Raw genomic sequence first — 108,477 nt, 5'->3', positions numbered from 1 at the left:
CCGGGCTGGGCCTCGAAGCCGTCGGGTGACTCGAACTCGATAACCTTGGCGTCGTCACCGACCGTCGTGACGGCGGCGACGGTGACGGGTACGTCTTCCATGTTCGGACTGTCCACGTCGTCTCGAAAGGTGCTTTCGGTCCGATAAGAAAACCTCACATTCGTTCATATTCGTTTCAGGCTATTTTTCTTGCAAGGGACCCGTTGCAGAAGGCTTTTGCTTTATGGGTGGGTAGTCGGTCGCTAGTATGCCCGAGGACCTGAACTGGGCCATCGGCGGTGAAGCGGGCGACGGGATCGACTCTACGGGCAAGATTTTCGCACAGGCTCTGTCCCGTGCCGGTCGCCACGTCTTCACGTCGAAGGACTTCGCGTCGCGTATCCGCGGCGGGTACACGGCTTACAAGGTACGAACCTCGGTCGATCGCGTCGAGAGCGTCGTCGACAGGCTGGACGTTCTCATCGCGCTGACCGAGCGGACTATCGACGAGAACATGGACGAACTGCACGACGGGAGCGTCATCATCTACGACGGCGAACGCACGACCATGCGTGACGTCGAGATCCCCGAGGAAATGATCGGGCTCGACGTGCCGCTGAAGTCGCTGGCCGAGGACGCCGGCGGGGCTATCATGCGGAACGTGGTCGCCCTCGGTGCCGCCTGCGAGGTGGCAGACTTCCCCATCGAGAACCTCGACGAAGCCCTGGAAAAACGCTTCAAGGACAAAGGCCAGGCGATCGTCGAGAACAACAAGAAGGCCGCACGCGTCGGTCAGGAGTACGTCCAGGAGGAGTACGACTACGAGTTCGACTACGACCTCGAATGCACTGACAACGACTACATCCTCCTGAACGGGAACGAGGCCCTCGGCATGGGGGCGCTCGCTGCTGGCTGTCGGTTCTACGCTGGCTATCCGATCACGCCCGCGACCTCCATTATGGAGTATCTGACCGGCCGCCTCGACAAGTACGGCGGGAAGGTCGTCCAGGCCGAGGACGAACTCGCGGCCATCAACATGGCACTCGGGGCTGCCCGCGCGGGCGCCCGTGCGATGACGGCGACGTCCGGTGCCGGGATCGACCTGATGACCGAGACGTTCGGCCTGGTCGCACAGAGCGAGACGCCGCTGGTCATCACCGACGTCCAGCGCTCCGGTCCGTCGACCGGGATGCCGACGAAACAGGAACAGGGCGACCTCAACATGGCCCTGTACGGCGGTCACGGCGAGATTCCGCGCTTCGTCGTCGCGCCGACCAGCATCTCGGAGTGTTTCTGGAAGACCATCGAGGCGTTCAACCTCGCCGAGAAGTACCAGACGCCGGTGTTCCTGGTCTCCGACCTCGCGATGTCGGTGACCGAACAGACGTTCCCGCCGGAGACCTTCGACATGGACGAGGTCGAAATCGACCGCGGGAAGGTCGTCGACGAGGACGAGATCAGCGAGTGGCAGAACGACAAGGGGCAGTTCCAGCCCCACCTCGCAAACGACGACGGGATCAGTCCGCGGACGTTCCCGGGCACCGAGGGCGGCGCGCACATGACGACCGGCCTCGAACACGACGCGCTCGGTCGCCGGACCGAGGACAAGCAGGTACGCATCGAGCAAGTCGACAAGCGCCAGCAGAAAGTCGACACTGCCCGCGAGCGAGAGGACTGGGACTACCGCGAGTACGGCAACCCCGACTCGGACAACCTGATCATCTCCTGGGGCTCGAACGAGGGTGCGATGCGCGAAGCGCTCGGCTTCCTCGACGAGAAGGGGATCGACGTCCGCTTCATCTCGGTGCCGTACATCTTCCCGCGCCCCGACCTCTCAGAGGAGATCGAGGCCGCAGACGACGTGATCGTCGTCGAGTGTAACGCCACCGGGCAGTTCGCCGACCTCCTCGAACACGATTCGCTGACCCGACTCAAGCGACTCAACAAGTACAACGGCGTGCGATTCAAGGCCGACGAACTCGCAGCAGAGATCGAGAACAAACTCGCCGAACCCACCGAAGTGGAGGCCGAATAATGAGCTCAGACGTCAGATTCACCGACTTCAAGTCCGACGAGCAACCGACCTGGTGTCCCGGATGCGGTGACTTCGGGACGATGAACGGTATGATGAAAGCCCTCGCGAACACCGGCAACGACCCGGACAACACGTTCGTCGTCGCCGGAATCGGGTGTTCCGGGAAGATCGGAACCTACATGCACAGCTACGCGCTCCACGGCGTCCACGGCCGCGCACTCCCCGTGGGCATCGGCGTGAAGCTGGCCAACCCGAACCTCGAAGTGATGGTCGCCGGCGGTGACGGTGACGGCTACTCCATCGGTGCCGGCCACTTCATCCACGCCGTCCGTCGGAACGTCGACATGACCTACGTCGTCATGAACAACCGCATCTACGGTCTCACCAAGGGCCAGGCCTCGCCGACCAGCCGCGAGGACTTCGAGACCTCGACGACGCCCGACGGTCCCAAGCAGCCTCCGGTCAACCCGCTCGCGCTCGCACTGGCCGGCGGCGGCTCCTTCATCGCGCAGTCGTTCAGTTCTGACTCCCAGCGCCACACCGAGATCGTCAAGGAAGCCATCGAGCACGACGGCTTCGGCTTCGTCAACGTCTACTCGCCGTGTGTCACGTTCAACGACGTCGACACGTACGACTACTTCCGCGACGCCATCGTCGACCTCGAAGACACCGACCACGACCCGACCGACTACGACGACGCCAAGTCGAAGATCCTCGACGCCGACAAGGAGTACCAGGGCGTGCTCTACAAGAGCGAAAACTCCGTCCCCTTCGACGAACGCGAAGGCCTGACCGACTCCATGGCCGACATCCCGGACGGCGCGCCGGACGACGCGATGGACCTCGTGAGAGAGTTCTACTAAAACCCACTTTTTTACTGCGGGGGTGTCCTCGCTCGCTTCGCTCGCTGTGGGCACCCCCGTTGCAAAAACCTGGACTAAAAACTGCTCCAGGCTCACTTCGTTCGCCTGGAGTGAACCGCCTCGCGGCCACGCCGCTCGGCGGATGCTACTGGTCGTCAACTAATCGAGATGGCTGTATTGCAGTCACGCATCCGCGCCGCTTCGCGGCGCGGTTCCCGGAACTCGCGCGGTGCGCGAGTTCCGCTTTTTTAGCGTAGATTTTTTGCAGGAGTGGTGCCCACAGCGTCGCCTTCGGCGGCGCGAGGACACCCGACCGCAAAAAAGGTACTAACGGTACAGTGCGAAGGGGATGGATTGAACATCCAGTTCGGCCGTGGAAAGACCGCGTGTTGCCGGTTACACTACCTTCGCGCGAACGAAAGGGGAAGGATTCGAACCTTCGAGGCCGTAGTGGCCACCCACCCAGAAGGTGGATGCTCTGCCAGGCTGAGCGACCCTTTCGAGCGAACGCGTCTACGTCCACGCCGGCAGCACACGTTGTTATTCGGTCTATACGCGCTCTGGGTCGCGGGTACGAGCCGTATACTGGGCTCCGGGCCACTGTCGTGGACGTGTGCTTTCCGTCGACGATGGAGACACTTACTGGACGGGGCGTCACAGCGATCCCGGCACCGGCGGTCGAACCCTGCGTGCTCCCGGTCTAGCCGCTCCCTACTTCTCTCGGCGAGGTCGTATCCACGGGGAGTGCTTGCGGCGAGATGCGGTCGGCACGGTTTCGGGATGCGACCTGTCGCGTGGCCGACGGTCGTGTCCACTTTCAGTGTGCGGTCCCTAGTGGGTCTCCCTTCGGGGGCAAGTCATGACTCCGACTCACAGCCGGGCACAGGACGACGAGGAACCGAACATCGACTACAGCTGGCAGGCGTTGACGGACGTCGAGAACTACTATCCGAACGCGCGGTTCGCGATCATCTCGCCAGTCGTCGACTGGAGCCCCGAACCAGCGGACGTGCGCGATAGCTGGTACGCCGACTACAACACGCGGATGATTCGCTGGCTCAACACCGGCGAAGTCACCCAGTTGTTCGTCGCGCACGACGCGGATCTCAGCGCGTACGTCCCTGAACTGGGATACGTGATCGATCCGGACAAGGAACGACGACAGCCGCAACTGTTCGAGATGGGACGACAGTTCTCGCCGTTCGGGGACAATCCGCAACTGTACGACGTTCACGTGAACACTGTTCGTCAAGATCTCGAGGATCGGCTCCTTCAACGCGAAGACTGGTGGCGCCAATCCCAGTGACTGATGGTCCGTTCGGCCCCTCGGCCGCGTGGAGGTGATGCCACTAAGACGAGCGAGTTCGTATGGTGTATGTGGTCACTCGCCAATGGTGAACACCAACGACTATCGCGTGCTCGTCCCCGTCGACGTGCTCGGAGGGCAGGACATCTCACGGACCTTGGTCGAAGCGTTCGCGTCGGTGCCGGTCGTCCTGCTCGGGTACCACGAGATCCCCGATCAGACCGCGCCGAGTCAGGCGCGCGCGGAGTTCGGGGAGACAGCCCGATCGGAACTCTCGGATCATCACGCAGTGTTCGAAGCCGCCGGCTGTGACGTGACGTCGAAGCTCGTGTTCACGCACAGGCCTCTCAAGACGTTCGAGCGCAGCGCAGTGCTGTTGGACTGTGACGCCGTGCTGTTGCTCAATCCCGCCCCAGTCCTCGATCGCATTCTCGTCGCGATTCGTGGCGACGTCAACGTGGAGCGCATCGCCCGACTCGTCGGGGCAATCGTGGCCGATACCGAGATCGCGGTCACGTTCTTTCACGTCATCGCCAACGAGGCCCACCGCGAAGACGGCGAGACACTCGTCGAGACGGGGGCGTCGGCACTCGTCGAAGCTGGCGTCGACCCGAATCGCGTCGAAAGCAACGTGGTCGGTAACGGGTCTCCGATCGAGGCGATCCTCGACGTCGCTGGCGAGTACGACCTCTTCGTGGTCGGGGAGAGCCGGCCGTCGATCCGTCGATTCGTCTTCCGCGATCGGGCGAAGAAAATCGCCAGACGAACAGTCGACCCGGTTCTCGTCGTCCGGGGTGACTACCTCGACGCGGCGGACGAGGCGATCGAGCTGCCCGGCGACGAGAAACTGTTATGAAATGGTATATCCGCGTCTAGTTCCAGACTGAGTGCCCATCATAATCTGACTCCACCAGAACGCTTTACTCGGTAACGGGGTCAGATACGCGTACATGAGTGCCGATCCCGTCGCCGAGATTCTCCACGTCTTCCACAAACGCTACGAGATTTTGAAATGTATCTGCGACGGACAGTTGGACAAACGGGAGATCGAGGACAAGATCGACTCGTCACGCCCGACGATCGACCGGGCGTACCGTGAACTCGAAGACCTGGGGATGCTCGCGTCGACGGGGACGTCGTACGAACTGACGAACTTCGGCAAACTCTGCTGTGAGGAGTTCGCGCGGACGGAAGACACCCTCCAGACGGTCACCGGGATGGAGGACATCCTCTCGTATCTGCCGCGAGACGCCGGCTTCGACGTGGGACTGCTCGAAGGCGCAGCGGTTCACTACGCGGAGGAACACGCGCCCCAGGAACCGTTCGTGGAAATCGTCGACGTGGCGGCGAATGCGAGCGAAGTCAAGGGGTATTCGAGTACGATCATGCCCCACTACGTCGACTCGTTTCACTCGCTCGTCGTCGAAGCGGGGGTTCCCACGACGCTCGTGTTTACCGAGGACGTCGTCGAGACGGGCCACTCGAACTACGCCGAGAAGTTCGGCGAGATCGTCGCGGCCGAAAACTCGACCATCTACGCGACCACGGAGGTGTACACCTACGGGACAGTCATCGGCGACGGGACCGTCGCCGTCCCAGTGGGAAACGAACGGGATCGGCTGCACGCGGTCATCGTCAACGACACCGACTCGGCGGTCGAGTGGGCCTCCGAGTTCCTCGAGCGGATCATTGCGTCTGACCAGAGCCGTCGACTGTCAGCGTGATCTCCGACTGTTCGTCGTTCTGAATCGGGACGTCACCCACCGGGATTCCGAGGACGTGCTCGGCGCCCGTGCCGACGTCTTCGGCGACGAGCGCGGCGCCCCGCGCTGACGCATAGGGTTCCAGAACGTGAACGGGTGCGGTGTCGGTACACTGCTCGTAAATCCGGCGGGCGACGTCGATCGGCTGTTCGCGACGAACGAGCCGCCCGCTGAGGAGAACGCCGTCGAGTGACTCACCGCAGATCCCCTCTGCGAACGGGACCAGCGAGTGGATGTTGAACAGCGTCGACCAGTACACCTGTTTGAGGATCTCTGGATCGGTGATCTCGTGTGCGTCAGAGAGCTCGTGGCCCTGGCGCGGCAGGATGCCACACTGCATGAGGATGTCGTCGAATCCCTCTTCTTTCCCGTGCCGGACTGCCTCCAGGTCGGGCCAGCCGTGGACCAGGCCCAGCCAGTGGAAAAACCCCCTCAGTCGGCCATCGGAGACGAGGCCGGACATACAGGAGGAACTGGCACACGCCCAGATGAACGCGTCTCCGTTCTCACTCGTCGCCCGAAACCGCTCCTGTGCGCTCCGGACGGCGGCCACCTTGTCACCGCCACTCCACGTCGAATGGTGTCTGAAGAGCGGATGGAGCGTCTCCAGGCCGTCGTGAACGCCCGGGAGGACGACCGCCGGGATCGACGAGTCCTGCAACTGATCGAAGACCACGGCGCCGGCTCCGGTTTCGTACCCGAGGCCGAGCAAGTCCTTGACTCCCCTATTGGAGACGGATTCGATGTCCGTGATCTCTGAAATGCCGTTGCCGTAGGAGTAGGTGACCGTCGCCAGCGTGACGTTCGAGACGCCGATCCGCTCGTCGATGATCTCGAGGACGCTTTCACACGCTTCGAGTTCACGGCGATCGATCTGAAACGCGGACCGCACTCGTCCCCCCTCTCGACTCGCCACTTTGATTCCGGTCGTCGAATGGTCGATGCCGACATACATATCTCTCAGTTAATTATTCACTGTTGGCACTACCCCGAAGTGTTAATCCGTGATCGGAAATCAGACTCTGATTCGCGACGCCAGTGCTCGGCAGAACGTTCCCGGAGTCCCGTGGCGGTGGGCGGCTAGGACAGTCGCTTTGTCATCTCGACGTGGGCGATTCCTGCTTCCTCGAACTCTTCACTCACTGTGCGGTACCCGAGACGGTGATAGAACGATTCGACGGCGGTCTGGGCGTGGAGAACGAGCGTCGAGAGCCCGCGGCGACGTGCTTCCGCTTCGACGGCCGTCACGAGATCGCGTCCCCAGCCGTTCCCACGGTGTGCCTCGCGAACGGCGACGCGCTCGACTTTTCCCGTTTCGTCGTCGAGTTCTCGAAGTCGGGCTGCACCGATCGCAGTCCCCTCCTCGCTGGCGAGGAAGTGGACGGCGTCGTCGTCTTTGCCGTCGTACTCCAGCGATTCGTCCACGCCCTGTTCCTCGACGAACACGGCGTGGCGCACGCGGAAGGCAGCCGCTCGGTCGGATTCGGTAGCGGCGACGCGGACGTCGCTGGCAGGCATACGACGCCCTACACGCTGTGACACAAAAAGACTCGCCGTGGATCAGGCTTTGTGGATCTGCTCTGCGACTTCGTCGATCCCGTCGTAGGCGTGATCGACGATCCCTTCCATGTTCAGGAAGGCGTGCACCATCGACTCGTGGTTCGAGTATTCGACGTCGACCCCGGCTTCGGCGAGGCGGGTGGCGTAGGCGTGTCCTTCGTCGCGGAGAGGGTCGTAGCCACACGTCATGACGAACGCCGGCGGCGTTTCGGCGAGTTTGTCCTGCCGGGCGTTCATCGGGAAGGCCCACTGGTGGTGGGCGTCGATCTCGTCTTCGATGTACTGGTTTGCGAACCAGAGGAGGTCGTGGGCGGTGATGAAATAGCCCGTGCCGTTCTGTGAGCGAGACAGCATCGGGTCCATGTACGTCGTCGCCGGGTACAGGAGGATCTGTCGCGAGATGTCCGGCATCCCGCGCTCTGCCGCCATCAGTGAGACGACTGCCGACAGGTTCCCGCCGGCGCTGTCGCCACAGACCGACAGTCGGTCGGTGTCCCCGCCCCACTCGTCGGCGTTTCGAGCCGTCCACAGCGCACCCTGGTAGGCGTCTTTCGCCGCGGCCGGCCACGGGTGCTCCGGCGCGAGGCGGTAGTCGATGGAGACGATGACTGCCTCGGCGCGGTCACAGAGCAGCCGACAGAGGTTGTCGTGCGTCTCGACGTCGCCGATGGCGAAGCCGCCGCCGTGGAAAAAGGCGACCGTCGGGAACGGACCGTCGCCCGCCGGCGCGTAGACGCGCGCCGGAATCGGATCCTGCCCCTCTTCGAGCCCCTCCTCGATCTCGACGTTTTCGACGGTGCCGACTTCGACCGGATCGTCCCCGGCCAGGTCGACCATGATCTCGAGCTGTTGGCGCGACTCCTCGGCGGTGTCCTGCGCGAGCGTGATGTCGTAATCGTTGAGCAGATCGAGCATGTTCTCGACGTGCTCGTCGAGTTCCCCCCGTTCCGGCTGGTCGTCGAACATAGCCCACATTGTGCCAGTTACACATATCAATCTTTCACCGTACATCAGAGGGCAATTTTATTGGAAGCCGACTAGCCCAGAGTGGTTTACAATTTGCATCGCGGATACGTTCTTTTTTATGAGATGACCGTATAGGCTCTCGCAATGACTAAGCAGTTCGACATCGTCGTCGTTGGGGGTGGCACAGCGGGATCGTTCGCCGCTGCAACGGCGGCAAAAGCAGGCCTCGACGTCGTCATCCTGGAACGGAAAAGCGAGGAGGACGCCGGCGACATCGCCTGCGGGGACGCGGTCAAGGGGAAGGCGACGTTCCCTGACGTGATCGACCGCGAGTACCTCCGCGAAGAGTCGTTCATCAACCAGAACATCCAGAAAGCCGTCTTCGAGAACCCCAAAACCGGCGAGACGCTGGACATCCCGTTCGAGGAGAACGGGGCTATTCTCGACCGCAAACGCTACGGTGAAGTCCTCCTGGAAGAGGCCGACCGCGTCGGTGCGGAGATCCACTACGACACCGTGGTTCAGGACGTCGTCCAGAACGGCACGGTCGAGGGCGTCACGGCCACCCGAAACGGTTCGACCGTGACCTACGAGGCCGACGTGACGATCGACGCGGCCGGCTCGCTCTCGATCCTGCAGGACAAGGCCGACCTCGAAGACGCGACGTTCGACACGAACGTCCAGTACTCGCAGTTCTGCTCCGCCTACCGCGAGGTCGTCGAAGTCGAAGAGCCGGTTCCCTACGACGACGCTCTCTACTTCAAGCCGACCGAGGAACTGGGCTATCTCTGGTACTTCCCGCGGACCCCGACGGAGATCAACGTCGGGCTCGGCTTCCAGATGAACAAGGAACCGATGCAGCTCGTCGAGTCGCTCAAAGAAGACCTGGAGACCCGACCCGAGTACCAGAACGCCGAAGTCAAGGACAAACTCGGCGCGGCGCTGCCGACCCGGCGGCCCTACGACTCGGCAGTCGCACCGGGGTTCATCGCCGTCGGCGACGCCGCCGCACACGTCAACCCGACGACGGGCGGTGGCATCCCCGGCGCTGCGAAGGCCGGTCACTGGGCGACGAACGTTGCCATCGAGGCGATCGAGGACGGAAACGTCGGCGAGGACGCCCTCTGGGAGTACAACCGCAAGGTGATGACCGACTTCGGGAAGCGCTTCGCCGCGATGGATCTGTACAACATCTGGGGCAGCGCCCAGGACGTGGACGAACTCGTCGACCTCATCAGCGCCATGCCCGGCCAGCAACTGCTCGACGTGATGGGCAAGGAAGGGACCGCCTCGATGAGTCTCGGCCTGAAGCTCAGAACCGCCGTCCGTACCTTCGGCCACTGGGGCACCATCTACGAACTGTACAAGGTTCACGAACTCGCGTCACAGCTCAAGGACGCCTACGATCAGTACCCCAGCAGCCCCGACGAGTTCGCGGCCTGGCGTGACCGCCGCGACGCCATCATGGACGACCTCTATGAGGTCACCGGCGCGGAAGCGAAGTACTGAGCGCCCTCTTTTTGTTCTGCCACTGATAGCTGGATTCGCCGCTTTCCCAACGTCTTTTGTCGTGGCAGCCGTGATTTTTGTTGATTATGTCTTCCCAGCGACTAGATCCCGACAGCGTCCCGCACGCCAGTGGCATGCCGATGCTCGGACTCGGAACCTGGCAGAACGAAGATCCCGAGCAGTGTGCCGATAGCGTCGCGACCGCGCTTGAGATGGGGTATCGTCACATCGACACCGCCCAAGCGTACGAGAACGAGGAGGCCGTCGGCCAGGGGATCGCACAGGCCGACGTGGACAGCGACGACGTGTTCCTCGCGACCAAGGTCTGGATCTCGAACCTCTCGCACGATGACGTGCTCGAAACGACCGAGGAGAGCCTCGAAAAACTGGGCGTGGACTACGTCGACCTCCTGTACGTCCACTGGCCGGCACGCGAGTACGACCCCGCCGACACGATTCCGGCGTTCAATCAGCTGTACGACGAGGGGAAGATCGAGCACTTCGGCGTCTCGAACTTCGAGCCCGAGCACGTCGAACAAGCCCGCGAGCACGCTGACATGCCGATCTTCGCGAACCAGGTCGAGTGCCATCCACTGCTCCCCCAGGAGGACCTGCGCGAGTTCGCCGCGGAGACCGACCTCGAACTGGTCGCGTACTCGCCGCTCGCTCGCGGTCACGTGTTCGAGAACGACACCATCGCGGACGTCGCCGACAAACACGACGTGAGCGCCGCCCAGGTCAGCCTGGCCTGGCTCCGCGAGAAGGGCGTCACGGCCATCCCGAAAGCGACGGGCGAGGACCACATCGCGGACAACTTCGAGAGCCTGGCCCTGGAGTTGGACGACGAAGACGTCGCAGCCATCGACGCCATCGACGAGGTCGACCGGCGAGTCCACCCGGACTTCGCGCCGGACGCCTGGTAACCGACCGGCATATTTTTAGCGAAGTCTCGGCACCCAGAATGGTTATACCACGCGCGTTTGAACCCGTGGCGTATGGCAGCCGGAAGCCGGACCGCGAGTAGCCAACCGGGCGTCATCGACGGTATCCGGTACGATCTGGTGCGGATGCACGAGACCTGGATGGAGCTGTTCTTCCCACGCCAGCGCAGCGAAGGGAGTTCCGTCCTCGGGAAGTGGCAACCGAAGACGGCCCGCGAGAAACTCACTTACAACTCCTGGCGGCTCATCGGCGCCCCCGTCATCGGGTTGCTCTATCCCCTCGTCCTGTTCGGCTATCTCCTGCGGTTCCAGAGTCGACGCATCGATTACACAGCAGCCAAACTCGGCAAAATCGGCGTGTTCGCCCTCTTTCTCCTGTTGTGGGGCGGACTCACGGCAGTGGCACGGGTCCGGTTCACGCCGGCCGGCTTCTTCGCGGTCGGCGCTGCCTCGGGCGTCGCCGTCTTCTCGGCGCTGCTCGCCCTGCTGTTCCGGTCGCTCGGCGGTCGACTGACGACCGTCGTGTTCGCCTATCCGTTCGCGATGACCGCCATCTTCCTCCCACCGGTCGTCGCGGCGCTGTACTCGCCGACCCTGGCGGCGGCGATCTTCCCGCGGAGCCAGACCATCGCCATCTGGATCCTCGACAATCCCCTGTCCTTCCTGGACCTGGGCGAGTATCTGCGCCGGACGTACGACCTCCGCGGGGTCGCCTACGCCGGCATGTGGTTCGGCCTCGCCGTCCCCGTCGGCTGGGTACTCGGCGTCCTCGTGACGCTCGCCGACCTCGTCCGGCCCAAACCCACGAGCACGGACGAGGACGACGACGAGTAATCGCCGCGAACGCAATCCTGATTGCTGTCGGTTCCTCTCGGACGAATATGGAGTTCGACCTGGCCACGACCGGTGCGGTGTTCCTCGGACTGATCGCTATCGGCGTTGGCGGACTGGCCGCGTCTGGCGTGATGGCCACGGAAACCGTCCTGATGATGGTCCTCCCCACGACGCTTGCGTTCGGCCTGATCTGTCTCTTCCTCGGCGTCAAACACGGCGAGTACCGCGTCGCCCGCTGAGCCGTCAGAGGTCGCGCTGTCGACCTTTCGGAATTTGCGAGCGGAGTTCGCCGTGGAGGTACAGGCCGACGCCGAGCGGCTCCGGTTCGCCGACGAAGTCGTGTGTCACGACGAGATACCCCCAGTCGCCGTCCCACTCGATCTCCTGGTCGTGGCCCGCGACGAACGCCTCGGCCTCGACAAGGGAGAGGTGGATGACGTTCTCGGTGGCGTGTGACCCGAAGCGCTGGACGGCGTCGGTCGTGGGTTTCCAGTGTTCCCCGCGAGTTCGGAGCATGCTCATGCCGAGCCCCTCGACGCGTACCGGTGACTCCACCTCGCTCTGGAACGCCCAGATTTTCCCCTTGCCCTTCTCCCAGAACGTGACGTCTTCGAAGACTTCAGGGTCGATGCCGAACCGCTCGTCCCACCAGTCGAGGACTTCTTCGCGGGTGGGTCGTCCCTCGCGCTCGCGCTCGTCAGCCGTGGGCGCGAGGCGGTCGAACTGCTGGCCATCGTGGTCGTCAGTCATCCCGTCACCTCCAGTTTCGCACAGAAGAACCCGCCCGTGTCGTTGTGGTGGGGGTAGATTCGTTTGGCCTCACGGACGCTATCGTCGTAGGTCCGACCCTGCCACTCCGTGATGCCGGGTGCGGACTCCAGATCGAGATCGAACGGGACCATCTCGCAGTCCTCCTCGGCCAGCGCGTGGTCGAGGACGGCCTCGTTCTCCTCGGGTGCGAACGTACAGGTCGAGTAGACAACCGTCCCGCCCTCGCGGGTGGCCTGGATCGCACGGCGGAGGATGCCCTTCTGGATGCCCGCGATCCCCTCGACGTGGTCGAACGACCACTCGTCGAGCGTGTCGGGGTTCTTCCGGATGGTCCCCTCGCAGGAACAGGGCACGTCCACGAGCGCCCGGTCGTACTCCTCGCCGTCCCACGGTTTCAGCGAGTGGTTGCGCGCGTCCTCGCGCGTGATGCCGACGTTGGTGACGCCGAGGCGCTCGGCGTTCGAGCGCAGCGCGGAGATGCGCCCGAGGTTGTTGTCGGTCGCGACCAGAAGTCCGGAATCCTCCATCATGGCCGCGAGTTGTGTGGTCTTGCTTCCCGGGGCGGCGCAGGCGTCCCAGACGCGCTCGCCGGGTTCCGGGTCGAGCACCGTCGCGGGAACGGCCGAGACCTCTTCCTGACCGTGGAGCCAGCCGTGGAAGTACGGCCAGTTGCTCCCCGGCTGCGTGTCGGGCAGTTTCAGCACGCGGGGATTCCACGCGGTGGGTTCGTACGGAATCCCCTCGTCGTCCAGTGCGCGCCGGGCGCGCTCGACGGTCGTTTTGATCGTGTTGACCCGGACGACCGACGGGAGCGGGCGTTCGCACGCCGCGTAGAACGCGTCGACGTCGTCGATCAGCGGTTCGTACCGCTCCAGTACCTCCATTGGGACTGTGTTGTCGCCGCCCGATAGAAACCTCCGTCGATGACTGCCGACCGCTCAGTAGTCCTCGCTCTCCAGCGCTGTCAGATGCTCCTGGATCTCCGGGAACTTCTCGACGTCGACGAAGCCACACTCCGCGCCGCCGTAGAACGATTCGGGAATCTCCGTGTCGGTCAACAACAGCTCGGCGTCCCCGTCGACGTGGTTGACCTTGTCGATCGGGACGAGCCGCATGTCCGACTCGGCTGCGCGAACGCACACGACGAGGTCGTCTCGAAACAGGACCGCGTCGAACTCCTGGGCTTCGTACTCCGCCGTGGTGAACAGCGTGATCGCATCCATGCCTTCTCCCAGTCACTCGGCACGGATAACGTCTGTTGTCATTTCCCCGCGCTCGGGCTACTCCGCGTCGGGCGCTGGTTTCCAGGCCAGCATCAGGTTCCCGCCGATGAGTCCGAGGACGAGACCGACGAGCAGCCCCCCGAACGCGCCGAACAGCGAGAGGATCGACAGCACCATCGCGACGACTCCCAGCTCCGTCGAAAAGTCGTGTTTCACGTGGGCGAGGATGCCACAGGCGACGATCGCACCGCCGAGCATGATCCCGACGGCCGCGTTCCCGCCACCGCCGATCAGATCGAGGAGGTGCTGGAATCGGTACGGGACCACGGCGATGACGATCCCTGCTACCACGACGATGAGGGGGCCGAGAATCGGGCCGCGCGTTGACGCCTCGCTCATACCCGTCGTATCGGCGCCACGCCACAAAAGTTCACTCGCAGTGAACTGTCACTGGGCGCGGCCGTGTCTCACCCACAACACTCGCCCGCGGGCTTATGAGAGGGCGCTCCCTCTGGCCAGACATGGCACACGTCGACCTCCACGCGGACGGAATCGAACTGGAATCACCGGTGCTGGTCGAGGGGCTGCCCGGCGTCGGCCTCGTCGGAAAGATCGCGACCGATCACCTCGTCGACGCCTTCGACATGACCCACTACGCCACCTGTCGCTGCGAGGGGTTGCCCGACGTCGCCGTCTACCGCGAGGACGACGCTGCGGTAAGGGGTCCCGTCCGCATCTACGCCGACGAAGAGCGCGATCTGCTGGCGCTCCAGAGCGACGTTCCGGTCTCGCCGAACGAAGCCTCGGAGTTCGCCGCCTGTCTCAGCGGGTGGCTCGCCGAGATCGACGCGTTCCCCCTCTATCTCAGCGGCCTCCCCGCCGAAAAAGACGGCATGCCGAAGCTTCACGGCGTCGCCACCGGCGACGCTCGCTCGCGCCTCGACGAACACGACATCGACGCGCCCTCCCAAAGCGGCCTCGTCAGCGGCCCCACCGGCGCACTGCTCGCCCACGCCGAACGGATGGATCTCGATGGCGTCGGTCTGGTCATCGAATCGAACGCCCAGTTCCCGGACCCCGAGTCCGCCCGGGTGCTGATCACCGACGCGATCGCTCCCCTCGCCGACGTCGACGTCGACACGCAGAAACTCGTCGACCAGGCCGAGGAGATCGCCGAGGCCCGCCAGCAACTCGCCCAGCAGATGAGCCAGCAGACCGACGAGAGCTCGCAGGCGAAGCCGCTGGGGATGTTCCAATAGTACCTTTTTTAGCGGGGGCATCGCGCTCGCCCCTGGCGAGCGCTCAACCCCCGCCAAAAAATCTACGCTAAAAAAAGCGGAACTCGCGACCCTGCCGCGAGTTCCGTGAACCGCGCGCCGGTGGCGCGCGGATGCTCGATTATCCGCAACTTTCACCCGCCTCGCGGGCCGAGAGGGAGATATGACTGATACTGACGACGCAGTCGAGAAGTTCCTCCGCGAGGCAGACACCGTCTTCGGCGAGTACGACGACGGGTACATGGACGCCGACGCCGCGCTCCGGCGGCTTCGGACCGAAATCGAGAATCTCGAAGAATCGACCGAGTAACCCGACGGGCGGTTCGGTGTCCTCGTTGCCAGCCGGGACAAAGGGGAAAACCCGGGACGTGGATGCGGTCAGTGGGGACTGCCAATGACCGACATCGCACTCATCGACGGGGCACGGACGCCACACGGGGAACTACTGGGCGCACTCGCCGACGATTCCGCGGTCGAACTCGGCGCGACCGCACTGGACGGCCTGCTCGATCGAACTGGCGTCGAACCCGACGCCGTCGACTGGGTCGGCCTCGGCAACGCCATCCAGGCCGGCGTCGGCCAGGTTCCCGCCCGACAGGCCGTCGTCGACTCGGAGCTCCCGCTCGACGCGCCCGCGACGACGATCAACGAGGCCTCTGGTTCTGGGGTGCGGGCGCTGGCGCTCGCTGCCGACCGCATCGACGCCGGCCGCGCCGAGTTCGTCATCGCCGGCGGCATGGAGTCGATGTCGAACGCACCGTTTCTCCTGCCGGACTACCGTGAGGGCCGCCGCCACGGCAACGGTGAGGTCGTCGATTCGATGGTCCACGACGGCCTCTGGGACCTCGATTACGAGGGGCACATGGGCGAGATCACCGAAGAGATGGTCGCACGCGAGGACCTCAGCCGCGAGGAAATCGACGAGTACGCGCTCCAGAGCCACCGGCGCGCTGCCGAGAACATTCAGGAGGGTACCTTCGACGCCGAGACCGTGGCGGTCGAGACGTCCGACGGCCTCGTGGAACGCGACGAGGGGCCGCGACCCGAATCGACGAAGGAATCGATGGGTCGTCTGCCGACGCCGTTCGCAGAGAACGGGACGATCACGCCCGGCAACGCCTCGAAGCTCGCCGACGGCGCCGGCTGCGTGCTGCTCGCCGACGAGCAGGTCGCCCACGAACGGGGATTCGGCGTTATGGCACATCTCGTCGACTACGCCGTGAGCTACCGGCCGCCCGCGGAGTTCAACGAAGCCGTCGGGGACGTCATCGAGAAGCTGCTCGACCGGAACGACCTGTCCGTCGGGGACGTCGATCACTACGAGGTCAACGAGGCGTTCGCCGCCCAGACCGTCTACGTCCGTGACCGCCTGGGGATTCCCGAAGACCGCCTGAATCCAAACGGTGGCGCGGTCGCGTTCGGCCATCCCATCGGGGCGAGCGGCGGAATGCTCGCCACGTCGCTGGCCTACGCCATGGAGCGCGAGGACGCGACCTACGGGCTCGTCGGCATGAGCGTCGGCGGTGGCGGGGCGATCATGGCGCTGTTGGAGCGGTAGCGCACTGGAAAGCTTTAGAGGGTGGCGCTCCGGTGAGTACGGTATGACAGGGTTCTCATCGCGAATCGAGCAGGTGTCGATCTCGGGCATCCGCGAGGTGTTCGAGGCCGCCGGCGAGGACGCCATCAACCTCGGTCTCGGCCAGCCCGACTTCCCGACGCCCGACCACGTCAAGCAGGCCGCGGTCGACGCCATCCAGGCCGGGAAGGCCGACGAGTACACCTCCAACAAAGGGACGCTCGAACTCCGCGAGGCAATCAGTGCGAAGTACGACCGCGATTACGGCCTCGCCGTCGAGCCCGAGCACGTCATCGCCACCGCCGGCGGCAGCGAAGCGCTCCACATCGCGCTCGAAGCCCACGTCGATCAGGGCGACGAGGTCATCTATCCCGACCCGGGCTTCGTCTCCTACGAGGCGCTGACCCACATCGCGGGCGGGGACCCCAAACCGGTTCCGCTCCGGGAGGACCTGACGCTGGACCCCGCGACGGTCGAGGAGGCCATCACGGACGACACGGCCGTCTTCGTCGTCAACAGCCCGTCGAACCCGACCGGTGCGGTCCAGTCGCCCGAGGACATGCGGGAGTTCGCCCGAATCGCGGACGAACACGACGTGCTGTGTCTCTCAGACGAAGTGTACGAACACATCGTCTTCGAGGGCGAACATCGCTCGCCCCTGGAGTTCGCCGAGAGCGACAACGTCGCGGTCGTCGGCGCGTGCTCGAAGACCTACTCGATGACCGGCTGGCGCCTCGGCTGGATCACTAGCAGTAACCCGCGGATCGAGCGGATGTTGCGCGCCCACCAGTACGGCCAGGCCTGCGCCACGGCCGCGTCACAGTACGCCGCCGAAGCAGCGCTGACCGGCCCCCAGGACCCCGTCGAGGAGATGGTCGCGGCGTTCGAAGAGCGACGAGACGTCCTGCTCGACGGCCTCGCCGACATGGGGATCGACTGCCCGACCCCGAAGGGCGCCTTCTACGCGATGCCGAAGGTGCCCGAGGGCTGGGTCGACGAAGTCATCGACCGCGGCGTCGTCGTCGTGCCCGGTGACGCCTTCGGGGAACACGGCGCTGGCTACGCTCGCATCTCCTACGCCACCGACGTCGAGACCCTGAAGGACGCCCTGGAAATCATGGACGAGGCGACGACGGCAGTTCGATAACCTCGCTGTTAACTCGTCGATCTGTCCTGTCACGTGCCGCTGAACGATTTTTTTCAGCGCGTGCGCCGACCGTGTAAGTATGGCGATTGCTCGTCACGGGTCGGGGGCCAGTGCCGGACTCAGGGCGCTCGGTTCGCAGATCCACCCGGTGTTCATGCTGCCGCCGCTCGCGTCGTCGCTGTTCGGCGCGATCCTCGCCGGTGACGTGTCTGTCGCTCTGGCCGCCCTCCACCTGGCCGCCGTGTTCAGCGGTCTCTACACGGCCCACGTCAAGGACGGCTACGTCGACTTCTACCACCGCGGTGAGGACGACGACCATCCGCTCACGGCGACTGGGTGCCGCGTCGCACTCGCGGCCGCGACGATCGCTTTCACCATCGCACTCGGCGCGATCTTTCTGCTGGTCGGCCCGCTTGCAGCACTTTTGACGCTCCCGGGGTGGATCATCGGGTACTTCCACGCGCCGCAACTCGACATGCATCCCGTGACTGCGACCGCTGGCTACCCGTCTGGAATCGCGCTCGCGCTGGTCGGTGGCTACTACGTGCAGGCCGAGGCCGTCGCGCCGGTTCCGCTGGCCTTCGCCGCCGTCTTCCTGCTCGTTCTCTCCGGAATCAAGGTCGTCGACGACGCACAGGACTACGAGTACGATCGATCGATCGGGAAACGGACCGTCGCGGTCGAACTGGGGCGGGCACGCGCCCGCCTGACCGCCTACGGACTGATGGCCGTGGGCCTGCTGACCGTCCTCGCACTCGCTGCTGCGACCGTCTTCCCCCCGAGCGCGGCTCTCGCGCCGATCGTGTTCGCTGGTGTCGCGACGTTGACTCACCGAGCCGACGCAGAACTATCAACGATGCTATTGATTCGCGGCTCGTATCTCTTCCTCGCCGTCCTCGTCGCCGCAGTCTGGTTCCAGCCGCTCCGCTGACCGGCGACCGCACAGCGCCTGTCATCGTTTCGAACAACCGGCCACCCGTCACCGCTCTCGCACGGGAAATGTAACAATTAGGACGTGAACTTCAGTCGAACGAGACGGTGAGGAACGTGCAGGCGACTGTTTCTTCCTGCCATTGGCTAGATGTAACAATCAAGATTGCTATAAATGGACAGGTATACCCGGCACCACCCTCTCCCGGGAGAGTACCGATAACACGTCCACGGGAAGGAACCACATGCCAACGTTCCAAACAGTCGTTTCGCGGTCACTGAAAACAACCGACGCGACGTTCGAATCGCTCGTCGTCGCTGACGACGCGATGTCGTTGAGCTATCGCGTGTCAGACACGGACGACCCGGACGCCATTACGGAGCAGGTGGCAGCGGTTGCGGCAGCCTATCTGCTCGCCGTTCGCGATGGCTCCGGCCGCACAGAACTCACGGTCGAACTGTACGAAGAGGACGCGTCGGTTCCAGTCGCCTCCTACTGCATCGACGCCGATTGGGCACGTGCCTGCGTCCTCGGGGACGTCGACCGAGAGGACTACTTCCAGCGCGTGCTCGACACGCTCGCGACGCGGCAGCAGCGGATGGCCGGCAAAGTCGAATTCGCCGAGGCCTGACTCGCTGGGTGAGAGACGCTGGTCCCTGCTGGCGTGCCCCGTCGTCGCTGATCGCGTCCGTAGCCGGTCACTGTCGAATGAGGTCCGGCGGTTCGTGGTCCGCACCGAGTCGCATCTCGGTGTACCCGACGTAGCGCTGGACGAGCGCGGACGCGCCGACGATGGCGACGAAGAGTCCCGTAATACCGATCTCGCCGACCGCCGCGAACGGCGGGAGACCGACGAAGGCGGCGACTACTAACAGCCCACAGACGATCGTCAGGCCGAGATAGTAGAGACTCCAGGGGATGTCGCCCCGACCGACCACGTCGAGATACACGTCGAGATTCGCGGCGGCGGGTGCGAGCGAGACCGTCTGCTGATCGCGATCGTACTCGACGACTCCCCGATCGTCCATCATCGGGAGGTGACTCTGTCTGAGTGCCGTTCTGACGCTGTTGTGCTTGCGTTGACTGATGTTGTTGACTGGTTCACCACTTTCCCAGGCTGCGACTCTGTCGGTTAGTTCTTCGAGATACACGTCTCGACCGGCGTGGCGTTTCAGATGATGGAAGACGTATCGTCGCCGCTGGTTTCCGAGAACCTCGAACACGTCGTCAGCTCTCAACACCGACCGCTCCTCACCGTCGACCACTGTTGGCTCCTGACTTGCCGAGTGCACGATTTCTGTGTACCCCCGACCTACTGGGAATGGTTGCCAGTTCTGGCCTTTGTTATGCGGCTCCCCCACACGATTGCAGTGAGGATGAAATCGACTACGAATCGTATAGGTGTCGGCTGATAATGCAATACCTGTAACTAATGGATGCTCCGTCCACGTACTGTCAATTTAACGAGCCGCGGCGGACGTCCGTCCAGCGCCGAACTCATCGACGCCGATCCCAATCTTGTCGGCCGTCGTGCATACTGCTTCGCAGGAGCGCTCCGTGCACGGCTCCGACAGCGACGCGTTTCCCGTGCCGATCACTTCGCCGAGCTCACGATCTTCACCACGTCGCCCTCGTCGAGTTCGGTGTCGTCGGCGATCTTCCGGCCGTCTTTCGCATCGACGGCGTGCAGGTAGCCGTCGCCGATGTCGGAGTGGACGGCGTACGCCAGGTCCGTCGGCGTCGACCCCTGGGGTAGGAGGAAGGCGTCGGGTAACACGTTTCCCTTGGCGTCGGTCCACTTGCTCTCGTTCTGGACCGGGTAGGCGGTGAAGTGGTCGAGCAGGTCGTAGACGGCGGTGTTCAGCGCCTCCTGGATCCCCGTGCCGCTCCCCTCGTCCATCACGTCGCGGATGCGTTCGAGACCCTGCTCCTGTTCGCCGCTTATGTCGCCGACGATGTCGAAGTCCGGATCGCCCGGATCGTAATCGATGATGCCGGCCTCGGCACCCTTGCGCAGGGCGAGTTCGCCGTCGGCCGTCGCGGGGACGACGTACTCGGCGGCCTCTTCGAGGCGCTCGACGTTCCCCTCGGGAGCGATGTCCGCCTTGTTTGCGACGACGACGATCGGTTTGGTCCGTTCGCGGATGTCCCGGGCCAGTTCCTCGCGATGGTCGTCGGTCCACTCGCGGGGGTCTGCGGGGTAATCGAGGTCACGCAGCGTCCGTGCGATGTCCAGCTCCGTCGCGCCGATGCCGGTCAGCATCTCGGCGAGCGCCTCGTCGATGTCGAAGTCCGGCGAGCGGGACTGGCGCTCGACCGACTCCCAGTTGCGGTCGACGATGCTGGCCAGCCAGAGGTCCATCTCTTCCTCGATGAAGTCCACGTCTTCCACGGGGTCGTGTTCGCCCACTTCGACGGGTTCGCCCTCCTCGTTGGTCCCGCCGGAGGCGTCGACCACGTTGAGGATCACGTCGGCGTTCGAGAGCTCGTCGAGGAACTGGTTGCCGAGGCCGCGTCCCTCGTGGGCACCGGGAACGAGTCCGGCGACGTCCAGCAGTTCGATGGGGACGTAGCGCTTGCCGTCGTGGCAGTGCTCGTCGCCGCAGCGTTCGTCCCGTTCGAGACAGGGGCACTCGGTGCGGACGTGGCTGACGCCGCGGTTGGCGTCGATGGTGGTGAAGGGGTAGTTCCCCACGTCGACCTCGGCCATGGTGGCGGCCTTGTAGAACGTAGACTTGCCGGCGTTCGGCTTCCCGGCAAGTGCGACCGAAAGCATGCCCGGAGGTACCCGGGAGAAAAGGAAGGGGCTTTCGGTCTTCGCGACGCGAGCGGCCGGCGTCCTCGCGCTACCGAGGGCTCGTCGAACCCCGCTCCATGGGGTCTCTGTGGCCGTTCTCGCGATAGCTGTCGGGGTCAGTCCCGTCTGCAGTCACACGCTCAGTCCCTTTCGCGACGGTGTCCTGCTCCGACGCTGCTGCGGTCGGCTGCTCGTCTGTCGTCGTCTCCTCGTCGTCCGACTGGGCTGCGTCTGGCGACTCCTCGTCGTTCGACTCCTCGGCGTCCGTCGTCTCGTCTCGTTCCTCCGGCTCGTCGGCAACGTCCTCGTCGGCGTCGTGCTCGTCAGTCTCGACACTCTCGTCGACGTCGCTCTCCTCAGTGTCTGCGGTCTCGCGTTCCGACTCGTCGTCCGTGCTGCTGGTCGCATCGTCCGGCTGGTCGTCGTCACGGACCAGGGTCATCTCGCCGCGCGCTCGAATCGACCCGTCGACGACGGCGTCCTCGTGGAGTACCACGTCCGTTGCGGAGATGTCGCCCCAGACGTGAACGTCCGGGCCGACGCCAACAGTCCCGTTCCGGGTGGTCACGTCGCCGTGAATTTCGGTCCCATGTCCGATTTCGATGTCCTCGCGGGCCCGGAGACTGCCGAAGACGTTGTTGTCGGCTCCCACGGTGAGCTCTTGGGCTCGAATGTTGCCGTGGAGCCGGCAATCGTCTCCGATCGTCGCCGGTGTCGAAACCCGCCAGGCGTCGTCGCTCACGCTGGCGTTCCGTGGAACCAGAATCGGGTCGTGGTCCCGCTCGTCGTCGACTAAGTCGGACATGAGGTCTTCGGCGGCTTCCTCCTCACCGATGCGCAGGAGCTGCGAGAGATACACGAAGAGGAAGACGATGGTCGGCATCGGGTTTCGGATAACGATCCACCCGTTGGCCTCGAACCCCTCCTCGATGTCGACGTCGTCGCCGATGTCGAGGTCGCCCGAGACCATCAACTGGCCGTCGACGTGCACTCGCTCGCCGATGTACGCGTTCCGTCCGGCGAGCACGTTACCGTCGACGTCACTCCACATGTCCAGCCGGCAGTCGCCCTCGGCTTCGATGTCGCCACCGAAGCGAACGCGTTCACCGGCAATGACGTGGTGCCCACGGACGCCGAATCCGACGGTACTCTGTCCGCCGACGATCACGTCCCCGTCCGTCACGAGGTCGTGCTCCTCGACGGTCGTCCCGTCCGGAATTGACAGTTCGTCTAACGGGTCCGAGCGCAGCGGCACACCCGTATGTGCACAGTCGGCCGTATTAAACCTCCTGCCGCCGTCTGACGAATGTCTGACGCATATACGATTTCTGCCATGTCACACATATGCGACTGTCGGTCGTCCCGGCGTGCACGCCATCGTGCGTATCGCGCAGTTTTTTACCTGGGTGGGGCGTACCCTGGTGCATGACGGTCCTTTCTTTCGACGAGCAGGGGGTCGACGTCGTCTACCAGGGTACAGAGTTCCGTCTCGAAAAGGCGCTCATTGAGGACGCGATCGGGAAGTCCTATCCCGACGTGACGGATCACGAGGTCCTGAAGATCGTCGAAGAAGACCCCGCACTGTCCGGTGAGCCACGGCGGATCGCCGAGATTCTGGACTGATCGTTCCATGTCAACTGCCCGGAAGTCGATACTACTAACTGCCGGCGTACGTATCACACAGGTATGACTACGCTTTCCGAGAAGTTCGATCACCCGTCCTGGTTCACTGCCGGTGGGACTGTCCTGGGCTACCTGGCTATTCTCGCCGTGATGACCGTGCTGCTGTTCGTCGTCCCGTTCGTGCTGTTTTCCTTCCTGTAGGTCGGAGCAGATTTCGCTGCTGAAGCGGTCGCAGAAACGATTGGACTCCGGCTCGCAAAAATCAGTGCCCGTGAGTGACGACTACGCGAACGTCTTCGAGACGTCTTCGTCCTCTTCCTCTTCGGCCTGGATCTTCTCCCAGGCGTTCTCGAAGTCCTCCATGCGGACCTCCGTCCGGTCGTCGCGGATGGCGAACATCCCGGCCTCGGTGCAGATCGCTTTCACGTCGGCGCCGGAGGCTTCCTCGGCCACGTCCGCGAGTTCTGCCCAGTCCACGTCGTCAGAGACGTTCATGTTGCGGGTGTGGATCTTGAAGATCTGCTCCCGGCCGTCACGGTCGGGTTTCGGCACCTCGATGAGGCGGTCGAACCGACCGGGGCGGAGGATGGCGCGGTCGAGCATGTCGAAGCGGTTGGTGGCGGCGATGATGCGGATCTCGCCGCGGTCCTCGAAGCCGTCCATCTCCGAGAGCAGTTGCATCATCGTCCGCTGGACCTCTGCATCCCCGCTCGTCTTGGACTCGGTGCGCTTGGCCGCGATGGCGTCGATCTCGTCGATGAAGATGACGGCTGGCTCGTGCTGGCGTGCGAGCTCGAAGAGGTCTCGAACGAGCTTTGCACCCTCGCCGATGAACTTGTGGACCAGTTCCGAGCCGGCCATCTTGATGAAGGTGGCGTCGGTCTGGTTCGCGACGGCTTTCGCGAGCATCGTCTTCCCGGTACCCGGCGGGCCGTGGAGCAGAACGCCGCTCGGCGGGTCGATGCCGACGTCCTCGAACATCTCGGGGTTCTTCAGGGGCATCTCGACGGTCTCGCGGACCTCGTCCATCTGGTCTTCGATGCCGCCGATGTCCTCGTAGCCCACGTCCGGACTCTTGTCGACCTGCATGACGCGAGCGCGAACGTCGGTTTCGTCGTCGAGAGATTTGACGATAGAGAGAGAGTTGTTGACAGCGACCCGGCTGTCGGGTTCCAGGTCCTCCCGCATCTCGTCGGTGACCTCCGTCAGGGCCTCCTGGTTGTTGCCGTGCTGTTTGATGATGACGCCTTCGTCGGTCAACTCCTGCACCGTGGCGACGAACAGCGGCGACTGCTTGAGCTTCTTGTTCTCGTGGGTCAGCCGTTCGAGCTTCTGCTGGTACTTGTTGTTCTCGGCGTTCGCATCGAGCAGCTTGTCCCGCATCTCCTCGTTTTGAGACTCGAGCACCTCGAGCCGCTCCTGGAGGGCGCTGATCTTCTCCTGCTGTGACGCGTCTTCATCGTACGGCAAATCGACGTCGTCAACAGTGTCAGTCATTGACCCTTCGTAGTGGATGTAGTAATAAGAGGCTTCGGGTAGACACAGGCCGTGAACTACGAACGTTTGCTTGCGATTTGCCCGATGTGCGATGAGCTACGGTAATAAATACGAATAAGAAATATTATTAAGCTGTATGTGAAACTCGGTGGTACGATGAGCGCCTCAGAGTCAACCCAAGCGGACGCCGACGCTGGGAGTTGGGAGGCAGTGAGAGAACTGCCGCCGAGTGCGAAACTGGTCGCCAAAACCCTGGAGTACAACGACACGCTGACCCAGAGCCAACTGGCCGAGGAGACGCTGTTGCCGCCGCGGACCGTCCGGTACGCCCTCAACCGACTGGAAGAAGTCGGCGTCGTCGACTCTCGATTCTCCTTTTCGGACGCACGGAAACGTATCTACACGCTCAGCATCGAGGACGCGGCCTGATCCGTTCGAGCCGAACGTTCAAGTGCGAACACGGAACCACTGCACCGTGTGCCCGACCACGAATCCGTCAAACGGGCGCTCGCCCGTCTCGCGGCCCGCTCGACCGGCGCTACCAGCGGAACGGCGCCACGCCTGATTGCTGATCCGACGGGGAACTACCGAGCCGTGATCGACCAGGCGAGTGCCGCCGTCCAGGAACTGTCCACAGCGGCAGCGTTCGTCGAAGCAGACGGACTCCAGCGACTCGCCGCGGCGATCGACGCCGCGGAGGCTGCCGGCGACCACGCTGGGGCCCGCCGCGGCCGCGAGGCGCTGTCGACGTTTCAGCGAGTTCGGGCGGCCGCGGAAGTACCGGACCGCGACCACTTTCACTCCGGTCGCGGAACCCATTTAGGGGGTGGCGACGAAGGGGCAGGAAAATGACACGGGTGATTCATACGGGAGACACACATCTCGGCTACCGGCAGTATCACCGGCCGGAACGCCGAGCGGATTTTCTCGATGCCTTCCGCCAGGTCGCCAACGACGCGATCGACGACGACGTGGACGCCCTGGTCCACGCGGGCGACCTCTTTCACGACCGCCGTCCGGACCTCCCAGACATTCTCGGCACGCTCTCCGTTCTGCGCGATCTCGCCGCCGCCGACGTGCCCTTCCTGGCGATCGTCGGCAACCACGAGACGAAACGCGACGCTCAGTGGCTGGACCTGTTCGAGTCGCTCGGCCTGGCGACGCGCCTCGGTGCCGACCCCGTCACCGTCGGGAACACCGCTTTCTACGGCCTGGACTTCGTCGCCCGCTCCCAGCGCGAGGACCTGGCCTACGACTTCGAGCCCCACGACGCCGACCACGCGGCGCTCGTGGCCCACGGCCTGTTCGAACCGTTCGACTACGCCGACTGGGACACCGAGACCGTCCTGAGCGAGTCGAACGTCGACTTCGACGCGCTGCTGCTCGGCGACAACCACAAACCGCAGAAAGCAGAGCTGGAAGGGACGTGGGTCACTTACTGCGGGTCCACCGAGCGCGCGAGTGCGGACGAGCGCGAGGACCGCGGCTACAACATCGTGACCTTCGACGACGAGGTGTCCATCCGACGCCGCGGAATCCCCACCCGCGACTTCGTGTTCGTCGACGTCGAACTCGGCGAGGGAGAAGGGGTCGAACGCGTCTGCGAGCGCGTCGGGCAACACGACCTCGAAGACGCCGTGGTCGTCGTCAACGTCGAGGGCGACGGCGACCCCGTGACGCCGGCTCAGATCGAGGAGTACGCCGACGAGGAAGGCGCTCTCGTCGCTCGTGTCACGGACCACCGCGAGGTGGCCGACACGGCCGATGTCGACGTCAGCTTCGCCGACCCGGACGACGCCGTCCGCGAACGGATCAGAGACCTCGGGCTGAGTCGGGCCGCACGGGACATCGACGAGACGGTCCGCGCCAGCAAGGTCGCGGACTCGAACGTCACCGAGGAAGTGGAACGGCGGGTCCGCGACCTCGTCGAAGACGACGAAGCGAGCGCCTTCCAGCCGGCCGAGACCGACGAGTCCCAAGCAGGCGATCCCGCCGGCGCCGACGAGGAAGCGACGGCCGACGGCGGTGCGGCGACTGCAGACGGGAGCGAGCCCGACGGGGCGTCGGGCGGGAACGACGGCGAGAGCACCGACGGGCAGTTGACGATGGAGGACTACGAGCGATGAAGTTCGAGCGCGTCAGGCTGGAGAACTTCAAGTGTTACGCGGACGCGGACCTGCGGCTGGACACCGGTGTGACGGTCATCCACGGGCTGAACGGCAGCGGGAAGTCGTCGCTGCTGGAGGCGTGCTTTTTCGCGCTGTACGGCGCCCGCGCGCTGGAGAAGAAACTGGACGAGGTCGTGACGATCGGTGCCGACGACGCCACGGTCGAACTCTGGTTCACCCACGGCGGGCAGTCCTACCACCTGGAACGGCGCGTCCGGGTGACGGACGACCGGGCGAGCACCGCGAAATGCGTCCTGGAGACGCCGGACGGGGTCTTCGAGGGTGCCCGCGACGTCCGCGAGCACGTCACGGAGCTACTCCGGATGGACGCCGAGGCGTTCGTCAACTGCGCGTACGTTCGCCAGGGCGAGGTGAACAAGCTCATCAACGCCACGCCGACCGAGCGCCAGGACATGATCGACGACCTCCTGCAACTCGGGAAACTGGAAGACTACCGCGAACGCGCAAGCAACGCCCGACTGGGCGTCAAGCACGTCCGGGACGCAAAGCAGGAACTGCTGACGGACGTGGCGAGCCAGATCGAACGCAAGGAGGACAAAGACCTCCACGAGCGACTGAACTCCCTCCAGTCGCGGCTCAACGAGATCGACAGCGACATCGAGCGGTATGAAACGAACCGGGAGAGCGCAGTCGAAACCCGCGACGAAGCGCAGTCGATCATCGAGGAGTACGACGAGAAACGCGAACGACTGGCCGAGCTGACCGAGGAGATCGAGTCGCTGACCGCCGACATCCAGGAGACCGAACAGGAGCGCGAACAGGTCGGTGAGCGCATCAGCGAGCTGAAATCACAGCTCGACGAGTCTCGCGAGCGCCGTGACGACCTGCTCGCCGACACCGACCTGGAGACGGCGACCGAGGAGGCCGTGGCCGACCGCCTCGACTCGCTTCGCGAACGGGACGACGAACTCCGGAGCGACATCGAGGAGTATCAGCTGGCGGTCCAGAAACACTCGAGCGAAGCCGACTCGCTCCGCGCGACGGCCGACGACCTCGAACAGCGGGCCACGGAGAAACGAGAGAAAGCGGCGAACCTCGAAGCGAACCTGGCCGAGACGCGCGAGAAGCTGGCCGACCGCCGCGAGAAGATCGAGACGCTCTCGGAGCGCATCGAGGACAAAGAAGCAGTCTTCGAGGACGCACCGATCGCGATCGGCGAGGCGAACGACCACTGGGACGCGGTCGCCGACGACCTGAACGAAGCGCGCGAGCGCGAGACGGAACTGGAAGCGAAACTGGAGAGCGCACAGGCGAAACTCGACGAGGCCGAGGAGCTGCTCGACGCCGGGAAGTGCCCGGAGTGCGGGCAGTCCGTCGACGGGTCGCCCCACGTCGAGTCCATCGACGAGCATCGCGACCGCGTGGCCGAGATCCAGGACGACCTCGTCACGGTTCGGGCCGAGCGAGAGCAGTTGGAGGAACGGCTGGAACGAGCGGACGAACTGGTGGACGTGCAGAACGACCTCGCGCAGCTGCGGAACAACCTGGAGAACGTCGAACAACTCGTCGCCGAACAGGAAGGCAGCGTCGAGGAGAAGACGACCCAGGTGACGGAACTCCGCGAGGAGGCCGACGAACTGGAGTCCGACGCCGAGTCGAAGCGTGACGAAGCGGCGGACGCGGCCGACGAGGCGGACGAAGAGCGCGAGAAAATCGCCGAGTGCAACAGCGAGCGCGGTGACCTCCGCGAGCAGATCGAGCAACTCGAACGACTGCGGGACGCCGTCGACCGGATCGCCGATCTCGAGGACGAACTCGAACGATTACGGGAGAAGCGCTCGAACAAGGCGGAGCTGAACGACGAGCGGCGGGACCGACTGGCCGACAAGCGCGAGCGGAAGGCCGACCTGGAAGCCGAGTTCGACGAGTCGGCGATCGAACAGGCGCGCCAGGAGAACGAGCGGGCGACGCAGTACATCGAGAAGGTCGACCCGAAACTCGACGAACTCCGCGAGGAACGCGACGAGGTGACGGGACAGATCGGCGGCGTGCAACAGGAGATCGAGGACCTGGAGAGTCTGCGAGACCGCCGCGAATCGTTGTCGGCGACCGTCGAGCGCCTGGACTCGCTGTACGAGGAAGCCGAACAGCTCCAGGAGATGTACGGGACGTTGCGGGCGGAGCTGCGCCAGCGCAACGTCGAGAGCCTCGAACGAATGTTGAACGAGACCTTCGACCTGGTGTACCAGAACGACTCGTACTCGCGGATCGAACTCGACGGGGAGTACGAACTGACGGTGTACCAGAAAGACGGCGAAGCGCTCGACCCCGAGCAGCTCTCGGGCGGTGAGCGCGCGCTGTTCAACCTCAGCCTCCGGTGTGCGATTTATCGGTTGCTGGCGGAGGGCATCGAGGGGTCTGCGCCGATGCCCCCGCTCATTCTCGACGAGCCGACGGTGTTCCTGGACTCCGGTCACGTCTCGCAACTGGTCGAACTGGTCGAGGCGATGCGGGAACTCGGCGTCGAGCAGATCGTGGTCGTCAGTCACGACGAGGAACTCGTCGGCGCAGCAGACGATCTCGTGCTGGTCACGAAGGACGCGACGACGAACCGGTCGACAGTCGAGCGCGGGGCCGCGGATCTAGACGCGGTCGTGCTCCCCTCGGACTGAGCGGCTCAGGTTCGGAGGTGGTCTAGCCCGTCTGCTGCGGTTTCGGTGGTCTCGTAGCCGCGCTCGCCGGCGACGCGCGTTTCTTCGACGAGGCCGGCGGCCCGAAATTCGGCGAGCATTCCGTGGAGGTCGCTCTCACAGAGGTCGTACGCCGAGAGCAGCGTTCTGACGGGCGTGGGGCCGCGGGCGTCGAGGTCGAGGAGCAACCCCAGCGATCGATCGTCGCGGACGGCGGTGAGAACGGTCCGGGCGGCGTCGGGGACGGCGCGGGCCGCAGTCGCGAGGGGCGACTCGCCGTCGACGGGTTCCAGTTCGTCGTTGGCGATGTAGCGCTCCTCGCCGGTTTCGGGATGTCGGACGCGGCTGGACTCCCCGGACTGTTTGAGCAAGAGATACAGGGTGCCCGATTCGTCGCGGACGCTACGCATACGCCGAGCTAGCGGTCAGGCGTGGTTAGCCGTTGTGGTCGTCGTCGCTCGTGACGCGCTTGTACCGGCGGTAGCCGTAGACGAACGCGCCGACGCCGAGCGCGAACACCGCGGTGCCGTTGGTCCACTCGCCGCGGAAGTAGATCAGCATCGGGCCGAGCGACGCGGCGAACAGAGCGAGGTTGAAGACCATGACGAGCTTCCAGAACGACCTGGCGAGGTCGTCCGGAACGTCGGTCTCCGAGAGCTCCGGCGGCTCCGGGACGTCGACTTCGGGGACGTCCGGCCCGAGGTCTTTGACGAAGTCCTGCTCGTCGGGTTCGGCGGCTTTGCCGGGGTCGTCTGGCTCGGCGGCTTTGCCTGGATCGACGAATCCACTGGCATCGTCGGATTCGGGCTGCCGCCGTTCGTCGTCCGAGCCGGTCACTACACCTCCGTTCGAGAAGGCTGCGAAAAAAGGTTGCGTGCCGCGGTTCAGACTGCGTCGGTGAGGGGGACCGCGTCAGTCGCCTGGACCCACGCGAGCGGGTTCTCGGCGTCGTAGAGGACGACGCCGTCGTCGGTTTCGTACGCTTCGATGGTCTCGACTGCGGCGGGAACGTCGGGGTCCCGTGATTCTGCCGCGCTGTCCAACTTAGTCCGACTACCGTTGGCGCGGTCCGTCATAGCGTCTTCAGACTGTGGTAAGATGTGCCATGTCATATACCTTGTGGGCGAGTCACGTCTCAACACGGAGAGGGGACCGTCGGGATTTTAGGTGGGGGTCTCCAACGGAGCCACAGCAATGGAGCAAACGGAATTCGGGGACTTCGGTGATGGCGGGGACACCGAACGAGACGTCCAGGCCGAAGCCGCGGCCGTCGCCGGGAACGGCGGCGGCTCGTTCGACATCGTCGACCTGGACGACGTGCGCTACCCCGACGCGGACACCCAGGTCACGCTCGCCGTGACCCAGGTCGACTACACGATCGAAGGCCACGGCGACGACGAGTTCCCCGTCATCCACGTGTTCGGACGGACGCCCGAGGACAACGAGCCCGTCCACGTCGAAGTCTACGAGTTCAAGCCGTACTTCTACGCCCCGACAGACTCGCTGACCGACCGCGACCTGAACCGCGACCGCATCACGGGCTACGAAGAGACCGACGAGAACGGCGAGCCCTACGAGTCCATTCGGGGCGAGCGCCTGACCAAAATCTTCGGCCAGACGCCCCGCGACGTCGGCCAGATGCGCGACGAGTTCGATCACTACGAAGCGGACATTCTCTTTCCCAATCGTCTCCTCATCGACAAGGACGTCACCAGCGGCATCCGCGTTCCCGAGCGCCGTGACGGTGACGACGGGCCGATTCGCGTGCCCCACGAGGAAGTCGAAGCGGTCGACGCGAACGCCGCTCCCCGCGTCAACACCTTCGACATCGAGGTCGACGACCGCCACGGCTTCCCCGAAGAGGGCGAGGAACCCATCGTCTGTCTCACCTCCCACGACTCCTACGACGACGAGTACGTCGTCTGGCTGTACGACGCCGACATGGGAGCCACGCCGCCGGACACGCTCGGAAACTACGACCCGATCGAGGGCGACTTCGACGCCGACGTGCGCGTCTTCGAGGAAGAAGAGCGGATGCTCGACGCCTTCCTCACCTATCTCGAGGAGACCGACCCCGACATTCTGACGGGCTGGAACTTCGACGACTTCGACGCGCCGTACTTCCTCGACCGCCTCGAAGAGTGTCAGGGGCCACACCACGAGTACGACCTTTCGATCGAGCGCCTCTCCCGCGTCGACGAGGTCTGGCGCAACAACTGGCAAGGCCCGAACATCAAGGGTCGGGTCGTCTTCGACCTCCTCTATGCCTACCAGCGCACGAAGTTCACCGAACTCGACTCCTACCGCCTCGACGCGGTGGGCGAACAGGAACTCGGCGTCGGGAAAGAACGGTACCCCGGCGACATCGGCGACCTCTGGGAGGACGACCCCGAACGCCTGCTGGAGTACAACCTCCGGGACGTCGAGCTGTGCGTCGAACTCAACGAGCAACAGAACATCATCCCGTTCTGGCAGGAAGTCGCCTCCTTCGTCGGCTGCAAGCTCGAAGACGCGACGACGCCCGGCGACGCCGTCGACATGTACGTCCTGCACAAACTCCACGGCAACTTCGCGCTCCCCTCGAAGGGCCAACACGACGCCGAGGACTACGAGGGCGGCGCCGTCTTCGACCCGATCACGGGCGTGCGCGAGAACGTCACCGTGCTGGACCTGAAGTCGCTGTATCCGATGTGTATGGTGACCGTCAACGCGAGCCCAGAGACGAAGGTCGATCCCGACGCCTTCGACGGGGAGACGTTCAAGGCACCGAACGGCCAGCACTTCCGGAAGGAACCGGACGGCGTCATCCGAGAGATGGTCGACGAACTCCTGACAGAACGCGAAGAGAAGAAATCCCAGCGCAACGAGTTCGACCCCGACAGTCCGGACTACGAGCGGTTCGACCGCCAACAGGCAGCTGTCAAGGTGATTATGAATTCGTTGTACGGAGTTCTTGGATGGGATCGCTTCCGTCTCTACGACAAGGAGATGGGAGCTGCCGTCACTGCGACCGGTCGCGAGGTAATCTCGTTTACGGAAGCGGTCACCGACCGCTTGGACAAATCGGTCGTCTACGGCGACACAGACAGCGTGATGATCGAACTCGGCGGCGACGTCTCCAAAGACGAGGCGATCGAGCAGTCGTTCGAACTCGAAGAGTCGATCAACGCCGCGTACGACGAGTTCGCGGCCGAGGAGTTGAACGCCGACGAGCATCGCTTCCAGATCGAGTTCGAGAAGCTCTACCGGCGCTTCTTCCAGGCCGGCAAGAAGAAACGCTACGCGGGCCACATCGTCTGGAAGGAAGGGAAAGACGTCGACGACATCGACATCACGGGGTTCGAGTACCAGCGCTCGGACATCGCCCCGATCACCAAGCGCGTCCAGAAGGAGGTCATCGACCGCATCGTGAAAGGCGAGGACACCGAGAACGTCAAATCGTACGTTCACGACGTCATCGCGGACTTCCAGGACGGCAACGTCGACCCCGAGGACGTCGGCATCCCCGGCGGTATCGGGAAGAAACTGGACAACTACGACACCGACACGGCGCAGGTGCGCGGCGCGAAGTACGCGAACCTCCTCCTCGGAACGAACTTCGCGCGGGGGTCGAAACCCAAGCGTCTGTACCTGAAGCGGGTTCACGACGACTTCTTCCAGCGCGTCGAGGACGAACTGGATCTGGACCCCTCGGAAGATCCGCTGTACGGTGAGTTCAAACGGGAACAGGACGTTATCTGCTTCGAGTACGCCGACCAGGTCCCCGAGGAGTTCGAGGTCGACTGGGACAAGATGCTCGAAAAGACGCTGAAAGGCCCCATCGAACGGATTCTGGAAGCGCTCGACGTCTCCTGGGACGAAGTCAAGAGCGGGCAGGAACAGACCGGGCTCGGCAGCTTCATGTAGCGCGAGCGGTCGAATACTGGTCAGTCCTGACTGATCGGATCGCTGTTCGTGATGACGGCGCCCCCGACGCCGCTGATCTCGAAGCGAGCCCCACCGCTTTCACTGTCAGTGATCTCGACGTCCCAGCCGTGGGACTGGACTGCCGTCTGGACGATCGAGAGCCCGAATCCCGTGCCGTCATCTGCGGTGGTGTACCCTTTGTCGAGGACGCTGTCGCGCTCGGCTTCCGGGATGCCCGGGCCGTCGTCCGCGACGAAAAAGCCGTCCTCGACGTCGCCGACGCGAATCGAGACGTCCTCGCGTCCGTGATCGATCGCGTTTCGAAAGAGGTTCTCGAAGATCTGGAGCAGACGGCCCCGATCGGCCTGCACTTCGCGGGTGGTCTCGACGTCGAGCGTCGCGGCCTTCGTGTCGACGTTGCTCCAGGCGTCTTCTGCGATCGCCGGGACCGACACCAGTTCCGTCTTGCTGACGGCCTGGCCCTGGCGCGCCATCATCAGCATGTCGTCGATGATTGACTCCATCCGCTTCAGTCCGGCTTCCATCTCGTCGAAGTGCTCTTCGTCGGGCGACTGCCGAGCGAGTTCGAGGCGGCCGCTGACGACGTTGATTGGGTTCCTGAGATCGTGGGAGACGATGCTGGCGAAGTCCTCCAGTCGTTCGTTCTGTCGTTCGAGCTGGTCCGTCTGGCGTTCGAGCTGTGCCTTCTGGTGCTCGAGTTGGCGCTGTCGGCGCTCCTGTTCGGTGATGTCCCTGATGAGGACGACGCGACCGGTGACCCGGTCGCGCTGGTCGTACACCGGTGAGATGTCGATGTCGTAGTGTCGCGTCTCTCCGTCGAGTTCGATGCGGACCTGATCGCGCGTCTCCCGCTCGTGACTGAACCGATCCAGGGTCTCCTGGTACTCGTCGTCGAGTGCCCTGATCGGTCTGCCGATGAGACGGTCCCTCTCGGTGCCGAGGATCTCCGCTGCTTTCTCGTTGACGTCGACGACGTTATCGTTGGAGTCCAGAACGATGTAACCCTCTTCTATGTTGTCGACGACCGTGCTCCGGGCGATCGGGAGAATATCAAGAATCTGATAGCGAAAGACGGCGACCACGAACATCGACCCGGTGACGGTGAACCCGATGGAGGTGAGATCCACCTCCGTGAGGCCGGCGATGAACGCTGCGTTCATTCCCCAGGGGACGAGCGTCGCGATCAGGATCGCCAGAGCCTGTCCCCGGTACGTCTGCACGCCCGTCGACTGGCTCAGTTTCATCACGAGCATGATGGCCGCTGCGACGAGGAGGAGATACGAGTAGGACGCGTGGATGTAATACCACGGTCCCCAGGTGATGTCCATCAGGACGTAGCTGACACTCTGGTCGACCTCGATGTGCTGTCGGACCAAATGGTGCCACGGGTTCGTGACGACGAAGACGAGCGTCACAGCGTGAACGAAAAACAGTGCGAGCACGCGCCTGGGAGCGAGCCACTCCTCGCGGTTCGTGTACTCCGCTGCGAACAGGAATATCGACACAGTGACGAGCACTGGCCCGATGAAACGGATGTCGTTCATCACCACTTTGACAGTGACGTCCGTACTGGACAACCGAACCGCGTCAGCGACTGACCACGTGGTAGCAGCGACGAGGACGCCGAGTAGCGGCACCGCTCCCCGATTGGTCCGACTCCTGGCGGTGAAGACGAGCAATCCCCCCGAGACCATTGCTGCCACGAGAAGAGGGAGCGTATATGGTGTTTGCTGCCACGCCATTCGTTCAGTAGAAGTTTACAATAGAAGTACATAAACTTCTAGTCGAATCCACCTCGTCCGCGTTGTTTCCAGCGGCCGCGCTCAGAGCGAGGTTTCCGCTAACGAAAATCAATTTTCCAATGCCAAAAACCTATACGGGCGAATGCGAAAGCATTATGAACGACTCGTTCCGATGTTAGCACGACTTAGGTGTCCCTAAACTATGGCAACCCTTGAAATTTCCAACCTACACGCTGAAGTTGCCGAGGAGGGCGGTGAGACGATCCTGCGCGGGGTAGACCTGACGGTCAACTCCGGCGAGATCCACGCGCTGATGGGTCCCAACGGCAGTGGGAAGTCGACGCTGGCGAAGGTCATCGCTGGCCATCCCGCGTACGAAGTGACTGACGGTGAGGTCACGCTCCACCTCGAGGACGAGGAGTTCGGCGAGGAGATCCCAGAAGATCTGCAGACCTGGGAGCTGCTCGACCTGGAGCCTAACGAGCGCGCGGCGCTCGGTATCTTCCTGGGCTTCCAGTACCCCGCCGAGATCGAAGGCGTCACGATGGTCAACTTCCTGCGCACGGCCCTGAACGCCAAACTTGAAGAGCGGGAAGAGCTCTTCGAGGAAGACGAGGGCGACGAAGACGAGGAAGAGGAAGCCGGCTACGAGACCTCGCCGATGGAAGGCCCTGCTGACGAGGGCGAGATCGGTGTCGCCGAGTTCCAGCAGATCCTCCAGGAGAAGATGGAGCAGCTGGACATGGACGAGAGCTTCGCTCAGCGCTACCTCAACGCCGGATTCTCTGGCGGGGAGAAAAAGCAAAACGAGGTGCTGCAGGCGGCCATTCTCGAACCCTCGATCGCGGTGCTCGACGAGATCGACTCCGGGCTGGACATCGACCGGCTTCAGGACGTCTCGCAGGGGATCAACGCGCTGCGCGAAGAGCAGGGCACTGGCATCCTCCAGATCACCCACTACCAGCGCATCCTCGACTACGTCGAGCCCGACCACGTCCACATCATGCTGGACGGACAGGTCGTCAAGTCCGATGACGCATCGCTGGCCGAGAAGCTCGAAGACAAGGGCTACGACTGGGTCCGCGAGGAAGTTTACGAGGCTGCGTAACCAGTGGTCGCTAGCACAGCCTCATAAGGCTAGAGAGATAAACTAACATCAACAACAATGAGTTCGGAACAAGACCATCTCGAAGAGACCGACACTGAAGAGCGGTTCTCGTTCAAGAAAGAGGAGAAGTCGGCGTTCAAAACCGACAAAGGCCTCACCGAGGAGACGATCCGGCTGATCAGCGAGGACAAAGACGAGCCCGAGTGGATGCTCGAGCGTCGTCTGCGCGCGCTCCAGCAGTACCAGGAAATGCCGATGCCCACGGACTGGCCGGGCCAGCCCGACCTGTCCGAGGTCGACATCGACGAAATCGTCCCGTACATCCGCCCCGACATCGAGACGCGCGGCGGCGCGGACAGCTGGGAGGACCTCCCCGAGGAGATCCAGGACACGTTCGACAAACTGGGCATCCCGGAAGCCGAGAAGAACGCGCTTTCCGGGGTCGGCGCCCAGTACGAGTCCGAGATCGTTTACCAGAATATGCAGGAACAGTGGGAGGAGAAGGGTGTCATCTTCATGGACATGGACAAGGCCGTCCAGGAGCACCCCGACCTCGTCAAAGAGTACTTCATGACGAAGTGCGTGCCGCCGAGCGACAACAAGTTCGCCGCGCTGCACGGCGCCGTCTGGTCCGGTGGCTCGTTCGTCTACGTCCCCGAGGACACGACGGTCGAAATGCCCGTCCAGGCGTACTTCCGCATGAACTCGGAGGGGATGGGCCAGTTCGAGCACACCCTCATCGTCGCCGAGGACAACTCCGAAGTGCACTACATCGAGGGCTGTTCCGCCCCGAAGTACTCGGCGTTCAACCTCCACAGCGGGTGTGTCGAGGTCTTCGTCGGCGAGAACGCCCACGTCCAGTATTCGACGGTGCAGAACTGGTCGAAGAACACCTACAACCTCAACACCAAGCGCGCCATCGTCGAGCAGGACGGGACGATGGAGTGGGTGTCCGGTAGCATGGGCTCGAAAGCCACGATGCTGTACCCGGCGACCATCCTGAAGGGTCCCGGGGCGACGGACAACCACATCACCATCGCGTTCGCTGGCGAGGGCCAGAACATCGACACCGGCGCGAAGGTCTACCACAACGCGCCCAACACGAAGTCGACCATCGAGTCCAAGTCCATCTCGAAGGACGGCGGCCGCACGAACTACCGCGGCCTCGTCCACATGTCGAACGGTGCGGAACACTCCTCGACCTCGGTCGAGTGTGACGCGCTGATGTTCGACAACGAGTCCACCTCGGACACGATGCCGTACATGGAGATCCAGGAGAACAAAGTCGACGTCGCGCACGAAGCGACCGTCGGGAAGATCGGCGACGAGGACGTGTTCTACCTGGAGACGCGCGGGCTGGACGACGACGACGCAAAGCAGATGATCGTCGCCGGGTTCATCGAGCCCATCACGGAGGAACTGCCCATCGAGTACGCGGTCGAACTCAACCGCCTCATCGAACTCGAAATGGAGGGTAGCCTCGGGTAATACCCGGGACAACACATGAGCACGCAGGTACACGCCAACCTCACGGAGGAGCAGGTAACGACAATCAGCGAGGACCTCGACGAGCCCGAGTGGCTCCTCGAGACGCGACTGGAGGCGCTCGAGGCGCTTGCCGACCTCGACATGCCGGACGTCATCCGGACGCCGGGTCGCGACTGGACGAACCTCGACGCGCTCGATTACGAGAGCTTCGTCGACCCGCTGGACCGGGCACAGGAGAAAGACCGCGTCGAGGCCGAGGGCGTCGACGTCCTCTCCTGGGACGAGGCGCTCGACCAGCACGAAGACGTCGTCGAGGAACACTTCGGTAGCGTCGTCGATCCGCAGCGCAACTATCTGACCGCGCTGTCGACGGCGCTGTTCTCGGCCGGCACGCTCGTCTACGTCCCCGAGGGCGTCGACGCCGAGGACGTGAAGATCCGGACGACGATGAACAGCCAGTCGCTGTTCAACTACACGCTCGTCGTCGCCGAGGAGTCTTCCTCGGTCACGATCCTCGAAAAGCAAGAGACCGGCGAGGATCGCGACGGTGCCCGCTATTACAGCGGGATCGTCGAGGCCGTCGCCGGCGAGAACGCCCACGTCCAGTACGGGGCGCTCCAGCAGCTCGACGAGGAGACGTACAACTTCTCGGTCAAGCGCGGCCACGCCGACACCTACGGCCAGGTCAACTGGATCGAAGGCAACATCGGTTCGCGCCTGACGAAGACGAGCGTCGAGACACGCCTCCTGGGCGACTCCTCGGAGTCGAAGATCGTCGGCGCCTTTTTCGGCCACGAGGACCAGCACTTCGATCTCGGCTCCCGCGTCTGGCACGAGGCCGAACACACGACGGCGGACCTGATCACCCGCGGCGTCCTCGACGACCACGCCCGCTCGGTGTACGAGGGCGTCCAGGACGTCGGTCGCCAGGCCTGGGACACTAACTCCTACCAGCGCGAGAACACGCTGATGCTCTCCGACGAGAGCGAGGCCGACGCGTCCCCGAAGCTGATCATCAACAACCACGACACCGAGGCCAGCCACTCCGCGACGGTCGGCCAGGTGGACGAACAGGACATGTTCTACATGACCTCTCGGTCCATCCCGGAGCAGGTCGCCAAGAACATGCTCGTGGAAGGGTTCTTCGTCCCCGTCCTCGACGAGGTCGAAGTCGACGAGCTCCGCGACGACTTAGAAGAACTGATCGCACAGCGGCTGCGAGAATAACCACCGAATCCACTTCGTTTTTCGCACGACCGTGACCCGGCAGTGCGTGACAGCGGACTTAAGTTGGGCCCGCTCGGAGTAGTGGACATGCTCGCGGTACAGGTCGTCGAGGACGCGGGGTGGTCGCCATGAGCGTCGAGCAGCCCGTCTCCTCGGACCACCAGCTTGCGCGACTGCTCCAGATCGGGGTCGTCCTGGAGGAGGTCGTCGAGGCGCGGGCGGGCGAACACGAGAAGAGCCTCGACGTGGACGATCCGGAACTCGAAGCGCTACTCGACGAGGCCGCCGCGGAATCGGCGGCCCATCGCGACGAACTCGAGGATCTGATCGACGAACTCGATGCCGACACGATCCCCTTCGAGGAGATCAAAGGACTCGTCGCCGCTCAGTACGAAGCGGAAGCGGACTTCGACGGCATCCTCTACGACCAACTGTGCAACGAGGAAACCGCGTACAAGTTCTACGACGACCTCATCGATGCGATCGAGGAGTCCGACGCGGAGTTCAGTATCGACCGGGACCGTCTCCTCGGGACGCTGTCGGCGATTCGCGACGACGAAGCCGACGGCGTCGAGGACGTGACGGATCTCATGGAGGCACGCGAATGAGCATTCAGGGGTGGATTCGATGAACACAGCAGACCAATATCTGAAGGCAATCTATCTCGTCCAGGAGGAAGCGGACGGGCCGGCCTCGACCGGGCGCGTCGCGGAGATGCTCGACGTCAGTCCGGCGAGCGCCAACGAAATGATCGGCAAACTCGAAGACCGCGGCCTGCTCGACCACGAGAAGTACAAGGGCGTCACGCTGACCGACGAGGGGATCGTCCAGGCCAGCGAGGCGCTCCAGACGTACTGCATCATCGAACGCTTCCTCTACGAAGTGCTCGACGTCGAGGAGTTCCGCCACGAGGCAAAGCAACTCGAACCGGTCATCGACGAGACGGTCGCCGACCGCCTCGACACCATCATCGACCGGGAGCCGCAGTGTCCGGACTGCTTCGCGCCCGACGAGGACGTCTGTGCGCTCCTCGAACTCGAAGTCGACGCGGCGGACTGATTGTTGTCGCCGCGACGAATTCCCGATCGATTTGGTTCCTAGCTGAGTTTGCACGTTTAGTTTCACTTTCACTGTGGCTGGGGTGTACTTTTCAAACATCTAACCGCAATGCGAGTATGGAGTGTCCGACCTGTGGGAAGATGCTCAACACGGAACGGGGGATGCGACAACACCACACGAAAGTTCACGACGAACCGCTTCCAAACAGGGAATGTGTTGACTGTGGCTGCGAGTTCTACGACCCGAAGGCTCAGCGTACGTACTGCGACGACTGTTACTCGGAGGACGGCGTGAACAACGGCAACTGGAAAGACGCCACGGAGACGGCGACCTGCGCGGTGTGCGGCGACGAGTTCGAGTATTATCCATCGGACAAAGACGGCGTGTACTGTCAGGAGTGCGTTGCGGGCGCCAACGGGCTTCTCCCCGAGAATCCCAGCGAACCGCTCGAAAGGGTGACGGTCGAATGTGGGGGCTGTGGGTGCGAACTAAGGGTTCGCCCCACTCGAGTTGAACGGAACGAACGCGGTGTTTTCTGTGACTTTGATTGTTACGGTGAATGGCTGTCCGAGAACGTCACTGGCGAGGACCACCATCAGTGGGAGGGCGGTAAGGCGAAGTATGGGGGCCGGTGGTGGACGGTGAGACGAGCGGCGCTCGCCAGGGACGACAATCGTTGTCAGCAATGTGGAAAAACAGCCCAGGAGCTCGGCAAGCGGCCCGATGTCCATCATCTCACGCCCGTTCGTGAGTTTGAGGACCCCCAACGAGCGCATACGCTCGACAACGTGATCACGCTGTGCCGGAGCTGCCACCGCCACGTTGAAGAACGAAACATCAGCGCTCCGTCACCCTCTCCGGAAAGGTAATCTTCTTACGGCTGTACGCCACATCACCAATCGAAGTCCCGTGGTGTAGTGGCCAATCATAGAGGCCTTTGGAAGAGCATACTCCAATCCGAATCATACATTCGGAGTGTGTTCTGAGGATAGCCTCTGACAGCGGTTCGAATCCGCTCGGGACTATTCTGCGACGAACGAATGTGAGGAGTGAATCGTCCTGTGGATCCGAGCCCAGAAGACGAGAGGATTCGAGTCTTCGCGGTTCGAATCCGCTCGGGACTATGACAAAAACCCGACACTAACCTGAAGTGAATCAGTAGCTTTCAAGTACACGACGTTGTAGTTGTTACTGAAACCGACGTTGAGTATGATTTCGCCGTTCATCTTGCATGCGGGGCAGCCGACGCAGCTTCACCTGTTCCTCGATTCGGTTCTGGGCGTCGCCCTGGGCCTCACGGTCGTGGTCCTGTACTATCTGTTCCTGCGGTTCTACGTCTCTCCGGACGGCCGGGGGCAGAGTAGCAGGTGAGTTCCGGTCACTCGACTGCGTCTTTCATCCGGTCGCTGTAGTCCCATGTGGCGACAGTCGTCGGATCGATCCGGAGTGACACCTCCTCTCGGTCCGCCGAGAGGAGTTTCTGGGCGAGCGTCGAGTCCGTTCCACCGAGGTAGCGATCCAGGAGCTCGCGGAGCACCGTCTTCTCGGGGTCGGCATCGACCGTGACCGTTCCCTGGCCGCGGGCGCCTCTGTAGGGCGGTTCGTTGACGGAGATCTCGAAGGCGACGTGGGGGTCCGCGCGCAGGAACCGAACGATGTCGGCGTCGGCACCGGTTGCACACCACAGTTGCTCGTCCTCGTAGCGATACCACAGCGAGAGCATCCAGAGGCCGCCCGAGGGCGTGTGACAGCTCACGCGGATCGGAACGGTGGCCTCGTCGAGGAACGCCGAGAGGTCCGAGTGGGTCCAGGGGCCGCTGAGCGGAAACGGCTCGTCCGATGGCCCGTCTGCGGTCGGCGCGTCGTCCGTGTTGGTCACTGTCGTCGATACGGGACAGAGTGGGAAAGCGTTGTCCCGGCCCCGAACCACATCCTTTTGTCGCCGCCAGGACAGGACATCACATGGGTCTCGGGAAGGTACTGCGGGATAGTTTCATCGCCGGTATCGCGCTGATCGCGCCGCTCGTGGTGACGATCTTCGTCCTCCGAGTTCTCGTCAACTGGCTCACGACGTTCATCGACCCGGTGGTCCAGGGGACGCAACTCGCCACGTACACTGCGAACATTCACGTCGTCGCACAGGGTCTCGCGCTCGTTATCATCGTCTCGACGGTCGTCGCACTGGGGTATCTCGCGCAGCGGAGTTTCGGCCAGCGAGTGTTCGGCTGGATCGACCGCGGGATCGGACTGGTCCCGCTGGTCCGGACGATCTATTCGAGCGTCCGCCAGGTATCGAACGCGCTCGTTGAGCGATCGAACCGCTACGAGAGCGTCGTGCTCATCGAGTATCCCCGCGAGGGGATCTACGCGCTGGGCTTCGTCACCGGTGACAGTCCGGCGCAGGTCGAATCGATCGCCGGGGGCGACGTGTACAACGTCTTCGTCCCGAAAAGCCCGAACCCGACCGGTGGGAATCTGGTGATGGCGCCCGCGGAGCAAGTGCAGCACCTGGACATGAGCGTTCGCCGGGGGATTCGTTTGCTGGTGACGACCGGGATCGCCGAGCGGCAGGAGGAACTCGCCGAACTGCAAAACGAGGCCGAGATGCAGAACACGTCTCCCTAAGGGAGAGTTACAGGTACGAGGCGTCCCAGCGGGTCGGCTTGCGGCTGTTGCCGCAGGTGCCACACTCGATGCGCCCCATGGAGTCCATCGCGTTCGCGAGCGTGTCACACTTCGCACAGTGGTAGCCGTACCGCTCCTGCCGGTCCTGGTCGGTGTAGACGACGTGGAAACTGGCCAGCGAGCCGCGCTCGATGTCGTCGTGGTCGACGTACACCGTCTTCCCGTCGTCGGTGAGCGGCTGCAGGCCCGTGGGTTCGGCTTCGACGTAGATCGCTTCCGTGTACGGGCTGTCGTCGATCCGAACCTCGCCCTCGCTCACCTTCTCGAAGCCCTGATTCCTGTAGAACGTGTTCCCGGCTTCGTTCATCGCGAGCACGCGACCGTGCAGGCGCGTCACGCCGTAGTCTTCGAGGCGACTCCGGGTCGTCTCGAACAACTCCGACCCGATCCCCTGGCCGCGGTAGTCGGGGTGGACGTGCAACCAGAGCACGTCTGCCTCGCCCTCTTCGAGCAGCGCGTTCTCGGTGAAGGCGACGGGTTCGTCCCCTTCCTCGGCGACGAAGATCAGCACCTCGTCACCGGTCACCTTCGCTTCGAACTCGTCGGGGTCGTACCACTGTCTGACGGCGCTCTCTATCGTCTGCGGACTCAACGAGTACGATGCCTGAAGCGACCGTTTGGCGATCTCCCGAATCGCCGCCTGGTCGTCGGCAGTTACCTCTCTCACCTTCATACAGCCACGTATGTGTGTCGCTATCATAAATCTACGTCTCGTCGTCAGGTTTTGTACACGTATGCCGGATTCCGCGTCACCTTCCGTCGTTCGGCTGCGGTCTCTGTTCTGGTCGATACGGGTAGCCCCTTAGTGGTTGGCTGATACGAATGTCGTATCTGCAGATCAGTAATCGGTCGTTTCGACGCTGTTGCCCACCTAAGACTCAGTTAGCCGGCCGCCGAATGGGCAACCGCTGGTCGTTTGCTGTGGGTCCAGAGCCGGTTTGTGGGGTGTCGTAACGCTAAAGACCCGCAGACGCCTTTATATCCGTAAGATGAACAACGAACGTTATATTTGGAGGTGGTTCCGTGGGTGTTGAGATACGGGAATCACCCGTCTCGGACGCGGAATTCGAGGAGATGAAAGCCTTCGTCCACGACTATCTGGAGGCGAGCGTCGAGAACGAGGACGAGGGCGGTCGGATGCGATGGTATCCCTGGCACTCTGCGGCCTACCGGTTCAATCACATCATGAACGTCGTCGAGTTGTCCACCGGCATCGCCAAGAAAGAGGGAGCGAACGTCGACGTCACCAGGGTCGCAGCGCTCTTTCACGACATCGCCAAACTGGAAGCCGACCAGGACGTCCACGCCGAGGAGGGTGCCCGCATTGCACGCGAGTACCTCAATACGCACGCAGACTACCCGCAGTCGTTCATCGACGAAGTGTGTGCGGCGGTCCGCGACCACTCCTATCAGGGGGATTTGACCGATCTGCCACTCGAGACGCAGTGTCTCATCGAAGCGGACCTGCTGGACAAGATCGGTGCGAACGGCACGGCACTAATGTTGTTGCGGATGGGCTACGAGTCCCGGACGCACATGGACTCGTCGGAGATGGTCGGCCGCGTCCTCGAACGCGGTCGGGACGCGGCCGAACGCGTCGAGAGCGACGCCGCCGAGAGCTTGGTCCATCGCCGGCTCAAACGCGTCAAGTGGTTCCAGGAGTGGCTCGAAGACGAGGTCGCGATGATGGGCGGGTCGGACGCCGAGCTGAGTCCCGAGATGGCCACGAAACTCGACGCCGAAGCCGCCGAGGACGACTAGCTCAGCGTCGTCACGCCGTCGACGAGGAAGTAGACGCCGAAGCCGCCGAGGACGACGGCGCTCCCCGCCGCGACGAGCGGTGCGAGGCGGTCGACGCGTCGGCCCGCCGCAACGAGCGTCGCCGGGAAGCCGACGATCCACAGGACGATCCCGCCGAACAGTCCCGCGATCAGTGCCGGGCTTCCGGTGGTTACGACGAGCACGCCCGTGAGTGACGACCCGACGTACGGCGTTTTCGACAGGATGTCGACGGTGCCTGGTTCGAGCAGGCCGACGCCGACGGTCAACCAGAACGCGATCTGATACGGGTTCGTCAGCGCGAGCACGAACGCCTTCTGGAAGCCGCGGCCGGTCGCCGCGTCGTCTTCGGCCAGCTGGGTCGACTCCGAACTGAACTGTTCCCGGGCGTCGCCCACGGCGCCGTAGGCGAAGTACAGCATGAGACCGCCGCCAGCGAGGATCATCAGGCCTCGGAGCGTCGGCTGTTCCTGGACGACCGTGACGATGCCCACCAGCGCGAGCAGGAAGAAACAGGCGTCGGCGGTCATCGCACCGAGGCCGGCGGTGAAGCCGGCGACCCAGCCGCGGACGACGCTCTCCTCGGCGATGATGGCGTTCATCGGCCCCGGCGGTGCGGCGAGCGCGACGCCGAAGACCACGCCCGCGAACAGCGTCGAGACGAGACCACCAGCAGCCATGCGTTAGATCCCTTTGCTCATCAGGTGACTGCGGAGCACGTCGGCTTCCTTGTCGGCCGCAGCGGTGTTGACGAGCACGACGGTGTCGTCGGCGTCGAATTCGCCGGCGTCGGCGAGCGCTGCGGCACCGCTGGCTGCTGCCCCGCTGCTCGCCCCCATCTCGACGCCCTCGTCCTGAGCGACCGTGACCGCACTCTCCAGGACGTCCTTGTCGTCGGCCGCGACCGCGCCACCGTCGCTCTCGCGAATCGCCTCGAGGACGAGCGACCCGCCCGCGGGATCGGCGATTTCGATGTCACCGCAGATGGTGTCCGGTACCTCGGTCGGCTCGTGCTCGTCGCGGTCTTCCTCGACGGCCTCGACGATGGGCGCACAGCCCTCCGCCTGGGCAGCGTACAGTGCGGGCGTGTCGTCGATCAGACCCAGTTCGGCCAGTTCCTTCGCCCCTCGCTGGAGGCCGACGAGACCCACGCCCTGGCCGGTCGGATACACGACCGCGTCGGGGGCGTCCCAGTCCAGTTGCTCGGCGAGTTCGTAGGCGAGCGTCTTCTGGCCCTCGACGCGGTAGGGCGTCTCGAAGGCGGCGACGGAGTACCAGTCCTCGTCGGCGATCGCGTCGGCGAAGGCCTCCGCGGCGTCGTCGTACCGGCCGCCGACGACGGACATGTCGCCGCCGTGGACGTTGATCATCGCCTTGTTCCCGAACGTCGCTCGCGACGGGACGAACGAGTGGGAGGCGAGTCCCGCGCGGCCAGCGTAGGCGGCCGCGGACTGTCCGGCGTTCCCGGTGGTCGGGAGTGCCACGTCGCTGGCGTCGTGAGCGCGTGCCGCAGCTACGGCGAGCGCGAGGCCGCGGTCCGCGACGCTCCCGGTCGGGTTTCGCCCCTCGTCTTTGACCAACACCCGGCCAACGCCGAGTTCTTCGGCCAGCGTCGGGCACTCGACCAGCGGCGTCGTCCCTTCGTCCGTCGAGACGAGCGCTTCCCGTTCGAAGGGCAGGAGTTCTGCGTACCGCTCGACGCCGTCGAAGCGACGGGCTGTCAGTGTCTCGGGCGTGACGTCGACCGCATCGAGATCGTAGTCGACGGTGAGAAAGCCGTCGCAGTCGGGACAGCGGTGCGTCTGGTCGGCCGGATCGAACGTGGCCGCACAGTCCGTACAGACGAGTTCGTGGACCGCTGAAGAGATGTTCATGGTCGTCGCTCGGACCGCGACCGACTAATCTCTGCGGGTTCGCGCTCGGTCAGCGGTCGTCGGAATCCGGTTCCGACCCGGTTTCGGCGCTCGGGTCTTCGTCCGTGGCGTCCGAGTCCTCGCCGCCGTCGGCGATCGCGGTTTCCAGCCGCCGTTCGTGCCAGGCGTATTCGCGCCCGAACAGCGCTGGCGTCTCCTCCTGGAGGTTCCAGGGGTCCTCGCCGACGACGGGGCCTTCGGCCCACGACTGGACGACGTTCCAGACGAAGATGATCTGGCCGACGAGCAGGAGGAACGCGCCGAGCGTCGTGACCTGATGGAGGAGCGTCAGTAACTCCTGTGGGGCGACGGTGACTTCGTAGCTGGCGTACCGGCGCGGCATGCCCGCGTAGCCCAGCAGAAGCATGGCGAAGAAGGCGATGTTCGTCCCGAGCATCGAGAGCCAGAAGTGCCACTTTCCGAGCGTGCGCTGATACATCCGCCCGGAGAAGATGGGGAACCAGTAGTAGATGGCGGCGAACGCACCGAATCCGATCACTCCCATCACGATGTAGTGGAAGTGCCCGACCACGTAGTACGTGTCGTGAACGAGGCGATTGACGGGAATCGACGCGAGGAAGACGCCGGTGACCCCGCCGATGATGAAGTTGGCGACGAAGCCGATACAGAACAGCATCGGCGTCGTCAGACGGAGTTTCCCGTTCCACATGGTCGTGATCCAGTTGAACGTCTTCACCGCACTCGGAATCGCGATCGCTAACGAGACTGCCATGAAGCTCACTTTTAGCTGTGGTGCGACCCCGGTCGAGAACATGTGGTGCGCCCAGACCCCGAAGGAGAGGACGCCGATCGCGAGCGTCGAGTACACGACGAACTTGAACCCGAACAGCCGCCGCCCGGAGAACCGCGGGAGAATGTAGCTGACCAGGCCCATCGGCGGCAACACGAGGATGTACACTTCGGGGTGGCCGAAGAACCAGAACAGGTGCTGCCAGAGGATCGCGCCGCCACCATCGGCGGTGAAGAAGGTCGTGCCGACGTTCCGGTCCAGCAGCAGCATGATGAGCGCGCTGCCCAGTAGCGGGAACGCGAACAGGATGATCCCCGACTGGGTCAGGATCGTCCACGAAAAGATGTCGAGGTTCGCCCAGTTGACGTCATCCCCGCGTTCGCTGACGATCGTCGCGATGAAGTTGATCGCCCCCATCGTCGCCGAGACGCCGGTGAGGTGAAGCCCTAGCATCATCAGATCCGCACCGGCGCCGACCTGTTCGACCGACAGCGGTGTGTACATCGTCCAGGACGTCTGTGACGCCGCGATACTCGGGATGAGGAAGCCGCCCCAGATGAGCAGGGCACCGGGCGGGAGCAGCCAGAAGGCGATGGCGTTGATACGAGGAAACGCCATGTCGTCGGCCCCGATCAACAGCGGGACGAAGTAGTTCGCGAACGCCGCGATGATCGGCGTCCCGAACAGGAACAGCATCGTGATTCCGTGACTCGTGAGCAATGCGTTGTAGAAGTTGGCGTCGAGGAGTGCCAGGTTCGGCGTGATCAGCTCAGTCCGCATCAACGTGATCGCGATGCCGCCCCACGCGAACGCGATGACCGCGTACACGCCGTACATGATGCCGATGTCCTTGTGGTCGACCGTCGTCAGCCAGCGCGTGATGCCGCTGGGCTTTTCCTCGTGTTCGGTTTCGCCCCCGTAGATCCCGACGTCGTCGAGCACTGTGCTCGGTGAGCCGAGTCGATCGAGACCGAGGACGCTGTACGAGCGGTTCGCCACACGGTAATCGAGCCAGAACGCGATGACGAGCAGGAGAAGCCCCATTACTGCCGCTGCCAGGACCAGCGATGACACCGCCATAGCGGGACCCAGGGACGGTCGCCGGATAGTTATTTAGTGGCAACTCCACTGTGCGCGTCACTACGCTCGGCGTACTCGCAGTAAGTCCGGCTTGCGAATTCGTCGCTCCGGCAACTCGCCGCGCGGCGGGCTGACCCCACTGTCGTTTAGTGGTCGCAGTCCGAAGCTGCTGGCATGACACGGGTCGTGGTCGTCGGCGGCGGACTGGCTGGACTGGTTGCTGCTCGGCACCTCGCCGACGCCAGCGTGGACGTGACGCTGCTCGAACGGCGCGAGGAGGTCGGTGGTCGAGTCCGCTCGACCCGCGAGGGCGGCTACGTCTTCGACCACGGGTTCCAGGTCCTCTTCACTGCGTACCCCGCCGCACAGCGGGAACTGGACTACGCGGACCTCGACCTCCGATACTTCACTGGCGGTGCGACGATCGCACATCCCGGACGCCGGTCGGTCCTTGCCGAACCCCGAAGCCTGGGCGACCTGAGCGACACGATCTTCAACACCGACGTGACGTTCGGGGACAAGCTCCGGCTGCTCACGCTCGGGCGCGAACTCGCCGGACGGGACCCCGCAGACTGTTTCGACGGATCGGAGCAGTCCATCGAGGCGTACCTGCTAGACCAGGGGTTCTCCCGGAAGTTCGTCGACAACTTCGCTGCCCCGTTCTACGGCGGCATCACGCTCGATCGGTCGCTGTCGGGCGACGCTGGCGTCTTCCGCTACACGTTCAAAATGCTCCGAGCGGGACGGACGGCGATCCCGGCCCGCGGCATGGGCGCGATCACCCAGCAACTCGCCGACAAGGCCCGAGCAGCTGGCGCTGCCGTCCAGTGTGGAACCGCTGTCGAGGCGCTCGAACCCCACAGCGACGGCACCGTCACGATCGAAACCGATGGGGAGACGCTGCAGGCCGACGGCGCGGTCGTGGCAACCGATCCGCCGACGGCGGCGGAGTTGACGGGCGTCGCGGAGGTTCCGACTGGAACGAAAGGGTGTGTCACCCAGTACTACGACCTGCCCGGGCACGTCGAACTCGACACGGGGAAGAAGATCATCCTCAACGCTCGGGACGCCGAGCCGAATCAGGTCGTTCCGCTCTCGACGGTCGCGCCCGAGTACGCACCGGACGACAGGACGCTCCTGTCAGCGACGTGGCTCGGGACGCCCGATGACTCCGACGACGCGCTCCTCGGCCGCGCCCGCGAGGTGCTCGGACAGTGGTACCCCGAGCGGCGGTTCGACGACCTGGACCTGCTCCACACCGAGCGCGTCGAGGTCGCGCAGTTCGACCAGCCACCGGGCTTCCGCCGGCGCCTTCCGGACGTGGACGCGCCGGACGGGCCGGTCGTCCTCGCCGGCGATTACACGCGCTGGTCGTCGATCCAGGGTGCGCTCGAAAGCGGTCGCGTCGCCGCCGAGACGCTACTAGAGTAAGTTCCGGAACTCGCCGAGCGGGGGGAACCGACGCGTCTCCTCGGCGTTCCCGTCCCAGACGATCGGCTGGAACCGGTCGAGGTTCGAGACGAGCGGCGAGTTGAGCCCGGCCGTGCCGAACCGGCGGTTGATCGAGACGCCCGCGACGAGCTTCGTGAACGCCGGGAGCATGAGCACGTCCGCGCCGTCGTAGACGCCCTCGCCGTAGAGATAGCAGTGCCACTTCTGGCCCTCGATGGTGATCGTCGGGTGGTCGTGACCGACGACGTACAGGGCCGCCGCCGTGTCCGGTTCCACGTGGCCGTGACAGGCGACGACCGGGCCGGTCTCGCCGTCCGCACCGTCTCGACGTGACCACTCGACGCCGTCGAGGACGTACTCGTGCTCCGTGGGGCCGTCCCAGACCACGTCGAGCATCGTGTCGTGGTTGCCGGGCGTGACGATCGGACGGGCGCCAGCGTCGCGACAGATTCGTTCCAGTGCGGTCACCGTGTCTTCGGCGAGCGAGGGGACGCGGTCGAACGAGTGGAGCAGGTCACCGGCGAAGACGACTTCCTCGGGCTCGTATCGATCGACCAGCGCAGTGAGTCGGTCGACCAGGTGGTCGCGCTCGCCGAGGGGAATCTCGACGTTCGAGGTCCGGCCCTTCCCGACGTGGAGGTCCGCACAGACGAGGGTGTCGCCCAGCACCACCGCTCTGTCGCGGACGAGTAAGTCCATTGGCGGTGGGTCTGGGTCGGGCAGCTAAATGGTTGGCGTCCGCGGGACGACGGTTAGCCCGCGTGTTTCTTCGCCGTCGTGTAGGCCTCGCGGAGGCGCTTGAACTCGTCCTCGTCGCCGCCGTGGTCCGGGTGGACCTCCTTGACTCTCTCGCGGTAGGCGCCTTTGATCTCGTCGACCGTGGCACCGACCGGGAGACCGAGGGCGGCGTGGGCGGCCTCGCGGGGTGAGAGTCGTCCGTTCTCGTCAGCCCCGAAGTCCACGTCTGGCGTCTCGAACGGGAGCCGATAGCCGAGGGCGACGCCCGGGAGTTCGTGTTCGACCAGGACTGGTTCGGTGTCGGTTCGAGCGATGCGGTAGTACGCTCGCGCGTCGAAAGTGATGGCGACGTCGCGCTTGGGGAGGTAGAAGGCGACGTGCTGGCCTTCGACGAAGTGACCCTCGGCGTACTGCTCGCCGATGGCGTCGAGGTAGTCGCGCATCTCCGCCCGACGGCGGGTCTCGCTGTCGACTTCTGTCTGGTACTCCGGCGTCTCGCTCGGAAAAAAGCGGACTAGCACGTAGAAGAGCCCAGCGACTGCCAAACTGAGTGCGAGTCCGAGCAGCGCACCGTCGACCACCCACTGCGGCAGCGTGTCCAGCGCCTCTGGAAGCACGGTGAGCGCTACGCGGCCGTCGATAAAGAAAGTCTCGAAGTCGACACTCTCCCGCGGCGGAGTGTTATCCGATGTACCTGAGGTCTTCGTCGGTCGGCGTCGGCGTCCCCTGTTCCATCTCCTGGATCTTCCTGACGACTTCTTCCATCTCCTCGGCCCGCTCTTCCAGGGACCCGAAGTCGACGTCGAATCCGACGAGGTCCTGCAGCACCGTCAGGACCGCCTGGGCGCTCTTGGGGTCGACGAGGTAGCCGCTCGTTTCGCCCATCAGACACGCCGCGTCCAGGTCGCGGCGCTCGCCGAGACCCAGGAGGAGGCCACTGACGCCGACGATGCCGCCCGCGGGTTCGTCTTCGCGGAACTCCACGCCAACGTCTTCGAGTTCGTCGACGAACGCCGTACTCGTCGCGGCGCCGAGGACGTCGTACTCTTCGATGAGTTCGCCCGTCGGCACGCCGCCGAGCGCGAACACGCGTTCGACGCCGAACTCCTCGGCGACGTCGAGGAACTGGTCGGTCATCCGGTAGTGACCCCGGTTGTCCTGGGCCTGGTGGTCGCCGGTCAACACCAGCAGGTCCTGGCCCTGGTCGGTTTGGACGGCGTGGAACTCGGCGTTGGCGAGTTCAGAGCGACCCTCGTCGATACTGACCTGGGGTGGAAAGTGCTGCGAGTACACCTTCCGCACCGGCTCGCCGTCGAGTTCTTCGAGCAGATGTTCGGCGGCGAGTTTCCCCACGTGACCGACGCCGGGCAACCCCTCGACCAGCACCGGGTCAGAAAGCTCTGGGTCCGCGAGCGCCTCAGTCTCGAATTCGTCCATACGGCTTAGTCGCGGTTCCGGCGTTTAATAGCGCGTCGATATTTTCCGTACGGATCCTCGGGATTGAACGGCGCCGGGGCACTGTTGACTGCTGGAGCGCCACACTCCGGACAGGCGTCACCGAGGGTGTACACCGGCCGGTCGTGCTCGGATTCCCAGGCAGCGCAGACGTGGATGTCTGATTTCATGGCAGTGAAAACGTGGCCGACGAACTGCCGTTACTCTTCCTCGGTGTTGCGTTCGCGGTGGTACTCGCCGGTGCCGCCGTGCTCGGCGACGACCTCGCTGGCGCGCTGGGCGCTCTCTTCGAGGTGGCTCTCGGCGGTCTTGTAGTCGGGCGCTTTCACCTTGATGCGGTACTCGGGCGCGCCGACGTACGTGACGTCGAGGTCGACCTCCTCGGGGATCTCGCCGTTGCCCTCGGCCGCTTTGAGGGCGTCGCGGATGATCTCGACGCCGTCGGAATCCGGACAGCGGAGGTCAACGTAGCCGGTGACGTTGACGTACGGGACCGACACGTTCTCGCGTGCGGTCTCGACGATGGCGTCGATCTCTTCCTCGGAGAGGTCGGTGTCGTCGAGCGCTTCCTGGCCGTGGATGGCGGCCTGCTCGAACCCGTCGTACATCGAGCCGAACGCGGCGAGGAACTCGTTGGCGATGGCCGCGTACTTCTCGTCGGCCATGTCCTCGCCGAAGGCGACGGCCATCCAGTTGTCGGCCTTCTGCTCGTTTTTCCACTCCTGGATCTTGTCTTTGCGCTGGTGGTTGTTGACGTCCTTGATCGAGAGGTCGATCTGTTGGGACTCCTCGTCGACCTCGAGCACTTTGGCGACGACCGTCTGGCCCTCGCTGACGTGGTCGCGGACGTTCTTGATCCACCCGGACGCGACCTCGCTGATGTGACAGAGGCCACGCTTGTCTTCGTACTCGTCCAAGTCGACGAACACACCGAAGTCTTCGATCTCGTCGATGCGTCCGACGACTAACTCGCCGGGCTCTGGCCAGCCACTGTACTTCATGTGGGCTTATCGTGCCTCGACGGTCTCAACGATTTCGCCTTCGATAGTCGCCAGGCCACCGGTCGGGCGGGCCAGCGTGTGACCACACACCGCACAGGAGACCTCCGTGGCGGCTTTCTCGAAGACAGTCTGTTCGTTCTCACAGTCCGGACACTCGACGGTAGAGAAGTTTCCTGCCATCGTTTACTCCTGGAACTCGAGTCGGCCTGCGCGCCATCCCTCGCGGAGGTGAGCCTTGCCACACTCCGAGCAGCGGTACTTCAGATCGGTCTTCTTCGTGGGCTTGTCCCCACCGGGCACCTTCGAGAACTTACCTTTGTTCCCGATGCCGCTCCCGCGGCGCTTGCGCTGGCGGTCGTTGACCTTCTTCATTCCCGAGGAACGGCCGGAACGGACCTTCTCGACCTCGTGTTCCTGGTGTTCGTTGCAGTGCGGACAGTACGTGTTAAATCGGCGTGGCATCTGCATAGATATCGACCTTGTGTTCCCGTATGAGAGTCCCCATTAAAACCCGTTTGGTTTCAAGCCCATCTTTTTGCCGGTCGGGTTTCCTCGCTCACTTCGTTCGCTGCGGGAACCACTCCCGGCAAAAACATGGGTGAAAAAGGCCGACGGCTCACTTCGTTCGCCGTCGGTGAACCGGCGCGCTGCGCGCGCCGGATGCTGGTGGTCAGTATAGAGGGGCTACTGAGAGGTGAACGAACACATTTCGTCATAATCACGGTTACAACCACTCCCGATTTGAAATTCTAGGCCATCAAAGCGATACCAGACACCCGCAACAACACAATCGGTTTCAGAACTAACCAAAGTATCTGCGGGAAGTAGTGACTGGTTCCTCCATTCATTGCTGTCCACTCTGGCGGACACTGTATATTCCCCAGCGGTGCTTCCCCACGTACACTCGACTGCCTCACTGTGAACGACGTTTCCGTCTTTCCCAGCAATAGTGTGTGATGAAGAGTGCACTTGTTTGCCGTCCCGCTTGACTTGAACATCGAACTCGTGTTGTTCCCTGTCAAAGTTACCAACGTCTAGATACCCCAGCTGAATTGAGGAATCCTCAAATAGAGACAAACAACCTCCACTGAACAAACTGACCGATGTACCCCCAGTCGCCAGAAATGAGCGTCGATGCATGTTTCAGACCTATGTATGTAATACTATGAATTTGATGTGTTCGCAGACGCAGTGAGCAGCAAGCATCCGCGCGACCGCAGGGAGTGCGGTTCACTGAACGCGAGGCGAAGCCGAGCGTTCAGCCTTTTTCGCCCACGTTTTTGCCGCGAACGGTGAGCGCTCCGCGCTCACCCGAGCGGGAAAAACGTGGCTTCGGAACGCTTAATGGACGGTCATACGAACCTCGGGCCATGAAGCAGCTCATCATTCACGGGGACCCAGGCATCCGGAAGAACGCCGTCATCGAGTACGACGGCGAGGAGTACGTCTGCTTCGGCATCCAGCGCCAGGGTGAGTGGCACGGTCCCGACCGCGTCCAGCTGTGGTGCACCATCGGCAAGGAAGACGAGTACGAGGACTACCAGCGCCGCGACTACATCCCGAACCACCTCGAAACCGTAGACGCCGACGCCGACGAGATCGGGGTCGTCGCCAAGAACTTCCTCTAACTGTCTCGCTTTCGTTTCACACTCGCGCTGCGACACCGCAGAGCACTGCTTCACTCCCCAGCTGTTTCCCCGCTTGGTCGTTCGCCGGCGATGCGGGGTTGATAATTTGATAGTCTATTTATAGGAGTTTGCACAGTAATAGTGAGTATGGGGGTTGCCGAGCGGGAGGTGGTGAGGGTAGCCTGGGTTCCTGGAACGCACGACGCGGCCGTAGCTGCAGGTCTCGAACGGAGCCATGGACGCCTCACCGTCTCAGAGACGGCACCGACAGACGTCGTGACTCGCATCGCAGACCGGGCGGTCGATTGCCTCGTCACTGGCCAGCAGCTACCGGAGACAACCGGCCTCGACCTGCTTCGCAGCGTGCGCGAAACCGATCCCGTGTTCCCGGTGCTGCTGTACCCTGCCAACAGTGATTCCACTGTCGCGCGCGAGGCGTTCCAGGCCGGCGTCACCGAGTACCTCCCCGGCGGGCCGGACGGCGTGTCGCCCGCGACAGTCGGGGAACGCACCGTCTCGGCCGTCGAGCGGTACCGACGCGAACGGGCGTTCGAGGCCAACGAACGGCGCTACGAGACGATGCTCGACACGGTGGGAGACGTGATTTACACGCTCGACCCCGACGGGGTCATCACGATGGTCAACGATGCGGCGTGCAGTCTGGCTGGCTACGGGACCGACGAACTCGTCGGCGAGCACGTCACGACGGTCATCGACGAGGACGACGTCGCCGACGGCACGGCACTCATCGAGCGCCTGCTCGCCGGCGAGCGCGAGCGCGGCACCGTCGAAATGGACCTCGTCACCAGGGACGGCGAGCGGATTCCCTGTGAAAACAACATCGCGCTCCTCCCGTCCCCGGACGGGGAGTTCGCCGGGACGGTCGGCGTGATGCGCGACATTTCCGAGCGGAAACGCCGAGAGCAGGCGCTGGAGGCGCTCCACGACGCGACGCGCGAGATGATGACGGCCGAGCAACCGGACGACGTCGGTCGGATCGCCAGCCGAACGGTGAGTAACGTCCTCGGCATGCCGGTCAACGGGATGTTCTGGTACGACGAGGTCACGGATGCGCTCGTCCCTGTCGTGGTGTCCGAGGGGGCCGCGACGTTGCTCGACCCGGACATCCGATTCGAGCGCGGTGATGGCATCGCCTGGGACGTGTTCGAGCGCGGGGAGGCACGCGTGTTCGCCGACGTCAGCGAGACGTCCGAGGCGTACAACCCGCAGACGGAGATTCGAAGCGAGTTCATCCTGCCGCTCGGTGACTACGGCGTCCTGCTGATCGGGTCTACCGCGCCCGACGACTTCGACGAATCCGACGTGGCGCTCGCGAAGGTCCTGGCCGCGAACCTCCAGACGGCGCTGGCGGCGACCAGTCGCGAACAGGCACTGCGGGACCGGGAGCGGGAACTCCAGCGACAGAACGAGCGACTCGACCGCTTCGCCAGCGTGGTGTCTCACGACCTGCGGAACCCGCTCAACGTCGCGCAGGGGCGACTCGAACTGTACGCCGAAACCGGCGACGAGAGCCACTACCGCAAAGCCGAGCAGGCACACGAACGGATGGGCGAGATCATCGACGAGGTGCTGGCACTCGCCCGCAAAGGCCGGACTGTCAGTGAACTCGAACCGGTCGACGTCGCTGCCGTCGCCAACGCCGCCTGGTCCCACGTCCAGACGGAAGCGGGAACGCTCCTCGTCGAAGACGCGTTCGCGATCGAGGCCGACCGGAATCGCCTCCAGCAACTCCTGGAGAACTTCTTTCGGAACTCGATCGAACACGGGAGCGCTGACGTCACGATTCGCGTCGGTTGCCTCACCGACAGCGAGTCGGACGGTTTTTTCGTCGCGGACGACGGCCCGGGCATCCCGGAAGCCGAACGCGAGCAGATCTTCGAGTCGGGGTTCTCGACGAGCGACGGCGGAACCGGGTTCGGGCTGTCGATCGTCGAGCAGATCGTGGCGGCACACGGCTGGACGATCTCGGTGACCGAGAGCCGGCAGGGCGGGGCACGGTTCGAGATCACTGGGGTCGACGCGGTCTGAGCGCAGTTACAACGGTTCCGCAGCGGTGAGTTCGCTCTGATCGACGCGATAGATCGTGACCTCGTCCCACTGTCTCGCCACCGTCACTCCCTCGAGCTGGGCCACGTCGACCGGACCGTACGTCGTCCGCTCGGCCGGCCCGACGTAGACGTAGCTCACGTTGTACTCGGTCAACAGCCGCGCCTGGTCGCCCGAAGGACCGGTGTAGATCGTCCGCACGTCGCTCGCCCGGCGTTCGTACGCCTCCTCGCCGCGGTAGCCGATCTCGTGGTGCCAGCCGACGACGGTCGGGACGCCCGTGAGGCTGGCGGCCGCGCTCGCACCGTGGCCCATCGGTGCGTTCCATCGGTAGCCGCCGGGGGCCGACACGATGGTCGGTCGTCCGGGCTGTCGATCGAGCCAGCGGATCGCGGGCGCTTCGTCGGCGTGAGTCGTCCCGACGAACAGCGTCGCGTTCAGCGTCGGATCGTCGGTTTGTGACGTCGGCCCCTCGGCCGTGAAGTGATCGGTGAGCGCGAGGCCACCGTAGATGGACGTCGCTGCGATCAACACCACGGCGAAGATCCGGAGTGTCGGTTTCCAGCGACCGCCGCTGAGTGCCAGCGACGGCCGGTGTCGCCAGACGAGGTCGGTCAGGGCTGCCCCAGCGGCGACGCCCCACAGAACCCACACCTGCATGTAGGTCTTGAACACCGTGTTCATCCGCCCGGGTCCAGCCTGTTCTTTGACGTACAGGAACTCGACGAGCACCACCAGTCCGGCCCCGGCGATGAGCAACACTGACTCGAAGCCCAGTTCGGACAGGAGCCCAGGCTGCCGTTCGTCTGCCGACTCGGTCGCCGCTGCACCCGCGGTCTCCTCACTGCCAAGCAACTGTTCGGCGTCGCCGTCTGTCGCCCTCGCTGTCCCGTTCGTGGGTTGGGCGTCGCGGCCACCGTCTGTCCGTTCAGCGCCTGTGGCGCGCCCGGCACGACCAGCGTCGAGTCGGTTAAGCGCCCAGCCGACGGCGATGAGCGGGGCGAACAGGGCGACAGCGGGAGCCTTACTGAGGACGCCGATGCCGACCACCAGCAGAAGCATGACCGCGACGCGTCCGGCGTTCTCTACTTTTGGGAGCGCGTATCTGAGGAGATACGGGACGAACACGAGCAGGAAGGTGCCGTGAACCGTGACGAGCGGGCCGAGGGCGCTCCGGTCGGGGAAGAGGCCGAGGCTACGCCCGCTCGCTGTTCCGAACCAGAACGGCCCTGAGACGACGACGCCGATGACGACGACGAGGACGCCGACCGCGCCGGCCGTCGCCAGTCTCGCCAGTTCGTCGCTCGTCCAGCGGTCCGGTCGAGCGAGTCGGTTGGCGATCGGCGACGGAGCGAGCGTCCGCGGGTCGCTCGGAGCGAAATACAGGGTCAGCAGGGTCAGCCCTCCGACGCTGGGGAACGACCAGGTGTTGACGACGGCCAACAACCCTGCCAGCGGGGGGAGCGTCGCGAGAACGAGTAGCCGACGCCGCGTGACCTCGGCTTCGGGAGTCCGATAGTAGCTGTAGAGCAGCGTCGCGACCAGCAGGAGGAACGGCGTACTCATCATGTGCGCGTGGAGGTCGCCGTTGAGCCACGCGAACAGCGGGAACTCGTTGATCGTTCCCCCGATGATGCGACTGGCGTCCCAGTAGCTGAACGCCTGCGTCCCCGTGGCCAACCCTTCGACGGGCATCGAGAACAGCCCCGCGACGAACCCGCCGAGACCGTCCGGCAACTGCCAGATGAGAAGGCGACTTGGCGTCGAGAGGTTGCTCGCGATGCCGACGAAAAACACGCCCATTAGCCCGCCGAGCCACCGGGGACTGCCTCGATCTGCGGTGATCGAGCCTGCGAGTCCGTACGCCGCCGTCACGAGCATCGCGTAGAACCCGGCGAGTGCGAGGTTGTACGCGAACTGCGGCTCGGTGCCCGTCAGCCGAGTCAACAGCGACGCGAGCAGGTGCCCGCCGTAGTAGTACTTCACCGGCTCGTCGGCGAACCACATGTCCTCTGGCGGTAACGTTTCTGCGCGGAGGAGCGACTGCAGCAGGCCGAAATCGAGGAACTTCTCCCCGCCGAGGGGGTGGACGGCGGGATCGACTGCCCGAATCGCGATCAGGAACAGAAAGGCAACGGTGAACACGCCGACGGTCTCTGCGAGGACACGCGCGTCGATTTCGACGTCTCGGACGTACACGAGCGCGATGACGAGGCCGAACAGCGTGAGGAGGCCCGCCCAGACGGCGAGTGCGAGGGAGAACTGGCCGATCCAGTACCCCGTGAGCCAGATGATCGCCGCGGAGAGGGGGAGTGCGACGCCGAGACCCCTGTCGGCCAGTCGGGGGAAGAGCGTCGCGGCGATCGGCACGCCGGCCAGGAGGAGGGCGAGATAGACGACCAACCAGAGCGCGACGAGGCCGTATGCCATCACCCGAGAGAGGCGCGTCCGGCCCTATACCTCTTGTGACTCGGTACCTCCGTCGCGATACGAGGGTGTGAAGTCGAACAGTTTTTACACTCCCATCTGATTTTTCACCACAATGAGTCGGTCTCTGGGGATCGTCGTACCAGCGTTCCGACCCGATGCCGAGCGGTTGTCCTCGTACGTCGGAGCCCTCCGCGAGCGGCTCGATCCCGCCGAGATCCGCGTCGAGATCGACGTTCCCTCGAAGGAGATGGTCGCAACGCTGGAGGACCTCCCGGTTTCCGTCGGCGTTTCCCCGTACCGACGAGGGAAGGGTGCGGCGATCACCGCCGGGTTCGAACGACTGGAAGCGGACGTGCTGGCGTTCGCAGACGCCGACGGGAGCACGCCCGCTTCCTCCATGGCGGCAGTCGTCCGGCCGGTGCTGACCGATGCTGCGGACCTGGCCGTCGGCTCGCGGCGTCATCCCGATGCGACCATCCACAGCCACCAGACGCTGGCGAGGCGATACCTCGGCGACGGCTTCGCGCTGCTCGGTCGACTCCTCCTGGATGTCGATCTCCACGACTTCCAGTGTGGGGCCAAAGCGATCGCAGCGCCGACCTGGGACCGCATCCGCGACCACATCTACGAGCCGGGGTTCGCCTGGGACATCGAACTGATCGCGATGTCCGCTGCGGTGAACCAGCGCATCGCGGAGGTGCCCATCGACTGGGAGGACCAACCGGGGTCGACTGTCTCACCGATTCGGACGACGCTGTCGATGGGACGGGCACTGTTCGTCGCCCGGCATCGCGCGAAGCGACTGCGTGATAGCCGGCTGCACAACGTGATCGCCAAGGGCCGCGAGGAGCAACCGGCGCTCATCGACCGCGACGACGCCGAGATGTAACTATGAGTGACGACTACCGACTGCTCGGAATCATTCGTGCCCGTCTGCGCGCGATCGCGTCAGGCATGCGGTTCGGTCGCTTCGTCTCCGTGGGCGTCGTCGGCTTCGTCGTCGACACGATCGTCATCACGCTTCTCACGGTCGGATTCACGGTACCAACGCTGGGTGCCAAGTTGGCCAGTGCCGAGACGGCGATCATCGTCATGTTCGCGCTGAACGAACGCTGGACCTTCCAGCGGTGGGGCGAGGCGGAACTGGTCTCGTTGCTTCGTCGATTCGTCACCTCGAATCTCGTCCGGACCGGCGGGGTCGCAGTGGCCACTGCTGTGTTGCTCGCGCTGAACGGCTGGTTCGGCGTGTGGGTGCCGGTTGCGAACGCGATCGGTATCGGCGTCGGGTTCGTCGTGAACTTCGTGTTCGAGAGCCTGCTGACGTGGCGTGTGCACACGAGCCACAGCGGGGATAATTAACAGACGGCTTCCGAATCACAACCCTTAATTGGCGGTCGGCGTTACAGAAGAGTAGCGGGATGGGATAGCCAGGAGATTCCGGCGGGCTCATAACCCGCAGACCGGTGGTTCAAATCCACCTCCCGCTATATTCTGTCGCTCACAAACCATGAGCGACGAAATCGCTGTGTGGAGTTGAAGCAGGGAGTGGAGTATCACGGAACGACCGTGGTTCAAATCCACCTCCCGCTACTTTTCAGCGACCAACACGCCGCAGCGTCTCGTCTCTGCGGCACCTGTGAGCTGTACATCGGGTCACGGTGATTTGAACCTGGGAACGAGGGAGCGAAGCGACCGACGTTCACGTGGTTCACATCCCGTGAGTGTAGTCGAGTGGATTCGAACGTGGAAACGAAAAGGCAGTCGTGGCGTCAGTCGTCGCCGGTTTCGTCGACGATGACGACGTCGCCGTCGACGACGTCGACGTTGATGAGTGTCTTCGGTTCGTATTTGGTATTCTCCAGCGCGTTGTCGCCGCCGACTTTCTTGATGACGGTAACGATGTCGACGATGTCGGCGCCGATCTCCTCGAGGGCTCCGCACAGTGCTTTGAGGGTGCCGCCGGTCGAGAGAACGTCGTCGAGCAGGAGGACGCGGTCGCCCTCGTAGACGTCGTTCATGTACATCTCGCTCTCGGAGTAGCCAGTGACCTGCGAGAGGGCGACCTCGCCGTCGAGCCCATATTGGCGTTTGCGGACGACCACGAGGGGGATGTCGGTCATCAGTGAGACGGCGGTCGAGATGTGGATGCCCATCGCGGCGGGCGTGACGATCTTGTCGACGTCTTCGAGCTCTACTTTGCGGATGATCTTGATGACGATCTCGCGGAGCAGTTCCGGACGGAGCATCGGAACGCCGTCGCTGATCGGGTGTACGAAGTACTGATAGCCGCTTTTCTCGACGATAGGGGCGTCGCGCAGCGACTCCTGCAATCGGTCCATATCGCCCGCTTTACCTGCGACCACAAAAAGATGCGCGTCACACGAGCGCGAGGAGATCGCTTACCAAACCCACGACGGGCAACGCGAACGCCCCGGCGTAGTCGAAGTACGTCACCCCGGACAGGAGGACGAAAGTCGTCCCGAGACCGCTGGTGAGTCCGAGCGTCACCGCACCGATCCGGTCTGGGACGCGGCCGGAGAGCGAGCCCGCGACAGTCCAGCTACCGAGGAATCCGCCGGTCGCGATTGCGAGGAGCGCGTGGAACTGGAGTGCTTCACCGAGGCCAGGGTTCGTGAGACCGAGATAGGCGACGACGAGTTGGCTGCCGATGAACACGGTCCCGGCGAACGTCCAGAGCGCCGGTTTCCAGTGTGCATCGAGCGTTCGGTGAACGGCTGGAATGCGGATCAGTGCGTAGATCGCGAGGGGGAACAGCGGGTGAAGATAGCGGACAGTGACCTGCGCATGCAGGGGGAGCTTTGGAATGTACAGGAGCACGAAGAGAGTCGAACACGCCAGCACGTACGCGTCGGTCGCGCCCGCAGGCGACTGGAGGTATCGCCGCACTCCTGTCGTTCGGCTCCTGAACGACGCTACGATCGCGATTGGGAGTCCGAGCAACCCGCCAACGAGCGGCGCGGACTCGAGAATCGTGAGGTTGATCGCCTCGAGCCCGTCCTTCTGAGCGACTCCCGGAAGATACCCACTTCGGACGAACGTCCGATAGTATCTCACGGGTTCAGATGCCGTGACGAGGACGCCGTCCCACAGCAGCGATCCGAACGCCGACGCGATGGTAATCACCTTTCCCACGACGGGAACTGAGGAAATATTGTCCCCGCCACTCATATCCAAATCTGCCGCTGATGGCTGATAGGAGGGAAGCATTCGCGGTGGTTTGACAGGATTCCCGGAGATCAGCAGGTTGGTCAGGAAGAAGGGAAGCAGGGAGACGACGAACACGAAAGCGACGAAACCGACGGACCGACGGTCGTTCGAGGGCGCCGTAGCGGCGTCGATCACGACCAGCGGGAGAACCAGTATGAGGGCCTCCGCGGCGTGAATCCAAGCCATGTATCCGACGGCAGCGTATGCGAGTGCACGCGGCACGACCTTCTCGCTCGACTTTCGACTCTCATAGAGGCCGGACATGACGATGACGACGGCGAGAACGGTAAACGAGTGGCGCTTGGGCAGTGAGGCCCAAAACCCAACTGGGGTTCCGATGACTGTCGCTGTCCCTGCCATGAGGCCGAGCCGGTGTGAAGTGAGGTCGGCAACGAGGCGATAGAGCAACACGGCAGTGAATGCACTCGCGGCCATCGTTACGATCTGCAACGCCAGGATCGGGAACAGTGACTGTTCGATAGGCGTCGCGACGCTGACGTTCGCCACGAACGCGACGACCGCGAACCCACTCCCGCCGACGACGAGCCCGTCGCTGTCGAGTAGCCGTCCGACGGTCGCCGCAAAACTGAGAAGGAGGAGACTCCAGAGTGCGATGACGACGACCTGTGGTGCCAGCACTGTTGCCGACGCTCGGAGCGCCCACAGAACGGGGAGTGCCAGGAAGACGATCCCGTAGTCACGACCGAAGACTTTCCCGTTCGCGACGTAGGTCCCTGGTGCATTGAGTCCGCTTCCGTACGGGGCCGTTGAAATGGAGAGGTGACCGTCGGCGACGTTGACGAGCGTAGTCCCGATGGCGTTCGTGTCCGTGATGAACACGCCGATTCGCCAGTAGAGAGCGAAAAAACAGAGCGCACCGAGAAAGAGCGCGAGTCCACGCCGATCTCCGAAGATCGCTCGACCGACCAGTTTGCCGTACGCTTTACCTCGCGCAGTCAGTGTGCTCGATCTCGTCACTCGCTGTGTGCTCATTCTCTCACCTCGACGGTGATCGTCCGGTTCGCGAGCACCCGTGCGCTTCCGTTCGCTCTCATGACCAGTCGCACCTCGCCAGTGTATTCCTCGCGCGTGAACGTCTCGGGCGGCAGCGTGTCTTTGTTCAGTTTGAACGTCACTCGCTCTCCCGAATCGCTCTCGTCGACGAAGTAGACGGACTGGCGACTGTAGCTGAGTCCGGGAACGTCGAGCTTGTAGTTGAGCACCGGCCGACCAGTGACGCGCTCGAACGTGACTGTGGCGGCGGGAACGCGGAGGTAGTAACTCTCGGAGCCGTACTGTCCCTTCTCGAACCCAGCCGACGACGGCAGCGACGCCTCGGTAACAGTCACGTTGCCAGTTCCGAGTTCGCCCTGAGACTGCCGGTTGTCAGTGAAATCGACGAGACCGACAGCAGGCGAGGCGACGAGCGTCCCGAGGACGATGAGCGTCGCTGCGATGAGTGGACTCTGGGACGCAATTTCCATCAGCTAACATCTCGGAGATATATCGTATAAATGTACTGGCTGGTCTGGGGAGCGCTGTCGCTCGTCGATAGCGGACACAAAAAACAGTGTAACGCGGAATTACGAGGTGTTCGGACCGGTGTCGGAAGCGAGGGTCGCGGAGTTGTCGCCTTCCGAGGACTCGTAGACGAGCCGTAGATCGTAGTCGTTGTTCACCCAAGCGGTCATGTAGTCACCGGAGACGACGGCGCTGTCGCCCCCCTTTTTTGAGCTTGTGGTTGTGGTTGGGTTTGCTTCAGCGTCAGCCCACGTTCTGTCACCTTTATTCACAATATCTACTTCTTTAAATGGGAGACTTGAATCGACCGTGGAATTGAATCCCTGGCCTCGAATCACCAACTCTTTTGCTTTGATCGTGGCTCCTCCATCATGCGTAACTGTAAGATTTCCACCAGCCCAACCGTTGTATGAATTATAGTCCCACGTGAATTTCGCCTGCGGTGTCTTGGTCGTGGACCCGCCCAGTCCCAGAACGAACGATGCGATGACGGCGGCCAGGATAACCGTAATCGCGACCATCAGGATGACCCCGATGACCGGGCTGACCGCGTCTTCTTCCTTCAACAGTTTGCGCACCTGCATGGTTACCCGGTTACTTGCTTCTTTACTTATTTGTTTGGGCCAAATCAACTATTAGTTATAATTTAATTTGATATCTGCGCGGATGGAGAAACCGAAAGACAGGCGCTGTTAAGACCGTATTAAGAGTCGAAAATAGAATTAAATGTGTCTTATGCGTCGGGGCCTTCCCAGGATGCGATAGTTGCCGAACTGTCGGAGCTCGCGCCCTGGTAGACGAGGCGGAGCTGACTGTCACTGCCGAGCGGGAACCTGATGTAGTCACCGCCGACGACTGCCGATGCTCCGCCTTCCGTAGTGCTGGCAGTGCCCGTAGTTGCGTCGTTTGAACTCGGGATGGTCGCTGCTGTGTTGTCACTGGCAATCTCTTTCCAGGAGCTGTCACTATCTATCGTCGTTGCACTGTTATCAGGATCGTTAAGCTGCCCACGCACGAACAGTTCCTCGGCTTTGATCGTATCTCCGCCGTCGTGAGTGGCTGTCAGGTTCTCATTACTGTACTCGAAAGTAACCGAGGCCTGCGGTGCGGTCGAACTCACTTGCTCACCGAGACCGAGCACGAACGTTGCGATGACTGCTGCCAGGATGACCGTGATCGCGACCATCAGGATGACCCCGATGACCGGACTCACTGCGTCGTCATCTGAAAGTAATTGTTTGAGTTGCATGGTTTGGGTGGGTGGAATCACACACAGCCCACGGATGGGGAGTCAAGATTCATCAGCCCTGACGATGCCGTCCGGCTTCGAAGTGATACCCGAGGGCGTGCTTATCTCGAAACATGGAAGCAAGCTCATATAAATGCTCGGCCTGTTTTAACCACTGTTTACTGCTTCGGTAAGTACGTATTTACCTGTTACAGCGCCGCCAGGATAGCCGATTCACGTACAATTGTTGGCACATCGGACGATTGCAAACTTGTTTGCTACATGTAATACTTGCATCACTAATCCGGCAGTCGATCGTGAACTTGTCCAATACAAGTAAATATTTTTATAGATGGGTCGCTGGCCCAGCGCCGATGGAAAGCAAAATGGCTTTGATTGGATGCCTCCAACGCGAAGGATAACAGTGAATATTGCCAGGTTCCGAGGGCCTGCACTCGTTTGGACCACTCGGTCACGGGTCTCGATGGGTGAGACAGGATGACGAGCGGGCGACTGATGGTGCCGATAAGCGAGTCGGTCACCCTCCGCAACACCGTCGCGTACGCCGTCCGCCACGCCGTCGAACTAGACGTCCAACGGCCGGTCGTTCACTTCGTCTACCCGTTTTCCCGACAATCGGCCAGTGATGAAGACACTGCAGACGCCGAGGAACTCCTGGAGCGCGTCGAAGTCTGGGCACGGGACGACATCGGCGACGACGAAGGTGCCGTGGACATCGAAACGGCGGTCGTCGGGCTCGACGTGTATCTCTTCAGTCCTGGCGATTACGCAGACGTCTTGACGCGGTACGCAGATCGAGAGGACCTCCGGACAGTGGTGCTCGATCCCGAGTTCAATCCGTCGGGAACGACGCCGCTGTTGCCGCCACTCCAGTCTGAACTCGAACAGGCGGGGTTCGAGGCACTCCAGGCGCCCGTCGAGCGGCCGACGAAGCGCCCTCGATTGGTCCGCGGAGCGGGGGTGGGTCAATTTCTCCTCCTCGCCACGCTCTCGTACGGCTTCTATCTCCTCGTCGGGGGCTCGCTCGCCGTCTTCGATCTCGTGACCGGCGCGATATCCGGACTCGTCGTCGCGACGGTCCTGTGGCACATCTCGTTTACGGGGCCGGTGCGGCCCGACCGACTGCTCGTGCGACTCGCCCGCATGGTCGTCTACGCGCCGTACCTCCTCTGGGAGATCGTCCTGGCGAACTTCCAGATCGCCTACGTCGTGTTGCATCCCAAGCTCCCCATCGACCCGGAGATGGTCGAGTTCGACGCCGCCGTCTGGTCTGCCATCCCAGTGACGACGCTCGCAAACAGTATCACCCTCACGCCGGGAACGCTCACGGTCGACGTCAACCGACAGAACTTCACCGTACACACGCTCACGCCCGGGGCGCGTGACGACCTGTTCTCCGGTTCGCTAGAGCGGGCCGTCCGGTTCGTCTTCTACGGACGCGTCGCCGCGCGAATCCCGAGTCCCAAAGAGCGAGGCGAGGCCGGGGGTGACGAGTCGTGACGCTGGTCACCGACGCGCTGTTCGCGACCGTCGGGGTGTTCGTCGGCTTCTCGCTCGTCATCATCTACCGGATCTTCCGGGGGCCCACGATGCAGGACCGCGTCATCGCGGTCAACGTCGTCGGGACGAACACGGTCGTCATCATCGCGCTCCTCGGCGCCGCGACCGACGACCCCGGCGTCCTGGACATCGCGCTCGTGTACGCGCTGTTGAACTTCCTGATGAGCATCGCCATCTCGAAGTTCACCGTCGAACGCGGAGGTGTCATGTAGATGGTGTCGATCACAGACGGAACGGTCGTGGTACTGCTCGCAGGCGGCGCCTTCTTCGGGCTCGTCGCGGCGATCGGCCTACTTCGGTTGCCTGACCTCTACACGCGCGCTCATGCGGCGTCGAAGACGGACACGCTCGGTGCGGGACTCACGTTGGCGGCCGTCGCTATCGTGTTCGACGCGGGACTGCCGACGGTCAAAACGGTCCTGCTCCTGGTGTTCCTGTTCATCACGAACCCCACGGCCGCCCACGCTATCGCCCGGGCAGCCACCGAGCAAGGAATCGAGCCCTGGACGAGCGATGGCGGAGGTGACCAGTCGTGAGCAATACGCTGGTCCTCGTGATGTTGGCACTCGTGCTCGCGAGCGCCCTCGCGACTGCGGTGCTTCGCGACGTGCTCGGAGCGATCATCGCCTTTGCCGCGTACAGCCTGGGCATCTCGATAATCTGGGTGTTCCTCCGCGCGCCCGACGTGGGACTGACGGAGGCGGCCGTCGGTGCGGGAGTGACGACCGTCCTCTTCCTGCTGACGATCACGAAGACGGTCAGACCGCCTGGAGAGCGAATTATCGAACCGATCGACTGGCGAGGGCTCCTCGTCGCGGTCCTGCTGGTCGGGGTGCTCGCATCGACGCTCGGTGCACTCCCGCCCGTCGGATCGGCCGAGACGCCGGTCGCCACGTCGGAAGTCACCGAGTACTACCTCGGCAATGCCTACGACGAGACCGGCGTCGAGAACGCCGTGACGGCGGTGTTGGCTGCGTACCGTGGCTTCGACACGCTCGGTGAAGCCGTGGTGGTCTTTGCCGCTGGTGTCGGCCTGCTGGTCGTGCTGCAAAAGGAGGAGTTCGCATGAGTGACGCAGACGAGACCGAGGCCGCAGAGCGCCTCTACGTCGAGAGCCCGATCATCATGGCGACGGTACGCGTCGTCGCGCCGTTCGTGCTCACGTTCGGCCTGTTCATCATGTTCCACGGTGCGGACTCGGCCGGCGGTGGCTTCCAGGGCGGCGTCATCGTCAGCACGGTCATCCTCATGGTCGCTATCGCGTTCGGGATCGAGCCGACGCGTGACTGGGTCGACCCGGCGACCATTGTCGCGGTCATGGGGATCGGCGTGAGCGTAATCTTGCTCATCGCGATGGGATCAGTCGCGCTCGGCGGCCGGTTCCTCGACTACCACGCGTACCCCATCCATCACGCGAGCAAGTACGGGATCGAACTCTTCGAAATCGCTATCGGCGTCATCGTCTCGGGCGTCGTCGTCGGCCTGTTCTTCGCCATCGCGGCCGGCGTCTCTCGGGCGCCAGAGGCCGAATCCGAGGACTCGGAGGGACTGCTATGATCGACATCATCGCTTCACGGAGCTACTATCTCGCGACCTTCCTCCTGCTGGGTATCGGCACCTACATCATGATCGCTAGCAAGAACCTCGTCAAGAAAGTCATCGGCATGAACGTCTTCCAGACGGGGATCTTCCTGTTTTTCATCGCCTCTGCCTACATCGACGGGGCGAAAAACCCGGTCATCCACGGCGAGGGACCGTACGTCAGTCCGCTCCCGCACGTGCTCATTCTCACCGCTATCGTCGTCGGTGTGAGCCTGACCGCCGTCGCGCTCGGCCTCATCGTCCGCATCTACGGGGAGTACGGGACGCTCGAAACGGACGTGCTGGAGGAGGTGCGTGCCGATGAGTGATCTTGCCCCCTTCCTGATCGCGTTGCCGATCCTGACGGCCGTCGTCGCGTTCCTGGCCGGCCTCGTGCGCTCTGAGTCTGGCTGGCCGGTCGCCGTCGTCGGGATGGCCGGCCAGGCTGGACTGGCAGGGCTGCTGGCGTACCGCGTGTTTACCGCTGGCCGAATCCAGTACGTGGTCGGTGGATTCGAGGACACGTACGGCATCGAACTCGTCATCGACGGCCTCTCCGCGTCGATGATCGTGCTGATCGCCGCAGTCGCACTCGGCGTGCTGGCCTACGCGCACGCTGCTGGCCCGCGCTCGAACGCGTTCTACACGATGTACGCGCTCCTGGTCGCCGGTCTCACCGGCATGAGCATCACCGGGGACGTGTTCAACATGTACGTCTTCCTCGAAATCACGGGGCTCGCGGCCTATGCAGTGGTCGCCAGCGGAGAGTCGGGCCGGTCGGCGGTCGCGGCACTGAAGTACCTCATCGTCGGGACCGTCGGGGCGTCGCTGTTCCTGCTCGGCGTCGGGTACGCCTACATCGGGACGGGGACGCTCAACATGGCCGATCTCTCGACGGGACTGGCAGCGGTCGGCTACACCTCGACGCTGGTCCAGACGGCCTTCGCGTTCATCGTCGTCGGCCTGTTCATCAAGGTCGCCGTCTTCCCGCTGCACACCTGGCAGCCGGAAGCCTACGCCGGCTCGCCGGACAGCGTCAGCGCGCTCATCGCCGCACTGGTTTCGACGGTCGCTGCATACGCGCTCGCGCGGATCACGCTCGACGTCTTCACGGTGGAGTTCCTGGCGGCGAACCCGCTGGCCCGCGATCTCATGATCGCCGGCGCGATAGTCAGCATCGTCGCCGGCAGCGCGCTCGCGGTCGCACAGACCGAGATCAAACGGATGCTCGCGTACTCGTCGGTGTCGCAGTTCGGGCTCGTGCTCGCGGCGCTCTCGGTGACCAACGAGACGGCGCTCATCGGCGCCGCCGTCCACCTCGTCGGGCACGCCATCATGAAGGGCGGCCTGTTCCTCACGGCGGGACTCGTCGCCACGGGAACGGGCGCACGGACCGTCGCCGCCTACGAGGGCCTCAGCGATCGGATGCCGGTCGCAGCCGGGGCGTTCGCGGTGCTCTCGCTGGCGATGGTCGGCGTCCCGCCGATGGTCGGCTTCGCCGGCAAGTGGTACATCGCGCTCGGGGCCGTCGAGGCGGAGGTGTGGCCGCTGGCGGTGGTCATCCTCCTCTCGACGCTGTTGACCCTGGCGTACTTCGTCCGCCTGATCGAGCGGATGTACTTCCGGGAGGCGACGCCCCTGTCGGACGAGGCGGCCGCGGAGGCTGACGCCGGGTCGCCGACCAGCGACACCGTCCTGGCCGACGGCGGCCGCGTCACGGCGGGGATGTACCTGGCAGTGCTCGTCGCGGCCGTCCTCGCGGCGACGCTGGGGCTCGCAGTGGTAGAGTACGGACGACTGCTCGAACCGACGCTGAACCTACTCCTCTCATGACTGACATCGCATCCATTCGCCCCATCGCGGCCGTGCTCGTGTCGGCGCTCGCAATCGTGCCCATCCTGGCGACCGGGAACCGACCCAACGTCAGGGAGGCCTGGTCGGTGCTGGCGGCAGTGACCAACCTCGGTATCGTCGCCAGCATGGTGCCGGGCGTGCTCGCCGGCAACGTCTACGTGACCGACTTCGGGACGTTTCTGCCCGGCATTCGGTTCGCGCTCCGGGCCGACCCGCTCGGCATCCTGTTCGGGTTGCTCGCTAGCCTCCTCTGGCTCGTGACGACGTTCTACTCCATCGGGTACATGCGAGGACTGGACGAGCACGATCAGACGCGCTACTTCGCGGCGTTCGCGGCGAGCGTCGCCTCGGCGGTGGGCGTCGCGTTCGCAGGCAACCTCATCGTCATCTTCGTGTTCTACGAGCTGCTGACGGTCGCGACCTACCCGTTGGTCGCACACGACGAGACGCAGGAGGCCCGTGCGGCCGGTCGGAAGTACCTCGCGTACACGTTCAGCGGCGGCGTCGCGGTGTTCGCTGGCACCGTGCTCGTGTTCTGGCTGACGGGCACGACCGCATTCACGCCGGGCGGCATCGCGCAACTCGCGACCGCCGATCCCGTGCTGGCCCGCGTTGCGTTCGCACTGCTTGCGAGCGGGTTCGGCGTCAAGGCCGCGCTGATGCCGATGCACTCCTGGCTCCCGGACGCGATGGTCGCGCCGACGCCCGTCTCGGGCCTGCTCCACGCCGTGGCCGTCGTCAAGTCCGGCGTGTTCGGCATTGCCCGGCTTATCCTCGACGTGTTCGGTCCGGATCTGGTCGGTGACCTGGGGATGGGGCTGCCGCTCGCTGCGCTCGCGGCGTTCACCCTCACCGTGGCCAGCGTCATCGCGCTCCGACAGGACAACTTGAAGCGCCGGCTGGCGTTCTCGACGGTGAGCCAGCTCTCGTACATCGTCCTCGGACTCGCCGTGCTCACCCCGTATTCGCTCGTCGGCGGACTGCTCCACATCCCCGCTCACGCGTTCATGAAGCTCACGCTGTTCTTCTGTGCAGGGGCGCTCCACGTCGAGACCCACACCGACGACATCAGCAACATGGCGGGCATCGGCCATCGAATGCCGCTGACGATGAGCGCCTTTGCCGTCGCCTCCATGGGGATGGCCGGGATCCCGCTGGCGGCCGGGTTCGTCAGCAAGTACTTCCTGCTCATCGGATCGATCTCCGCCGGTCAGGCGGTGTTCGCCGGCGCGCTCCTGCTCTCGGGCATCCTGAACATCGCGTACTTCTGGCCGGTCGTCTACACGGCCTTCTTCGAGTCGCCGATCGAGTCCGATCAGAAACCGCTGGTCTCCGGCGTGTTCGGCGGCCGGGTCGCCCGGGAAGCCGCCACCGACGGCGGTCGAAAGCCGGACGAGGGCGGCGACGAGCCACACAAAGACGACCACGGCTACGCGGCCGACCACGAGGGCCAGGGCCTCCAGGACGACATCGAAACCGCCGAGCAACTCCACCACGAAAACGGGCCAGACCACAGGCTCGACTGGGAACACCGGAGCTGGCGCGGTGACGAGTCGACGTGGTTCATGCTCGCGCCGATCCTGTTCGCCGCCGCCGGCTCGATCGCGCTTGGAATCGCACCCGACGCGGCCGTGTTCCTGCGAATCGTCCGTCTCATCGTCGCGGGCGTGACGGGGGTGACCGTCTGATGGTCGATCCCGTTGTTCCGCCGTTCGTGCCCGTCTTGCTCGCAGCAGTCTTGCTCCCGTTCGTCGGGCGCAAACTCGGGCACGCGCTGGGGCTCTTGGCGACGGCCGCCGTCGTTCCGTACGTCTGGCTCGTCCCCGAGGGAGCCTTCCTGCCGGCGCAACTGTTCGGGTTCGACGCGATCCTGTTCAACGTCGACCCGTTCTCCAGGCTGATGGGGCTGATCTTCGGGTTCATCGGTGCCGTCGCGGTGCTGTACTCCTGGGCCAGCGAGGCCGACGCGCCCCAGACGGCCTTCGCGCTGGGCTACGTCGGCACCAGTCTGGGAGCCGTCTTCGGCGGTGACTGGCTCACCCTGATCTTCTTCTGGGAGCTGATGGCCGTCACGAGCACGGCGCTGGTCTGGTACTACGGCGGGCGGGCGGTCCGCTCGGGCTTCCGGTACGCCATCTACCACGGCATCGGTGGGACGCTCCTGCTCGGCGCCATCGTCTGGCACTACGTCGAGGTCGGGTCGTTCCTCTTCACAGCGTCGCCGGACGGCCTGACCGGGGCCGTCGCCCCGCTGCTGGCAGCCGTTGGCATCGGCGTCAACGTCGGGTTCGTCGGCCTGCACACCTGGCTGCCCGACACCTATCCGGCCCCCCACTTCGCGGCGAGCGTCTACCTCTGCGTCTTCACCACGAAGACCGGCGTCTACGGGATGTACCGCGCGTTCCCGAACGGCGAGATCGCCATCGCGTACATGGGCGGCCTGATGGCCGTCTTCGGCGCGAGCATGGCGCTCCTCCAGAGCGACATGCGTCGGCTGCTCTCGTATCACATCCAGTCCCAGGTCGGGTACATGATCGCGGGCGTCGGCCTCGGCGGTGCGCTGGCGACCGCCGGCGCGTTCGGCCACGTGTTCAACCACATCCTCTACAAGAGTCTGCTGTTCATGACCGTCGGCGTCGTCATCTACCGCACTGGGAAGGAAGACTTAGACGACCTCGGCGGCCTCGCTCGGAAGATGCCCATCACCGCGATCACCTTCTTCGTCGCCGCGCTGTCGATCGCGGGCTTCCCCGGCTTCAACGGCTTCGTCTCGAAGGGGATGGTCATCGTCGCTGCCCACCACAAGCACCTGGACGTGCTCTGGTACCTGCTGCTGGCCGGTGGCGTCGGGACGTTCCTCTCGTTCATCAAACTGGGCTACTACGTCTTCATCGAGGGCGAGTACGACGGGATGGTCAAGGACGCCAACGTCGGCCAGAGCGCGGCGATGATTGCAGTGGCGGCGCTCTGTGTCGTCTACGGGCTCTACCCGCCGGCACTGTACGCGCTCCTGCCCGGGTCGTTCAGCTACACCGCGTTCACGCCGAGCCACCTCGCAGAAGGCTTCATCCTGGCCGCAGCCGGGATCGTCGGGTTCGTCGTGCTGAAAACGCCGCTTCACAAGATCGGGCTGGCGCCCGACCTCGACCGCCTGTACAACCCCAGCGTCTTCTACGGCACCCGCGGGTTCGTCGTCGGCGTCACTGAACTGTACGCTGCCGTCGATCGAGCGGTGGTCGGACTCGCACAGCAGACCGTGCACGCGGTCGAACACCCGGACGAAGTCGCCGGCCGACTCCGCGGGTCCGACCGCGTCGACATCCGAGCCGGCTTCGGTACCAGCATCCTGCTGGTCGTCGTCGCACTCACCCTCGCGCTCGTGCTGGTGCTGTAACTCAGGCGAGCTCGCTCGCGAGTTCGTCGGCTACCCGCGCGCCCAATCCCGCTTTGCTGCCGGCGTATTCGTCGACGCTGTCGCTCCGGACCAAGAGCACCTCCGTTTCGGCCTCGCCCATCACGTCGGCGTGATTGCCGACGACGAACGACAGACCGACGCGCTCCAGCGTGTCGCGAGCGCGGTCGACGAGCGCGTCCTCGCCGCCCTCGGTCTCGACCTTGAACCCGACGATGGGGAGGTCCGGCCGTTCCTCGCGAACGGTGTCGATGAGCTTCGGCGTCGGCGAGAGTTCGAGCGTCACGTCCTGCCCGGACTTGATCTTCTCGGGGGCGGCGTCGACGGTGTAATCGGAGATGGCCGCGGCCGAGATCAGAGCGTCCGTCGATTCGGCGTGGGCGAGCACGCCGTCGATCATCTCTTCCGCGCTCTCTGCGTCCTCGACGGTGGCATAGTGGAGCTCGTCGCCGTATCTGTCCGCGTCGTGGACGAGGGTCACGTCGGCGCCGCGGACGAAACACGCCTTCGCGACCGCGCGCCCGGTTCGCCCCGAGGCGCGGTTCGAGAGCGTTCGGACGGGATCGACCGATTCGGTCGTCGCCCCGCTCGTGACGACGACGTGTTCGCCGGCGAGTGGGTGGGGGGTCGCGGCACGGGCCACAGCGGTTACGATGGCGTCTTCGGTCGCGATCTTGGCCTTCTCCTCTTCGATGCGCGGGTCGACGAACTCGACGCCCCAGGACTCGACTGTCTCGATGGCTTCGAGCACGCCCGGGTGGTCGTACATCGGTTCGTGCATCGCGGGCGCGACGACGACTGGCAGCCCTGCACCCAGCGCCGTCGTGGCACAGGTCGTCACCGGCGTGTCGTCGACGGCGGCCGCGATCTTCCCGACCGTGTTGGCCGTGGCGGGGGCGACGAGCAGGACGTCTGCCCACTCGTCGCGGCCGCAGAGCGCGACGTGTTCGACGTTCCCGGTGATCTCGGTGACCACTGGATTGTCGGTGGCGAACTCGAGCGCCCAGGGATGGATGATCCCCTGTGCGCTGTCTGTCATGACGCCCCGAACGTTTGCACCGCGGCGACGAAGCTCGTGGGCGAGTTCCACCGTCTTCACTGCCGCGATGGACCCAGAGACCCCGAGCGCGACGTTCACTCCGTCAAGCATTGTCCTTCTCTTCTTTCGGCTGGGGGTAAATTCCTATGGATGCAAACCGGACTGGGACTTTAAACAACCTCGTATGTATCAGGGAAGATTTAGTATGATTCGCTTCACAGGTGGAGATGTCATGACTGACGAAATCATCTTTCCGAGTCAGGCGTGGTTCGACGAGTACAAGAACAAGGTAAACGAGGACGAGGAGTACGCCGACAAGTCCGAGGGCTGGGGCGTCGACTTCAACGGTGACTTCATCTTCAAGATGACCGACATGCCGATCGATCAGATCGACGTCGACGCCCTGCCGGGCGACCTGCAGGACGAACTCGACACGTACGTCGACGGCGGGACCGGCCAGGCGTTCGTCGGTCTCGAGGACGGCGGCTGTACCGAAGCCTATCTCATCGAGTCCGAAGACGAAGTCGATCAGGGCTTCGTCCTCACGGGCACCTACGACAACTGGGTCGAACTGATCCGCGGCAACATCGGTGCCGTCGACGGGCTCATGTCCGGCAAGTTCGAACTCGACGGCGACATGCAGAAAGTCCTGCAGTACTCCGACGCAGCGACGCTGCTGACCGAGGACGCCGGCAAGGTCGACGCCGTGTTCGCCCACGAAGAGTACGCGAAATAGACGACCGACTCGACCACTTCCGCGCCTGTACCCGGAGGGGGTGGGCGCGTTTCTTTTCGGTTTCGGCTACGACGGTGCGTACGTGCCCTCGAGCCGCGTGTCTGCGATCACGTGCCCGGTCATCGCGTCCTGGAGCGCGTCCTTGTCGGCTGCCGCCGACAGGTCGAGCCTGGTATCGAGCGCGTACAGCATGAACCGGTAGGTGTGTTCGCGGTCAGGGGGGTTCGGACCGCCGTAGCCGTGCTCCCCGTAGTCGTTCTGTCCCTCGACTGCGTCGGTCTCTTCGGGTGACCAGCCTTCGGGCAACGCCTCGGTGTCGGGGTCGACGTTCCAGACGAGCCAGTGGTCCCAGATCTTCCCCGCTGGCTCCATCGCGTCCGGGTCGTCGACGATCAGCGCGAGCGATTCGGCGTCCTCGGGCACGTTCTCGATCGTCAGCGGCGGATTGACGTTCGCCGCCGTGTAGCCGTACTGGTCCGGAATCCGCTCGCCGTCACCGAACGCCGGACTCGTGAGGTGGAGGTCGGCCATAGTAGGTCCCTCTCACAGGAGGTTCCACTGCGAACGAAAAGAAACTAGGCCGACCTTCCGGATCGCTACTCGTCGTCGGCGACGCTGGGGTGCTGCGTCGGCTCTTCGGGGTGTGGGTCGGCGAAGTACTCGCTCATCACGTCGAGTGACTCCTGCTCGCGCTGGCGCCGTTCCTCGTCGCTGATCTCCTCACAGCCCGGCGGCACGTCGCGCCCGCGTCCCGTAAAGTAGCCTTCGGGTGCCGTCCAGTCGTGGTAGAACGGCCGGTCGTCCTCGTCCAGGAGCGACACGGCGACTTCGGCACCGTGGCCGGCACAGATGATCGTCTGATACGGTTTCTCGGCGAGTCGACCCGCGACGTACAGGCCGTCGACGCCCGTTTCCCCCTGTTCGTTGCAGTCGACGAACGTCTTCCCGCGGTCGACGAACCCGATGCCGTCGATCCCGCGGAGATAGTCGACCGTGTTCTTCGTCGCAGCGATCACGTAGTCGCCCCAGACCTGCTCTCCGTCGGCCGTCTCGACGATGAACCCCTCGTCGTCGACCGAGACCTCCGTGACTTCGGCCGTCTCGCGGTCGCAGCCGGCGCGCGCTGCCTGCTCACCGAGCAGCTCCAGGTAGAGCTTGGCGTTCACGCCAGCCGGGAAACCGGGGACGTTCTCCAGATGCGCGTTTCGGTTCAGGATCGACTCGTCGGTGTCGTAGACGAGCGTGTCCAGCCCGTGACGGGCGGTGAACACGCCCGCCGTGAGACCTGCGACACCCCCGCCGACGACGACGACGTCTCTGGTTTCGGTCATAGCAAGCGCGGGTTCTCGGGGGAGCGAATAGTACCTGACGGGTTCGGCCGGGTCAGCCGCATCGAAAGCCAGTCTTACTGTCTTCCGACGCCTTGACAGACCACGCTCGATACTGGTGGCCAACAATGCAAGAGCGATGATTGGTCTGGAGGAAAACAGCCGGGACGCGACCGAACCAATCATGTCTCGAAGATAATCCGGCGCTACCTTCCGCTGGCAGGTCCTTATCTGCTGAACAGTCGTCCGCGTTTAACGGTCTGTGCGGCGAAGAGTCCATGCGGTGAAGGCAATTTATGACAGACAAAAACAACCTTTTAGAGACTCTCACGGGTGACTCGTCGCGTCGATCAGTCCTCAAGACCGGGGCGCTCACCACGGCAGGGCTGACGCTGACCGGTGTCGGGTCGGCTGCCGCACAGGACGACGACGTCGTCGACGGGGGATCGGACAAGGCCCTCATGTTCGCCGACGAGTTCAACCCCAACTCGCGGTTCGTCATCACCTCCCCGGTCATCCGGTGGAACCCCAACGTCCAGGAGGTCAGAGACGCCGACTGGTCGGAGTACAACACCCGGATGATCCGGTACCTCAACACCGGACAGCGGGCGCAGTTCTTCATGGCCGAGGACGCTGAGGTCCCCGATTACGACGACCAAGCCGGCTACGTCGTCGACGCCGAGGGCGACACCCAGCAGGGCAATCCCCAACCAGAAGTGTTCTCCATGGAACAGGAATGGGCGCCCTTCGGTGCCTCACGGCTGGTGACGGTCAACTTCTCGCCCGTCGGCGAGGACGAAGAGGACTCTCTGCTCGAAGACGAAGACTGGTGGCTCGATGGCGACGGCAACGGGGACGGCGGAAATACGACTACCAGCGGCACCCCGCAGTAACGCCAAAATCCCACACTGTCTTCAGCCGTCTCCATTCTTTTCGATCGGACCTGCCCAGTTCGGACAGCCCCGTTCAGTCCGAACGCAGCGACGCCATCCTCGACCGGTTCGTCAACTCACGGCGATGAGAATAGGCAAGAACGATCTCGCCGGCTTCAGTTCCCGAGGTCGAAGTGCTCGGCTGCAGTTTCCATGTCCTTGTCGCCCCGCCCGGAGAGGTTGACGACGATCGTCTCGTGGTCGGTCTCCTCGGCGACTCGCTTTGCCATCGCGAGGCCGTGGGCGGTCTCCAGTGCCGGGATGATGCCTTCAGTCATCGAGAGCGTGCGGAAGGCTTCGAGGGCCTCCTCGTCGGTGATCGCGCGGTACTCGGCGCGACCGAGTTCGCGGAACATCGCGTGTTCTGGGCCGACCCCGGGGTAGTCCAGCCCGGCGGACACGGAGTGGACCTCGGTGTCGTCGTCGATGACCCGGGTCTTCATGCCGTGGATGACGTCTTCTTTGCCGTCGTCCAGCGGAGCCGCGTGGCGAGTCGACTCCGCGCCCTCGCCGCCGCCTTCGCCGCCGTAGAAGGCCACGTCGTCGTCGCGGAAGGCGTGGAACAGGCCGATCGCGTTCGAGCCACCGCCGACGCAGGCGACGCAGGCGTCGGGAAGCCCGCCGATCTGGTCCTGGATCTGCTCGCGTGCCTCTTCGCCGATGACCGACTGGAACTCCCGGACCATCCGCGGGAACGGGTCGGGACCGACGACCGAGCCGACCATGTAGTGGGTGTCGTCCACGTTCTCCATGAAGTCCTCGAGCGCTGCGTCGACGGCGTCGGCCAGCCCTTCGCCACCCTGGGTGACGGGGTTGACCTCGGCGCCCATCAGGCGCATGCGGAAGACGTTCATCTTCTGGCGCTCGACGTCTTTTCTCCCCATGTAGATCTCCGTCTGCAGATCGAACAGCGCGCCGACCATCGCGGTCGCCGTGCCGTGCTGACCGGCGCCGGTCTCGGCGATGAGACGTTCTTTGCCCGCCTTCTTCGCCAGCAGCGCCTGTCCCAGAGCGTTGTTGATCTTGTGGGCGCCGCCGTGCAGCAGGTCCTCGCGCTTCAGATAGATCTCGGCGCCGTACTCCTCGGAGAGCCGCTCGGCGTGGTACAGCGGCGTCGGACGGCCGGCGAACTGCTCCAGCACTGCGCGGAAGTCCTCCTGGAACTCGTCGGTGTCGACGATCTCGTCGAACGCAGCGGCGAGCTGTGCCAGCGGTTCCTGCATCGGCTCGGGGACGTGTCGCCCTCCGAACTGACCGAATTCACCGCTGGCGGCTTTGCGCTCTTGCTCGTTGCTCATAGTGGGTTGTGTGTCTCTACTGATGCACAAATGTGTATCGAATCGCCCAGTGTTGGCGAACGTAGCCCGGTTCTCGTGACTGCTGTCTCGTCCTGGGGCTGCGGAACCCTTACGGTGATGTCTCCCTGAATATCCCCCGTGGATCACGTCGAGGTCAGTACCGTCGTCTACTTGCCACCGGCGGAGGTCTACGACTTCCTCCTGGATTTCCCCCGGTACGCCGACTACTCGAAACACCTCCAGGAAGTCCGGCACGACGGCGACGGCAGCCCCGGAACGAACTACTACATCACCTTCGCCTGGTGGAAACTGTCCTACACTGCCCACTCGAAGGTGACCGACGTGGACCCGCCAGCCAGGATCGACTGGCAGATCACCAAAGACATCGACGCGAAGGGCTACTGGGGGATCGATCACGTCCCCGACGAAGCGCCACCGAACGAACCGACGGCCTGTCGCGTCCGACTCTTCGTCCAGTTCCACCCCGACTCTGCTGACTCCGACTCGATCGACCTCCCCCGATTCGTCTCGCTGGACTGGGTCATCGAGAAGGTCAAGCCGATGATCCGAAACGAAGCGGAGCGAGTCGTCGAACGCATCGTCGCCGACCTCGAAGGCCGTCGGCGCCCCGTCGACCTCGAGATTCACACGACCCCAGAGACGGTGTGAACGTTCAGGGCGATCGGTGCCGGTCGCGATCCGGCAGGCGACCTCAGACAGGGTGTGGACTGGAGCGACGCGCGACTGCGTCTCGCGAGTGGGGAACCTGGGTTCGACCTGGGCGTCCAGGTCACGGTGGAAAAGTCGAACGGCTGACTGCGACGGCTCCGTTCGTTACTGCGACACGTCGTAATCGCCGCCGTACTTCATGAAGAAGTACGCCAGTCCGAGCGTCGCGCTCATGACGAGCGACGTGGCGACGCCGATGGTTTTCGCGCTGTCCGGAAGCACCGGGACGCCGCCACCACCACCACCACCGCTGCCAGCGGGGGCTTTGGTCGGGTAGTCGGTCCCGACGACGATCGAACCCAGCATTCCGCTCGCCTTGTGCGGGTTGCAGTAGTAGTTGTAGACGCCGTCGGAGTTGAACGTGTGCTCGAAGTTGACGCCCGCCGACGCGGTGGGCGCACCCGACTCGAAAGAGCCGTCCTCGGCGACGACGTTGTGCGCGCCACCTTCGCCCGTCCACTCGAACTTGACCGTGGCGCCGTTGTCGACGTGGACCGCAGCCGGCCCGAACGCCAGGCCGCCGTCGCCGACACCGACCTCGACGGTCACCTCTGAGCTGCCGGTCTCGTCGACGACGTTCCCGTCGTAGTTGTTGGCGTCGTCGAGGTAGCCACCGAGGTCCGGCGGACCCGTGGGTGCGCCGCCTCCGCCGCCACCGCCGCCGGTCTCGTTGCCACTGGTTTCGTTGCCAGCAGTCCCGTTACCGCTCGTTTCGTTACTTTCCTGTGCGGCTGCCGTACCGGATGCCGCTGCGACCGCGGTACCGCCAGCGGCCGCCTGCAGGAATCCCCGGCGCGAAACGCCCGCATTATCAGCCATGTGCGACGGTTAGAGAGGGGATGTAGTGAATATGTTGGTTCGTCTGCGTTCCACCGGGGTCACCCCGGGTGCTCGGACAGGTTCCGATGCGCCTTTCACTGCAGAGGTCCAGTTAGTGGGTATGAACGAGGAACCCGGACTCAGCGACCAGTACCGGATGGCCAGTCCCTGGCCGCTGTTCGTGGCGCTCGGGGTGACGCTCTCCGAGGTCGGCATCATTATCGGCATCTTCGCCATCGCAGTCGGCGGACTGTTGCTCCTCGGCGGCAGCGTCGCGGGCATCCTCAAAGAGTCGGGCTACGTGGAGGCGCTCTGGGGCTCGCTCGTCGGGTTCGGCGCCCTGCTCCTCGTCGCCGGTGGCGCGCTGTTCGCGTCGCAAGTCGGCGTCGACGCGGGCGTCATGGTCGACGTGATCGCGAACCCCGGCGACTTCGGACCGGTCGTCCCGCGTGCGCTCGCGATCACGATTTCAGGGGTCATCCTGGTCGCCGCTGGTGGGGCCGGACGCGTGCTCGAAGCGAACGCGATGGACGCCTGAGACCCTTTCGGCCCCGTCGCGCGTCGGCGGTCGATTCCGACAATCTATTTACCTGCGTCTACGAATGGAGGAACATGTCATCGAAGACCTTCGACCGTGAAACGCTGTTGGACCTCACGGTCAACGGCATTCCGCTGGGGATCATGGTCTTTTTCGTCATCGCGTACGCGTTCGTGAACCCCTTCGGTTGGAACGACCTCGTATCGACGCTCCAGTTTTCCATCATCATCGTCACGGCGCTTCTGCTCTCTATCCTGACGTACTTCGCGGGGAAGGCGATCTCCGAGGCCGAAGCCGAGATGGAAGCCGCAGAGTAACCGATCGGCGAACTGACCCCTTCGTCTTTCCGCTCACGTCGTTCCACCAGCGGATCGTGTCCAGCGTCGAGGAAGTCCGATCGACCCTGACTGCTGGCCAGTTCCCCGCCGCATTGCCGTTCGTCGCACGAACTTTCCGTCCGTTCTGCCTGACAGAGTGGGTACGAACGCGTCCCCACGGACACCAAAATGGAACCTTTCTTTAGCCCCCAGGTCAGAGACTTGCATATCATGGCTGAAGGGCAGCTTGCGCTGACGGTGTTGATGGGGGTTTTCCTCGTCGCCGTCGCAGCGCTTTTGGCGCGTGTCGAAAACTGGCGCTCCTACACACCGCTGGCTGGTGGGAGCGCGCTCGGTGAGGAATCGGCTCACGGACACAGCGAGAAACCCGGCGGCATCATCCGCTGGCTGACCACGGTCGATCACAAGGACATCGGGATGCTGTACGGTGCGTACGGCCTCCTCGCCTTCGCCGTCGGTGGCATCATGGCCGTGCTCATCCGACTGCAGCTCCTCGTTCCGACTGGCGCCATCATCGACAACAACTTCTACAACGCGATCCTGACGAGTCACGGGATCACGATGCTGTTCCTGTTCGGGACGCCGATCCTCGCGGCGTTCTCGAACTACTTCATTCCGCTGTTGATCGGGGCCGACGACATGGCGTTCCCCCGCATCAACGCAATCGCGTTCTGGCTGCTCCCGCCGGGCGCACTGCTCGTCTGGGGCGGCTTCCTCATTCCCGGTATCGGAGCGGCACAGACGTCCTGGACGATGTACACGCCGCTGTCGGTCGAGCAGACCCAGGCGGGTGCGGACCTGATGATGCTGGGCCTGCACCTCACCGGCGTCTCGGCGACGATGGGGGCGATCAACTTCGTCGCGACCATCTTCACCGAACGTGACGACGAGGTCAACTGGGCGCGCCTGGACATCTTCTCGTGGACGATCCTGACCCAGTCGGGGATCATTCTGTTCGCGTTCCCGCTGCTGGGGAGCGCGCTCATCATGCTGCTGCTTGACCGGAACTTCGGGACCACCTTCTTCGCGCTCGAAGCGGGTGGGACGATCCTCTGGCAGCACCTGTTCTGGTTCTTCGGCCACCCCGAAGTGTACATCCTCGTGTTGCCGCCGATGGGCCTGGTCAGCTACATCCTGCCGAAGTTCTGCGGCCGGAAGCTGTTCGGGTTCAAGTTCGTCGTGTACTCGACGCTCGCGATCGGCGTCCTCTCCTTCGGGGTCTGGGCGCACCACATGTTCACCACGGGCATCGACCCCCGGCTTCGGGCGTCGTTCATGGCAGTGTCGTTAGCGATCGCAGTGCCGAGCGCGGTCAAGACGTTCAACTGGATCACGACGATGTGGAACGGGAAACTCCGCCTGACGACGCCGATGCTGTTCTGTATCGGCTTCGTCGCCAACTTCATCATCGGCGGGGTCACCGGCGTCTTCCTCGCGTCGATCCCGGTCGACATGATCCTCCACGACACGTACTACGTGGTCGGGCACTTCCACTACGTCATCATGGGCGCCATCGCGTTCGGCGTCTACGCTGGCGTCTACTACTGGTTCCCCATCTACACCGGTCGGATGTACCAGCGCACGCTCGCGAAGTGGCACTTCTGGCTCACGATGATCGGGACGAACCTGACGTTCTTCGCGATGCTCGTGCTGGGCTACCTCGGCATGCCCCGCCGCTACGCGACCTACGACTTCGGCGCCGCGATCTCGCCGCTCACCCAGATCGTCAACTTCCACCAGATGGCGACGGTCGGCGCGCTGATCCTGCTGGTCGGCCAGATGATCTTCGTCTGGAACATCGTCACCTCCTGGCTGGAAGGCCGCCAGGTCGGCGCGGACCCGTGGAACCTCAAGGAAGAGGCTCCCGAACTGTACGGCCGCGAGTTCGTCTGGCACAAGGACCGCATCGAGACCGCCATCGCAGACGGCGGTGAGGAAGAGAAAGCGATGACGGACGGCGGCCAGCCGGCCGACGCCGACGACGCGTAATCGAACGCCGCCGTTTCCTTTTCCGTTCTTTCGTCCCGAACAGCTTCGGGACTGTTCTCTTTTGACCGCGAGTCGTCACTGACTCGTATGACCGGCTGTCACGCTGAACACGACGAACTCGCCGCCGACGTCGAGGGGCACGAGGGCGTCGAGGCGGCCTGGGCGGCCGAGAGCTTCACCGATCAGGTCCTGTTCGTGGAAGTGCCCGACGATCGCGACGTTCCCGACGCGGTGATCGACCGACTCGCCGCACACGGACTGACAGGGGCAAGCGAGGCCTACGGCATCGCGAGCGGGGACGATTCCTCGTCGGCGGGCCCAGTCGGTGATCGTCACCAACACCGGTTCGTCGACCCCGAGGCGAGCGACTGGCTGGCTGGACGGGCCGGCGACTGACGAAACACAGGGGTCGGAGGCCGGTGTCCAGGCTGGACATGGAAAGCGATTTAGCCGGCCTGGAGCTACGGATTCTCAATGAGTCTCTCCGATTCGGACCGCGAACTCGTCACCGCGGAACTCGGCCGCGAACCGACGGCGGCCGAAGCTGCGCTTTTCGAGAACCTCTGGAGCGAACACTGCGCGTACCGCTCGTCGCGACCGCTCCTCGGGGCGTTCGACAGCGAGGGCGACCAGGTCGTCGTCGGTCCCGGCGACGACGCGGCAGTGGTCGCGCTCCCGTCGACCGACGGTGACGGGAACAGTGACACGTACATCACGATGGGGATCGAGAGCCACAACCACCCGTCGTACGTCGACCCGTTCGACGGCGCCGCGACGGGCGTCGGCGGCATCGTCCGCGACACGCTGTCGATGGGCGCCTATCCCATCGCGCTCGCGGACTCGCTGTACTTCGGCGGCTTCGACCGCGAACACTCCCGCTACCTCTTCGAGGGCGTCGTCGAGGGAATCAGCCACTACGGCAACTGTATCGGCGTTCCCACGGTCGCCGGGAGCGTCGCGTTCCACGACGACTACGAGGGCAACCCGCTCGTGAACGTCGCCTGTATCGGCCTCACGAACGCCGATCGGCTCGTCACCGCCGAAGCGCAGGAGCCGGGGAACAAACTCGTCCTCGTCGGCAACGGGACGGGTCGAGACGGACTCGGCGGGGCCTCGTTCGCCAGCGAGGACCTCGCGGAGGACGCCGAAACGGAGGACCGACCCGCGGTCCAGGTCGGCGACCCGTACACGGAGAAACTGCTCATCGAGGCCAACGAGGACCTCGTGGATCAGGACCTCGTCGAGTCGGCGCGTGACCTCGGTGCCGCGGGCCTGGGCGGCGCGACCAGCGAGATGGTCGCCAAGGGCGGCCTCGGTTGTGAGATCGAACTCGAACGCGTCCACCAGCGCGAACCGAACATGAACGCGCTGGAGATCCTGCTCGCCGAGTCCCAGGAGCGGATGGCCTACGAGGTCGAGCCGGACAACGTCGACGCAGTCCGGGAGATCGCCGAGCGCTACGACCTCGGCTGTTCGGTCATCGGCGACGTGACCGAGGGCAACTACGTCTGTACCTTCGAGGGTGAGACGGTCGTCGACACGCCCGCGGAGTTCCTCGGGGACGGCGCGCCGTTCAACGATCTGGAGTCGGTCGAACCCGCGCAACCAGAGACCGATCTGCCGGACGTCGACCTGACCGAGGCGTTCGAGGCGGTCGTCGGCAGTCCGAACACGGCCTCGAAGCGGTGGGTCTACCGCCAGTACGACCACGAAGTCCAGGTCCGGACGGCGACCGCGCCGGGCGACGACGCGGCGCTGCTGGCCATCCGCGAGGAAGGCGTCGGCCTGGCGTTCTCGGCGGGCGCGGACCCCAACTGGACGACGGCGGCCCCCTACGACGGTGCGCGGGCCGTGGCGCTGGAGAACGCGACGAACGTCGCGGCCAAGGGCGCGACGCCGCTGGCCGCGGTCGACTGTCTGAACGGCGGCAACCCGGAGAAACCCGACGTCTACGGCGGGTTCAAGGGGATCATCGACGGCCTCGCAGACATGTGCAGCGAACTCGACGTGCCCGTCGTCGGCGGGAACGTCTCGCTGTACAACGACTCGACGGCCGGCCCGATCCCGCCGACGCCGACGCTGGCGCTGGTCGGAACCAAGGAAGGCTACGACGCGCCGCCCGCCGCGTTCTCCGGCGACGGGGAACTAGTCGTCGTCAACGACCGCAGCCTCGCCGGAGAGGCCGACGCGCGGCTGGGCGGGTCGGAGTATCTCGCACAGTTCGACGGCAGCGACCAGTACCCCGACCTGCCCGACGAGCGCGCGGCGTTCGTCGAGACGCTGGCCGCGGTGGCCGACGCCGAAGAGACGCTGGCCGTTCACGACGTGAGCCACGGCGGGCTGGCGGTCACGCTGGCCGAGATGGTGACCGACGACGCCGGTGCCTCGATCACGCTCGACGGTGACGCATCGCCGGCACACCTGCTGTTCAACGAGCAACCCGGTCGGGTCGTCATCGAAACGACGGACGCCGACGCCGTCGCGGCCGCCTTCGACGGGATCGCACCGGTCGAGACCGTCGGAACGACCGACGAGTCGGCCGAACTTGACCTGACGGTCGGCGACGAGACGATCACCACCGACGCCGACGCCATCGCCGAGCGTCGTTCGATCATCGACCGCGAACTGGAGTAGGGACGACCGCCACGGCCACGGCAGTCGAACCACGCTGCACCGACCCGTCCGTTATTTGTCCGTGGCGCGCGATTTCTCTCCGAGAGATGGACGCGGAGCGGGACGAACCGGCGTTCGTCTGGCGCGTCGAGCGTCAGCTCTCGGACTCCGAGGCGGTGCTCTGGAGCGTCATCGTCGTCGCGTCCGTGTTCGACGTGCTGGCGACGATGCGGGGAATCGCACTCGGTTTCGAGGAGGGAAACGCCGTGGCTCGCGCGTTCATCGACACGTACGGTGATCCGGGGATCGGCCTGCTCAAGTTCGTCGCGCTGGCGCTTCTCGTGGTCGCCTGGTGGGTGCTCCCGGAGCGGTCTGCGACGCTCGTTCTCGCGGGATTCGCCGTGATTTCGCTGCTCACGATCGCGCTGAACGCGATCACGCTGGCGGGGCTCTAGGCGGCTGCATACCCGGAAGAAAGTGTGGCCTTACAGGAGCAGCGGGAGGCCGAACGTGATGGCCACGCCGACGAGGAAGACGACGATGCCGAACCCGACCTGGCCCATCGTGTAGTCGCTCTGGGGTGCGGTGCTCCGGAGTGGCGGCTCCTTCTCGGGAAGGTCCGGACTCGTCGGATCGTAGTCCGGGCGATCTTCGCCGTGGTCGTCAGTCATACGCGGGGATTCACGCGGGGGGTACTTCGGCTTGTCGAAAGGACGGCCGAGTGAACTGCACTCGTGTGGACCGACGCGATCCCGGCGAACGCTCGCAAACGCGTCGGGCGGGAGTGACGACGGTCCGGACGGCTTTTACTGCCCGGCCGCGGATTGACAGGTAACAGACCATGGTCCTGACCAAGCGCATCATCCCCTGTATCGACGTGGACATCGACGAGGACGGGAACGCGGCGGTGTACACGGGCGTCAACTTCGAGGATCTGGAGTACACCGGCGATCCGGTGGAGATGGCGAAAAAGTACAACGAGGCGGGCGCAGACGAGTTCGTCTTCCTCGACATCACCGCCTCGGCCGAGGGCCGCGAGACGATGCTCGACACCGTCAAATCGGTGGCCGACGAGGTGTTCATCCCGCTCACGGTCGGCGGCGGCATCCGCACCCGCGAGGACATCAAGGAGACGCTGCGCGCCGGCGCGGACAAGGTGTCGATCAACACCGGCGCGCTCGAACGGCCGGAACTCATCACGGAAGGGGCGCGCTCCTTTGGCAGTCAGTGCATCGTCATCAGCGTCGACGCCCGGCGCCGCTTCGACGAGGAGGGCGAATACTATGCGGAGGTCGACGGGGAGTCCTGCTGGTTCGAGTGCACGGTCAAGGGCGGTCGCGAGGGCACCGATATCGACGTGATCGAGTGGGCCAAGGAGGCCGAACAGCGGGGCGCCGGCGAACTGTTCGTCAACTCCATCGACGCCGACGGGACCAAGGACGGTTACGACATCCCGCTGACGACGGCCGTCTGTGACGCCGTCTCGACGCCGGTCATCGCCTCCTCGGGCTGTGGCGGCCCAGAAGACATGTACGAGGTGTTCACCGAAGCCGGCGCTGATGCGGGTCTCGCGGCCTCTATTTTCCACTTCGAGGAGTACTCCATCCAGCACGTCAAAGAGTACCTGGACGAGCGAGACGTGCCGGTGCGGTTGTAACTTGTTACTGTACCGCGAGCAACCGTCGGGAGCGAGCGGCTTTTTTGGTCCAGATTTTTCAAGGAGGGTTCGCGAGCGGAGAGAGCGAACCCGACGCAGAAAAAGGTGGGGAGGAGCGAGACGTGCCGGTGCGGTTGTAACTTGTTACTGTACCGCGAGCGACCGGCGGAAGGTTTCGACGATTGGACGTGAACGCTTTTCGGGAGCCGACACCGAAATTGAGGGAGATGCTCACTGGCGGCCCCTTCGTCGTGTTGACGCTCGCACAGACTATCGAGCAGGTCGTCAGCCTCGGAATCTTCGTCGTCGCGCTCGCCCTGGCGACGCTGAGTGCGATGGCCTGGCGCCGCGAGCGCGATCGGCGAATGCTCGTCGTGGCCAGCGCGTACGGTCTGTTCGCGCTGTACGGTCTGATCGTCTTTCTGGAGTACTTTCTGCTACCGATTCTGGGCGGCGTGACTGTCGAACTGCTCGAACATAGCTCGGCCGTGTTGATACTCGCCGGCCTCCTGGCCTTCTTCTACGTCCTCACCGGAGACAGATGACGGGGGCGGACGACGACGCTGCCGAACTGGAACTCGAGTCGCGGCGAGCGATCTACAAGGCCGTCGAGTCGACGCCCGGCATTCACTTCCGGGCGCTCCTCGACGAACTCGACTACGCGCAGGGGACGCTCCAGTACCACCTCCGGTGGTTGGCCGACGCCGACCTCGTTGCAGTTTCCGAGGACGGGAAGTACACCCGCTACTACCCGGAAGGCTCGTTCGACGAAGGGGACCGTGCGGTGATGAACGCGCTCCGGCGCCAGTGTGCGCGGCGGATTCTGGGGTACCTGGTCAGCGAGGGGGCCCTGACGACCTCGGAGCTGAGCGACCGCATCGGGAAGGCCGCGTCGACGGTCTCCTTTCACCTCTCGCAACTCGCAGACGCGGATCTGGTGACCAGTGAACGAGACGGGCGAGCCGTCGAATACGAAGTGACCGACCCCGAGCGCGTGTCACGGCTGTACGCCCTCCACCACCGTTCGTTCGCCGACAGACTCGTCGACCGACTGTTCGACCTCTGGGACGCCTACTGACTCGCTGGGGCCCCGTCAGAGACGGGCCCGTGCGACACCAGCACGCGCAGCGCGAAGAGGTACGTGACGAACGCCGTCGCGGGAACGATCGCCGGACGGATCAGCCCGAGCACGTCCGTGCCGATCGCCGCCGCGTGGATCGTTGCGAAGGCGTAGCCTGCGTAGGCGAAGCCGTGGACGACCTGTGGCCCCCACGGGGCGCTGAACCGCGTCGCATCGAGAAAGCCCAGGGCAGCGACGATGGTCAACAGCAGAGCGCCCACGCCGACTGCGGCACCGGCGACGAGAAACGTGGTGCCGTACTGCGGCTCGGGTGCCTGGCCGGTCGCCACGAGCCACGTGTCGAGGACGCCGAGCAGACCGTGGGCGAGCGTCACGACCAGCGCGAACACGGCGATCTCGACGTGGACGCGCCGAGCCAGTTTCGCGAGCGTCCCGAACTGGGGCTCGCCGTACAGAATCCCCGTCACCGTCGCGGCGTACAGCGCCGGATAGGCGACGAGTCCGGTCGCGCGGTCGAGGAGCCAGACGAGATCCATCAGGACGCCCCCGTCGTGGCGACGACGTCCGGACAGCCGTCGCCGTCCTGGAAGTCGTTTACCGTCTCGGGTCGCGTCGGGCACGCGTCGGCGGTGTCGTTGACCCCGTCGCCGTCGTAGTCCGCGGGCGCCTGTCGGTTCGTCACCTGATCGGCCGCGAGATCGGCGGCCTTCGCGTGCATCGTCTGCTGTTCCCGCGTATCCACGAGCTGCCACGCGACGGGCATCGTCGCGGCGACGAGCAACAGCGACACCAGCGTGACGGCGAGTCTAGTCCGCGACATGGTCTCCGAATCCCTCGGTTTCGTGGAAGATGCCGTCGTGGACGACGAGTGCTTCGAGGCCGTCCCACGCTTCGGCGAGCGTGAGTGCGTCCTCGAGTGGCGACGCCGCCAGCGTCGTCGCGAGCGCGTCCGCTTCAGTGCAGTCGCGAGCGGCGACGACCGTTACGAGATCGTGTCGCGCCCCGGCGTCGCCAGTCCGGGGATCGTAGACGTGGTCGACGCCGCCGCGGCCCCGCCGATAGCCCGCTGAGGTCGCGACGTGCCACTCCGTGTCCAGTACTTTGAGGTGATCGTCCTCTGCCGGCGCGGCACCGTACGGGTTCTCGATGCCGATCGGTCCCGTCGGGTTCGCGACGTCGCCCCCGCCGCTGACGAATCCGTGACGGCCCAGTCCGTCCAGCGTGTCGAAGGCGTGATCGACGACGTACCCTTTCGCCAGGCCGTTCAGGTCGAGCGGCTGGTCGGTTCTGACCTCGTTCCCGTCGACGGTGACCGTCGCTTCGTCGCGGTCCGTCGCGGATGGCTGTTCGCCCCCGTCTCGGATGTAGGCTTTCAGCTCGTGTTCGAACTGCCCGTGGCGAACGTCGAAGGCGCCCTCGGTCCGATCGGCGTACGCCAGTCCGCGCCGGACGACCGACGCGACGTGGTGGTTCTCGACGCGTCCGGTTCTGTTGAGTACCGCGACAGCGCTGTCGCTGTCGAACGCGTTCAGGACGCCTTCCAGCCTGGCTGCCGTTTGCTGGGCCCGCTGGACGGCGCGTCGCGCGCCCGGCCCGATTGCCGCGGCCACGAACGTCGTGTCACAGCACTCGAACCGGACTTTCGCATCGCCCAACTGTTCGCGCGCTCCAGCGACGGCGCTGGAGATCCGATTTGAAATGGCGACCATCAATGCTCCCCTACTCGTGCTCCTCGTGTTCTTCGTACTCTTCTTCCTCTTCCTCGTGGTCCTCGTACTCCTCTTCTTCCTCGTGTGCTTCGTATTCTCCACCGCGACCGTCGTTGCCGTTCGAGACGGCAGCCGTGAAGTTCTGGTTGGGCTGTGGTGCGTCACTGCCTGCCGCCGTCGGTGTGGCGCCACTGGTGTCAGCTGACGTGTCGATGACGCCGGGAACGATCAGCGCCGACGCCACCACGGCCGTGGCGAGTGCTCCTACCAGAGTCAGTGCGACCAGTCGGTTGGTCGGAAGCGGGTTCCGCATATCTACTCGTTCCCGAATCTCCTCAAAGGGCGTTCGCGTCCGGTCGTCGAAACGTCGTACAGTCCTCGAAGCGTCACGGCGGTCGCCGTCGCGTCCGTCCCCGCCAGCTATTTGCCTGTCTGCCACTTTCGAGCGAACGAGTAATGGAATGGCGGTGCGCGTGGTGTGGCAAACCCCACGAAGAGAACGATCCACCGTGTGACAACTGTGGCCACGGCGAGTTCGAGAAGGCGGTCGTCCCGATGGCACCCGAGTCCGATGACGACGACAGTGACACGATCACCGTCTGGGTGTGCGCCGAGTGTGGGAACGACCATCCCAAACACACCCCGCCCTGTGACCGCTGTGGCGGCGGCCCGCTCGAACGCCGCGACGTCGACTACGACGAAGAGGCGGTCATGGCCGAGATGCTCGGCGCCGACGAGGGCGGCCGCTCCCCTTCGGCGGACGTGAGCTACCTCGACGTGCTGGATACGAAACTCGTCCTCGGTTTCGTCGGCGTCGGACTCCTGGTGGTCGTCCTCGCACTGGGGTTCATGGGGATCGTCGACGTCCCCGGCATCCCGAACGACGGCGGGCCGGTTCCCGGAAACGCCACGACGTACCAGGGCCTCTCACTGTCGACCGTCGAAGCGGAGTACGTCTCGGAGTTGAACGCACGCCGCGCGGCGAACGGGGACGCGAACCTCACGCGGGACCAACCGCTCTCGTCGGCCGCGACGTCGTTCAATCAGGATCGCGTCCGTGCGGAATACGCTGACGGCGAGGGGCCGAACAGCAAGGCGGTCGGACGGCGCGTGGACGACGCCTGTGGCGACGCCGACCCCGCGTCCGTGATATTCGCGGTGGAAGCCGGGCAGGGACAGGACGCAAGCCAACGCTTCGACTCGGAGCGAGCGATGGCGCAGGCGCTGGTGAGCGCGTATCGAAACAGTCCGGACGCGCCGGCGTCGTTCGCAAACACCTCGAACGGCATCGTGGGTGTCGACGTTCACGTCGCACCGGACGGGAGAATCTACGTGACGCAGTTCGCGTGCTGACTCAGGCCGCCTGGAAGGCGTCGCGGAAGTTGTTCGCTTTGTCCATGACGCGCTGGGCGCCGTCTTCGAGCGCGTCGAGCGCGTCGACGTCCTCGTCGGTCTTGATCGTGAGGATCGGTTCGGTCTGGCCACCGGACTGTTCGGGGTTCACGTCGTAGGTCGCGGCGTCGACGCCGTCGGTTTCCAGTAGCGCCCCCTTCAGCACGTTCATGAACGTGTGATCCTCGCCCGAAATCTCGATAGAGAGTTCCGTATCGGTCTTCTCGATAACCCGCAGTTCCATACCCGCTTCTGGACACTTGGCAGCATTAAAGTTCACGACTACGCCTGCGCAATCACTCGGCGCGTGAACGCTACATAGCCCGCAAAGTATTTGGACCGCATGGGACTTGGTCATAGCAATGACGACACGCACGGTCGAGCAGGTCGGGAACTGGGAGTCACGGTCGTTTTCCGGAGGTTACCGTGGCTTACAGGAGCTGTCGGACGAGCGCTTCTCCGGCATCGTGACGGCAGGACCGACCCGACTGTGCATGACCAAAGGCAAGGTGGTCGGCGTTCTCGAGGGCGATATCGAGGACTTCGAGGACGCCTCGGGCACTGTCCACGAGGCGCCCTCACCGGCTCTCCCGCTGCTCGCAGTCATGCAGGAGCGTAGTGACGAAGTCCGCGCACAGTACTACACGGAAGAGACACCGGTCTCGGAGGTCGACCAGACGCTGACCGACGGGAACTTCACCGGTTACGTCGAACTCTCTGAGAACGTTCTCAGCGGTGACTACTACATCGTCTACCACCAGGGACGCTCGATGAACGTCGCGTGGGTCGGTGAGAGCCAGCAGCTGCTCATCGAGGACGAAGCTTTCGAGCGCACTCAGGGCGAGGTCGGGATCTACAAAGTCCGACCGGCCGACATCGACGTCATCGAGATTCCGGAACCAGCCACGCCGCCGTCTGACGACACCGGGCCGATCGAGACGGCGACGACCGACGCCGAGACGAGCGACGCCGCCGACTCGTCGGACGAGGCCGCGGCGGAACCGACTGAGGAGCCGGACACGGAGACGGTGGACTCGGACGAGTCGTCCTCTACGCCGGGTGCGGCCGCCGGTGACTCCCACGCGGCCGAGTCGTCCGCGGCACCGTCCGGAGACGGAGCTGACGGTGCGACTGCCAATCGGGCGCACCAGGAGGCCACTCGGGAGCAATCGCAACCAGCGTCGAGCACTCCGTCGTCGGCGTCACAGTCGCCCGACAGCGAGCGAACCGCGTCGCAGGGACGTGACCCCCAGCCACAGGAGCGTGAGCGCGGACAACGTCCCCAGCAGGGCCACTCACACCGCGAGCCACAGCCGAGCCAGAACGGCGGTCAGACGTCGGGGCCGGCCGAGGCGTCACCGAGCGGGAACGGCGGCGACACTCGCCAGCGGGACGCCGCGGGCGCACCGACGCCGACCGAAGCCGTCGGTGGACTTGAAACGCGTTCGATCCCGTCGCTCGATCCGGGCCGGACGAAGACGGCGAGCGACGACGGGAGTTCCAGTCCGACTCCCGACCCGCAACCAGACCGGCCGGCGCCCGGCGGACGGCCAGCGGAGGCGAGCCACCAGCGGGGCGCCCAGCAACCGACCAGGTCGTCGCGCCAGCAACCGCAAGACAGCGCTCCACAGCAACCAGCCGGTCCGTCCCCGGCCACGCAACCGTCCGAGGGGTCCCAGCAGACGGGACGACAACGGGACCAGCACGCGGGGAGTGCAGACGCTGCGACGGCGTCCAGTGACCAGGGCGACCTCGAAGCCGAACTCCAGGAGCGCGAAGACGAGATCGAGCGACTCGAAGCCGAACTCGAATCGGTCGAAGGGGAGCGCGACGACCTCGAAGCACAACTGGACGAAGTCAAAGCCGAGCGAGACGAACTCCAGGACCGCGTCGAGCAACTCGAACGCCGCGTCAGCGAACTCCGGAGTGACGACGGCGGCGAGTCGATCGCGGACCGTCGCCGCATGAGCCCCGGCGAGGTGATCGACGGGACCAACCTGTTCGTCCGCTACCAGTCGAAGGGTGACGCGACCCTGGAGTCGGCCTACCGGGGCAACGCGGAACCGACCGCGGTCAACGACAACCTCGACATCCAGCACCACACCCAGTTCGACGCCGAGGACGTCGCGGTCAACGGCGAGCCGTTCACGGAGTTCCTCCACGGGACGCTCCAGTACAAGTTCGTCGAGTGGACGACGCGCGTCCTCCCGTACGAAATCCGCGACACGGGTCACGAGGGCGGGCTCAGTGATCTCTACCAGGCGCTCCCCGAGATCGACCGGGCCGAACTGAACGGCACTATCAGCGTCGTCTACGAAGAAGAGGGCCAGGAACAACGCAGCCAGGAGACCTTCGACGTGGTGCTCCGCGACCGGATGGGGAACCCGCTGGTCGTCGCGAACATGAACGAGTCGCGCCAGCCGGCGAGTCAGTCGATGATGGAGTCGCTGATTACGGCCTCGAACCGCGTCGGCGAGTCCAAGGAGTCCCTGGCCGGTTCGTTCCTCGTCACCTCGAGCTTCTTCGATCCGGAAGCGATGGAAGCGGCCAAAGACGCGACTGGGAGCGGTCTCCTGAGTCGAGACAAACGAGAGAGTTTCGTCAAGCTGTCACGGAAAGAAGGGTTCCACCTCTGTCTCGTCCAGTACCTGGATGGGCAGTTCGAGCTCTCCGTGCCGGAGCTCTAACTTTCGATTTCCGCGACGTCTTCGATTTTCATGTCGTCGAGCTTGTCGATGATGTGGTTGATCTTCTCGTCCAGATCGTCGACGAACTCGGAGGTCTGCTCGGTCGTGATGGCACCCTGGCTCGACGGCTCGATGAGGTTCTCCTCTTCGAGCACGCGCAGCGAGTAGCGAACCTTGTGATGCGGGTAGCCCGTCTCGTTCGACATCTTCACGATGCCGATCGGCTCGTTCTCGATGACCATCCGGAGGACCTGCAGATGACGCTCGAGCATATCGACTTCCTTCTCAAGCCTGTCTATCATGGCAATTGTTAACTTGTGTTCGCGGGTTTTAAAGGTTGCTGTCGGGGCGACTTAAACAACTGCCTGAATACGTCGATTCGACTGGCACGTAGATAAACGTTTGTGATACGTGAGCAGGGCAAGACGCGAACAGCTGCCCGTGACGTCGGTAACGGTGGTGGTTCGCGACAGCGAGGGGACCGTAATCTGTTTATCACGGTGGGCGTAAACGCCGTTGATGACCGTAACCATCGTTGGGTCGCAACTCGGCGACGAGGGTAAAGGCGGCATCGTCGACTTGTATGGCGACGCCGCTGACATCGTCGTCCGCTATCAGGGTGGCGACAACGCCGGCCACACCGTCGTCGAGGGCGACGAGGAGTACAAACTGTCGTTGGTACCCAGTGGTGCCATCCGCGGGAAGGTTGGCTTGCTGGGCAACGGCTGCGTCGTGAATCCCCGCACTCTCTTCGACGAGATCGACGGCCTACAGGAGCGCGGACTCGATCCGGACGTCCGCGTCGCGAAGCGCGCACACACGATTCTCCCCTATCATCGCGTTCTGGACGGAATCGAGGAGGAAGCCAAGAGCGATTCGGACCTCGAAGCCGGGACGACCGGCCGGGGGATCGGCCCCACCTACGAGGACAAGGTCGGCCGGCGGGGCATCCGCATCGGCGACCTGCTCGATCCCGAGGTCCTCCGCGAGCGCCTGGAGTACGTCGTTCCGTACAACCGCGCCATCGTCGAGGACGTCTACGGCATGGACGCCGGCGAGGAGTTCGACGTCGACGCGCTTCACGAGGAGTTCAGCGAGTACGGCCGCCGCCTCCGCGAGAACGGCATGGCCGTCAACGCCGGCGAGTTCGTCCAGAACCGCATCGACGAGGGCGACAACGTCATGTTCGAGGGCGCGCAGGGCACCTCGATCGACATCGACCACGGGATCTATCCCTACGTCACGTCCTCGAACCCGACCGCGGGCGGCGCCTGTACCGGCACCGGCATCGGGCCGACGACCGTCGGCCAGGGTGAGATCATCGGGATCGTCAAGGCCTACCTCTCACGTGTCGGCACCGGCCCGCTCCCGACGGAACTGGAGGGCGACGAGGAGTCCGAAGACCTCGCGCACTACATCCGCGAAGAGGGCGGGGAGTACGGCACCGTCACCGGTCGCCCGCGCCGCGTCGGCTGGCTGGACATGCCGATGCTCCGCCACGCCGCGCGCGCGAGCGGCTTCACCGGCCTCGCGATCAACCACCTCGACGTTCTCGCCGGGCTCGACGAAGTGAAAGTCGGGCACTCCTACCAGCTCGACGGCGAGGAAGTGTTCACGATGCCCGCGACGACCGAACGCTGGGGCGACTGCGAGCCGAACCTCCGCACGTTCGATGGCTGGCCGGACCCCGACTGGGAACAGGTCGCCGCCGAGGGCTACGAGGCTCTCCCCGAGAACGCGCGTGCGTACCTCGACTACGTCAGCGAGGAACTGGACACGCCGATCTACGCGGTCGGCGTCGGGCCGAACCGCTCACAGACGATCGTGCTCGAACGGCCGTTCGAGGCCTGAGCGTTTCACTCGTTTTCGTCGGCTGTCGCGAGGAGATCGTCCGCGTGCGTCGTGATCGCGCCGACGACAGCCTCTCTGTCCTCGCCAGTGACGTCGAACTCGTCTAAGCTCGCGAGCAGGTGCTCGATCGACCGGTCGAGCAGTGCTTCGGTAAACGGGACGTGGAGATGCGCTGTCCGGATGTCCGGACCGGTGTACTCGGCGGGGCCGCCCGCGGCCTCGCAGAGGTAGTCCGTCTGGTGTTCTTTCAGCGACTCCATGTCCGTGTCGGCGAAGAAGGGGCCCAGCTCGTCGTCCGCGAGGAGGCGCGCGTAGAAATCGTCCACGACGGCGCGGATCGCTTCGCGACCCCCGAGCCTCTCGTACAGCGTCTCGTCGGCTGTCATGGGTGGTGCTACCCGCGAGATCGGCATAAGTGGCCGACTTCGTCCCCAGACCGTGAGAACGCGGCGGTCCGGCACGTTTTTGACCGCCCCGGTCGCACGTTCACTCATGCAAGAGGACTTGATGGACATCATCTGTTGTCCGCTGGACAAAAGCGACCTGGAACTCGAGGTCACCCAGCGTGACGACGAGGGCGAGGTCATCGAGGGGCGACTGGTGTGTTCCGAGTGCGGCGAGGAGTACCCCGTCGAGGAGGGCATCCCGAACCTGTTGCCCCCGGACATGCGCGAAGAGTCTCCCGCATAAACTGAACCTTTTTCCCGAAGCCGCGCGCAGAGTCGGTCGTGCCCGACACGCTACCCGTGTACATCAACCGCCAGGAACGTCACTCCCTGGAGGTCCCGCCGTCGTTCGAGACCGCGGACTCGTTCGTCCTCGCGGTCACGAACCACGGTGAGGCGAGCCGGATTCACGTCCATCTCGACGACGGACTCCCCGAGATCGCGTCCATCGAAGACACGAACTTCTACGTCGAAGCCAACGCGACCAAGGAGATTCCCGTCAGCGTCCACGGAACCGACCACGTGTTCGGCAAGATCAAACTCGTCTCGGGCTACGGGGCCGTGACTCGCTGGGTCGACGTCGAAGTGCTGGAACCGGACGAAGACGACGCCGTCGAGATCGACGAGGAACTCGCGAAGCCACAACCCCGCGACGAGGACGAATCCGACGAGGCGGCCGGCACCCCGCTGCTCGGTGACAGTCCCGTCCTTCCCGTCGCCAGTCTGGGGCTCCTCGCACTCCTCGTCGCTGTCGGTTCGGCCGCGGTCTTCGAGAGCACGGTCGTCGCCGTCGGCGCGGTGCTCGTCTTCTGTGCCGTGCTCGTCGCCGGCTACCTCCTCGCTCAGCAGTGACCGGCGTCAGTGGCCGGACTCGTCTTGGTCGTCCTCGCGTTCGGTCGGGACGCCACAGAGGTTCCCGTCGTCGTCGAAGCGTTTCGCACGGAGGAACCGCGCTCGGTAGCGGTTCGCCCCCTCTCGCGTGTCGGCTTCCCGAATCTCGTCCGTGCGGTCGTCGGCGACGGCGTCGATGATCTCTTCGATCTGTTCTTTCTCGCTGGGAGTCAACTCGAACTCGTAGGTCTGTGACTGCTCGGCTTCGAGTTTCGTCCAGCGACGGGCGGCAGAGATGACCATCGAACAGGGCTCCCGACACGGGAACTCGCCGTCGCCGCCGTCGACGTCAAGGTCGGTCTCGTCGTCGTACTCCCACTCCCGCCGTTTCAGACACTGGGAGTCGGCACAGCAGGCCTCAGCGACCCAGTCGACGTGCTCGTGGCCTTCCTGTCGGTCCCACGTCTCGACGACGCCGTAGATGCCGGTCTGGCGCTCGACCGTCTCGTGCCAGTGTGAGACGTCCAGTTCTCCCTCCCGCTCGCGATGCCAGTTGGCGATCGTCGCCGGATAGACGAACTCGACCGTCTCGACCAGCGCCGCCGGACCGAGATCTGGGAAGACCCAGCCGCTGCGGAGCGTCGGCGCGGTTTTCAGCGGCCGGTATCGCCCCGTCTCGTCGTGTCGGACGAGGTCCCGTGCGTCCAGTGGGTCCTCGTGGACGCGAAGCTCGTCGTCGGGCGTGTCCACGTCGTCGACGTGCCGGAGGTCGTACCGGCGAGCGCCGGTGTCGTCGCGCTCGACGGTCACGTGGAGTTGTCCCCACTCGCGCGTGCGTCCGTCGTCGAGCGCACCGTACCGAGCCAGCACGTCGTCCTCGTCGGCGTGTTCGAGCCACCGGAGGAACGCCCACCGGGCCGGTTCGTCGGACGCCACGTCGCTGAAGAAGTGCCAGTTCGTGACGTACGCTGCCTGCTCCGACGCCACGTCACGGAGTTGCTCGGCCGAGAGTCCCGACTGCTCGGTCTGGGGCGTCCGGAACTCGTATCCATCGTCGGTTGCCTGGACGTGGAGCCCGTCGAACTCGACGCCGTCGCCCTCGTTTGCTGCCTCGATGAGGTGGTCGACCGCCGTCTCGATCATACGAGGACCGAGGGATGCCACCGGAATAAAGTCGGCCTTTCGCGTCGTTGTCGGCCGGTTGGAAACCTGTTATTAATATCTTGGGGTAACTTTCCAGGCCGGAAACTGTCCTTCTCGGCTTATGGGGGATTCGGTACTACGGTGACGTGCATGGTTTCACGGACGGTTCGATCTGTCGTCCTGGTGGTGGTGGTGGCTGCTGCACTCGGCCTGAGCGGCTGTGTCGGCAGCGACCCCGGGACGAACACGACTACCTCCCCCGGCGACGCGACGCCGACGAACGAGTCGATCGACGGCGACGGCGACGGTGACGTCGCTGCGGCGTTCAAACAACGGCTGTCTGAACTCGACAGCTACACTGCCACGGTGGTCTCCCACAGCGAGTTCGGTGAGAACGAGACCAACACGACGACGAAGGTCTGGGCACGCCCGGAAACCGGGCAGGTCCGTCGTGAAGTGGTTTCCTCCCCCTACACCGAGGGGATGGTCACCGTCATCAACGAGACCATGGTGGTGACTTACAGTCGGGAATCGAACGAGCTCACCCGCATCAACCGCTCGAACTACCAGATGGGCCAGTCCGGCAGCGCGAGCGTGACGATGATCGGGTCCGTCGTGGACTCGATGACGGTCGAAACGCTCGGGACCGAACAGGTCGACGGCGAGAAGACGTACCGCGTCCGCCTGGAGCCCAACGCCTCCATGGCAAGCGAGCAGGCGACGATCACCGCCTGGCTCGACGCGGATACGCACTTCCCGGTCCGCGTCGAAACGGCGTCCAACTCCGATCGGGTGAACTTCAGTTCGGTCACGCGGTACGAGAACGTCGAACTGAACCCGACGATCCCGGACTCGAAGTTCGCGCTCGACGTCCCCGCTGACGCGAACACGTCTGACGTCTCGCTCCCCGACTCGCGCGTGTACGACTCGCTGGCCGATCTTCGGGCCAACGCGACGATGTCCCTGCCGGAACCGGACCTCCCTGCGGGGTTCTCCCTGGAACAGGGGCGAGTCACCCGCGGTGACCGTCGGTCGGTCTCCCTCCAGTACCGAAACGAGTCGACGCGGCTCACGGTGACCAAGGCCAACGAGACGACGTACAACGGGACTGATTCCAACGAGACGGTGCAGATCGGCCAACGGACCGGCAGCTACCACGAGTTCGGCTCTGCCGGAATGATCGTCTGGTCGTGTGACGGCTCCCGGTACTCGGTCTCGGGTGGCCTCTCACGCGCCCAGTTGGTCGACGTCGCGGCCTCCGTCGAGTGCGCGTGAGGCCTGCGTGCTCACCTGCCGTTCTGGCTCGTCGCTGTCCGAATCTCCGCTGACGCGCCCTCCCGGTCTCCGCTGACGCGCCCTCCCGGTCTCCGCTGACGCGCCCTCCCGGTCTCCGCTGACGCGCCTTCCAGGTCCCCGCTGACGCTGCTCTCTACTCGTGTGGGTGTTCCGTTGTCGTCTTTTGTTTCCCGTGGGTAGTAGCTTCCCCTGTCGTGAGTGCCCGCAGGTATCCGACACAGAAACGAAGCGCCCGTTGACTGCAGATCCGTTCGGTGAACCGGTGGCGACCGTCGACACCGCCGGTCGCAGGCGTCATGCTGCTGGGAGTCTCGATACGCCGCCAGCGGGAGTGACGGCAGCAAAACGCTGGTGAACAGCAGTGTCGCAGTCCAGTGTGAGTGAGAGTGTGCGCGTGAGCGTCGTCCCGTCCCGTCAGGGTCGTCTGTGCAGCGAGTACGCGATGAACGCGACCCCCAGGAACTGGAAGAGTCGCGTCAGCAGGGTCAGCGGCTGGCGGTAGCGGATGGGTATCAGTCCCTCGCGGAGCAGGACCGAGCCGACGAAGGCGGTGCCGAACGCGACGCCCGTCAGCAGGAGAAGGCCGATCGAGAGGAACTGCATCGGACGGCTCTCGTTGCGCCGGAAGCCTCGGTAGGCCTGGTAGGCGATGTAGGTTCCTAACACCGTCGAGCCGAAGGCGAGCGCGATGATGGCCCAGTTGACGAGCGTGGTCGAAACCACCATGGTCAGAGGTTCTCCCACATGCGAGTGAACCGGTCGGCGGTGTCTTCCTCCTCCGGGAAGTCCGCGCGGGAGGTTCGCTCGATGGTTCCCTCGTAGGCGCCGTCGTCGAGTTCCATCGAGAACTCGGCCAGCGTCGCCGAGAACACCTTGTGGTGGTTTCCACTCAACTCCACTCTGGTCTGTGCTTCGATCAGGTCGTACTCCTGGAGCCACTCGATACGCCGGTAGACGGTCGGCAGGGACGCATCACATTGCTCGCTGAGTTCGTTGGCAGACATGGGTTCGACGCTCGTTGCTGCGAGGATTGAGCGAGCGTACTCGTCGCTCAGCAGGTCGAGCACCTCGTGTAACTCCCAATCCTCACTCACACCTCACGCAACGAATGGGTACGGTTTAAAAACCGGGCGTCCTTTTCCAGGTCTGAAAAACGGTCGAACCCGCGCGTGCGGTCGGCCTTACCGCGCCTTCCTGAGCGAGAGGGTGACGACGCTGCCGGCTCCGTCTGCCGCCACGTCGACGCTCCCGCCGAACGACTGGACGATCCAGGCGACGGCCCACAGTCCGATGCCGCTCCCGTGTTGCAGCGGTGTGACGGTTCGGTCATCGTCGACCGCGACCAGTTCCTGTGACGGAATCCCCGGGCCGTCGTCGCGGACGGTGATCTCGAACCACTCGCCGCGCTCGCGATCCTGTTCTGCGATCGTGACCTCGATCTTCGGGTGGTCGCTGTCGTGGTGTTCGATCGCGTTTTCGACGACGTTCTCGACGACCAGTTCGAGCGACTCGTCGGCTTCGACGACGGCTCGGTCCGGCAGGTCGGTCTCGATGGTCACGCCGGGATTGGCCGACTGGAACGACGCGAGCACGTCGGAGACGAGGTCGACGGCGTCGATCTCCGGGTGGTCCATCCGATCCCGTTCGAGCGCTCGCTGGATCTGCCTGACGTCGCTACTGGTCTCGACGAGTTGTTCCGTCTGGGACGTGGCCACCTCGGCGATCCTGGCTCCCGCCTCGTCGTCGTGTCGCGTTCGGAGCCGATCGCTCAGTAACTCGGCGTTGGCGAGAATCGCGTTGAGGTCGTTGCGGAGGTTGTGTCTGAGCACGCGATCGAGCACTTCGATTCGCTCCTCGCGCTGCTTGCGCTCGGTGATGTCGCGTGCGATGCCGGCACTGGCGACGCCCGCTGCGGTCGGTTCCATCGGGGAGAGGTACGTCTCGGCCGGGAAGCGGCGCCCGTCTTTCCTGATGCCCGTGTACTGGACGACGGCGTTCTCACCGGTGTCGTACTCGTCGGAGAGCAGCCGCACCAGCGCTTCTGAGAACTTCTGGACTTCGTCGTCGCTGACGATCTCCGAGAAGTGGATCTCGTTCGCTTCGATCTCCGCCTGGGTGTACCCGAACTGTTCGGCACCGGCCTCGTTGATGAACGTGAAGTAGCCGTCTTCGTCGGCAGCCCACAGCGTGTCCGGGATCGCCTGGACGATCGTCTCGTACCGTTCGAGTTCCTCGATGCGTTGCTTGCGATCCGTGACGTCCTGCACCACTCCGACCGTTCCCCGGAACGCGTCGTCGTACGGGCGGAGCGCGATCCGCGCCTCGAAGATCCGCTCTTCGTCGGACCCGTTCGGTCGGACCGTGAACTCGAAGCGGTCGGTCTCCCGGTCGGACGCATCGGAGACGAGGTCGCTGACGATCTCGCTGTACGTTTCCAGTATCGTCGCGCGCAGGATCCCCTGCTCGACGAGATCGGACACCGACGTGCCCACGGCAGCGCCCTTCTCGATGCCGACCATCTCGGCCGCGCGCTCGTTGCCGCCGACGATGCGTCCCGCCTCGTCGAGCACGAACACGCCGTCCGGGACGGTTTCGACGATGGTTTCGTACTGTTCGAGTTCGCGCTCGCGCTCCTTGCGTTCCTCGATGTCGCGGACGATCCCGACCGATCCCTCGTAGGCGCCCGCCTCGTCGTACATCACCGAGACGTGGTCTTCGTACTCCCGGCGGGTTCCGTCAGCGTGGATAATCTCCATCTCGAACGTCTCGCTCTCGGTCACCTCGGACTGAACCAGTTCGAGGATGATCTCGGTCCCCTGCTCGACGTCGTCCGGGGGCATGACCTCGCTGACGTGCGTCCCGACGAACTCCTCGCGCTCGAACCCGCCCTTCGTCAAGAGTGCCTCGTTGACCATCGTGACGTACCCCGCGTCGTCGATCATGTACACCGGGTCGGCGATGTGCCTGACCAGTTGTCGGTATCGACCCGCGTCGTCGCCGGCCGCGTCCTCGGTCTGGCGCGATTCGCTTGTCGCGGCCGGCGGGTCGTCCGGTTCGGCTTCGGGAAGCACGGACCGGACTGCCGCGGCCAACTCGTCGGCCGGATCGTCGGCCGTGCGGAGACACCGATGCTCGGTTACGCCGAGTGACAGCGCGTCCACGGGCACTCGCTCGTTCGGTGCGTTCGCGAGATAGACGATCGGAACGTTCTGGTTCCGGTCGCGGACGTCGCGCAGAAAGGCGAGACCCTCGTCGTCGAGGGGCAGACTACTGACGAGACAGGCGACTCCCCCGTCCAGTGCGGCGAGTGCGGCCGCTGGTGAGGTGACGGTCTCGACGTCGACGTCGGGGAACGCTGTCGTAATCGCGCTGGCGCAGTCCCCTGCGGTCAGTCCCTCGGGGAGCGTTCGCCTCGGTCCGAGCAAGAGAACCCGCGACCTGGCCATACCCCCTTGTGTCGATGCACAAATAAAAAACCCTTCCCGGGTGTGATGGTCGGCTTCGTCCTCAGTCGCCGGCGGCTGGGCCGGCGCTACTGGTTTCCCGGCGGACGCGCTCGATGGCGTCGCCGACGTCGGCACCGGCGTCGGCGGCACGTTCGAGCACCACGTCGGCCATCAGCGGTTCGGTCCCGACGGCACCGGAGTACCAGATACGGTGGCCGTCGACTTCGGTGGGCGTGTCCCATCCCTTCCGGTAGTCGTCGGTCAGTCCCATGTCCTCGGGGATGTCCTCCTGGGTGTGGTACCCGTCCGCGATGAACAGCGGGACGACGACGACGTCCTCGGTCGAGAAGTAGTCCGTCACGTCGTCGACCTCGGGGTCTTCGTCCATGAACAGCGCTTCGACCTCGCCGAAGCGGCCCTGTTCGCGGATGCGGTCGGCGTGATACTCGATTGCCTTGGCGCTGTTCTCGTTGCGCTCGGTGCCGTGGCCGACGACCGCGAGCCCGAACTCCCCGTCGTCGACCGAGCGGTCGCCCGTGACGCTGTCGGCGCGCTGGACGATCACGTCGCTCATCGCGTCGTGCGTTCCGACAGGGCCACAGTAGTGTACGGTCTGGTCCGTGTCGGTTGCCGTCACCGTCGTGTGGGTGGCCGACGTCCCGTCAGAGTCCCACTGGTCGACGTCCCACTCCTCCAGACGGAGTTCCCGTGGGATGACCTGTTCGGTGAAGTAGCCCTCGCTGATGAACAGCGGGACGACGTATACCTCGTCGCTCTCGACGGTGCGCAGGACTTCTCGGAAGGACGGTTCCTCCTTCCAGAAACACTCCCGCACTTCGTCGAACGCCCCCGATTCGCGGATGGTGTCTGCGTGATCGAACGTCGGTGTGGCAGACCCCGCGCTGAGGTGCGATCCGTGCGCCGCGATGACCAGCGCTTGCATACCCGCGTCTAGGGAGAGGTCGGTCTTAGGGACTTCGCTGTCACTCGTTCACCTCCTCGGAGTAGGGCTTCTCGATGTCTGCGTCGGCCACGTCGCGCTGGTCGGTCTCCGGTTCCACGTCGATGCGCTCACAGTCGCCACAGGCGGCGCAGTTCGCACAGGGATCGTCGTTCGTTGCCATGATTGCCTCGTGTCAGGCGGCTGGACCCGCTGGCGGTTCCCCCACCGTTCCGGTCACCCGTTGACACAGCAGTACGTATGATGTTGTCTCACATGGCTGGTTTGCAACAATACTGCGGTCACTTTTAACCCGGCGGGCTTTTGTCGTCGGCGCTCGCCGGAGCGAGTATGTCGCTGGCTGAACGCACCCGCGAGGCGGTCCGGGCGAACCCGTTCCTCTACGAGGCACTCCGGGCTGGCGTGGTCAACTACACCGCTGCTGCTCGCTTTCTCGATCTGGGCGTCGACGACCAGGAGGCGGTCGTGGCCGCACTCCGCCGATACGCCGAGGACTTGCCCGAGTACGACGCGACTGGGCGGGACGCTCGGGTAAACATGGAGAGCGGCGTGGGTGTCGCCGAGGATGCAGACCAAGCGGACGCACTGCTCACCGTCGGCGAGACGCGACTCGTGTCCGGCGGCGGGTCGTTGACTGCCATCCTCGCCGGTGGTGACGTGGATGCACGGTCGCTCGGACACGTGTTGACCCATCTTGGGGCAGAAGGAATCGACGTCGAGGCTGCTGGGACTGCGAGCGACGCGCTCACCGTCGTCGTCTCACGGCGGGCGGGACCGGACGCACTTCGCGCTGTCGAGGCGGCACTGGAGACCGTTCCCGATCGTTCGTAAACTCCGCGCTATCGTAGCGTTGAAACGCCGGCCCCGTCTGGTAGGTCGTAATGACCCTTCGTGTGACGAACACCCTCACCGGTGAGCGCGAGGCGTTCGAGCCACAGGATCCCGACTCGGTTCTGCTCTACTACTGTGGCCTGACGACCTCGGACCCGGCCCATCTGGGCCACGCTCGCGGGTGGGTCCACGTCGACGTGATGCACCGCTGGCTCGAACACCTGGGCTACGACGTCCGTCACGTCGAGAACTTCACCGACGTCAACGAGAAGATCGTCGCCCGCGTCGGCGAGGACGGAGCGAGCGAAGCCGCGGTCGCCGAACACTACGTCGGTCAGACCATTCGGGACATGCGCTCGCTCAATCTCCTGCGGACGGAGGTGTACCCACGCGTCTCCGAGCACGTCCCCGAGATCATCGACCTCGTCGAGACGTTAGTCGAGAAGGGCTACGCATACGAGGTCAACGGGTCGGTGTACTTCGACGTCACCGAGTTCGAGGACTACGGGAAACTCTCGAACCAGGACGTCGAGGAACTGGACTCGCAGGGCGACCCCGACGAGCGCTCGGACAAGCGCAACCCGGCCGACTTCGCACTCTGGAAAGCCGACGGCGTCAGCGAAGGGGACATCGCCGAACACCAGCACGAGGAGGCCGCACCGGCCGAAGAAGCTTGCGAGACCGCCCAGACCTGGGACTCGCCGTGGGGCGAGGGCCGCCCCGGCTGGCACATCGAGTGCTCGGCGATGAGCATGACACACCTCGACGACACCATCGACATCCACGTCGGCGGCCAGGACCTGGTTTTTCCCCACCACGAGAACGAGATCGCCCAGAGCGAGGCCGCCACGGGCGAGACGTTCGCCCGCTACTGGCTCCACGTCCGCCTGCTCGAAACCAAAGGCGAGAAGATGTCCTCCTCGCTGGGGAACTTCTTCACCGTCGCGGAGTTCGTCGCCGAGCACGGCGCCAACGTCGCCCGCACGTTCCTGCTCTCGACGGCCTACGCCAACAGCGCCGTCTACAGCGAAGAGACCGTCCAGGAAGCCACCGAACGCTGGGAGCGTCTCGAACGCGGCTACCAGCGGGCCGTCGAGGCGGCGGACAGCGTCGACGCACACACGAAAGTCCCCGACGACCCCCTCAGAGCGGGCGTCGAGACCGCCCGTTCGGACTTCGAGACGGCGATGAACGACGACTTCAACACCCGCGAAGCGATGACGGCGCTGCTCGATCTGGCCGGAGCTGTCAACCGTCACGTCGACGAGCACGACGAGTACGATTACGTCGGGCTTCGACGCGCGATCGAGACGTTCGAGGCGTTCGGCGAGGGCGTCCTCGGACTCTCGTTCGGTGGCGACACCGACGGTGACGTTCGAGTCGCACAGGAACTCGCCGATCTCGTGCTCTCGGTCCGCGAATCAGAGCGCGAGGCCGGCAACTACGAGCGGGCGGACGACCTCCGGGACGAACTCGAAGCCCTCGGCATCACGGTCGAGGACACCGACGACGGACCGGTCGCCCGCTTTTGAGCGGCGGATTTCCCGCCCTGCACTGCTACAACAATTGAGAATCGGGAGCTTATTTTTATTAGTTGGTGGGACTGACACCCCGATAGTTATCGATGAGCCGGGAGCAAGACCGTCCTGCGTCGATCTGCGTGACGAACGCGAAAGGCGGGACGGGGAAAACGACAGTCGCTATCAACATCGCGGGCGCGCTCAACGAGCGTGGCCACGACGTGTTGTTCGTCGATCTGGACCCGCAGGGGAACGCAACCGAAGGGCTCGGGTTGGTCGATGCCTACGACAGGGACCCGCCGACCCTGTTCGACGTCCTGACCGACGCCACGCAGCGGGACGTGATCCGTGACGTCATCGTCTCCCACGAGGAGATGGACGTGCTCCCCAGCCACTTCGAGTTGCTGGAGGCCGAACACGAACTGACGCTCGCCGACGCGATGGCGACGATCGAGTCCGATCCCGCTATCGACGCCGACCCGTCGGCGCTGTCGGCACTGACGAACGTCGTCACGCCGGAGACTATCGCCGGGTCGGAACCGATGGACCACCTCGACCGAGCCCTCGACGTGGTGGCCGACGACTACGACTACGTCATCGTCGACTCGCCCCCGTTCTACGGCCAGTTGACCGACACGGCCATCTACGCGACGCGGAACGTTCTCATCCCGGCGCTGACCGAGGCGACGTCCGAGCGCGCCATCGAACTCCTGTTCGACCAGGTGGCCGCCCTCGAAGACCGGACCGGCATCTCCGTCTCGGAAGTCGGCGTCGTCGCCAACCGGGTCGAATCGACGAACGAGGACGAGGAGATGCTCGAGTGGTTCGAGGCCGTGTTCTCGGACGTGCCGGTGTGGCAGGTCCGCAAACGCGTCGCGCTGCAGCGGGCGTTCTCCCAGGGCAACTCCGTGTTCGCCTACGACGCGAACGTCGACATGACCGACGTCTTCCTGGACATCGCGGCAGACCTCGACGAGCAGTTCGGCTTCGTCGAGGAGGTGACAGCATGACTGATGAGGACACTGACGACAACGACCGGATGAATCGGGCGGATCGACTACGAGAAATGCGCGAGGGACGTCGCCGTGGCCGATCCCGCGATGGCGACACAGACGAACGTCCCACGGCGGACGGTGCCGGTGAAACCGACGACACCGAGACGGAATCCGACGAGGCGACTGAGACGTCCGACCGTGGCAGCGAATCGGAGATGGCCTCGGAGGACCAACCGGTAGACGACGCGACGACCTCAACCGAGCCCGAATCCACGGCCGCCGACTCAACCAACGGCCAGGAGACGGAACCTGCACCCTCGGCCGCCGACTCAACCAACGGCCAGGAGACGGAAACTGAGGACGACGGGTCCGGCGTCGAGGAGAGCGGCTTCGAGTTCGACGACTCGCCCGAGAAGGCGGTCGCCCACGACGAGAAAGCCGAGAAAACGGACGTCGACGCGCCGGCCGTGGCCGACGACGCGGCGGAGCCACAGACGGGCGTCGCCCAGACGGTCAGCACGACCGACGCGTCGTCTGCTGTCGACAACCTGAACGCCGGTAACACGTTCGCCATTCCGGACCAGGCGACGACAGTCACCGAGGAGGACGACCAGTCCACGCTCGACGGCGCCGAACAGAGCGTCGCGGCGGCCCGCGCCGCGGCGGCGTCTCGCGGGACTGCCCACGTCGGCGCTCGCACCCGCGTACTGGAGTTCGAACTCGGCGACGAGCGGTTCTGTCTCGACATCGACTACATCGAAGAGATCGTCGAACTGGAGAACATGACTCGCGTCCCCAACTCTCCCTCGTTCGTCGAGGGCGTCGTCGACCTCCGCGGTCAGGTGACGACCATCATCAATCCGAAGGACGCGCTCGAAGTCGAGGAGGAAGTCGGCGGCAGCCTCATCATCGTCTTCGAC

The 108,477-nt window shown here is 64.3% G+C and carries 120 protein-coding genes and 3 tRNA genes (2 of these 123 cut by a window edge); 69 read left to right on the top strand and 54 right to left on the bottom strand.

From position 1 onward, the window contains the following. A protein-coding gene (locus tag MU553_RS02630; protein WP_247374966.1) for a ferredoxin--NADP reductase crosses the window boundary here: on the bottom strand, positions 1-101 show its start. The gene continues 541 nt to the left of window position 1, outside the view; the window shows 101 of its 642 coding nt (coding positions 1-101); it begins with the start codon at positions 99-101; its stop codon lies beyond the left edge, outside the window. Between the two features lie 146 nt (positions 102-247). On the opposite strand from MU553_RS02630, the gene MU553_RS02625 reads away from it, so the two are divergent. Together MU553_RS02625 and MU553_RS02620 are read left to right on the top strand one after the other, a co-directional pair. Further along, on the top strand, positions 248-2,014 hold the full coding sequence (locus MU553_RS02625) for a 2-oxoacid:acceptor oxidoreductase subunit alpha (protein ID WP_247374964.1): 1,767 nt from the start codon (positions 248-250) through the stop codon (positions 2,012-2,014). Next, positions 2,014-2,877 (top strand): 2-oxoacid:ferredoxin oxidoreductase subunit beta, encoded by an 864-nt coding sequence (locus MU553_RS02620; protein WP_247374960.1) that lies wholly within the window; start codon positions 2,014-2,016, stop codon positions 2,875-2,877. The genes MU553_RS02625 and MU553_RS02620 overlap by 1 nt, the downstream gene beginning before the upstream one ends. A 416-nt stretch (positions 2,878-3,293) precedes the next feature. Here the strand turns inward: MU553_RS02620 and MU553_RS02615 are convergent. Next, positions 3,294-3,378, bottom strand: a tRNA-Arg gene (locus MU553_RS02615). Between the two features lie 358 nt (positions 3,379-3,736). Between MU553_RS02615 and MU553_RS02610 the strand changes: the two genes are divergently transcribed. The 3 genes from MU553_RS02610 (at position 3,737) to MU553_RS02600 (ending at position 5,907) form a co-directional block, all read left to right on the top strand. Continuing rightward, positions 3,737-4,183 carry a hypothetical protein gene (locus tag MU553_RS02610; RefSeq protein ID WP_247374957.1) on the top strand — a complete coding sequence of 149 codons (447 nt, stop codon included), beginning with the start codon at positions 3,737-3,739 and terminating at the stop codon, positions 4,181-4,183. Positions 4,184-4,268: 85 nt separating this feature from the next. Beyond that, positions 4,269-5,039 carry a universal stress protein gene (locus tag MU553_RS02605; protein ID WP_247374954.1) on the top strand — a complete coding sequence of 257 codons (771 nt, stop codon included), beginning with the start codon at positions 4,269-4,271 and terminating at the stop codon, positions 5,037-5,039. A 94-nt stretch (positions 5,040-5,133) separates the two neighbouring features. Then, positions 5,134-5,907, top strand: coding sequence for a helix-turn-helix transcriptional regulator (locus tag MU553_RS02600; RefSeq protein ID WP_247374951.1), 774 nt, complete (start codon positions 5,134-5,136; stop codon positions 5,905-5,907). On the opposite strand, the gene MU553_RS02595 is transcribed toward MU553_RS02600, so the two are convergent. The 3 genes from MU553_RS02595 to MU553_RS02585 form a co-directional block, all read right to left on the bottom strand. Beyond that, positions 5,870-6,838: a hypothetical protein gene (locus MU553_RS02595; RefSeq protein WP_247374949.1), complete on the bottom strand. Its 969-nt coding sequence runs from the start codon at positions 6,836-6,838 to the stop codon at positions 5,870-5,872. The two genes, MU553_RS02600 and MU553_RS02595, sit on opposite strands and share 38 nt — an antisense overlap. A gap of 188 nt (positions 6,839-7,026) precedes the next feature. Further along, the gene (locus tag MU553_RS02590) at positions 7,027-7,464 is read right to left on the bottom strand and encodes a GNAT family N-acetyltransferase (protein ID WP_247374945.1); all 438 of its coding nucleotides are present in this window, start codon (positions 7,462-7,464) and stop codon (positions 7,027-7,029) included. Positions 7,465-7,506: 42 nt separating this feature from the next. Continuing rightward, a complete protein-coding gene (locus MU553_RS02585; RefSeq protein ID WP_247374942.1) occupies positions 7,507-8,472 on the bottom strand; it encodes an alpha/beta hydrolase in 966 nt (321 codons plus the stop codon). A gap of 144 nt (positions 8,473-8,616) precedes the next feature. On the opposite strand from MU553_RS02585, the gene MU553_RS02580 reads away from it, so the two are divergent. From MU553_RS02580 to MU553_RS02565, 4 genes are all read left to right on the top strand, one after another. Next, a complete protein-coding gene (locus MU553_RS02580) occupies positions 8,617-9,981 on the top strand; it encodes a geranylgeranyl reductase family protein (protein ID WP_247374940.1) in 1,365 nt (454 codons plus the stop codon). An 86-nt stretch (positions 9,982-10,067) separates the two neighbouring features. Next, a complete protein-coding gene (locus MU553_RS02575) occupies positions 10,068-10,904 on the top strand; it encodes an aldo/keto reductase (RefSeq protein ID WP_345893347.1) in 837 nt (278 codons plus the stop codon). Between the two features lie 72 nt (positions 10,905-10,976). Then, the gene (locus MU553_RS02570; RefSeq protein WP_247374918.1) at positions 10,977-11,756 is read left to right on the top strand and encodes a hypothetical protein; all 780 of its coding nucleotides are present in this window, start codon (positions 10,977-10,979) and stop codon (positions 11,754-11,756) included. A 47-nt stretch (positions 11,757-11,803) separates the two neighbouring features. Further along, positions 11,804-11,995, top strand: coding sequence for a DUF7333 family protein (locus MU553_RS02565; protein ID WP_247374916.1), 192 nt, complete (start codon positions 11,804-11,806; stop codon positions 11,993-11,995). Between the two features lie 4 nt (positions 11,996-11,999). Here MU553_RS02565 and MU553_RS02560 read toward each other — a convergent pair whose 3' ends face one another. The 4 genes from MU553_RS02560 to MU553_RS02545 are packed head-to-tail and all read right to left on the bottom strand — an operon-like array spanning position 12,000 to position 14,149. Further along, positions 12,000-12,506, bottom strand: a complete 507-nt coding sequence (locus MU553_RS02560; protein ID WP_247374912.1) for a DUF7122 family protein — start codon at positions 12,504-12,506, stop codon at positions 12,000-12,002. Beyond that, entirely contained in the window at positions 12,503-13,411 is a 909-nt protein-coding gene (locus MU553_RS02555) for an RsmB/NOP family class I SAM-dependent RNA methyltransferase (RefSeq protein ID WP_247374909.1), read from the bottom strand. The genes MU553_RS02560 and MU553_RS02555 overlap by 4 nt, the downstream gene beginning before the upstream one ends. A gap of 54 nt (positions 13,412-13,465) precedes the next feature. Continuing rightward, a complete protein-coding gene (locus MU553_RS02550; protein WP_247374906.1) occupies positions 13,466-13,750 on the bottom strand; it encodes a hypothetical protein in 285 nt (94 codons plus the stop codon). Between the two features lie 57 nt (positions 13,751-13,807). Next, a complete protein-coding gene (locus tag MU553_RS02545) occupies positions 13,808-14,149 on the bottom strand; it encodes a DUF6114 domain-containing protein (protein ID WP_247374903.1) in 342 nt (113 codons plus the stop codon). Between the two features lie 122 nt (positions 14,150-14,271). Between MU553_RS02545 and MU553_RS02540 the strand changes: the two genes are divergently transcribed. The 6 genes from MU553_RS02540 to MU553_RS02515 all read left to right on the top strand — a co-directional run bounded on the left by MU553_RS02540 (position 14,272) and on the right by MU553_RS02515 (position 19,312). After that, positions 14,272-15,009 carry a proteasome assembly chaperone family protein gene (locus tag MU553_RS02540; protein WP_247374881.1) on the top strand — a complete coding sequence of 246 codons (738 nt, stop codon included), beginning with the start codon at positions 14,272-14,274 and terminating at the stop codon, positions 15,007-15,009. A gap of 181 nt (positions 15,010-15,190) precedes the next feature. Continuing rightward, positions 15,191-15,337, top strand: coding sequence for a hypothetical protein (locus tag MU553_RS02535; protein ID WP_247374863.1), 147 nt, complete (start codon positions 15,191-15,193; stop codon positions 15,335-15,337). A gap of 84 nt (positions 15,338-15,421) precedes the next feature. Continuing rightward, the gene (locus MU553_RS02530) at positions 15,422-16,585 is read left to right on the top strand and encodes a thiolase family protein (protein WP_247374861.1); all 1,164 of its coding nucleotides are present in this window, start codon (positions 15,422-15,424) and stop codon (positions 16,583-16,585) included. 43 nt (positions 16,586-16,628) lie between these two features. Next, positions 16,629-17,750 carry a pyridoxal phosphate-dependent aminotransferase gene (locus MU553_RS02525; protein WP_247374858.1) on the top strand — a complete coding sequence of 374 codons (1,122 nt, stop codon included), beginning with the start codon at positions 16,629-16,631 and terminating at the stop codon, positions 17,748-17,750. 79 nt (positions 17,751-17,829) lie between these two features. After that, the gene (locus MU553_RS02520; RefSeq protein ID WP_247374855.1) at positions 17,830-18,681 is read left to right on the top strand and encodes a UbiA family prenyltransferase; all 852 of its coding nucleotides are present in this window, start codon (positions 17,830-17,832) and stop codon (positions 18,679-18,681) included. A 244-nt stretch (positions 18,682-18,925) separates the two neighbouring features. Continuing rightward, the gene (locus tag MU553_RS02515) at positions 18,926-19,312 is read left to right on the top strand and encodes a DUF8159 domain-containing protein (RefSeq protein ID WP_247374853.1); all 387 of its coding nucleotides are present in this window, start codon (positions 18,926-18,928) and stop codon (positions 19,310-19,312) included. 67 nt (positions 19,313-19,379) lie between these two features. Here the strand turns inward: MU553_RS02515 and MU553_RS02510 are convergent, their stop codons facing one another. The 3 genes from MU553_RS02510 to MU553_RS02500 all read right to left on the bottom strand — a co-directional run bounded on the left by MU553_RS02510 (position 19,380) and on the right by MU553_RS02500 (position 22,733). After that, complete coding sequence (locus tag MU553_RS02510; protein WP_247374850.1) at positions 19,380-19,946, bottom strand: DUF7344 domain-containing protein; 567 nt, start codon at positions 19,944-19,946, stop codon at positions 19,380-19,382. Between the two features lie 329 nt (positions 19,947-20,275). Continuing rightward, positions 20,276-21,457, bottom strand: a complete 1,182-nt coding sequence (locus MU553_RS02505; RefSeq protein WP_247374848.1) for a redox-regulated ATPase YchF — start codon at positions 21,455-21,457, stop codon at positions 20,276-20,278. Between the two features lie 70 nt (positions 21,458-21,527). Next, the gene (locus MU553_RS02500) at positions 21,528-22,733 is read right to left on the bottom strand and encodes a polymer-forming cytoskeletal protein (RefSeq protein WP_247374845.1); all 1,206 of its coding nucleotides are present in this window, start codon (positions 22,731-22,733) and stop codon (positions 21,528-21,530) included. Between the two features lie 170 nt (positions 22,734-22,903). Here MU553_RS02500 and MU553_RS02495 point away from each other — a divergent pair, with 170 nt between their 5' ends. Next, on the top strand, positions 22,904-23,101 hold the full coding sequence (locus MU553_RS02495) for a DUF5800 family protein (RefSeq protein ID WP_247374824.1): 198 nt from the start codon (positions 22,904-22,906) through the stop codon (positions 23,099-23,101). Between the two features lie 63 nt (positions 23,102-23,164). Beyond that, positions 23,165-23,302: a hypothetical protein gene (locus MU553_RS02490; protein ID WP_247374822.1), complete on the top strand. Its 138-nt coding sequence runs from the start codon at positions 23,165-23,167 to the stop codon at positions 23,300-23,302. Between the two features lie 81 nt (positions 23,303-23,383). Here MU553_RS02490 and pan1 read toward each other — a convergent pair whose 3' ends face one another. Next, a complete protein-coding gene (gene pan1 / locus MU553_RS02485) occupies positions 23,384-24,598 on the bottom strand; it encodes a proteasome-activating nucleotidase Pan1 (protein WP_247374819.1) in 1,215 nt (404 codons plus the stop codon). Between the two features lie 156 nt (positions 24,599-24,754). Between pan1 and MU553_RS02480 the strand changes: the two genes are divergently transcribed. From MU553_RS02480 to rad50, 4 genes are read left to right on the top strand one after another with little or no spacing between them, the layout of a single operon-like run. Further along, positions 24,755-25,027 carry a MarR family transcriptional regulator gene (locus MU553_RS02480; RefSeq protein WP_247374817.1) on the top strand — a complete coding sequence of 91 codons (273 nt, stop codon included), beginning with the start codon at positions 24,755-24,757 and terminating at the stop codon, positions 25,025-25,027. Between the two features lie 48 nt (positions 25,028-25,075). Then, entirely contained in the window at positions 25,076-25,450 is a 375-nt protein-coding gene (locus MU553_RS02475) for a DUF7966 family protein (protein ID WP_247374814.1), read from the top strand. Next, complete coding sequence (gene mre11 / locus MU553_RS02470; RefSeq protein ID WP_247374811.1) at positions 25,447-26,724, top strand: DNA double-strand break repair protein Mre11; 1,278 nt, start codon at positions 25,447-25,449, stop codon at positions 26,722-26,724. The genes MU553_RS02475 and mre11 overlap by 4 nt, the downstream gene beginning before the upstream one ends. Next, on the top strand, positions 26,721-29,399 hold the full coding sequence (rad50, locus tag MU553_RS02465) for a DNA double-strand break repair ATPase Rad50 (RefSeq protein ID WP_247374808.1): 2,679 nt from the start codon (positions 26,721-26,723) through the stop codon (positions 29,397-29,399). The genes mre11 and rad50 overlap by 4 nt, the downstream gene beginning before the upstream one ends. Positions 29,400-29,404: 5 nt before the next feature. Here the strand turns inward: rad50 and MU553_RS02460 are convergent, their stop codons facing one another. From MU553_RS02460 to MU553_RS02450, 3 genes are read right to left on the bottom strand one after another with little or no spacing between them, the layout of a single operon-like run. Then, entirely contained in the window at positions 29,405-29,827 is a 423-nt protein-coding gene (locus tag MU553_RS02460) for a DUF7346 family protein (protein ID WP_247374805.1), read from the bottom strand. A gap of 25 nt (positions 29,828-29,852) precedes the next feature. Further along, positions 29,853-30,254 carry a DUF7322 domain-containing protein gene (locus MU553_RS02455; protein ID WP_247374802.1) on the bottom strand — a complete coding sequence of 134 codons (402 nt, stop codon included), beginning with the start codon at positions 30,252-30,254 and terminating at the stop codon, positions 29,853-29,855. 47 nt (positions 30,255-30,301) lie between these two features. Then, positions 30,302-30,493 (bottom strand): DUF7331 family protein, encoded by a 192-nt coding sequence (locus MU553_RS02450; protein WP_247374798.1) that lies wholly within the window; start codon positions 30,491-30,493, stop codon positions 30,302-30,304. A 118-nt stretch (positions 30,494-30,611) separates the two neighbouring features. On the opposite strand from MU553_RS02450, the gene MU553_RS02445 reads away from it, so the two are divergent. Continuing rightward, the gene (locus tag MU553_RS02445; protein ID WP_247374795.1) at positions 30,612-33,323 is read left to right on the top strand and encodes a DNA-directed DNA polymerase; all 2,712 of its coding nucleotides are present in this window, start codon (positions 30,612-30,614) and stop codon (positions 33,321-33,323) included. A gap of 20 nt (positions 33,324-33,343) precedes the next feature. Here the strand turns inward: MU553_RS02445 and MU553_RS02440 are convergent, their stop codons facing one another. Then, positions 33,344-35,086, bottom strand: a complete 1,743-nt coding sequence (locus MU553_RS02440; RefSeq protein ID WP_282594026.1) for a histidine kinase N-terminal 7TM domain-containing protein — start codon at positions 35,084-35,086, stop codon at positions 33,344-33,346. 202 nt (positions 35,087-35,288) lie between these two features. On the opposite strand from MU553_RS02440, the gene MU553_RS02435 reads away from it, so the two are divergent. The 8 genes from MU553_RS02435 to MU553_RS02400 all read left to right on the top strand — a co-directional run bounded on the left by MU553_RS02435 (position 35,289) and on the right by MU553_RS02400 (position 41,339). Further along, complete coding sequence (locus MU553_RS02435; protein WP_247374780.1) at positions 35,289-36,194, top strand: ABC transporter ATP-binding protein; 906 nt, start codon at positions 35,289-35,291, stop codon at positions 36,192-36,194. Positions 36,195-36,251: 57 nt separating this feature from the next. Then, positions 36,252-37,682 carry a Fe-S cluster assembly protein SufB gene (gene sufB, locus MU553_RS02430; RefSeq protein WP_247374778.1) on the top strand — a complete coding sequence of 477 codons (1,431 nt, stop codon included), beginning with the start codon at positions 36,252-36,254 and terminating at the stop codon, positions 37,680-37,682. A 15-nt stretch (positions 37,683-37,697) separates the two neighbouring features. Beyond that, the gene (sufD, locus tag MU553_RS02425) at positions 37,698-38,909 is read left to right on the top strand and encodes a Fe-S cluster assembly protein SufD (RefSeq protein WP_247374775.1); all 1,212 of its coding nucleotides are present in this window, start codon (positions 37,698-37,700) and stop codon (positions 38,907-38,909) included. Positions 38,910-39,037: 128 nt separating this feature from the next. Next, positions 39,038-39,517: a ferritin-like domain-containing protein gene (locus MU553_RS02420; RefSeq protein ID WP_247374758.1), complete on the top strand. Its 480-nt coding sequence runs from the start codon at positions 39,038-39,040 to the stop codon at positions 39,515-39,517. A gap of 19 nt (positions 39,518-39,536) precedes the next feature. Beyond that, positions 39,537-39,968 (top strand): metal-dependent transcriptional regulator, encoded by a 432-nt coding sequence (locus tag MU553_RS02415; protein ID WP_247374756.1) that lies wholly within the window; start codon positions 39,537-39,539, stop codon positions 39,966-39,968. Between the two features lie 116 nt (positions 39,969-40,084). Beyond that, positions 40,085-40,837: an HNH endonuclease gene (locus tag MU553_RS02410; protein WP_247374753.1), complete on the top strand. Its 753-nt coding sequence runs from the start codon at positions 40,085-40,087 to the stop codon at positions 40,835-40,837. Between the two features lie 34 nt (positions 40,838-40,871). Beyond that, positions 40,872-40,993, top strand: a tRNA-Gln gene (locus tag MU553_RS02405). A 184-nt stretch (positions 40,994-41,177) separates the two neighbouring features. Continuing rightward, positions 41,178-41,339 (top strand): hypothetical protein, encoded by a 162-nt coding sequence (locus MU553_RS02400; protein ID WP_247374732.1) that lies wholly within the window; start codon positions 41,178-41,180, stop codon positions 41,337-41,339. A gap of 7 nt (positions 41,340-41,346) precedes the next feature. Here the strand turns inward: MU553_RS02400 and MU553_RS02395 are convergent, their stop codons facing one another. Then, entirely contained in the window at positions 41,347-41,847 is a 501-nt protein-coding gene (locus tag MU553_RS02395) for a pyridoxamine 5'-phosphate oxidase family protein (RefSeq protein ID WP_247374730.1), read from the bottom strand. An 83-nt stretch (positions 41,848-41,930) separates the two neighbouring features. On the opposite strand from MU553_RS02395, the gene MU553_RS02390 reads away from it, so the two are divergent. Further along, positions 41,931-42,593, top strand: a complete 663-nt coding sequence (locus tag MU553_RS02390; RefSeq protein WP_247374717.1) for a DUF502 domain-containing protein — start codon at positions 41,931-41,933, stop codon at positions 42,591-42,593. A gap of 7 nt (positions 42,594-42,600) precedes the next feature. Here the strand turns inward: MU553_RS02390 and MU553_RS02385 are convergent, their stop codons facing one another. Beyond that, entirely contained in the window at positions 42,601-43,326 is a 726-nt protein-coding gene (locus tag MU553_RS02385; RefSeq protein ID WP_247374699.1) for a GNAT family N-acetyltransferase, read from the bottom strand. Positions 43,327-43,676: 350 nt separating this feature from the next. Here MU553_RS02385 and MU553_RS02380 point away from each other — a divergent pair, with 350 nt between their 5' ends. Continuing rightward, positions 43,677-44,414 carry an HD domain-containing protein gene (locus MU553_RS02380; protein ID WP_247374661.1) on the top strand — a complete coding sequence of 246 codons (738 nt, stop codon included), beginning with the start codon at positions 43,677-43,679 and terminating at the stop codon, positions 44,412-44,414. On the opposite strand, the gene MU553_RS02375 is transcribed toward MU553_RS02380, so the two are convergent. Genes MU553_RS02375 through MU553_RS02365 form a run of 3 tightly spaced genes read right to left on the bottom strand, consistent with a single transcriptional unit; the run spans position 44,411 to position 48,176 of the window. Continuing rightward, entirely contained in the window at positions 44,411-45,112 is a 702-nt protein-coding gene (locus tag MU553_RS02375; RefSeq protein ID WP_247374657.1) for a LysE family translocator, read from the bottom strand. The genes MU553_RS02380 and MU553_RS02375 overlap by 4 nt on opposite strands. Positions 45,113-45,115: 3 nt before the next feature. Next, complete coding sequence (locus MU553_RS02370) at positions 45,116-46,306, bottom strand: threonine synthase (protein WP_247374654.1); 1,191 nt, start codon at positions 46,304-46,306, stop codon at positions 45,116-45,118. 49 nt (positions 46,307-46,355) lie between these two features. Continuing rightward, positions 46,356-48,176 (bottom strand): cytochrome c oxidase subunit I, encoded by a 1,821-nt coding sequence (locus MU553_RS02365; RefSeq protein ID WP_345893346.1) that lies wholly within the window; start codon positions 48,174-48,176, stop codon positions 46,356-46,358. 174 nt (positions 48,177-48,350) lie between these two features. Here MU553_RS02365 and MU553_RS02360 point away from each other — a divergent pair, with 174 nt between their 5' ends. Further along, positions 48,351-49,607: an NAD(P)/FAD-dependent oxidoreductase gene (locus MU553_RS02360; protein ID WP_247374651.1), complete on the top strand. Its 1,257-nt coding sequence runs from the start codon at positions 48,351-48,353 to the stop codon at positions 49,605-49,607. On the opposite strand, the gene MU553_RS02355 is transcribed toward MU553_RS02360, so the two are convergent. The 7 genes from MU553_RS02355 to MU553_RS02325 all read right to left on the bottom strand — a co-directional run bounded on the left by MU553_RS02355 (position 49,599) and on the right by MU553_RS02325 (position 53,290). Then, positions 49,599-50,327: a metallophosphoesterase gene (locus MU553_RS02355; protein ID WP_247374630.1), complete on the bottom strand. Its 729-nt coding sequence runs from the start codon at positions 50,325-50,327 to the stop codon at positions 49,599-49,601. The two genes, MU553_RS02360 and MU553_RS02355, sit on opposite strands and share 9 nt — an antisense overlap. 53 nt (positions 50,328-50,380) lie before the next feature. Continuing rightward, a complete protein-coding gene (locus MU553_RS02350) occupies positions 50,381-50,983 on the bottom strand; it encodes a J domain-containing protein (protein ID WP_247374612.1) in 603 nt (200 codons plus the stop codon). 64 nt (positions 50,984-51,047) lie between these two features. After that, on the bottom strand, positions 51,048-51,803 hold the full coding sequence (locus tag MU553_RS02345) for a proteasome assembly chaperone family protein (RefSeq protein ID WP_247374609.1): 756 nt from the start codon (positions 51,801-51,803) through the stop codon (positions 51,048-51,050). A gap of 5 nt (positions 51,804-51,808) precedes the next feature. Then, on the bottom strand, positions 51,809-51,991 hold the full coding sequence (locus MU553_RS02340; RefSeq protein ID WP_247374605.1) for an RNA-protein complex protein Nop10: 183 nt from the start codon (positions 51,989-51,991) through the stop codon (positions 51,809-51,811). 30 nt (positions 51,992-52,021) lie between these two features. After that, entirely contained in the window at positions 52,022-52,822 is an 801-nt protein-coding gene (locus MU553_RS02335) for a translation initiation factor IF-2 subunit alpha (RefSeq protein WP_247374587.1), read from the bottom strand. A 6-nt stretch (positions 52,823-52,828) separates the two neighbouring features. After that, positions 52,829-53,002: a 30S ribosomal protein S27e gene (locus tag MU553_RS02330; protein WP_247374584.1), complete on the bottom strand. Its 174-nt coding sequence runs from the start codon at positions 53,000-53,002 to the stop codon at positions 52,829-52,831. 3 nt (positions 53,003-53,005) lie between these two features. Next, a complete protein-coding gene (locus MU553_RS02325; protein WP_247374580.1) occupies positions 53,006-53,290 on the bottom strand; it encodes a 50S ribosomal protein L44e in 285 nt (94 codons plus the stop codon). Positions 53,291-54,192: 902 nt separating this feature from the next. Here MU553_RS02325 and MU553_RS02320 point away from each other — a divergent pair. Both MU553_RS02320 and MU553_RS02315 read left to right on the top strand, forming a co-directional pair. Next, the gene (locus MU553_RS02320) at positions 54,193-54,450 is read left to right on the top strand and encodes an HAH_0734 family protein (protein WP_247374577.1); all 258 of its coding nucleotides are present in this window, start codon (positions 54,193-54,195) and stop codon (positions 54,448-54,450) included. A gap of 147 nt (positions 54,451-54,597) precedes the next feature. Further along, positions 54,598-56,499, top strand: a complete 1,902-nt coding sequence (locus tag MU553_RS02315) for a PAS domain-containing sensor histidine kinase (protein WP_247374574.1) — start codon at positions 54,598-54,600, stop codon at positions 56,497-56,499. A 6-nt stretch (positions 56,500-56,505) separates the two neighbouring features. On the opposite strand, the gene MU553_RS02310 is transcribed toward MU553_RS02315, so the two are convergent. After that, positions 56,506-58,947: a DUF2298 domain-containing protein gene (locus tag MU553_RS02310; RefSeq protein WP_247374572.1), complete on the bottom strand. Its 2,442-nt coding sequence runs from the start codon at positions 58,945-58,947 to the stop codon at positions 56,506-56,508. 112 nt (positions 58,948-59,059) lie between these two features. On the opposite strand from MU553_RS02310, the gene MU553_RS02305 reads away from it, so the two are divergent. From MU553_RS02305 to MU553_RS02295, 3 genes are all read left to right on the top strand, one after another. Further along, on the top strand, positions 59,060-59,836 hold the full coding sequence (locus MU553_RS02305; protein ID WP_247374569.1) for a glycosyltransferase: 777 nt from the start codon (positions 59,060-59,062) through the stop codon (positions 59,834-59,836). Between the two features lie 2 nt (positions 59,837-59,838). Further along, entirely contained in the window at positions 59,839-60,306 is a 468-nt protein-coding gene (locus MU553_RS02300; RefSeq protein ID WP_247374567.1) for a GtrA family protein, read from the top strand. 53 nt (positions 60,307-60,359) lie between these two features. Continuing rightward, a tRNA-Met gene (locus MU553_RS02295) sits at positions 60,360-60,434 on the top strand. A 282-nt stretch (positions 60,435-60,716) separates the two neighbouring features. Here MU553_RS02295 and hpt read toward each other — a convergent pair. The 5 genes from hpt to MU553_RS02270 form a co-directional block, all read right to left on the bottom strand. Next, the gene (hpt, locus tag MU553_RS02290) at positions 60,717-61,286 is read right to left on the bottom strand and encodes a hypoxanthine/guanine phosphoribosyltransferase (RefSeq protein ID WP_247374564.1); all 570 of its coding nucleotides are present in this window, start codon (positions 61,284-61,286) and stop codon (positions 60,717-60,719) included. Positions 61,287-61,323: 37 nt separating this feature from the next. Next, on the bottom strand, positions 61,324-63,168 hold the full coding sequence (locus MU553_RS02285; protein WP_247374561.1) for a hypothetical protein: 1,845 nt from the start codon (positions 63,166-63,168) through the stop codon (positions 61,324-61,326). After that, entirely contained in the window at positions 63,165-63,659 is a 495-nt protein-coding gene (locus tag MU553_RS02280) for a hypothetical protein (protein WP_247374557.1), read from the bottom strand. The genes MU553_RS02285 and MU553_RS02280 overlap by 4 nt, the downstream gene beginning before the upstream one ends. Before the next feature lie 99 nt (positions 63,660-63,758). Then, entirely contained in the window at positions 63,759-64,280 is a 522-nt protein-coding gene (locus tag MU553_RS02275; RefSeq protein ID WP_247374554.1) for a type IV pilin domain-containing protein, read from the bottom strand. A gap of 149 nt (positions 64,281-64,429) precedes the next feature. Next, on the bottom strand, positions 64,430-64,966 hold the full coding sequence (locus tag MU553_RS02270) for a type IV pilin domain-containing protein (protein WP_345893345.1): 537 nt from the start codon (positions 64,964-64,966) through the stop codon (positions 64,430-64,432). Positions 64,967-65,422: 456 nt separating this feature from the next. On the opposite strand from MU553_RS02270, the gene MU553_RS02265 reads away from it, so the two are divergent. Genes MU553_RS02265 through MU553_RS02225 form a run of 9 tightly spaced genes read left to right on the top strand, consistent with a single transcriptional unit; the run spans position 65,423 to position 73,334 of the window. Then, positions 65,423-66,445: a monovalent cation/H+ antiporter subunit E gene (locus MU553_RS02265; protein ID WP_247374551.1), complete on the top strand. Its 1,023-nt coding sequence runs from the start codon at positions 65,423-65,425 to the stop codon at positions 66,443-66,445. Then, the gene (locus MU553_RS02260) at positions 66,442-66,717 is read left to right on the top strand and encodes a cation:proton antiporter (protein ID WP_247374549.1); all 276 of its coding nucleotides are present in this window, start codon (positions 66,442-66,444) and stop codon (positions 66,715-66,717) included. Before MU553_RS02265 ends, MU553_RS02260 begins: the two co-directional genes overlap by 4 nt. Then, positions 66,718-67,041, top strand: coding sequence for a monovalent cation/H(+) antiporter subunit G (mnhG, locus tag MU553_RS02255; protein ID WP_247374529.1), 324 nt, complete (start codon positions 66,718-66,720; stop codon positions 67,039-67,041). Continuing rightward, positions 67,038-67,574: a DUF4040 domain-containing protein gene (locus tag MU553_RS02250; RefSeq protein WP_247374527.1), complete on the top strand. Its 537-nt coding sequence runs from the start codon at positions 67,038-67,040 to the stop codon at positions 67,572-67,574. The genes mnhG and MU553_RS02250 overlap by 4 nt, the downstream gene beginning before the upstream one ends. Continuing rightward, positions 67,571-68,062, top strand: a complete 492-nt coding sequence (locus MU553_RS02245; protein ID WP_247374524.1) for an MnhB domain-containing protein — start codon at positions 67,571-67,573, stop codon at positions 68,060-68,062. Before MU553_RS02250 ends, MU553_RS02245 begins: the two co-directional genes overlap by 4 nt. Beyond that, on the top strand, positions 68,059-68,415 hold the full coding sequence (locus MU553_RS02240) for a cation:proton antiporter subunit C (RefSeq protein WP_247374488.1): 357 nt from the start codon (positions 68,059-68,061) through the stop codon (positions 68,413-68,415). Before MU553_RS02245 ends, MU553_RS02240 begins: the two co-directional genes overlap by 4 nt. Continuing rightward, positions 68,408-69,919 carry a monovalent cation/H+ antiporter subunit D family protein gene (locus tag MU553_RS02235; RefSeq protein WP_247374485.1) on the top strand — a complete coding sequence of 504 codons (1,512 nt, stop codon included), beginning with the start codon at positions 68,408-68,410 and terminating at the stop codon, positions 69,917-69,919. Before MU553_RS02240 ends, MU553_RS02235 begins: the two co-directional genes overlap by 8 nt. Further along, positions 69,916-71,628: a cation:proton antiporter gene (locus tag MU553_RS02230; RefSeq protein WP_247374481.1), complete on the top strand. Its 1,713-nt coding sequence runs from the start codon at positions 69,916-69,918 to the stop codon at positions 71,626-71,628. The genes MU553_RS02235 and MU553_RS02230 overlap by 4 nt, the downstream gene beginning before the upstream one ends. Beyond that, the gene (locus tag MU553_RS02225) at positions 71,628-73,334 is read left to right on the top strand and encodes a Na(+)/H(+) antiporter subunit D (protein ID WP_247374478.1); all 1,707 of its coding nucleotides are present in this window, start codon (positions 71,628-71,630) and stop codon (positions 73,332-73,334) included. The genes MU553_RS02230 and MU553_RS02225 overlap by 1 nt, the downstream gene beginning before the upstream one ends. Before the next feature lies 1 nt (position 73,335). Here the strand turns inward: MU553_RS02225 and coaBC are convergent, their stop codons facing one another. Continuing rightward, positions 73,336-74,502, bottom strand: a complete 1,167-nt coding sequence (gene coaBC, locus MU553_RS02220) for a bifunctional phosphopantothenoylcysteine decarboxylase/phosphopantothenate--cysteine ligase CoaBC (RefSeq protein ID WP_247374474.1) — start codon at positions 74,500-74,502, stop codon at positions 73,336-73,338. A gap of 121 nt (positions 74,503-74,623) precedes the next feature. Between coaBC and MU553_RS02215 the strand changes: the two genes are divergently transcribed. Further along, the gene (locus tag MU553_RS02215) at positions 74,624-75,127 is read left to right on the top strand and encodes an SCP2 sterol-binding domain-containing protein (RefSeq protein ID WP_247374454.1); all 504 of its coding nucleotides are present in this window, start codon (positions 74,624-74,626) and stop codon (positions 75,125-75,127) included. 66 nt (positions 75,128-75,193) lie between these two features. Here the strand turns inward: MU553_RS02215 and MU553_RS02210 are convergent, their stop codons facing one another. Both MU553_RS02210 and MU553_RS02205 read right to left on the bottom strand, forming a co-directional pair. Next, the gene (locus MU553_RS02210; protein WP_247374452.1) at positions 75,194-75,658 is read right to left on the bottom strand and encodes a YbhB/YbcL family Raf kinase inhibitor-like protein; all 465 of its coding nucleotides are present in this window, start codon (positions 75,656-75,658) and stop codon (positions 75,194-75,196) included. Positions 75,659-75,723: 65 nt separating this feature from the next. Beyond that, positions 75,724-76,458 carry an FAD-binding protein gene (locus MU553_RS02205; protein ID WP_247374449.1) on the bottom strand — a complete coding sequence of 245 codons (735 nt, stop codon included), beginning with the start codon at positions 76,456-76,458 and terminating at the stop codon, positions 75,724-75,726. A gap of 293 nt (positions 76,459-76,751) precedes the next feature. Between MU553_RS02205 and MU553_RS02200 the strand changes: the two genes are divergently transcribed. Next, positions 76,752-77,348 (top strand): twin-arginine translocation signal domain-containing protein, encoded by a 597-nt coding sequence (locus MU553_RS02200; protein ID WP_247374444.1) that lies wholly within the window; start codon positions 76,752-76,754, stop codon positions 77,346-77,348. 155 nt (positions 77,349-77,503) lie between these two features. Here MU553_RS02200 and trpB read toward each other — a convergent pair whose 3' ends face one another. Then, positions 77,504-78,685 carry a tryptophan synthase subunit beta gene (trpB, locus tag MU553_RS02195; RefSeq protein WP_247374440.1) on the bottom strand — a complete coding sequence of 394 codons (1,182 nt, stop codon included), beginning with the start codon at positions 78,683-78,685 and terminating at the stop codon, positions 77,504-77,506. 138 nt (positions 78,686-78,823) lie between these two features. Here trpB and MU553_RS02190 point away from each other — a divergent pair, with 138 nt between their 5' ends. After that, positions 78,824-79,354 (top strand): SRPBCC family protein, encoded by a 531-nt coding sequence (locus MU553_RS02190; RefSeq protein WP_247374437.1) that lies wholly within the window; start codon positions 78,824-78,826, stop codon positions 79,352-79,354. A gap of 165 nt (positions 79,355-79,519) precedes the next feature. Here the strand turns inward: MU553_RS02190 and MU553_RS02185 are convergent, their stop codons facing one another. Further along, a complete protein-coding gene (locus MU553_RS02185; RefSeq protein WP_247374416.1) occupies positions 79,520-80,233 on the bottom strand; it encodes a halocyanin domain-containing protein in 714 nt (237 codons plus the stop codon). A gap of 121 nt (positions 80,234-80,354) precedes the next feature. Between MU553_RS02185 and MU553_RS02180 the strand changes: the two genes are divergently transcribed. The 6 genes from MU553_RS02180 to MU553_RS02155 all read left to right on the top strand — a co-directional run bounded on the left by MU553_RS02180 (position 80,355) and on the right by MU553_RS02155 (position 86,166). Further along, entirely contained in the window at positions 80,355-80,771 is a 417-nt protein-coding gene (locus MU553_RS02180) for a DUF7541 family protein (protein ID WP_247374413.1), read from the top strand. A gap of 74 nt (positions 80,772-80,845) precedes the next feature. Next, positions 80,846-81,088 (top strand): DUF6684 family protein, encoded by a 243-nt coding sequence (locus MU553_RS02175; RefSeq protein WP_247374410.1) that lies wholly within the window; start codon positions 80,846-80,848, stop codon positions 81,086-81,088. 231 nt (positions 81,089-81,319) lie between these two features. Continuing rightward, the gene (ctaD, locus tag MU553_RS02170; protein ID WP_247374406.1) at positions 81,320-83,098 is read left to right on the top strand and encodes a cytochrome c oxidase subunit I; all 1,779 of its coding nucleotides are present in this window, start codon (positions 81,320-81,322) and stop codon (positions 83,096-83,098) included. 87 nt (positions 83,099-83,185) lie between these two features. Further along, on the top strand, positions 83,186-83,494 hold the full coding sequence (locus MU553_RS02165; protein WP_247374403.1) for a hypothetical protein: 309 nt from the start codon (positions 83,186-83,188) through the stop codon (positions 83,492-83,494). Between the two features lie 78 nt (positions 83,495-83,572). Then, a complete protein-coding gene (purL, locus tag MU553_RS02160; protein WP_247374397.1) occupies positions 83,573-85,732 on the top strand; it encodes a phosphoribosylformylglycinamidine synthase subunit PurL in 2,160 nt (719 codons plus the stop codon). A gap of 86 nt (positions 85,733-85,818) precedes the next feature. Beyond that, on the top strand, positions 85,819-86,166 hold the full coding sequence (locus tag MU553_RS02155; RefSeq protein ID WP_247374393.1) for a DUF5658 family protein: 348 nt from the start codon (positions 85,819-85,821) through the stop codon (positions 86,164-86,166). Between the two features lie 30 nt (positions 86,167-86,196). On the opposite strand, the gene MU553_RS02150 is transcribed toward MU553_RS02155, so the two are convergent. After that, positions 86,197-86,382 carry a DUF7550 family protein gene (locus MU553_RS02150; protein ID WP_247374389.1) on the bottom strand — a complete coding sequence of 62 codons (186 nt, stop codon included), beginning with the start codon at positions 86,380-86,382 and terminating at the stop codon, positions 86,197-86,199. A gap of 170 nt (positions 86,383-86,552) precedes the next feature. On the opposite strand from MU553_RS02150, the gene hisF reads away from it, so the two are divergent. From hisF to MU553_RS02135, 3 genes are all read left to right on the top strand, one after another. After that, complete coding sequence (gene hisF / locus MU553_RS02145) at positions 86,553-87,368, top strand: imidazole glycerol phosphate synthase subunit HisF (RefSeq protein WP_247374386.1); 816 nt, start codon at positions 86,553-86,555, stop codon at positions 87,366-87,368. A gap of 227 nt (positions 87,369-87,595) precedes the next feature. Further along, the gene (locus tag MU553_RS02140; protein ID WP_247374368.1) at positions 87,596-87,913 is read left to right on the top strand and encodes a hypothetical protein; all 318 of its coding nucleotides are present in this window, start codon (positions 87,596-87,598) and stop codon (positions 87,911-87,913) included. After that, positions 87,910-88,446: a winged helix-turn-helix transcriptional regulator gene (locus MU553_RS02135; protein WP_247374365.1), complete on the top strand. Its 537-nt coding sequence runs from the start codon at positions 87,910-87,912 to the stop codon at positions 88,444-88,446. Before MU553_RS02140 ends, MU553_RS02135 begins: the two co-directional genes overlap by 4 nt. Here MU553_RS02135 and MU553_RS02130 read toward each other — a convergent pair. Genes MU553_RS02130 through MU553_RS02115 form a run of 4 tightly spaced genes read right to left on the bottom strand, consistent with a single transcriptional unit; the run spans position 88,440 to position 90,471 of the window. Beyond that, positions 88,440-88,985 carry a hypothetical protein gene (locus tag MU553_RS02130; protein ID WP_247374354.1) on the bottom strand — a complete coding sequence of 182 codons (546 nt, stop codon included), beginning with the start codon at positions 88,983-88,985 and terminating at the stop codon, positions 88,440-88,442. The two genes, MU553_RS02135 and MU553_RS02130, sit on opposite strands and share 7 nt — an antisense overlap. Continuing rightward, complete coding sequence (locus MU553_RS02125; RefSeq protein WP_247374352.1) at positions 88,985-89,269, bottom strand: hypothetical protein; 285 nt, start codon at positions 89,267-89,269, stop codon at positions 88,985-88,987. Before MU553_RS02125 ends, MU553_RS02130 begins: the two co-directional genes overlap by 1 nt. After that, positions 89,256-90,158, bottom strand: coding sequence for an FAD:protein FMN transferase (locus MU553_RS02120; protein ID WP_247374349.1), 903 nt, complete (start codon positions 90,156-90,158; stop codon positions 89,256-89,258). The genes MU553_RS02125 and MU553_RS02120 overlap by 14 nt, the downstream gene beginning before the upstream one ends. 10 nt (positions 90,159-90,168) lie before the next feature. Continuing rightward, positions 90,169-90,471 carry a hypothetical protein gene (locus MU553_RS02115; RefSeq protein WP_247374336.1) on the bottom strand — a complete coding sequence of 101 codons (303 nt, stop codon included), beginning with the start codon at positions 90,469-90,471 and terminating at the stop codon, positions 90,169-90,171. Positions 90,472-90,614: 143 nt separating this feature from the next. Here MU553_RS02115 and MU553_RS02110 point away from each other — a divergent pair, with 143 nt between their 5' ends. After that, positions 90,615-91,511 (top strand): CAP domain-containing protein, encoded by an 897-nt coding sequence (locus tag MU553_RS02110; RefSeq protein ID WP_247374334.1) that lies wholly within the window; start codon positions 90,615-90,617, stop codon positions 91,509-91,511. Between the two features lies 1 nt (position 91,512). Here the strand turns inward: MU553_RS02110 and MU553_RS02105 are convergent, their stop codons facing one another. Then, positions 91,513-91,794 (bottom strand): DNA-directed RNA polymerase subunit L, encoded by a 282-nt coding sequence (locus tag MU553_RS02105; protein ID WP_247374331.1) that lies wholly within the window; start codon positions 91,792-91,794, stop codon positions 91,513-91,515. A gap of 118 nt (positions 91,795-91,912) precedes the next feature. Between MU553_RS02105 and MU553_RS02100 the strand changes: the two genes are divergently transcribed. After that, complete coding sequence (locus MU553_RS02100) at positions 91,913-94,237, top strand: DUF7527 domain-containing protein (RefSeq protein ID WP_247374329.1); 2,325 nt, start codon at positions 91,913-91,915, stop codon at positions 94,235-94,237. Here MU553_RS02100 and MU553_RS02095 read toward each other — a convergent pair. After that, positions 94,234-94,539: a hypothetical protein gene (locus MU553_RS02095; RefSeq protein ID WP_247374327.1), complete on the bottom strand. Its 306-nt coding sequence runs from the start codon at positions 94,537-94,539 to the stop codon at positions 94,234-94,236. The genes MU553_RS02100 and MU553_RS02095 overlap by 4 nt on opposite strands. Before the next feature lie 217 nt (positions 94,540-94,756). Between MU553_RS02095 and MU553_RS02090 the strand changes: the two genes are divergently transcribed. Further along, a complete protein-coding gene (locus MU553_RS02090) occupies positions 94,757-96,088 on the top strand; it encodes an adenylosuccinate synthase (RefSeq protein ID WP_247374324.1) in 1,332 nt (443 codons plus the stop codon). Between the two features lie 5 nt (positions 96,089-96,093). Here MU553_RS02090 and MU553_RS02085 read toward each other — a convergent pair whose 3' ends face one another. Then, positions 96,094-96,474, bottom strand: coding sequence for a truncated hemoglobin (locus tag MU553_RS02085; RefSeq protein WP_247374322.1), 381 nt, complete (start codon positions 96,472-96,474; stop codon positions 96,094-96,096). Between the two features lie 106 nt (positions 96,475-96,580). Between MU553_RS02085 and MU553_RS02080 the strand changes: the two genes are divergently transcribed. Both MU553_RS02080 and MU553_RS02075 read left to right on the top strand, forming a co-directional pair. After that, positions 96,581-96,778: a methytransferase partner Trm112 gene (locus tag MU553_RS02080; RefSeq protein WP_247374310.1), complete on the top strand. Its 198-nt coding sequence runs from the start codon at positions 96,581-96,583 to the stop codon at positions 96,776-96,778. Positions 96,779-96,816: 38 nt separating this feature from the next. Then, positions 96,817-97,386: a DUF7524 family protein gene (locus MU553_RS02075; protein WP_247374295.1), complete on the top strand. Its 570-nt coding sequence runs from the start codon at positions 96,817-96,819 to the stop codon at positions 97,384-97,386. 6 nt (positions 97,387-97,392) lie between these two features. On the opposite strand, the gene MU553_RS02070 is transcribed toward MU553_RS02075, so the two are convergent. Next, complete coding sequence (locus MU553_RS02070) at positions 97,393-98,508, bottom strand: DR2241 family protein (RefSeq protein ID WP_247374292.1); 1,116 nt, start codon at positions 98,506-98,508, stop codon at positions 97,393-97,395. A 150-nt stretch (positions 98,509-98,658) separates the two neighbouring features. Between MU553_RS02070 and MU553_RS02065 the strand changes: the two genes are divergently transcribed. Further along, positions 98,659-99,783: a LolA family protein gene (locus tag MU553_RS02065; protein WP_247374290.1), complete on the top strand. Its 1,125-nt coding sequence runs from the start codon at positions 98,659-98,661 to the stop codon at positions 99,781-99,783. A 435-nt stretch (positions 99,784-100,218) separates the two neighbouring features. Here MU553_RS02065 and MU553_RS02060 read toward each other — a convergent pair whose 3' ends face one another. From MU553_RS02060 to MU553_RS02040, 5 genes are all read right to left on the bottom strand, one after another. Beyond that, a complete protein-coding gene (locus MU553_RS02060; RefSeq protein ID WP_247374288.1) occupies positions 100,219-100,530 on the bottom strand; it encodes a DUF7521 family protein in 312 nt (103 codons plus the stop codon). A 2-nt stretch (positions 100,531-100,532) separates the two neighbouring features. Next, positions 100,533-100,898: an ArsR/SmtB family transcription factor gene (locus tag MU553_RS02055; protein WP_247374286.1), complete on the bottom strand. Its 366-nt coding sequence runs from the start codon at positions 100,896-100,898 to the stop codon at positions 100,533-100,535. 87 nt (positions 100,899-100,985) lie between these two features. After that, positions 100,986-103,250: a PAS domain-containing sensor histidine kinase gene (locus MU553_RS02050; protein ID WP_247374284.1), complete on the bottom strand. Its 2,265-nt coding sequence runs from the start codon at positions 103,248-103,250 to the stop codon at positions 100,986-100,988. A gap of 61 nt (positions 103,251-103,311) precedes the next feature. Next, complete coding sequence (locus MU553_RS02045; RefSeq protein WP_247374282.1) at positions 103,312-104,193, bottom strand: CbiX/SirB N-terminal domain-containing protein; 882 nt, start codon at positions 104,191-104,193, stop codon at positions 103,312-103,314. A gap of 40 nt (positions 104,194-104,233) precedes the next feature. Continuing rightward, positions 104,234-104,374, bottom strand: a complete 141-nt coding sequence (locus MU553_RS02040; RefSeq protein ID WP_247374280.1) for a hypothetical protein — start codon at positions 104,372-104,374, stop codon at positions 104,234-104,236. Between the two features lie 167 nt (positions 104,375-104,541). On the opposite strand from MU553_RS02040, the gene MU553_RS02035 reads away from it, so the two are divergent. The 4 genes from MU553_RS02035 to MU553_RS02020 form a co-directional block, all read left to right on the top strand. Beyond that, positions 104,542-105,042, top strand: a complete 501-nt coding sequence (locus MU553_RS02035; RefSeq protein WP_247374278.1) for a DUF7523 family protein — start codon at positions 104,542-104,544, stop codon at positions 105,040-105,042. Between the two features lie 50 nt (positions 105,043-105,092). Beyond that, positions 105,093-106,574: a cysteine--tRNA ligase gene (gene cysS / locus MU553_RS02030; protein WP_247374276.1), complete on the top strand. Its 1,482-nt coding sequence runs from the start codon at positions 105,093-105,095 to the stop codon at positions 106,572-106,574. 92 nt (positions 106,575-106,666) lie between these two features. Continuing rightward, positions 106,667-107,572 (top strand): ParA family protein, encoded by a 906-nt coding sequence (locus tag MU553_RS02025; protein WP_247374274.1) that lies wholly within the window; start codon positions 106,667-106,669, stop codon positions 107,570-107,572. Next, positions 107,569-108,477, top strand: the 5' portion of a protein-coding gene (locus MU553_RS02020) for a chemotaxis protein CheW (RefSeq protein WP_247374272.1). Its footprint extends 195 nt past the window's final position; 909 of the gene's 1,104 nt are visible here — the first part of the coding sequence; its start codon is at positions 107,569-107,571; its stop codon lies beyond the right edge, outside the window. The genes MU553_RS02025 and MU553_RS02020 overlap by 4 nt, the downstream gene beginning before the upstream one ends.

Source organism: Halorientalis brevis (assembly GCF_023077655.1).
Note: the sequence above shows the minus strand (reverse complement) of the source record. Positions and strands in the feature narration are given on the sequence as shown.

What these genes read in the sequence shown, in the direction of transcription:
- cysS (WP_247374276.1), top strand. Translation starts at nt 105,093, where the DNA reads ATGACCCTTCGTGTGACGAACACCCTCACCGGTGAGCGCGAGGCGTTC.
- MU553_RS02215 (WP_247374454.1), top strand. Translation starts at nt 74,624, where the DNA reads ATGACTGACGAAATCATCTTTCCGAGTCAGGCGTGGTTCGACGAGTAC.
- pan1 (WP_247374819.1), bottom strand. Translation starts at nt 24,598, where the DNA reads ATGACTGACACTGTTGACGACGTCGATTTGCCGTACGATGAAGACGCG.
- MU553_RS02025 (WP_247374274.1), top strand. Translation starts at nt 106,667, where the DNA reads ATGAGCCGGGAGCAAGACCGTCCTGCGTCGATCTGCGTGACGAACGCG.
- MU553_RS02530 (WP_247374861.1), top strand. Translation starts at nt 15,422, where the DNA reads ATGACCGACATCGCACTCATCGACGGGGCACGGACGCCACACGGGGAA.
- MU553_RS02420 (WP_247374758.1), top strand. Translation starts at nt 39,038, where the DNA reads ATGAGCGTCGAGCAGCCCGTCTCCTCGGACCACCAGCTTGCGCGACTG.
- coaBC (WP_247374474.1), bottom strand. Translation starts at nt 74,502, where the DNA reads ATGCTTGACGGAGTGAACGTCGCGCTCGGGGTCTCTGGGTCCATCGCG.
- MU553_RS02340 (WP_247374605.1), bottom strand. Translation starts at nt 51,991, where the DNA reads ATGAAATCAGACATCCACGTCTGCGCTGCCTGGGAATCCGAGCACGAC.
- MU553_RS02285 (WP_247374561.1), bottom strand. Translation starts at nt 63,168, where the DNA reads ATGAGCACACAGCGAGTGACGAGATCGAGCACACTGACTGCGCGAGGT.
- MU553_RS02605 (WP_247374954.1), top strand. Translation starts at nt 4,269, where the DNA reads ATGGTGAACACCAACGACTATCGCGTGCTCGTCCCCGTCGACGTGCTC.
- MU553_RS02095 (WP_247374327.1), bottom strand. Translation starts at nt 94,539, where the DNA reads ATGATAGACAGGCTTGAGAAGGAAGTCGATATGCTCGAGCGTCATCTG.
- MU553_RS02415 (WP_247374756.1), top strand. Translation starts at nt 39,537, where the DNA reads ATGAACACAGCAGACCAATATCTGAAGGCAATCTATCTCGTCCAGGAG.
- MU553_RS02210 (WP_247374452.1), bottom strand. Translation starts at nt 75,658, where the DNA reads ATGGCCGACCTCCACCTCACGAGTCCGGCGTTCGGTGACGGCGAGCGG.
- MU553_RS02590 (WP_247374945.1), bottom strand. Translation starts at nt 7,464, where the DNA reads ATGCCTGCCAGCGACGTCCGCGTCGCCGCTACCGAATCCGACCGAGCG.
- MU553_RS02275 (WP_247374554.1), bottom strand. Translation starts at nt 64,280, where the DNA reads ATGCAGGTGCGCAAACTGTTGAAGGAAGAAGACGCGGTCAGCCCGGTC.
- MU553_RS02545 (WP_247374903.1), bottom strand. Translation starts at nt 14,149, where the DNA reads ATGAGCGAGGCGTCAACGCGCGGCCCGATTCTCGGCCCCCTCATCGTC.
- MU553_RS02300 (WP_247374567.1), top strand. Translation starts at nt 59,839, where the DNA reads ATGAGTGACGACTACCGACTGCTCGGAATCATTCGTGCCCGTCTGCGC.
- MU553_RS02370 (WP_247374654.1), bottom strand. Translation starts at nt 46,306, where the DNA reads ATGAACATCTCTTCAGCGGTCCACGAACTCGTCTGTACGGACTGTGCG.
- MU553_RS02245 (WP_247374524.1), top strand. Translation starts at nt 67,571, where the DNA reads ATGAGTGACGCAGACGAGACCGAGGCCGCAGAGCGCCTCTACGTCGAG.
- MU553_RS02375 (WP_247374657.1), bottom strand. Translation starts at nt 45,112, where the DNA reads ATGGCTGCTGGTGGTCTCGTCTCGACGCTGTTCGCGGGCGTGGTCTTC.
- sufB (WP_247374778.1), top strand. Translation starts at nt 36,252, where the DNA reads ATGAGTTCGGAACAAGACCATCTCGAAGAGACCGACACTGAAGAGCGG.
- MU553_RS02360 (WP_247374651.1), top strand. Translation starts at nt 48,351, where the DNA reads ATGACACGGGTCGTGGTCGTCGGCGGCGGACTGGCTGGACTGGTTGCT.
- MU553_RS02460 (WP_247374805.1), bottom strand. Translation starts at nt 29,827, where the DNA reads ATGCGTAGCGTCCGCGACGAATCGGGCACCCTGTATCTCTTGCTCAAA.
- MU553_RS02050 (WP_247374284.1), bottom strand. Translation starts at nt 103,250, where the DNA reads ATGGCCAGGTCGCGGGTTCTCTTGCTCGGACCGAGGCGAACGCTCCCC.
- purL (WP_247374397.1), top strand. Translation starts at nt 83,573, where the DNA reads ATGAGTCTCTCCGATTCGGACCGCGAACTCGTCACCGCGGAACTCGGC.
- MU553_RS02125 (WP_247374352.1), bottom strand. Translation starts at nt 89,269, where the DNA reads ATGTCGCGGACTAGACTCGCCGTCACGCTGGTGTCGCTGTTGCTCGTC.
- MU553_RS02330 (WP_247374584.1), bottom strand. Translation starts at nt 53,002, where the DNA reads ATGGCAGGAAACTTCTCTACCGTCGAGTGTCCGGACTGTGAGAACGAA.
- MU553_RS02135 (WP_247374365.1), top strand. Translation starts at nt 87,910, where the DNA reads ATGACGGGGGCGGACGACGACGCTGCCGAACTGGAACTCGAGTCGCGG.
- MU553_RS02205 (WP_247374449.1), bottom strand. Translation starts at nt 76,458, where the DNA reads ATGACCGAAACCAGAGACGTCGTCGTCGTCGGCGGGGGTGTCGCAGGT.
- mre11 (WP_247374811.1), top strand. Translation starts at nt 25,447, where the DNA reads ATGACACGGGTGATTCATACGGGAGACACACATCTCGGCTACCGGCAG.
- MU553_RS02525 (WP_247374858.1), top strand. Translation starts at nt 16,629, where the DNA reads ATGACAGGGTTCTCATCGCGAATCGAGCAGGTGTCGATCTCGGGCATC.
- MU553_RS02120 (WP_247374349.1), bottom strand. Translation starts at nt 90,158, where the DNA reads ATGGTCGCCATTTCAAATCGGATCTCCAGCGCCGTCGCTGGAGCGCGC.
- rad50 (WP_247374808.1), top strand. Translation starts at nt 26,721, where the DNA reads ATGAAGTTCGAGCGCGTCAGGCTGGAGAACTTCAAGTGTTACGCGGAC.
- MU553_RS02130 (WP_247374354.1), bottom strand. Translation starts at nt 88,985, where the DNA reads ATGGATCTCGTCTGGCTCCTCGACCGCGCGACCGGACTCGTCGCCTAT.
- MU553_RS02570 (WP_247374918.1), top strand. Translation starts at nt 10,977, where the DNA reads ATGGCAGCCGGAAGCCGGACCGCGAGTAGCCAACCGGGCGTCATCGAC.
- MU553_RS02320 (WP_247374577.1), top strand. Translation starts at nt 54,193, where the DNA reads ATGAAGCAGCTCATCATTCACGGGGACCCAGGCATCCGGAAGAACGCC.
- MU553_RS02540 (WP_247374881.1), top strand. Translation starts at nt 14,272, where the DNA reads ATGGCACACGTCGACCTCCACGCGGACGGAATCGAACTGGAATCACCG.
- MU553_RS02400 (WP_247374732.1), top strand. Translation starts at nt 41,178, where the DNA reads ATGATTTCGCCGTTCATCTTGCATGCGGGGCAGCCGACGCAGCTTCAC.
- MU553_RS02345 (WP_247374609.1), bottom strand. Translation starts at nt 51,803, where the DNA reads ATGGACGAATTCGAGACTGAGGCGCTCGCGGACCCAGAGCTTTCTGAC.
- MU553_RS02240 (WP_247374488.1), top strand. Translation starts at nt 68,059, where the DNA reads ATGATCGACATCATCGCTTCACGGAGCTACTATCTCGCGACCTTCCTC.
- MU553_RS02580 (WP_247374940.1), top strand. Translation starts at nt 8,617, where the DNA reads ATGACTAAGCAGTTCGACATCGTCGTCGTTGGGGGTGGCACAGCGGGA.
- MU553_RS02080 (WP_247374310.1), top strand. Translation starts at nt 96,581, where the DNA reads ATGCAAGAGGACTTGATGGACATCATCTGTTGTCCGCTGGACAAAAGC.
- MU553_RS02625 (WP_247374964.1), top strand. Translation starts at nt 248, where the DNA reads ATGCCCGAGGACCTGAACTGGGCCATCGGCGGTGAAGCGGGCGACGGG.
- hpt (WP_247374564.1), bottom strand. Translation starts at nt 61,286, where the DNA reads ATGGACCGATTGCAGGAGTCGCTGCGCGACGCCCCTATCGTCGAGAAA.
- MU553_RS02180 (WP_247374413.1), top strand. Translation starts at nt 80,355, where the DNA reads ATGAACGAGGAACCCGGACTCAGCGACCAGTACCGGATGGCCAGTCCC.
- MU553_RS02100 (WP_247374329.1), top strand. Translation starts at nt 91,913, where the DNA reads ATGACGACACGCACGGTCGAGCAGGTCGGGAACTGGGAGTCACGGTCG.
- MU553_RS02565 (WP_247374916.1), top strand. Translation starts at nt 11,804, where the DNA reads ATGGAGTTCGACCTGGCCACGACCGGTGCGGTGTTCCTCGGACTGATC.
- MU553_RS02235 (WP_247374485.1), top strand. Translation starts at nt 68,408, where the DNA reads ATGAGTGATCTTGCCCCCTTCCTGATCGCGTTGCCGATCCTGACGGCC.
- MU553_RS02555 (WP_247374909.1), bottom strand. Translation starts at nt 13,411, where the DNA reads ATGGAGGTACTGGAGCGGTACGAACCGCTGATCGACGACGTCGACGCG.
- MU553_RS02600 (WP_247374951.1), top strand. Translation starts at nt 5,134, where the DNA reads ATGAGTGCCGATCCCGTCGCCGAGATTCTCCACGTCTTCCACAAACGC.
- MU553_RS02325 (WP_247374580.1), bottom strand. Translation starts at nt 53,290, where the DNA reads ATGCAGATGCCACGCCGATTTAACACGTACTGTCCGCACTGCAACGAA.
- MU553_RS02560 (WP_247374912.1), bottom strand. Translation starts at nt 12,506, where the DNA reads ATGACTGACGACCACGATGGCCAGCAGTTCGACCGCCTCGCGCCCACG.
- MU553_RS02315 (WP_247374574.1), top strand. Translation starts at nt 54,598, where the DNA reads ATGGGGGTTGCCGAGCGGGAGGTGGTGAGGGTAGCCTGGGTTCCTGGA.
- MU553_RS02335 (WP_247374587.1), bottom strand. Translation starts at nt 52,822, where the DNA reads ATGAAGTACAGTGGCTGGCCAGAGCCCGGCGAGTTAGTCGTCGGACGC.
- MU553_RS02090 (WP_247374324.1), top strand. Translation starts at nt 94,757, where the DNA reads ATGACCGTAACCATCGTTGGGTCGCAACTCGGCGACGAGGGTAAAGGC.
- MU553_RS02435 (WP_247374780.1), top strand. Translation starts at nt 35,289, where the DNA reads ATGGCAACCCTTGAAATTTCCAACCTACACGCTGAAGTTGCCGAGGAG.
- MU553_RS02355 (WP_247374630.1), bottom strand. Translation starts at nt 50,327, where the DNA reads ATGGACTTACTCGTCCGCGACAGAGCGGTGGTGCTGGGCGACACCCTC.
- MU553_RS02480 (WP_247374817.1), top strand. Translation starts at nt 24,755, where the DNA reads ATGAGCGCCTCAGAGTCAACCCAAGCGGACGCCGACGCTGGGAGTTGG.
- MU553_RS02165 (WP_247374403.1), top strand. Translation starts at nt 83,186, where the DNA reads ATGACCGGCTGTCACGCTGAACACGACGAACTCGCCGCCGACGTCGAG.
- MU553_RS02040 (WP_247374280.1), bottom strand. Translation starts at nt 104,374, where the DNA reads ATGGCAACGAACGACGATCCCTGTGCGAACTGCGCCGCCTGTGGCGAC.
- MU553_RS02140 (WP_247374368.1), top strand. Translation starts at nt 87,596, where the DNA reads ATGCTCACTGGCGGCCCCTTCGTCGTGTTGACGCTCGCACAGACTATC.
- MU553_RS02185 (WP_247374416.1), bottom strand. Translation starts at nt 80,233, where the DNA reads ATGGCTGATAATGCGGGCGTTTCGCGCCGGGGATTCCTGCAGGCGGCC.
- MU553_RS02085 (WP_247374322.1), bottom strand. Translation starts at nt 96,474, where the DNA reads ATGACAGCCGACGAGACGCTGTACGAGAGGCTCGGGGGTCGCGAAGCG.
- MU553_RS02175 (WP_247374410.1), top strand. Translation starts at nt 80,846, where the DNA reads ATGTCATCGAAGACCTTCGACCGTGAAACGCTGTTGGACCTCACGGTC.
- mnhG (WP_247374529.1), top strand. Translation starts at nt 66,718, where the DNA reads ATGGTGTCGATCACAGACGGAACGGTCGTGGTACTGCTCGCAGGCGGC.
- MU553_RS02110 (WP_247374334.1), top strand. Translation starts at nt 90,615, where the DNA reads ATGGAATGGCGGTGCGCGTGGTGTGGCAAACCCCACGAAGAGAACGAT.
- MU553_RS02115 (WP_247374336.1), bottom strand. Translation starts at nt 90,471, where the DNA reads ATGCGGAACCCGCTTCCGACCAACCGACTGGTCGCACTGACTCTGGTA.
- MU553_RS02515 (WP_247374853.1), top strand. Translation starts at nt 18,926, where the DNA reads ATGCCAACGTTCCAAACAGTCGTTTCGCGGTCACTGAAAACAACCGAC.
- MU553_RS02225 (WP_247374478.1), top strand. Translation starts at nt 71,628, where the DNA reads ATGGTCGATCCCGTTGTTCCGCCGTTCGTGCCCGTCTTGCTCGCAGCA.
- MU553_RS02200 (WP_247374444.1), top strand. Translation starts at nt 76,752, where the DNA reads ATGACAGACAAAAACAACCTTTTAGAGACTCTCACGGGTGACTCGTCG.
- MU553_RS02390 (WP_247374717.1), top strand. Translation starts at nt 41,931, where the DNA reads ATGGGTCTCGGGAAGGTACTGCGGGATAGTTTCATCGCCGGTATCGCG.
- MU553_RS02410 (WP_247374753.1), top strand. Translation starts at nt 40,085, where the DNA reads ATGGAGTGTCCGACCTGTGGGAAGATGCTCAACACGGAACGGGGGATG.
- MU553_RS02150 (WP_247374389.1), bottom strand. Translation starts at nt 86,382, where the DNA reads ATGACTGACGACCACGGCGAAGATCGCCCGGACTACGATCCGACGAGT.
- trpB (WP_247374440.1), bottom strand. Translation starts at nt 78,685, where the DNA reads ATGAGCAACGAGCAAGAGCGCAAAGCCGCCAGCGGTGAATTCGGTCAG.
- MU553_RS02505 (WP_247374848.1), bottom strand. Translation starts at nt 21,457, where the DNA reads ATGCTTTCGGTCGCACTTGCCGGGAAGCCGAACGCCGGCAAGTCTACG.
- MU553_RS02365 (WP_345893346.1), bottom strand. Translation starts at nt 48,176, where the DNA reads ATGGCGGTGTCATCGCTGGTCCTGGCAGCGGCAGTAATGGGGCTTCTC.
- MU553_RS02520 (WP_247374855.1), top strand. Translation starts at nt 17,830, where the DNA reads ATGGCGATTGCTCGTCACGGGTCGGGGGCCAGTGCCGGACTCAGGGCG.
- ctaD (WP_247374406.1), top strand. Translation starts at nt 81,320, where the DNA reads ATGGCTGAAGGGCAGCTTGCGCTGACGGTGTTGATGGGGGTTTTCCTC.
- MU553_RS02310 (WP_247374572.1), bottom strand. Translation starts at nt 58,947, where the DNA reads ATGGCATACGGCCTCGTCGCGCTCTGGTTGGTCGTCTATCTCGCCCTC.
- sufD (WP_247374775.1), top strand. Translation starts at nt 37,698, where the DNA reads ATGAGCACGCAGGTACACGCCAACCTCACGGAGGAGCAGGTAACGACA.
- MU553_RS02065 (WP_247374290.1), top strand. Translation starts at nt 98,659, where the DNA reads ATGGTTTCACGGACGGTTCGATCTGTCGTCCTGGTGGTGGTGGTGGCT.
- MU553_RS02265 (WP_247374551.1), top strand. Translation starts at nt 65,423, where the DNA reads ATGACGAGCGGGCGACTGATGGTGCCGATAAGCGAGTCGGTCACCCTC.
- MU553_RS02445 (WP_247374795.1), top strand. Translation starts at nt 30,612, where the DNA reads ATGGAGCAAACGGAATTCGGGGACTTCGGTGATGGCGGGGACACCGAA.
- MU553_RS02035 (WP_247374278.1), top strand. Translation starts at nt 104,542, where the DNA reads ATGTCGCTGGCTGAACGCACCCGCGAGGCGGTCCGGGCGAACCCGTTC.
- MU553_RS02070 (WP_247374292.1), bottom strand. Translation starts at nt 98,508, where the DNA reads ATGATCGAGACGGCGGTCGACCACCTCATCGAGGCAGCAAACGAGGGC.
- MU553_RS02060 (WP_247374288.1), bottom strand. Translation starts at nt 100,530, where the DNA reads ATGGTGGTTTCGACCACGCTCGTCAACTGGGCCATCATCGCGCTCGCC.
- MU553_RS02105 (WP_247374331.1), bottom strand. Translation starts at nt 91,794, where the DNA reads ATGGAACTGCGGGTTATCGAGAAGACCGATACGGAACTCTCTATCGAG.
- MU553_RS02155 (WP_247374393.1), top strand. Translation starts at nt 85,819, where the DNA reads ATGGACGCGGAGCGGGACGAACCGGCGTTCGTCTGGCGCGTCGAGCGT.
- MU553_RS02385 (WP_247374699.1), bottom strand. Translation starts at nt 43,326, where the DNA reads ATGAAGGTGAGAGAGGTAACTGCCGACGACCAGGCGGCGATTCGGGAG.
- MU553_RS02230 (WP_247374481.1), top strand. Translation starts at nt 69,916, where the DNA reads ATGACTGACATCGCATCCATTCGCCCCATCGCGGCCGTGCTCGTGTCG.
- MU553_RS02610 (WP_247374957.1), top strand. Translation starts at nt 3,737, where the DNA reads ATGACTCCGACTCACAGCCGGGCACAGGACGACGAGGAACCGAACATC.
- MU553_RS02305 (WP_247374569.1), top strand. Translation starts at nt 59,060, where the DNA reads ATGAGTCGGTCTCTGGGGATCGTCGTACCAGCGTTCCGACCCGATGCC.
- MU553_RS02575 (WP_345893347.1), top strand. Translation starts at nt 10,068, where the DNA reads ATGTCTTCCCAGCGACTAGATCCCGACAGCGTCCCGCACGCCAGTGGC.
- MU553_RS02495 (WP_247374824.1), top strand. Translation starts at nt 22,904, where the DNA reads ATGACGGTCCTTTCTTTCGACGAGCAGGGGGTCGACGTCGTCTACCAG.
- MU553_RS02440 (WP_282594026.1), bottom strand. Translation starts at nt 35,086, where the DNA reads ATGGCGTGGCAGCAAACACCATATACGCTCCCTCTTCTCGTGGCAGCA.
- MU553_RS02620 (WP_247374960.1), top strand. Translation starts at nt 2,014, where the DNA reads ATGAGCTCAGACGTCAGATTCACCGACTTCAAGTCCGACGAGCAACCG.
- hisF (WP_247374386.1), top strand. Translation starts at nt 86,553, where the DNA reads ATGGTCCTGACCAAGCGCATCATCCCCTGTATCGACGTGGACATCGAC.
- MU553_RS02535 (WP_247374863.1), top strand. Translation starts at nt 15,191, where the DNA reads ATGACTGATACTGACGACGCAGTCGAGAAGTTCCTCCGCGAGGCAGAC.
- MU553_RS02490 (WP_247374822.1), top strand. Translation starts at nt 23,165, where the DNA reads ATGACTACGCTTTCCGAGAAGTTCGATCACCCGTCCTGGTTCACTGCC.
- MU553_RS02045 (WP_247374282.1), bottom strand. Translation starts at nt 104,193, where the DNA reads ATGCAAGCGCTGGTCATCGCGGCGCACGGATCGCACCTCAGCGCGGGG.
- MU553_RS02585 (WP_247374942.1), bottom strand. Translation starts at nt 8,472, where the DNA reads ATGTTCGACGACCAGCCGGAACGGGGGGAACTCGACGAGCACGTCGAG.
- MU553_RS02280 (WP_247374557.1), bottom strand. Translation starts at nt 63,659, where the DNA reads ATGGAAATTGCGTCCCAGAGTCCACTCATCGCAGCGACGCTCATCGTC.
- MU553_RS02450 (WP_247374798.1), bottom strand. Translation starts at nt 30,493, where the DNA reads ATGACGGACCGCGCCAACGGTAGTCGGACTAAGTTGGACAGCGCGGCA.
- MU553_RS02550 (WP_247374906.1), bottom strand. Translation starts at nt 13,750, where the DNA reads ATGGATGCGATCACGCTGTTCACCACGGCGGAGTACGAAGCCCAGGAG.